Here is a 99898-nt window from a genome sequence, read left to right on the forward strand (position 1 = left end):
ATCAGCCTTCACTTCTTTTGTTTGGAACTCGCTTCCATTTTGAAGCAATTGTACTGTGATACTTTCTGGGCGTTTACCAAACTTGTTGTTGTTGTCTTCCCATATCTTCTTTCCCGAAACAGATGTAGTTTTCACTTTATTCGAAATCGGTAGTTTAATTCCGTTTACAGCATCTAACTTAACTTCGAAACTTACTTTTGCTTGTGGATCAAAATCAATATAGTCTGGAGCTGAAACTTCTTTCACATAATATTTTCCTGGTGTTAAACCCTTGATTTCGATGACACCTTTTTCATCTGTTTTATATAGATCCCCAACTTGTTCACCCGACTCTTTATACAACTCAAATGAAACATTCGGTATGACTTTTTCTTCATCTTTATCAAGGTGCTTAACAATTTTTAGCGTTCCTCTTGGAACCCCTTCAGCACCACCGCCGGCTGTCCTATTTTCAACTGGGTAGCTACCCGATTCAGTAACTGGCTCTTTATTATAAATTTGATAATCAATCGTATAATCATTCTTAAAGAAATCTTGCGCCTTTCCGGCATCCGTTATAGTAGATGTATAAGCAATCGAAAAGGAGGAAAGACTTGCTTTATCCTTATAAAGCACAACTTGAAATGAGTTTTCACCAGTAAAGGTAATCTTTCCATAACCTTTAGATTCAAACTCCTGTAATGATAAGTTTTGACGGCCTAAATAATTATCAATATCTATCCTAAAACTATCTTTATTAAGTATTTGACCTTCTTGTAAATTATCAACTACAACAATATCATCACCTAACTCTTCTTTATTTAAGTTTGCATTTAAGAACCAACGCACCTCACCTGGCTTACCTCTCATATCACCAGTTTTATAAAAAAACGGTCCCTTTCCAGGATCCGTACCACCACCGCTTGTTGGACCGGTAATTATTACAGATTGCTTATCTATATTTGTACCAAAATTGGTTTCAATCTCTTTCTTTTGGTCTTCTCCTACGTTAGCAGCTTGCACGTAAAAGTTTAAATATCCTTTAATATCATCACGTGTATCTACTTTATCATTAAATGTACATACCACAGTACCTGAATTGACTGTACAAGTACCATAATCACCTAAATTAAACTGTGTATTCAACCCTATTAATTCTGGGGGCAGTGTTAATGTTAGTGTATCTCCTGGCTTCAGCCTAACTCCATCTTTTTCACTGAAATTTACAGTCACTTTAGTCTCTTGTCCAGTATAAAGATCTGTTTTATCAATCTTAATACTATCCACAAGTCCTACTGTGTTTAGCTCTTTTGCATTTGCTACTATAGGTAGCAAACTCTGACCTATAGTAAACATGAAAATCATTATAATCGAAAAAATTGAAGTAATTCTTTTTAAATGCATACTTTATGTTTTCCTCCTATAAAATTAAAAATAGATTCTGGTACAAACATACTATGACAAAGATTCTATTATTCAATGTCATTAAGCTATTTTACTTAAATATTTTTGATAGCTATTATCATCTTTTTCTCTTTTTTCAACCCTTCTATTGCTTAGAAACCTGAAGTTTGAAGTCCGAAGTATGACTTTTATATAGATTCATCTCATTTCTCCGACATGTCTAAACTACGTTATTTCTGGTCTATACTGTTTAACAAGAACAGATACAGGACAGGACAAATTTTGATAAAGAAATTCGAATTACAAATACGTATGAATGGACCATAGAATAACTTCAAAGTCAAAAGAAGATAACTCAAAAAGCAATCACGATAAAACTCATGACAGTCATTCGTCTTATTATGCTGTAAAACTTTCGGAATTTCTTCAAACCTTTGCAAACGCTCGCTCTATAAAATATAAAAATTTCATTACTGGCAAGTATGAACGCACTACTTCATAGTAACTATGCATTTGGTCAACTTCCTTACTTATCCTCCTAAAGAATAACAAGAAGTGCAATCTATAATTGAATTTAGCATATCAGCCGAAGAATGCTAAAACTGCGAAACATACTTGGATTCTCGTATTCTAAAAGATGTTATTGAAGATGCATTTCTGCCGTTATGAGTTGAGATAAAATTGGCCATAGGTGAAATGTTTGGTGTTTAGTTTCACAACCGACCTACACACCTAAACAAGTGTTCCACCGGCATTATATAATTAAAAATGCCCTGGATGAAGTACTAGTTACCTATGCAAGATGAAAGTTATAATCTCCAAATTTAAAGACAGTGGAATGAATTTGGGAGTAACTAAAAAAGAGTGTGATTGTCGACTGATTTCCTGTAAATCGTATAGAAGTACGTAATTCAGCCTTTTTATTTTTGGAGTATATAAATGCGTTTCGAGAAAAAACAGTTTGCCTAATGAGTTCCATGGCTATTTCGAAGAATTAAAATGAGCTTATATATGATGATAATATCAAAACCGAGAGATTTATATCCTTTCATTATTTTTATCAAATCATGAAAACTTTAATTGTACTATTTTAAACGTAACCCCTAGTTTCTTGACTAGGTTGGAAGTTTCCATGATCAATTACTAATTGTTTAAATACTTGGTTAGATGAATCGTTATTTTAGTATTTGGCCTAGCTGTAACAATAGTTTTTACAACAATCACACCATTTCCCAGTAACTTTCTACCAACTAATAATACATATGCTGATTTCTAGAAATTTTGCTCCCGACAATCCATTATTCTAGAATTCTCCCTAAAAATCAATAGTTAATGTTAGTTTTCTGTTTTCACTTCATCACCATAACATATATTTAGAGTAAAAAACTGAAACAAAAAAAGAGATAGCTTTGCCATCTCTTTTTTTGCCCAGCTTCCCCTCATCAAGTCGTACGTGAGGTTCTCTTCCATACGACTTTTCAACGGTCTGCTTTCTTTGCCATCTCATCAGTCTATAGACTGATGAGATGTTTTTATATCAACTTGTATATCGCTTTTCAACAAAAACAAGCATCTTTTCTTTTGTCTATTACATTTTTTCTGGTGCAGATACTCCTACGATTGCTAATGCGTTTTGAAGTGTAGTGCGTACTGCTTTCATTAACTCGTAACGAGCTTTACTTAATTCTAAGTTATCTTGGTTTAATACTTTTTCTGCATTGTAGAAGCTGTGTAATGTTGCTGCTAATTCAAATGCATAGTTTGTAATACGGTGTGGCAGACGTTTTTGCGCTGCATCCGCAACTACAGCTGGGAATTCACCAAGTTTTTTCAGTAACTCTACTTCTTTCTCAGAAGTAACAAGTTTGTAGTTCACGTCTCCGCCTGTAGCTAATCCTAACTCTTCACCTTGACGAAGGATACTGCATACACGCGCATGTGCGTATTGTGCATAGTATACTGGGTTTTCATTAGATTTTGATACAGCTAAGTCCATATCGAAGTCTAAATGAGAATCACCGCTACGCATTGCGAAGAAGTAACGCATTGCGTCCACGCCCACTTCTTCCATAAGCTCACGAAGTGTAACTGCTTTACCCGTACGTTTACTCATCTTCATTTTTTCACCGTTTTGGTACAGTTGTACCATTTGGATGATTTCTACTTCTAGTGTGTCTTTATCGTAACCAAGCGCTTGAATAGCAGCTTTCATACGAGGAATGTAACCGTGGTGGTCAGCACCCCAAATGTTAATTAACTTATCGAAACCACGCTCTAATTTATCACGGTGATACGCGATATCTGGCGTTAAGTATGTGTAAGAACCGTCGTTTTTAATTAATACACGGTTTTTATCATCACCGTAAGTCATAGAACGGAACCAAGTTGCTCCATCTTCTTCAAAGATCTCGTCGCGCTCTTTTAATACTGCAAGAGCTTGATCAATTTTTCCGTTTTTGTATAATGATGTTTCTGAGAACCATACATCGAACTTAACACGGAAGCTTTCTAAGTCTTTTTGAAGTTTTGCTAGCTCATATTTTAAACCGTACTCACGGTAGAATTCATAGCTTTCTTTCTCATCAGCTTTTGCATAACGATCGCCAAACTCTTCAGCTAAACGTTTACCGATTCCAATGATGTCCGCACCATGGTATCCGTCTTCTGGCATTTCTTTCTCTAGTCCTAAGGCTTGCATGTAACGAGCTTCAACAGAAAGAGCTAAATTATGAATTTGGTTACCAGCGTCATTAATGTAGTACTCACGAGATACATCGTATCCTGCTTTTGCTAATAGGTTACATAATGTGTCACCTACTGCTGCACCACGTGCATGTCCTAAGTGAAGGTCACCTGTTGGATTCGCAGATACGAACTCAACTTGTACTTTTTCACCTTTACCAGTATTCGTTTCACCATAAGCTTCACCAGCGTTAACGATTGTTGGGATTAAGTCTGTTAAGTAACTGTTATCCATGTAGAAGTTAATGAAACCAGGACCTGCGATTTCAATTTTTTCAATAGAAGCTTTTGCTTTATCGAAGTTTGCAACTAACTCTTCTGCAATCATACGAGGTGCTTTTTTCGCAACACGTGCAAGTTGCATCGCCATATTTGTAGAGAAGTCACCATTTGTTTTATCTTTTGGAGATTCTAATACAACGTTTGAAATCTGTTCTTCTGTCGCTAATTCTGCCTTTAATACAGCAGCTTGAATTTCTTCTTTAATCAATCCTTTTACTTGTTCTAAAGAATTCATTATTTTGCCTCCTTCAAATTAAGTGTAATTGTATATCTGCCAGCTTCTTGTTCACTTAGAAGCAATGCGTACGTTAAGAAGAGTTGTCCTTTTTTCTTTTCATCCGACCATTTAAAAAGAACGTTATCAGTCTTTGTTTGCAATGCAAACGTACCAAGTTCACTCGTATACGTACCAGTTGTCCATTCACCTTTCACATGCGTTTGACGCATCGAAACAGCACCTGAACGCATAATGAGAACTTGTTCATCTTGAATTTTAATAATTGTTTTCACTTCGCCTTGTTCATTCGGCTCTTGGAATGTTACATATGTACCTTGACCTTTTACATAGTATTGACCATTTGCTTCAAAAGCAACGGTTTCCTTCCTCGCCCCTTCACGGATTTCTGTTACGAAATGAACGTGTACCGGCAAGCCTGCAAGTTGTTTCTTCACGTCTTGCACACCTTTCAAATGTTATAGATATTAAATACTACTTATAATAAATCACTTTTCCTATCATATCAAAAAAAGACTCTGTCTGTCTGCTGAAAAATCAGGAAAACTCCTTTTCAAAAAATAATTCACTCTCACTTTATTTCATATGATAAAATATTTTTTAAATCTAAATATTCTTTCTATTAAAGAGGTGAATTGGGTGCTACCAACAAAATTAAAAAAAGGTGATGAAATCAGGGTTATCTCACCCGCTTGTAGTTTAAGTATTGTCTCAAATGAAAACAGGCATCTTGCTATAAAACGATTAACCGACATGGGCTTTCAAGTTACATTCTCAACATATGCTGATGAGATAGATCGTTTCGCTTCCTCCTCTATTTCTTCACGCGTTCAAGACCTCCACGAAGCATTTACAGACCCGAATGTAAAAGCCATTTTGACGACACTTGGAGGATACAACTCTAATGGTTTATTAAAGCATCTCGATTACGATTTAATTCGTGATAATCCAAAGTTTTTCTGTGGTTATTCTGATATTACTGCTTTAAATAACGCCATTTACACAAAAACAGGACTTGTTACGTATTCAGGTCCCCACTTCTCTTCATTCGGCATGGAAAAGGGAATCGATTATACAATTGATTACTTTTTAAAATGCTTAACCTCTGATGAACCTATTGAAATCGTGCCATCTGAAACGTGGAGCGATGACTCGTGGTATGTTGATCAAGAAAATCGAGAATTTATTAAAAATGAAGGATATGTTTCACTTCAAGAAGGGGAAGCGACAGGAGATATTATTGGTGGCAATATGAGCACTTTAAATTTGCTGCAAGGTACACCATACATGCCAAACTTGCGAGATAAATTATTATTTCTTGAAGAAGATAGCCTAACAGGAGCAGCTACTCTTAAAACTTTTGATCGCTATTTACATTCCCTTATGCAACAGCCTGAATTTGAACATGTAAAAGGCATCGTTATAGGAAGAATGCAAAAAGGAGCAAACTGTACAATTGAAGACATACAGGAAATGATTGCTTCAAAACCCGAACTTGCACATATACCTATCATTACAAACGCAAGTTTTGGACATACAACTCCTATTTTCACTTTCCCAATTGGTGGACGTGCAAAAATCATTTCTAACAAAGAAAAGGCATCTATCACTATTTTAACGCACTAAAAAAGGAGCGAATGAGTCGCTCCTTTTATGGTTTTTCTATTTTTTCCAACGCTTTTTGCGGAATTGACTCTTTCGGGATTTCAGCCCACCCTTTTCCTTGCATACCTTTTGCATAAATTTTTATAAAAGCACCTGTATGCAATTCACGGTTCATCATTCTTTTAATAACTTGTAACTTTCCGTCTTCTGTATACCCTTTAAATGTATATAAATACTCATCATCTTTTTTCTCGCCTTTATTTATAACTGCATAATAATCTTGTATTTCTTTATTTGAAAAGAAGTTGTCTACAAAAGCATGTACACCTTCTGTTTTTGTGTTTAAATAATATGCTGTTCCCCCTAAAATGATGGCAAATACAGCTAAAACTTTAATTACCAATTTCATACCTAAGCCTCCTGTTTGCACTTCTTTCTCGCTAACCATATGTCTATACCTGTATTATACGAAAAAAAGCATACTATACTCTATCGAAATGTCTTACACTTCCCTTACATTGTTGTAAGGATTTCTCACCTTACAGCAGTGTAAGGGCAAAAAGGTTTTCCGTTTCATGAACTTTTATATTATTATTGAATGATACGAATTTTCATCCCAAAAATCAAAGGAGACAGTTTTCAAATGGCTATCTTGCAAGGTTTAGCACTATTACTTGTTGTACTGTGTCTATTTACACTTTTTAGTTACCGTGCTCCTTATGGAATGAAGGCAATGGGTGCTTTAGCTAATGCAGCAATCGCAAGTTTTCTTATTGAAGCATTTCATCGTTATATCGGTGGAGAAATGTTTCATAATGACTTCTTAAAATCAGTAGGAGAGGCTTCTGGTAGTATGAGCGGTGTCGCAGCAGCGATTTTAGTAGCATTAGCAATTGGTGTTTCACCCGTATACGCTGTTTTAATCGGTATCGCTACTAGTGGATTCGGTATTTTACCAGGATTTTTCGCTGGATACGTTTGTGCATTCATCGTGAAATTTCTCGAAAAGAAATTACCAGCTGGTGTAGAATTTTTAGCAATTTTATTTATTGCCGCACCAATCTCACGCGGAATGGCCATGCTTATGGATCCGCTCGTTAACGCAACACTCGTTAAAATCGGTTCTATGATTTCAGTTGCAACTACAGAAAGTCCTATCATTATGGGTATTATGCTTGGTGGATTGATAACAGTTATTTCTACCTCCCCATTAAGTTCTATGGCACTAACTGCCATGCTTGGATTAACAGGTTTACCAATGGCAATTGGTAGTCTTGCCGTAGCAGCTTCAGCCCCAATGAACTTTATTTTCTTTAAACGACTAAAAATTTGTTCAAAGAAAGATACAATTGCTGTAGCAATCGAGCCTTTAACACAAGCTGATGTAGTCTCAGCAAATCCAATTCCAATTTATGCGACAAACTTCGTTGGCGGTGCACTTGCCGGCATTATTACATCGCTATTCCAGCTCGTTAATAATGCGCCAGGAACAGCATCACCTATTCCAGGACTTCTTGTCTTATTCGGATTTAATGACGTTATAAAAGTAACGATCGCTGCTGTACTATGTGGAATCGTTACCACTACTGTCGGATATATCGGATCAATTCTGTTCCGCAAATATCCAATTCGTTCTGCTGATGAAATTCGCGGAGTTACTTCGGAAGAAAAAGTTGCATAATAAAAAGAGCTATTCTCATTGTTTGAGAATAGCTCTTTTTGATGTTACGTGACAGCTAGAATCTTCGGCCATTTCACACTCTCGGCCTGCGCCAAAAGCGCTTCTCGGTCGAGCGTTCCAATGACCTGCGATTCTGGGCGAGCCGCTTCCGCTTTTATTTTACCCAGCCGAGCAGCATTTCCCGCACGAATTTGCTTGCTGCGACTGGCGTTTGGTCACTATGGTCGTAGACAGGAGCTACTTCTACTAAGTCTGCTCCAACTACATTTATATTTGAATTTGCAATTGCCACGATGGAATCTAATAATTCTTTAGATGTGATACCGCCAGCTTCTAACGTTCCTGTTCCTGGAGCGTGAGCTGGGTCTAATACGTCAATGTCAATTGTGACATAGACTGGGCGTCCTGCAAGTTTCGGTAATACTTCTTTTAACGGTTCTAATACGTCAAATTTGTATAAGTTCATACCTACTTCTTTTGCCCATTCAAATTCTTCCTTCATTCCAGAACGAATTCCGAAAGAATATACGTTTTCCGGACCAATTAAATCACACACTTTACGAATTGGTGTAGAGTGGGATAAAGGCTCCCCTTCATACGATTCACGTAAATCAGTATGAGCATCCATGTGGATGATTGCTAAATCCGGATATTTTTTTGCCATTGCCTTAAAAATTGGCCAAGACACTAAGTGCTCACCGCCGAGACCTAGTGGAAACTTACCGGCATCTAAAAGTTTTGATACATACTCTTCAATCATGTCTAAACTGCGTTGTGCGTTTCCGAATGGTAATGGGATATCACCCGCATCAAAATATTTTACCTCTTCTAGTTCACGATCTAAATATGGACTATATTCTTCAAGACCGATTGATACTTCACGAATACGTGCAGGGCCAAAGCGAGATCCTGGACGGTAACTTACTGTCCAATCCATAGGCATCCCGTAAATAACTACCTTTGACTCTTCAAAACTTGGATGACTTTTAATAAATACTTTACCTGAATAAGCTTCATCAAAACGCATATTCTTTTCCTCCTTATGTGGAACTTAAGGTATCCCAACCTTTCACTATTTCTCAAATTTGGAGCGAATCGCTCCTCTTTCTCGATTTACCGGGTCTTCTGTTTTATAACAAGAAGACGATTTTCTTTACAGAAGTGTAAGTAGCTAGCATGTTCAAGTCTTCTGGACAAACACCTTAAATGAGCTACTTACACTTTATTTGTTCCGTGCGATTTCTCTTACTTAATTAGATCGCCAACAAATTTCGGTAATGCGAACGCTGCATTGTGCAATTCTTTTGTGTAGTATTTCGTTTCAATTTCGTGGAAACGCTCTTCACTAATTTCTAATGGATCGTGTTTTTTAGATCCGATTGTGAATGTCCAAAGCCCACTTGGGTATGTCGGAATGTTTGCTGTGTATAAACGAGTAATTGGGAAAATCTCTTTTACATCTTTAAACACAGTTGTAATTAATTCTGGTGTGAACCAAGGGTTGTCCGTTTGTGCAACGAAAATACCATCTTCTTTTAACGCTTTTGAAATTCCAGCGTAGAAGCCTTTTGTAAATAGGTTTACTGCTGGTCCTACTGGTTCAGTAGAATCTACCATAATTACGTCATATTCATTTTCGCTTTCTGCGATGTGTAGGAAACCGTCTCCTACTTTCACTTCTACACGCTCATTGTCTAATGCGCCTGCAATTGATGGTAAGTACTGTTTAGAGTACTCGATTACTTTCCCATCAATCTCAACAAGAGTTGCTTTCTTTACGCTTGGGTGTTTTAACACTTCACGAATAACACCACCATCACCACCACCTACAACTAAAACGTTTTCAGGGTTTGGATGTGTAAATAAAGGTACGTGCGCTACCATTTCATGATAAACGAACTCGTCTTTTTCTGTCGTCATAACCATGCCGTCTAAAATAAGCATGTTTCCGAACTCTTCCGTTTCAACCATATCAAGTTTTTGGAATTCTGTTTGCTCCGTATGTAATGTGCGGTTAATACGCGCAGTAATTCCAAAATGTTTTGTTTGTTTTTCAGTGAACCATAGTTCCATCGTACAATCACGCCTTTCAATGCAAATTTATAATAGGGACATCATTAATGTCCCCTAACAAAAATAAAACAAAACATCCAAAATGTATAGTTAAAAGTATAAAAATACCGAAAATATATTTTAGTCAGAGCGTTCTAACATATATATGAAAAAGGATTGTCCTGTAATAGGAAAGAAAACCCTTTCTTAAGAAAGGGCCTTTTTCTCTACTTCCACCGGTTTACGAATTGGAATTAAAATCATAATACAACCAACTAATACAACAATTCCACCGACTAAAAACGGGCTTTGCGGTGAAACTGTGTGCCCGATAATTCCTGATAAAATAGGAGCAATCGCGCCTCCTAACCAACGAACGAAGTTATAAACACCTGATGTAATAGATCTTTCATAAGGTGAAATATCCATTACATAACTTGTAAATAACGCGTTATTTAATCCTGATGCTAATCCAGATAGAACGATTAACACGATTTGTAACCACATAATTTTCACGAAGAATAGCGCAATTAATAACATCGCAAATACGAGTAAACTACCCTTTAATACTGTTTTCGGTTCATATTTACCTTCTAGCTTATGCGCTAAAATTGCTGATCCGTAAGCTAGCGCTAATCCCCATCCACAAAATACAAAACCTAATTGAATGGCAGATAAATGCATAATAAGTGGTGAATATGCTAAAACAACGAAAAATCCATAGTAATATAACATCCCTGAAATGGCACCTTGCATAAATGGTTTATATTTCACCAGGTTAAGTAATTCACCCATGCCCGCTGCTTTACGCTTCACTTTTCGCTCTGGTTCTTTTACAAAAAAGAAAACTAAAATAAATGCTAAGAAAATTAAAATACTCGTTGCGAAAAATGGGTAACGCCAAGAATGTCCACCTAATATACCACCTAATAACGGTCCGCCTGCCATCCCTAAACCGATAGCTGCTTCATATAATCCTACTGCTTCATGAACTTCTTTACTTAATGCAATTAATAATGTCATCGCCGTTGCGAAGAACATCGCATTTCCTAATCCCCACCCTGCGCGGAAAATAGATAATTGAGCAATCGTTTGCGACATACCACATATAAAAGCAAATACAGTTACAATCGCAAGACCAATTGTCATCATTCGTTTATCACCAAATCTCGATGCAAATATTCCAGCTGGTAACATCATAATTGCCATCGTTAAAATATATGCTGTAAATAACATCTCGACTTGCCAATGCGAGGCACCAATTTGTTCAGCAATACTTGGTAAAATCGGATCGACTACCCCTATACCAGAAAAGGCAAGGAAGGTAGCGATCACTGTAATCAATCTCCCTAATTTTTGTTTGCTCTCCATTTTGATTACTCTCCTTTTGTACTATCTAAAAATGTCACTGCACGATGTAAGCTATCCTCGAGCTCCGCCTTCACGCGCTGCATTTGCTCCATTTTCTCGTCTAACGTTTGCACTTGTTTTGCAAGCATCTCTTTAATTTCTTGAATCACTTCGCGATCACGAGGATTCTCGCTATTTCTTCTTTGTTCCATTCTTTCTTTTAACGATAAGAAGTGTTGCATTTCTTGAAGTGTAATTCCAAGTACTTCTTTCGCTTCTACAATCCTTTTAATTCTTGCAATATCCTCATCTGTATACAGACGAATGTTCCCCTCACTACGCTCCGGAGGATGAATTAAACCAATTTCCTCATAATAACGAAGTGTACGTTTTGTTAAACCAACTTGTTTTGTTACTTCGTCGATTTTATACATGTTTATTCCTCCCTTCACCCGGCTATTACATTTTACGTTAACGTTAACTTTTATGCAACTGTTAGGAATTTGTAAATATTTTCCCTGTTCAATTGTGTTTTTCCCCAGGCAGTTTCATAATGAAAGAAAAGAGATGATAAGGAGATTTCCGTATGAATAAACCACTTATTTTCGCTCACCGCGGGGTCAAAGGAACACATCCCGAAAATACGATGATTGCCTTCCAAGAAGCTGAACGCATTGGCTCTCATGGAATTGAACTTGATGTCCATCTATCAAAAGATGGTGAACTTGTCGTGATTCACGATGAAACAGTGGACCGCACAACAAATGGCGTAGGACTTGTTTCCGAGAAAACTGTAGAAGAATTACAAGCTTTAGATGCCGGTAGCTTTAAAGATCCTTCTTTCCATGAAGCGAAAATTCCAACGTTACGAGAAGTATTTATTTGGCTCTCTACAACAAATTTACAACTTAACATTGAACTAAAAACGGATGTGATTCACTATCCAGCTATCGAAGAAAAAGTTGTTGCTCTTGTTCGAGAATATCATCTATCTAATCAAATTATATTCTCATCATTTAACCACGACTCAGTTTCATTATTAGCAGAAATTGCGCCTGAAATTCCAAGAGCGATTTTGTACGATACACCACTTGCAGATCCTATTGCTGAAGCAAAAAAACGAGAAGCAACTGGGTTACATCCAAACTTTCAATTATTAACTAAGGAGTTTGTTCAATTCGCACAGGGACAAGGATATGTTTTTCGCCCTTACACTATTAACGAATACAAAGATTTACAAACTATGATTGATTATGGTATAGATGTCATCATTACCGATTGGCCAGCGCGTGCTTTTGAGCTCCTTTCTTAATGGAAGGAGCTTTTTTATTTTCGAAATTTCATTGTTTAAAATAACGCAAAACCCTCAATACTAATACAATAACGCTTGTATTAATGAGGGGCTGAAAAAAGATGGATCAAACTATGAATCCAAAACTTAAAAAATATAAACGTCTTTTCTTCACCGCAATGTTTTCTTGCGTCCTTTTCTTCGTTTTTTCTTTTTTTGTTATTCTTATAGTTGCAAAAATTATGGGACCTCCCCCTGTTGCAGTTCCGCAAACAAGTGTCTTTTATGCTAATGATGACACTGTTATAGGACAAAGTAATGAAATACAGAAACGCTACAATGTCTCTCTGAATGACATTTCTCCTTATGTAAAAGAAGCGACACTTTCTATAGAAGACCAAAGATTTTATAAACACCACGGCTTCGATATGAAACGTATTGCTGGTGCAATTGTCGCTGATTTAAAAGCGATGGCAAAGGTACAAGGAGCTAGTACGATTACACAACAATACGCACGTAATCTATATTTAGATCATGATAAAACGTGGAAGCGAAAACTATTAGAAGCAATGTACACTGTCCGCCTTGAAGTGAATTATAATAAAAATCATATTTTAGAAGGATATTTAAATACAATTTATTACGGACATGGTGCTTACGGTATCGAAGCGGCATCCCGTCTATATTTCGATAAAACAGCAAAAGAATTAACATTAGCAGAAGCTAGTATGCTTGCCGGTATCCCGAAAGGACCTAGCGTCTATTCTCCATTCTTAAAAGAAGAACGTGCGAAAGGACGACAATCTCTTATATTAGATGAAATGGTGGAACAAGGATATATTACGAAGCAACAAGCAGCTTCAGCAAAAAAAGAACCGCTGACTTTCGGCTCATTAGATACAAAAAAAGTAGCTGAAGTAGCACCTTATTTCCAAGATGCTGTACAAGCTTCTCTTCTACGTGATATCGGACTAGATGAACAAGCTTTACAGCGAGGCGGCTTACGTATTTATACAACGCTAGATCCTAAATTACAATCTGTAGCAGAGCAAGCCGTAAAAGATCATATCCCTGACACAACGAGCATACAAACTGCTCTTGTCTCTATGAACCCAAAAACGGGTGAAGTGGCCGCTCTCGTTGGTGGTACTGATTATAATACGAGTCAATTTAACAGGGCTACACAAGCTGCTCGTCAGCCCGGCTCTACGTTTAAGCCATTCCTATATTATGCGGCATTAGAACGAGGATTCACCCCTGCTACGCGTTTAAAAAGCGAATACACTGTATTCACTTTAGGTGACGGTGTTTCAAAGTATAGACCAAAAAACTATAAAAACTATTATGCAGACGATTTTGTAACGATGGCACAGGCCCTTGCAGTATCTGATAACGTATATGCTGTAAAAACCAATTTGTTTTTAGGAGAAGATATACTCACAAAAACGGCAAAACAATTTGGAATTACTAGCGCATTAAAAGATGTGCCTTCTCTAGCTCTCGGTACATCTCCAGTAAAACCCCTTGAAATGGTAAACGCTTATAGCATGTTTGCCAATGGTGGAAAAGAAGTAAAACCTACCTTTATTCGCCGCATTATGGATCATGAAGGAAACATACTATACGATGCTCATTTAGAGAGCAAACAAGTTCTCGATAAAAGCAAGGCGTTTGTGATGGAAGAAATGATGACGGGTATGTTTAATAAAAACCTAAGTAGTTATGCCGCCGTAACCGGCCAATCGATGCTATCAAAGCTATCAAGAACATATGCCGGGAAGTCTGGTTCTACAGAAACAGATAGTTGGATGATTGGGTTCACTCCGCAGCTCGTCACTGGCGTATGGGTTGGATACGATCAACCTAAATCGATTTCAAATGTAGCAGAACAAGGATATGCGAAAAAAATATGGACCGATACGATGGAAAAGGGGTTAGACGGCCAACCTAAAAAAGGATTTAAACAACCAAGCGATGTCGTAGCAGTTAATATCAACCCAGAAAACGGAAAAATCGCTACAAAAAACTGTCCAATTTCAGTTAAAATGTATTTCGCAAAAGGAACCGAGCCGACTGAATATTGTATGGATCATGTTGATGATAAAGAGGAATTTGAAAAAACCAGTGAAGAAAAGACAAAAACAAGCTGGTGGAAAAAGTACCTTCCTTGGTGAAATATGAGGCTATTCCAATGAAATGCGGAATGGCTTTCTATTGTCACTCTTTGTCGGTAAATCGATATTCCTTGTCGAAGCGTCGATATATCAAAAAAATCGTTGATATATTTTAAGTTATGATAGATATATTCGAAAAATCGTCGATATATTTTCATACAACAAACCAAAATAAAAAGGATGTCACCTAGTCAGCAAGCGACTAGTGAGACATCCTTTTCTTTTATTCACCTAATAATGCACGGCGCAATTCTTCACTAGATTCGTTCCAAATCGCTTCATTATGTTCTTTCAAGAACGTACCAAGTACCTTTTTGGAAGATTCGTCCATATGGTCAACCATAATATGACGCTTCAATGACTTATCCATTTTGTTTACATGCTCTGGAAGTGATTTATATCCGCGGCGAATTTCACGGTCAACTGTCATTTCACAAGCTGTTACACCTGCATAATAGGCACCTGTTGCCGTTCTTTCAATCGTCACCCAAACAAGCCAAAATGGTTTTCCGTTTGGAACTTCATCTTTATTTGTTAAAAACTTAATCCCTTTTTCTACTGTACTACGCGCATGCATCGCACCGATATCAACGAACGCATTTTTTTCTAATACATCGACAAATACAGGTGAAATATTTTCTAAGCTTAATGCCCCAACGCCAAATCCACCATGTCCATCTGTTGAATCATTCTTTACGATATTAAAACCGATTTTTTTCTTTTTCTCAGTCATATGTAACTTCCTCCTCGCTTAATGATTATAAAAGCCCAAAAATAGGCGCAATGATATTTTGTAAAAATACTAATACATATGGAATAACAACATTAAAAATAGGCTGAATTGTGTAATTGCTAAGCGGTGTAATAACAAGAATTAATAACGCAATTGCTCCATATTTTTCATACTGTGTCATTTTCGCACGAATATTTGCTGGTGCTAAATCTTCCACTACGCGATACCCATCAAGTGGCGGAATCGGTAATAAGTTGAATACAAGTAAAACAATGTTAAGCCCGATGAAAATCTGGAAGAATTTAGCTAGTGTCTCTCCCACTGCGAGCGGAATGGCATCTAACACACCAAATGTTATTAAGCTATACCAAATAATTAAACCAATTGCACTTAAGATAAGATTACTTATCGGTCCCGCAATCGAAACTAATATTCCCGCAAGACGCGGTCTTTTAAAGTTATATGGGTTAACTGGTACTGGTCTTGCCCAACCGAATCCAAGAATTAATACAGCAATCATCCCGATAGGGTCTAAGTGAGCCATCGGCGATAATGTTAAACGGCCTTGTCTCTTTGCTGTATCGTCTCCAAATTTATATGCAACATATGCATGCGCAAATTCATGCACTGACAACGCAATAATAATTGCCATTGCTACTAACGGGATTTCTTGCAATGGATATCTAAATAACTGATCCATACTCCATCTCCTCTTCAATATGTCCAAAAAAGAAAATATTTGTTTTTTCGATTGTTCTTCCCCATAATCCGCTATAATAAGAGTGTAACTTACATAAAAGGAGCGATTGTACATGCCATACGTAACAGTGAAAATGCTAGAAGGACGCACAGAGGAACAAAAGAAAGCTCTTGCTGAGAAAGTAACAGCAGCAGTAAGCGAAACAACTGGTGCTCCAGAAGAAAACATCGTTGTTTTCATCGAAGAAATGTCTAAAAACCATTATGCAGTTGGTGGAAAACGCTTAAGCGACAAATAATTTCAAGTTCTTTCATAAGAAGCAGCCATTAGCTGCTTCTTATTTCTTTCCCTCTAACAACTCGATAATTCTCTCTTTATATTTTCCTTTTCTTCCATCTTCATAGATTAAATCATGTGGATAGAATAATTTTTGATCCGTTCGCTTCTTACCTGTAATCGCCTCAACAATATCTGATTCGCGTGATAGCTCTCTAAGCTCCCCATTCGGCATAAGAAGTAAGATTGGTAGGCGCTCCTCTTCTTCTCCAGCACGATAAAAGTCATATGGTAAGTCTGATGTTGAATCAACAACTAAATAATACTCTGGATCGAGCCCAATCTTTTTAAATAAGCTACTTAATTCCATCCAATTATCTAAACCATGCTTATCCGTAAACTCTACATATTTAAATAGATTTCGGTTCATAAAACGGCGACATAAATCACTTAAAATTGGATCCTCTTCGTCTTGCCATACTTGGAAGTAATAATACATAACGTTCTCGTCTAGCTTTAAATAATCCTCTACTGTTACTTCTTCTTCAAATAAAGAATAGAAATGAACAGGGTGATGTTTAAACGTGTAATACTTCTCGTGCAATGATTTCGCACGGTGTAAAATCTTTGTTAAAATAACTTCTGCACTACGCGTTACTGGATGGAAATATACTTGCCAATACATTTGATAACGGCTCATAATATAATGCTCTACAGCATGCATACCACTATTTTTAATGACAACTTGATTCCCGTACGGTCGCATTACGCGCAGTATACGCTCCATATCAAAGTTCCCATACTTTACACCAGTAAAATATGCATCTCTTAATAAATAATCCATACGATCTGCATCGATCTGGCTTGAAATCATACTAATCGCTAATTTATTAGTAGATGTTTTCGCAATGACATCTGCTACCTTTTGCGGGAAATCCTTATCAACACGGCTTAACACACGATTAATTTCCGTATCACCAACGATAATCCTTTGCGTAAATTTCTCATGATCTAACGAAAATACTTTTTCAAACGAGTGAGAAAATGGGCCGTGTCCGACATCATGAAGTAATGCCGCACATAAACATAATAATCTATCTTCAGCATTCCAATTTGGTCTGCCATCAAACACATCATCAATCATACGACGAATAATTTCATATACACCTAACGAATGAGTAAAGCGACTATGCTCTGCACCGTGAAATGTAAAAAAAGTCGTTCCAAGCTGCTTAATACGGCGCAAGCGTTGAAATTCTTTCGTTCCGATTAAATCCCAAATAACGCGATCACGCACGTGCACATATTTATGTACTGGGTCTTTAAACACTTTTGTTTCGCTGAGTTTGTCGTTTAAATATACCACTTTTCGACATCCCCCTTTCCTTACTGCATTCTTACTATATATTATAAACGAAATAGGAAACAGAAAGAAATGAAAGACTATATTAATTCCCTTTACAAAAAGAAAAAATCACCTTTACCGAAGCAAAAGTGATTTTTTGTTATACATTATTTTCCTAAAACAAACTCAGCAACTTCGTCTAAGATCATTTCTTTACCTAGTGGGAAGTAACCTTTGTTTAAGTCTTCATTTTTAATTGTAAATACGTGGTTGTTTTTAACAGCGTTCATGTTTTTCCAAATTGATTCTTCTTGGAATTCTTTTAAGCGTTGAGAACCATCACCAGTTGTAAATACAAATAGGTAATCCGGATTGTAATCGATTAAAGCTTCTTTTTGTACTTGTACTAGCGGTTTGTCAGTTGGTGTGCCTTTAACTGCTGGTAATTTTAAATCATTAAAGATTACGCTACCGTAACCGTAGTCACCGTATACACGGAAAGCATTTGGATATGCAGCCATTTTCATGAATGTTGCATCACCAGTTTTAGCGATGATTTTGTCATGTAATTTGCTTGCTTTTTCATCATACTGTTTGAACCATTCTTCTGTTTCTTTTTCTTTACCGAAGATTTGACCTACTTCTTCGAATTTTGGACGCCATTGATCTAATGGAGTTTTTAACATAACTGTTGGTGCAATTTTAGATAATTGATCATAAATCTTTTCTTGACGATTGTTTACAAGAATTAAGTCTGGTTTTGCAGCAGCTACTGCTTCGATGTTAATTTTATCGCCCCAAGCAGAGCCAACTGGTGTTACACCTTCTAATTTTTTCGCGATATGTCCATCAATTTTTTCTTGAGTTGTATTTGCAGTAATAATTGGCTTCATACCGAAGATTAATAATTCTTCTGTTGAACCACTAAGGTCAGCAATTTTCTTTGGGTTTGCAGGAATTTTAATTTCCCCTTTTGCATGTTGTACAGTGCGTTCTTCAATCTTCGCATCCTTCGCATCTGCTTTCTTTTCTTCTTCTTTGTTAGAACAAGCTGCAAATAGTACAGAAGTAACCACTAGTACCATTGCTAATAGTGCCATTTTAAAATTCTTCATGTTCCCACTCCTTCTCGCTGTATTTCTCTTATAAGTTACAGTGAACTATAAGAAACAACTTAACAATTAATTAATATATATTTATTAATCGTTGTTTATAACCCGTTTTAACGGGCGTTCAACTTCCTATTTCATTAATAAGAAGCTCAACGTCCATTAAAAGCCCCCCCCCTCTTAAAGAGGGGGTTCTACTTATGCTTTTTTACGCAATTGATTATTAATCATCGCTAAATCATATGTTAAACAAATCGGTTTACAGTTTACTGGACACGGAACGATTTGAGCTTCAATCTCAAATACACTGCGAAGTGTTTCACTTGTCATAACCTCATCTGGCGTTCCTTGTTTCATTAACTTACCTGCTTTTAATGCAATCATATGATCAGAGAAACGAGAAGCATGGTTTAAATCATGGATAACCATAACGATCGTTCTGCCTTCTTCTTGGTTTAACTTTTTCAGTAAGTTTAATACTTCAAGTTGATGAGCCATATCTAAGTATGTTGTTGGTTCATCTAACACGAGTAAATCCGTTCCTTGTGCAAGAGCCATCGCAATCCATACACGTTGACGCTGACCACCGGATAGGGCTTCTGCTGGGCGATTCGCGAATTCTGTCATTCCCGTCACTTCAAGTGCCCAATGAATGTAGCGATAATCCTCTTCTTTCAATGTCCCAAATCCCTTTTGATGAGGGAAACGTCCATAGGAAACAAGTTCAAATACAGTAAGACCTGTTGGCACTTCTGCAGTTTGTGGTAAAATCGCCATTTTCTTTGCGATTTCTTTCGTTGGCTGTTTCTCAATTGCTTTTCCGTCAAGATAAACAGTACCTTTTTTTGCTTTCAAAATACGAGAAGCTGTTTTTAATAATGTGGACTTCCCACAACCATTTGGTCCAATAATCGTCGTAATTTTCCCTTCTGGAATTTCAACTGTTAATCCATCAATAATTAACCCTTCGTTATAGCCAACAGATACCGCATCAACTGCTAAAGTTGCCATGCAAAAAGCCTCCCTTTATTTTGTCCTCATAAGTAAGTAAATGAAATATGGTGCACCAATTACAGAAATAACTAGACCGATCGGTATTTCTGAAGTTGGTAACACACTTCTTGAAATTACGTCTGCAAATAAAAGTAAGAACGTTCCTATTAATGCAGCTGTGGGCAACATAATTTGATGTTTACCACCAACAAGGCGTCTCGCTAAATGCGGAGCCATTAAACCGATAAAACCAATGCCACCGGCAACAGCAACAGATGCACCTGCTAAACAAACTGCGATAAATAATAATTTACGTCTTTCTTTTTCTACGTTTACACCAAGGCCAACTGCTGTAGAGTCGCCTAGGTTCATTACATTTAATACGTGTGCCTTACTAATAGCAAGCGGTAAGAAAATCATCATCCACGGAAGCACGCTTAAGACGAATTTCCAATCCGTACCCCACAGACTTCCCGCTAACCAAATTGTAGCAAAGCGGAAATCATTAGATGTCATCTTCATAGAAAAGATTAAACTAACAGCACCAAATCCAGCTGCAACGGCGATACCGACAAGTATTAATCGAGTAGATGAAACGCCATCCTTCCACGCTAATAAGTAAATAATAACCGCCGCTAATATCGCACCGACTAATGCGAAGAATGGAAGAATAAATACAGATAAAAGTGTACCAGTTCCAACTTTTCCGAAGAAAAAGTAAACGAATACAACAACCGTTAATCCAGCTCCAGCGTTAATACCTATAATACCTGGATCAGCAAGTGGATTTCGTGATAATCCCTGCAAAATCGCACCTGACATAGCTAAAGCCGATCCAACTAGTATAGCAATAACCATACGTGGCATACGGAATTCAAATAAAATAACAGACTGATCTTCAGCACCAAGTCCAACCAATGACTTTAATACGTCCATTGGTGGTATTTTAAATGTCCCTGTATTTAAACTTACTAAAAATACAGTAACGATTAATCCTACTAAAATTGTTAAAACAGAAATGTTCTTTTTTGTTAAGACACTCGTCCTCACATTTTCCCTCTCCCTTCGTTACGTGCTAAGTAGAGGAAGAATGGAACTCCAATTAGCGCTGTAATTGCTCCAATTGGCGTTTCAAACGGCGGGTTAATAACGCGAGATAGCATATCTGCACACTCGATTAATAATCCACCTAAGACTGCAGAACATGGAATAACCCACCTATAGTCTGAGCCTACAAGGAAACGAGTCATATGCGGGATTACAAGACCAACAAATCCAACCGATCCTGCCATAGAAACCGCAGAACCTGTTAACACAAGAACAAGTACTGTTCCAATGAATTTAATTAATGTCGTATTTTGACCAAGTCCAATCGCAATCTCTTCACCGAAGCTCAAAATCGTAATATACCTCGACATCATAATTGCGATAAAGAGACAAACTAGACCGATCGGCACTAGCATATTAATACTTTCCCATTTCACTCCAGCAACTCCGCCTGCATTCCACATACTTACCTCTTGGGCAAGATTGAAATACAGCGCAATTCCAGATGAAATGGCCCCTAATAAAGCACTAATTGCTGCCCCTGCTAAAGCTAATTTCACAGGTGTTAATCCACCTGGTGAAGAAGACCCAATTCCATATACAATGCTCGCACCAAAAGCAGCTCCAATAAAAGATGCGATAACGAACATTAAATAAGGTGAATTAGGGAAGAATGCATACATAATTGCAATTCCGAATACAGCGCCATCTGTAATCCCCATTAAAGATGGTGATGCCAGTGGATTTCGCGTCATACCTTGCATAATTGCTCCTGATACCGCTAAAAAGGCACCTGCAACTACGCCCCCTATTGCTCTAGGCATGCGAAGTTCTTGAATTACGTTATGATGCGTGTTAGACCCATCAAACTGAAAGACAGCTTGCCATACAGTCTTTAAACTAATATCAGCAGCACCAAACGAAATAGAAACTGCCATACTTAAAGCTAATAAAACTGTGCCCGCTATTAAAATAATAGAAGCAATGAGCGGTCTGCTCTTAATCTCTTTAACATTCATATCTTGCTGTTCTATACTCCTTGCGCTCGCTTCCATCCCTCAACCATCCTAACCAACAACATATATTTAATGAAATGAAATTTATTCTCAAATAGTATTAAAAAAATGAGATGAATCGATCTTCTTCTGATAATGATTCTCAGAATCAGACACTTTCTATTCTACCTATCGCTTTAAAAGGCTGTCAACCATTATTTTGAAATACAAATTCATATACATCGAAATTTTAATAAACAAGTGACGCTCATCCTTCATTGAATGTTAGTTCCGACCAAGTGCACTTTCATAGAATAAATTTCTCCTCTTATGGGCATAAAAAAAGAAGAGGAATCTGCTCACTCTTCTTTTTCTTACTTATTTAACTTTACTTCAATCTTTGTAATTAACTCGTCTTCTGTTGGAGCCGCAACTGGACGGTTATTTACAAATGCGAATGATTTTTTACGACCAGGGCCACAGTAAGACTGACATCCAACTTCAATCGTTGCACATGAATCTACTTTTTTTAACTTCGGAATCAACGTTTTAACGTTCGTTGCCTGACAATCATCGCACACACGAAATTCGTTTCCCATATATAACACTTCCTCTATTTCAAACTTTTCTCAAGTACATTTAAAAATAAACACTAAATGGTATTTTACCGTTCTTTGAAGCTCGTTGCAAGTCTCCCTACATAGCCTACGCTACATATTTATATGCTCTCCTACAGAACCTCTCATCATTCATGGGTAATTTTTTCCCTTTCATCGAAATCTACCATATTTTTAAAAGCTTTGTATAAAAGCTCATTTTTTTGCCCATTATAAAAATAGGAAGTTCATAAAAAGAAAGGGAGTTGAATCTATGAAAGTAAGACAGGATGCTTGGACGGACGAAGACGATTTATTACTTGCTGAAACTGTACTACGTCATGTTCGAGAAGGAAGTACTCAATTAAATGCATTTGAAGAAGTCGGAGATCAGTTAAATCGCACATCAGCTGCTTGCGGTTTCCGTTGGAACGCCGTTGTTCGTTATAGCTATGAACAAGCTCTTCAACTAGCAAAAAAACATCGTAAAGATAAAATGCGTGCTGCGAGCGGTGAACAAGCAAAGAAACGTTTACTTTATACACCACCTGCTTCAGAAGCGATAGTGGATTATGAAGAATTATTACAAGAGGAAACAAATATACAATATAAAGAAGTTAGTCCATATCAAGAACCTACTGTTCCCGTTTCAAAAGCCTCTATAACAATGCAAGATGTTATTTACTTTTTACAAACAGTTGGGTCTTCAAATATAAAAGTAACAGCTCTTGAAAACGAGAATACGAGATTGAAACAAGAAATAAAAGGACAAATGCTTCGAAATGAAGAACTGGAAAAGAAACTAGAGAAATTAGAAAAGCAATCTCATACTGTACAAGAAGACTACGAAACACTTATGAATATTATGAACCGAGCTCGTAAATTGGCCGTAATGGATGATGAAGAACGTTCACAAACATCTTTCCGCATGGATCGAAACGGTAATTTAGAAAAAATTGCAGAATAAAAAGGATGCATTACATGCATCCTTTTTATTATTTCACTTCAACCATGTGCGCTTCTTCTACGTTAGAGCCTTTCTTTATATCTGGGAAGATTTTTTCCTTTGGATTCTCTTTAAAGGCTGCTAAATACGGCAGCTGACATAATCGCTACAATTCCTAATTTAACTTTTTTCATTTGTATGCCTCCTAAAATCATAATTACATCCCTTAGTTTAACTATCACAGCTCGTTTAACCAATTCACTTTCCTTACAACAACATTCCAATTCAGTAAGGCTTCCTCTTAAAAACTACTTTCATTATTTTTTGTTATAATAGAGATTGTCATTTTAAAGATAAGGGGTTAGTTATATGAGCAATTCCCGTTCCATTTTATCTCAGCCAGAGTGGCGTATTGTAGATCAGTCTAGTTTGGGACCAACATTCCATGCGCTTCAGTCGTTCGCAATGGATGACACATTATGTACAAGTATTGGAAATGGCAATTCAGCGGCAACAATGCGCTCTTGGGTTCATCACAATACAATTGTTCTTGGCATTCAAGATTCACGCCTTCCACATTTAGAAGAAGGCATTTCCTTTTTAAAGGAAAACAACTTCAATGTTATCGTTCGTAATTCTGGCGGACTCGCAGTCGTGCTTGATGAAGGTGTATTAAACGTATCACTTTTATTCCAAGAAACAGAAAAAGGTATCGATATTGATCTTGGATACGATACAATGTGGCATTTAATTCAGGAGATGTTAAAAGATTACGACGTTACTATCGAGGCAAAAGAAATTGTTGGCTCTTACTGCCCTGGTAGTTATGACTTAAGTATTCGCGATCAAAAATTCGCTGGTATTTCACAACGCCGTATTCGCGGTGGTGTCGCTGTCCAAATTTATCTCTGTGCTACAGAAAGCGGCTCTGAGCGTGCCGCACTCGTTCGTGATTTCTACAACTTAGCAATTCAAGGGGAAGAAACACGCTTTACGTACCCTGAAATTGTACCGAGTACGATGGCCTCACTCTCAGAATTACTTGGCGAAACCATTACAGTACAGAATTTAATGATGCGCCTTTTAAAAACACTGCAGCAATTCGCTCCAAAATTAACACCGTCTCAATTAACAATAGATGAGATTCCTTTATATGAGACGAATTTACAACGTATTATTGATCGCAATAACAAGGCACTTGGCTTAGAAAAATAAAAACCGTCGCTATAATAGCGACGGTTTTTATTTTAATTCTTTATAGAATTAAAGTGCTTGAGCTGCTGTAATTAAAGCTAACTTGTACACTTCTTCTTCGTTACATCCACGAGATAAGTCGTTTACAGGCATGTTTAAGCCTTGTAAGATTGGTCCTACTGCTTCGAAGTTACCTAAGCGTTGAGCGATTTTGTAGCCGATATTACCAGCTTCTAAGCTTGGGAATACGAATACGTTAGCATCACCTTTAATTGTAGAACCTGGAGCTTTTTTCTCAGCTACAGATGGTACGAATGCAGCATCGAATTGGAATTCTCCATCTAGAGTTAACTCAGGAGCCATTTCTTTTGCAATGCGAGTTGCTTCTACAACTTTTTCTGTTTCTGGAGATTTCGCAGAACCTTTTGTAGAGAAGCTTAACATAGCAACGCGCGGGTCAATACCGAATAACTCAGCAGTTTTCGCACTCTCTATACCGATTTCAGCTAAATCTTGGCTGTTTGGTGCAATGTTAATTGCGCAATCAGCGAATACATATTTCTCTTCTTCACGTACCATGATGAATACGCCAGAAGTTTTTGTAACGCCTGGTTTTGTTTTAATAATTTGAAGTGCTGGACGAACTGTATCAGCTGTAGAGTGAGCTGCACCACTTACTAAACCGTGTGCTTTGCCCATGTATACAAGCATTGTACCGAAGTAGTTTTCGTCTTTAAGGATTTTGCGAGCGTCTTCTTCTGTTGCTTTACCTTTACGGCGTTCAACGAAAGATGCTACCATTGCATCCATTTCTTCGTATGTAGCTGGGTCGTAAATATCAACGCCTGCTAATGTTAAATTCAAGCTAGCAGCTTTTGCGCTAATCTCTTCTTTATTACCAACTAAGATTGGTTTTACTAACTCTTCTTTTGCTAAACGCTCTGCAGCGCCTAAAATTCTTTCATCAGTTCCTTCAGGAAGTACGATAGAAATGCCTTTTCCTTGAACTTTTTCTTTTACCGTTGTAAATAAATTGCTCACGAATAAACCCTCCTACAAATGTTAAAAAACTCTATCTTTAAGAATACTGCTTTTCCTCTATATTTTAAACTTATTGCTCCTAAAAAATAGGCAAAATAAAAATGATTATATTTTCATAAAATTCAGCCATGAAATCCAGCTCATTTAAGGGCTTCTCTCTCCTTTAAATGTGACAATTTTATGCGCTGAAGTTTTCTATAGATGCTTTTAAAACTATATATGCTATAGTTAACGTGTAAAACTATCATTAACTGAGGTGAATAGAATGAGTGAAGCAACAACAACGTTAGATGGCTGGTATTGTTTACATGATTTACGTTCTATTGATTGGGCTGCATGGAAAACATTATCTAGTGACGAACGCGGACAAGCAGTGTCTGAATTTTTAAATGTCGTTGAAAAATGGAACGAATTAGCTACTGCGAAAAAAGGCAGTCATGCAATGTATACAGTTGTTGGTCAAAAAGCTGATATTATGCTTATGATTTTACGTCCAACAATGGAAGAGTTAAATGAAATTGAGACAGAATTAAATAAAACAACATTAGCTGAATATATGATCCCTGCATATTCTTACGTATCTGTTGTTGAACTAAGCAACTATCTTCCAGCTGATGAGGATCCATATCAAAATCCACAAATTTTAGCTCGCTTATATCCTGAACTACCGAAAGCAAATCATATTTGCTTCTATCCAATGGATAAGCGTCGCCAAGGTGATGACAACTGGTACATGCTTCCTATGGAAGAGCGCAAAAAAATGATGTACAGTCACAGCAAGATCGGTCGCCAATACGCAGGTAAAGTACGCCAAGTTATTTCAGGATCTGTTGGATTCGACGATTTCGAGTGGGGCGTAACATTATTCGCTGACGATGTTCTTCAATTTAAGAAACTTATATATGAAATGCGCTTCGATGAAGTAAGTGCTCGTTATGGTGAATTTGGAACGTTTTTCGTTGGAAACATCTTACCAGACGAAAAAGTAGAGCAATTTTTACACATATAATAGTGAAAAAGGGACGAAATTCGTTCCTTTTTTTATTTTCCCCTATATTTCTTTGCAAAAACTTCGTTTTTCTGCAAATTTGAACAAAAATCGACAAATCCCTTACAAAATTGTAACCTTTCTATATCCAAATTCATGCTAAAATAGTACGAGCTATATGCTAATAACGATGCGAAGGTGATAATCTATATGAAGAAAATCTTGTCTATTTTACTAGCGTTTCTATTGTCAATTTCTTCCTTAGGAGTAACAACATCCCATGCGGAAGAAAAAATACAAATAGAAGCTGCTGCTGCTCTTCTATTTGATGCAGATACAGGAAAAATACTGCATGAACAAAACCCAGATGAACTGCTAGCTATTGCTAGTATGTCAAAATTAATTGTTGTTTACGCTATTTTAGAAGCAATTAAAGAAGGTAAAATTACTTGGGATACGAAAGTAAATATTTCTGATTACGCTTATGACGTCTCACGTAATAATGAATTCTCTAATGTACCATTTGAGAAAGGACGTCAATATACAGTAAGAGAATTATATCATTCTATCGTTATCTTCTCTGCAAATGGATCTAGTATTGCTTTAGCAGAACTTCTTGCAGGAAGTGAGAAGAACTTCTTAAATCTGGCAAATGAACATGCAAAAAAACTAGGGTTAAAGAAATATAAGTTTGTAAACTCTACTGGTTTAAATAATGCTGATTTAAAAGGGAAACATCCTGAAGGCACTGACCCTACTGGAGAAAACTCTATGTCAGCTCGCGATATGGGTATTCTTTCAAAAACAATTATTACAAAGTATCCGGAAATGCTAGAGGATACAAAACAAAGATTTAGAAACTTTCCAGACAATCATCCAAAACCAATTCGTATGGAAAACTGGAACTGGATGTTACCAGGAGCTGCCTTCGCTTATGAAGGTACTGATGGTTTAAAAACAGGAAGTTCTGATACAGCTGGATACGGATTTACTATTACTGCAAAACGCGGTGATTTACGCCTTATCTCGGTTATTATTAAAACAAAGTCAATGGACGAGCGCTTCACAGAATCTCGTGAATTAATCGAATACGGGTTTAATAACTTTGAAAAACAAAAGCTAAAGGTTGATACAAATAACACTCTTCCTGTAGTAAAAGGGAAAGAAGATCAAGTAACGGTTGCTCCTGAGAAAGAAATAACAGTAATCGTGAAAAAAGGTAGCAAAACACCTTATAAAATTGGGGCCGAAGCAGATAAATCCATTGCTGAAGATGGACATTTAGTTGCTCCAATTAAGAAAGATGCTAAGGTTGGTTCAATCGTTTTAGAATCAACTGATAATAAATACGGTTTCTTAGACGGCAGTAACAGTATGAAGGTTACTGCAAAAACGACAGAAGAAGTTGAAAAAGCAAATTGGTTCGTGTTAACGACGCGTTCAGTTGGTGATTTCTTCTCAGGATTATGGTCTAAAGTGTTTTAATAAAAAAAGCTAGCGTGGGCTAGCTTTTTTTATTTTCCCTTCTACATGTAAAACTTCGTTTGGTTGTCATATCCGAGTCCTTTTTCTCATACGTATGAACTAGTAATTGTTCCACACTTCATCTAGAAATAAAGTGAAACTTTAATCAGTGGGGTTGTTCGTCCCCACTGATTATTAGCCTTCACCACTCGGGCGTTTACGGGCAGTTGGATCTCCCGCCCAACCGAATTGTAAGGTAGGAGTCTTACTGCCCGCAAATAGCGGGATAAACCTCTTTCTATAGTGCATTCCAAAAAGAGAGGTGGCACATAATGGGTGTTATCGCGTATAACGAAGAAGATGTTAAGTTATTAGCTAGATTGATGCGTGCTGAAGCCGAAGGAGAAGGGCAACAAGGAATGTTAATGGTCGGAAACGTTGGGGTAAATCGTGTCCGTGGAAATTGTTTAGATTTTAAAAAAATACGCAATTTACGTCAAATGGTTTACCAAAATCCTGGTGGCTTTGAAGCAACACAAAAAGGATATTTTTATCAACGAGCAAGGGAACAAGATATCGCCTTAGCTCGGCGAACAATTCAAGGACAGCGCTTTTGGCCCGCTAATTTTTCCTTATGGTTTTTTAGACCAGAAGGCCCTTGCCCACCAACTTGGTATGACCAACAAAATTCTGGTCGTTTTAAAAAGCACTGCTTCTTTCAACCATCTGGTGAAGACTGTCCAGGCGTATATTAAGCAATGAAAATGAGGAGGGATTTTTGAATGGCACAGCAACAAAATCCATATTATGGAACAGGTTTTTATCAACCATCTGGAACTTATGCACAACCGCAACAAATGACTCAACAACAACAGCAAGCGATGCAACAACAAGCGATGCAGCAACAAGCAGCTCAAGCTGCAGTTTCTCAGGGGATGTTACCATTAGAACAATCATACATTGAAAATATCCTTCGTTTAAACAAGGGTAAGCAAGCTACAGTTGTAATGACTTATGAGCGTGGTAGTTCTCTTGGTACACAATCTTATACAGGTATTATTGAAGCAGCTGGTCGTGACCATATCGTTATTAGTGAACCACAATCTGGAAAACGTTATTTACTACTAATGATTTACTTAGATTACGTAGAATTCCCAGAAGAAATTACGTATTTACCTAGTCAACCAGCAGCTTATGCTCCAAGACCATAAACAAAAGCTGGCATTTGCCAGCTTTTGTTTTTTATAATCCTTTTACAACTGCAGTTCCTACTAGAATCCACGCTACAATAAATGCGACACCACCAAGAGGTGTAATTGGACCAAAGAACTTAATTCCCGTTGTGCTTAACGCATAAAGGCTACCTGAGAACATAATAATCCCAGCTACCATTAGCCAACCAGCAGTAGTTAAAAGTGATGATTGAATCTTATCCATTAATAAAGCAACTACAAACAGTCCACCTGCATGAAACATTTGATATGTAACGCCTGTTTTCCAAACTTCTAACATTTTTGCAGAAATTTTATTCTCTAAACCGTGTGCTCCAAAGGCCCCTAATGCAACAGATAGCCCCGCTGCAATACAACCTAATAAAAAGAAAATCTTCATCTGAATTCCCCTTTTTTTACTTTTATCATAAGCAATTTTTACATATAATCCAAACTATTTTTCTTTTAAAAATCCAATAAAGAATTACCGTTTGCATCATCTTCTTTTATATATACTGGCTCTGCAGAAACCGACATAATCGGTTGAACGGTTGTCATAGGCTGAGATCCGATTATTTGTGACTGAACTTGCGGTTCTCTATACATATTCGAATCCACTTGTTCGTCTAATAATAAATCACATAAAGCACGCACAACTAATAAATGTTCTTTTGACTTTTGTCCTTCACTACTTTTTGCCTTTGCAATTTCATTTGCCATTTTATTTAAAATCTTGTCGCTCGATATTTGCATTCCTTGTCACCTCTTACTTTGTAGTTCTTTCTCAAATTGCCCCAGCTTCTCAACTGAACCAAATACTATTATCATATCATGTTCTTGCAGTTTTTCCTGCCCTGTTGGATTATGTATAATATTCCCATTTCTTAAAATCGCTAAAATGGTCACATCAAATTGATTCCTCACATCACTCTCTAGTAATGATTTACTAGTTAAGATAGAATCTTTTCCGACTGAAATTTCTTCGATTACAAACGACTGATCTACTCCATACAGTACTGTATCAATATAATGAACTGTTAGCGGATTCGCAATACCTTTTGCAATATGAATCCCTGCCATACTAGATGGATTAATAACCTTATTTGCACCAGCACGCTTTAATTTTTCTTCGGTTTCCGGCTTCTCAGCTCTCGCCACAATTTTAATTGTATCGTTTAATCCTCTCGCTGTTAATGTAATAAATACATTTTCAGCATCATTCGCTACAATAGCAACTAGACCCGCCGCTTTTGAAATTCCAGCATGATGTAACACTTGATCTTCCGTTGCATCCCCATGTACATACAAAAGTTTTTCCTGCTCCAATATACTTTCATCCTTATCCACAACGACAAACGGAATTTCCTTCTCCTGTAATTCATGTACAACTTGAAGCCCCACTCTACCGCAACCACATACTATAATATGGTTTTGCAACTGTGCTATTTTTTTATCCATCTTCTTCCTCCGTACTGCATGAAATAGGTTTCCTTCAATAATCATAGCTGCTACTACCCCAATTGCATACGTAACAATACCGACTCCAACAGGAATAATGAGGAGTGCGAACACTTTCCCCGCCTGCGTTATAGGAACCGCATCTCCGTATCCAACCGTTAATACTGTAATCATCGTCATCCAAAATGCCTGAAACAAACTAATTTCTTCAATCATCATAAATCCTAGTGTTCCTAGCATTACAACAAAAGTCATACATACAACTGCTATCAATAATTGTTTACGTGCATTCATATCGTGTTTCAACTCTTTTCTCTATCTACAATCTTTGCCAGTGGAAATGAAATACGTATATACTAGATACGGAATCTATGAAAGAGGTTGATATAATGAAGACATTTCTTTCTGCCTTACAATGGGCACTATTTATTTTAGCTGGAAGTCTTATTGTACCAATTAGCGTCGCAACTAGTTATGGTCTCGATGGTGCTGAGGCTATCGCGTTTGTACAAAGAACATTATTTGTTCTTGGATTTGCCGGCCTACTGCAAGCTATATTTGGACATAAACTTCCTATTCAAGAAGGTCCTGCAGGCCTTTGGTGGGGCATTTTTTCCCTTTATTCAAGTTTAGGTGTCGTATTATTTGGATCAAGCAATGAGACACTTAAAGTTCTCGGGTACGCCTTCCTATTAAGCGGAATTATTTGCATTCTTCTTAGCGTTTTTGGACTTATTGATAAACTCGTTCGCTATTTTACACCAACAGTCATCGGAACGTATCTATTTCTTCTTGTCACGCAACTTAGTGGCTCCTTCTTAAAAGGAATGTTTGGCCTCGATGGAAAACATACAGAAATACAACCTAACGTATTTATTCTTTCACTTATTGTTATTTTACTATCCTTTTTCATTATGAAGCTACCTATTATTGGACAATACTCTGTTCTTTTCAGTATTGTTTGTGGCTGGATATTATTCGCATGCTTCGGATTATCTAATCCAATAACACCTGTGACAGACATAATACGTCTTCCTTCTCTATTTGTTTTCGGAATGCCTCGCATTGAATGGAATATGGCAATTACAGTCGTTTTCGTCACGTTACTCCTTCTAACAAATATGTTAGCAAGTATTCGTGTTGTACAGAGGGTTGTTTCTAAGTACGAAGAAAATCCAGCTGAAAATCGCTTCAAACAAGCAGGCATTATAACAGGAATAAACCAATTGCTAGGCGGTCTATTTTCAGCTATTGGGCCTGTCGCCATTTCTGGATCAGCTGGGTTTATTGCAACGACTAATATTTATAAACGACTCCCATTTATGTTAGGATCAAGCTTTATTATTTTAATTAGCATATTCCCAAAGATCACTTCATTCTTTGCAGCAATCCCAGTTGCAGTCGGATACGCTGCCATTTACCCTGTATTCGCAAGTATGATTGGTCTCGCTTTTCGTGAATATGACACTGTACAAAATAAAGAACGATTATTTAAAGTAGCCGGTCTTTCCATCTTCACCGGGGTAGGCGTTATGTTCGTCCCAGCAGGAGCATTTTCTACGCTCCCACCATTTCTAGCATCATTTTTAAGTAACGGTCTCGTTCTTGGATCTGTAATGGCTATCTTACTGGAAATACTATTTTCTCGTTCTAACGAAAAACAACTATCGTAAATTGGAAAACTTCCATTATTGCACTCTACCTATAGAGTTGTTACGATAAATTATCATGAGCAATACGCTCGTGATAATTTATCTACTTCTTTCTGAAGAAGTTCGATACCTTACTATTATTCCTTAACATCTTCATGAACATGTATTTCTATTTAAGTAAAGAAGGGAATTTTCGATATGACTTATAAAATGATTGTTTTAGATTTAGATGATACTTTATTACGCGATGACCATACCATTTCACCTCGTACGAAAGAGGCTTTAATGACAGCACAAGAGCAAGGAATAAAAGTTGTACTTGCTTCTGGACGTCCAACATTCGCAATGCGTGCAATTGCAAAAGAATTACATTTAGAGGAATACGGCAGTTTTATTCTTTCATTTAACGGTGCAAAGATTATTAACTGTAAAACAGATGAAGAATTATTTAGTAGTACGTTATCTCCTGAAATCGTTCACAGCTTATATGATATTAGTAAAGAAGAAAATGTATGGATTCACACATATATTGGTGATGATATTATAACTGAGGAAAATAACTCTTATACAGAAATTGAAGGTCAAATTACTGGTATGCCAATCGTAGAAGTAAATAACCTGAAAGAAGCTGTACAACAACCAGTTGTAAAAGTACTAATGGTAGAAAATCCAGAACACTTACAAGCTGTAGAAACAAAACTACAAAAACAACTAGAAGGCCAATTAAGCGTTATGCGTTCAAAACCATTCTTCTTAGAATTTACTGAGGCTGGTGTTACAAAAGGAACAAGCTTAAATCAATTAATTCAAACTCTAGGTATTGAACGTGAAGAGGTTATCGCCATGGGCGATAGTTATAACGACCAAGCGATGATTGAATTTGCAGGTCTTGGTGTTGCAATGGGAAATGCACCTGACGATATTAAAGAAATCGCAAACTACGTAACAGATACAAATATGAATGATGGCGTTGCAAAAGTTGTAGAGAAATTTGTGCTAAAAAGCGAAGCACTTGTTTAATATTTTCATTCACAAAACCTATTTGAAGTCAAATACTTCAAATAGGTTTTTATTTAATTCCCAATGTTTTTGTGACTATATTTCGAACTTTGTACTATTCTCGTAGTGTAAACTTTCTTTTTGTATATAATGGAACAAAATAGACTATTTTATTTTGAAAAAGAATACAAATTTACTATATACAAGCATATATTAAAGGAGGCTACTTCATGTTATCTACACCAATCGGACGCTTAAGAGCAATCGGCTTAATCGAAGGTATTTCTTTCCTATTACTATTATTTGTAGCAATGCCATTAAAATATTTCGCAGGATTTGCAACAGCTGTTAAAATTACAGGCATGGCTCATGGTGTGTTATTTATTCTATTCATCTTTGCGTTAATCCAAGTAACAATCGTACACCGTAAATCAATTTTATGGGCACTTGGGGCATTCATTTCCTCAGTTATCCCATTCGGTACATTTGTACTAGATGCAAAACTAAAAAATGAACAACAATAACAAAAAGGTAGTTAACGACTGTTAACTACCTTTTCTATTTATTCCGCTATTTGTGGGCTAATAATTAGTAGGGGGATAAACACCCCCCTACTAATTAAAATTTCACTTTATAAATTTGGAATTTCCCAATCAATTTCTCTTCCGCCCATATTAGCTAAAATTGTATTTACTTTAGAGTATGGCTTACTACCAAAGAAACCTCGTCTTGCTGATAATGGACTTGGATGGACGGATTCAATAATATGATGATTCGTATTCGTAATTAACTTCTTCTTCGCCTGTGCGTGGCGTCCCCACAATATGAAGATAACTGGTTTTTCACGCGCATTCAGCAGTTCAATCACACGATCTGTGAAATGCTCCCACCCTTTTCCTTTATGAGAATTTGCTTCACCTTGACGAACCGTTAATACAGTATTTAATAATAAAACGCCTTGCTCTGCCCATTTTACTAAATAACCGTTATTCGGAATGTCATAACCATACTCATCTCGAAGTTCTTTATACATATTTAACAACGACGGTGGCGTTTTAACACCCGGTTGTACAGAAAAACTTAAACCATGTGCTTGATTCGGTCCATGATAGGGATCTTGTCCCAAAATAACAACCTTCGTATTTTCATAACTCGTATACGCTAGAGCATTAAATATATCTTCTACTTTTGGATAAACAACATGTGTGCTATATTCTTCTTTCAAAAAATTAGCTAAAGTACGATAGTATTCTTTCTCAAATTCTGTTGCCAATAATGGTCCCCAATCATTCTTTAAAACATTTTCCATGCCTTCACTTCCTGTCCAATTAATTCACCATATCCTGCTTTGTAAATACTACAAATGAAATGATAAGAGAAACGACTGCCCAAACTGTTAAATTCATTAAAGAAAATTCCATCGATAGTCCTTGTAATGCAGGCAGCTTTCCTGATAAATAATCCGTTAGCGATAAGTTCACACTAAAAATGTATTTCGCACCTTCCCAAGACGTTGCGAATGAACTTAAAATGCCACCTGCGATTAAAGCAGCTAACATAACACCCATTCCAGCTGGTGTATTACGAATTAAAACAGAAACCATAAATGATATAGTTCCGACAACGATAGCAACAAACCAAGCTAGTCCGTACGCCATTAAGATATACTGCCACTGCGGAATAAGATGTACAAAATTTGTATTTAATGTCTCTTTATCAATAACAAACCCTGTTAAAACAGGTAAATTCCATCCCGAGTATCCAAATACAAGCCCCGAGAATCCGTAAGCAAATAAACCGACAAGGAGTAATATGAGAGAAATGAAAAATAACATCGTCACATATTTACTAAGAAGTATTTTCCAGCGCCGAATTGGCCGAGTAAGTAGCATCTTCATCGTCCCATCACTTCGTTCTCCTGAAACAATATCAATGGCAACAATCATGACAAGAAGTGGAATAAATAATGTAATTCCTTGCTCAATAAACGCTCTTACAAAAGTCGGTGCGCCCGGCGCCATCGGGTTAATATCATGATCTAAATAATATTGTTGCTGCTCCACGTTTACTTTTAGCCAATCACGCCATTCTTCTGGCAATCTAGAATTGTTCAACCGATTTTGAGAATCAACAATTTGCTGTTGCAATGAAACTTTCCAATCAGTTGTACCTAGCCTTTTTTGTGTCGTTTCTATTTCACGATACTGCGCATACACAAAAAGTGGGATTAAGATTGCTAAAATAAGCATAACAACAAAAATACGCTTCTTACGATAAATCTTTTCTGACTCATTTAAAACTAGATTCGCAAATTCACGCATTCTGCTCACCCCTTGTGAGTTCAATAAATAAATCTTCTAGCGTAAACACAAGCTCCTTAACACTATGTACATCTATCCCATTTTCTACAAAGTGTTTATTCCAGCTACTTATAGACGCAATATCCATGCGACATAGTAATCGTTCATCCTCTATACTCACTTCTCTTACCTCTGCAGCATCTTCTAGCATATCTTTCGCTTTTCCAATCGGCGTAACGATCCATTCTACGCGATCACTTGCTGTTTTAATTAGTTCTTCAATCGGTGCCACTGTAATCATTTTCCCTTTATGAATAATAGCAACACGATCGCATATCATTTGTACTTCACTTAGCAAATGACTTGAAATAAACACACTCATATTTTCTTCTTTCACAAGCTTATGTATAAATTCCCTAAGTTCCCTAATTCCAGCTGGATCTAAACCATTCGTTGGTTCATCTAATATAAGCAATTTAGGATTTCCAAGAAGCGCCTGTGCAATTCCAAGGCGTTGCTTCATACCAAGTGAGTATGTTTTTACTTTGTCATGAATTCTTTCGTCCAAATGAACCATTTTGGAAATTTCAATAATACGTTCATCTGATATATTACCTAGCATACGAGCGAATTGCTTTAAATTCTCCCATCCCGTTAAATATGTATACAGCTCTGGGTTTTCAACGATACTTCCAATTTGGCGCATCGCTTCTCTGAAATTTTCCTTAATCGAATAACCACCGATAGAAATCGTACCCTCTGTCGCTTGAATCAACCCGACTAACATTCGAATGGTAGTCGTTTTCCCGGCACCATTTGGTCCTAGGAACCCAAAGACTTCTCCTTGCTTCACATCAAAGGAAATATCCTCTACAAGTGTCTTCTTTCCAATTACCTTCTTCAAGTCTCGTACGGAAAGTATCGTCGTCATTTTATCCCTCCTTGTTCTAGTTTTAATTTACTTGCAACATTTTGAACTAAACGTTCTGCCATATATGTGTAACCTACTTCATTCGGATGAAAATGATCAGAGTATAATAACTCTTTCCCGCGGTTTTGGAATAAATCAAATGTCGGTATAATATAAACATTTTTATCATTTAACGCTAATTTCTCTAAAGATGCATTCCAGTCCACAACAATGTTTGAAGACCCTTTTAAATCTTCTACATCTTCAAAAGGATTGTATAAACCGAGCCAAAAAATAGGACTATCTGTATTTAATTTACGAATTTCTTCTATAATTTTCTTCGCTTCATTTTGAAATGTCTCCGTATCAGGACGATACGTCTCTAAATCTATTTTTCCGATTGATTCCCAACCTGGAAATAGATCATTCCCACCAATCGTTAAAACAATTACGTCTGCTTGCTTAATTGAATATTGAGCGCCACTACTCTCAATTTGTTTTAATAAATCAGGCATTTTTGCACCACTAACTGCTAAATTTGTTAATGCAATTTTTTGCTTATAATCTTTTTGTAAATCCTCTTTCATTCGCCCAACATAGCCAATTCCTTCTTTATCACCAACGCCACGCGTTAATGAATCGCCTAAACTAACGATTTGTAACGTTCCCGTTTTCTTTTTCTCTTTTGCTACTACATCATTTTTCTTAATTAAATTTGAAGCTTTCGGATTTAATACATCATTTACACCTGAAACAAAGCCATATGCAAATAAACAGAAAGATGCAATTGTAATGAGTAGAATTACTTTTACTACTTTTGATCTCATATCAAAACCCCTTTTAGCCCTCATAGATTGTCCATAATTATACCAAACGAAATTTTGAAAAGCGATTTTCACCCCTTCTCAATTATGTCGTTTCTCTATCTACTAACTCTGGTAATAACTCTATATGCTTCACATCTAACTTCTCTTCATTAACCTTTTCATATAATAATTCAAACGCCTTTACTCCAACATTTTTACTAGGATGTGAAATCGTTGTTATACCTAATATATTTGCCACCTCTTGATCATCGCACCCGATAATCGTAATATCCTCTGGAATACGAATGCCTTGTTTTTTCGCTTCTGTTACCATCCCCGCTGCAATATGGTTGCAAGATACAAGAAACGCCGTCGGTTTTACAGACATGCAAGCCCACTCCCTGACTACATTACGTCCATCTTCTACTGTAAAACATCCTTTAAACTTCCAATGATCTAGTGATGTTACCATAATCTGCTCAAGCGAATCTTCATACGCTTTTTTTCTTCTTTCGCTATTTATACTATTACTTCTTCCGATGCAATACCCAATACGTGTATGCCCAGCATCTATTAAGCTTTTCATCCCTTGTGAGAACACTTTATAGTAATCAATATGTACACTGGAAATATATTTTGAATCTATTTCTTCACACGTAACAATTGGACCAAATTTCGTATATTCTTCAAGCTTCTCCTTACTATTCGCCCGAGAACATATAATAACCCCATCAAGTTTCTTCATTTTTAACATGTGCAAAATTTCTAATTCTCTTTCCTCACTATAGTTCGTCTGACAAAGCATCATATTATAATTTTTCTTTGCGGTTTCCTTTGATATCCCCTCAATAATAGCGCTATAATATTGATCATTTACGTGTGGTAATAGCACTCCAATTACATTCGTTTTTCCTTTCACTAAATGAATCGCATTCACATTTTGCGTATAATTTAATTCTTCGATAATCGCTAAAATTTCTTTTCGCTTTTGTTCATTTACGTACGGATGATTATTCAGTACACGTGAAACAGTCGAAACAGATACCCCAGCAAGCTCAGCAATCTTTCTTATATTCGTCATCTCATTCTCCCCTTCTCACAAAAATTCTCACTTGACCTGGTAAGCTTTCCACAATATATCCTTTCCTAGCAAATACATTTAGAAAGGATATACAACTATGCTTCGATTCAAATTAGAATATATATTTTTCATTGGCGGTTTACTCATTCTCTCCATCGGCATTAATATGATGACAACAATTACTTCCTTTGGACTTAGCCCTTATGATTCCTTCTTTATTGCACTATATCAAAATTTCGGGATAAGTATTGGTTTTTGGATTTTCATGATTAATTTTGCATTTACACTTATCGTACTCTTTTGGAATAAAAAACAAATTACTATCGGCACAATTGTAACGATGATTCTTATTTCTCTTTTTGTTGATTGGATTGGTTCCATTACAACTATTATGGACGCTATCCGCTCTCTTCCAAAATATATAACACTTATTTGTGGAAATCTATTCGTCGGATCTGGCATTGGTCTTTACGTCTCCACAAACCTTTGCGCAGCACCTCAAGAAGCTTTCGTTTTAACGGTTGCTGAGAAGAAAAAATGGACATTTAGAAAAACAGAAATTTCATTAGCTTTTTTATTTTTAACGTTAAGTTTCTTATTAGATGGTCCTATTTATTTCGGTACAATTATCTTGTCCTTTACAACTGGCTGGATTATTCAAGCATTCATTCAAATCGGCACGCAAATTTTAAACAAAGAAGAACCTATTAAGCAAGCTGCTTAATAGGTTCCTTCTGTTTTATGATAAGAGATACTACTTAGCGTCCCCTTCAATTCGGTAATTTGCTTTCACACAATCTATTTCTTCATACCCTTGCAATGTATGTAGAATATAATCATAATCCGCAAGAGAAGCTCGATGCGTTACAATTACAATCTCTGCTTTTCCTTTCTCTTCAAGCGGCATTTGAATAATCTTTTCAAAACTAACGCCACGCTCAGAGAACAATGATGTAATTTTTGCAAATACACCAATCTCGTCTTTTACATGCAGTCTTAAAAACTTCTTCACAACAATTTCATCTGGCTCTTTTAATACCTTTTTATACTGCGGTGATACCGCACTATTTCCGTTTACACCTAACCTAATATTTTGCATTACAGCTACTAAATCTGAAACAACAGCTGTTGCCGTTGGTAAACTTCCTGCACCTGGACCATAAAACATTGTTTCCCCAACTGCTTCACCATACACATATACAGCGTTATATTCGTTTTGCACAGCTGCAAGAGGATGTGTATTTGGAAGTAACGTTGGTTCAACTGTAACCTCTAATTTTTCACCATCTCGCTTTGCAAGACCAATTAATTTAATTGTATAGCCTAAGCTCTTACTATATTCAATATCTTCTGCTGTAATAGAAGTGATTCCTTTTACTTTCACATCTCCAAGCTCTACATTTGTAGAGAAACCGAGGGTAGCTAAAATCGTCATTTTTCTTGCCGCATCTAAACCTTCTACATCTGATGTTGGATCTGCTTCTGCAAATCCAAGTTGTTGGGCTTCTTTTAACACGTCGTTATATGCTCTCCCTTCATCTGACATTTTCGTCAAAATAAAATTTGTCGTTCCATTTACAATTCCCATCACTTTCGTAATAAGATCTGAAGAAAGTCCCTCTACGATACTTCGTAAAATCGGAATTCCCCCGGCTACACTAGCTTCATAAAACAGATCTGCCTTATTAGCTTTTGCTACCGCTAAGAGTTCCGCCCCATGTAACGCCATTAAATCTTTATTGGCAGTCACAACATGCTTCCCGCTTTGTAAAGCTTGCAAAATATATGCCTTTGCATCATCAATGCCACCCATCACTTCGATGACCACATCAATATTTGGATTATCTAAAATTTCATTTGCATTTTGTGTTAGTAGAGTAGAAGGTACCTCAACCTCCCTCTCTTTCTCAATGTTTTGTACTAGTACTTTCGTTACTTTTACAGGACAACCTACTTGATGTATAAGTCGTTCTTGATGATCTGTAATAATACGAACTACACCACTACCAACTGTCCCAAGACCTAATAAACCCACTTGAATTTCTTTCATAGTACTGTCACCCCTCAAAAATTGTGTTTAGATGAAATTATATGAGTAAAAAAACTGAAAAACAATGTATTTTGAACATTCGGAAAAATATAAGTTAATCTTTACAAAGAAAACGTTGCCACGTGTTACACAATCTTTATAATATATAAGGGGTTTCTTGATACACGTAATAATTCAACCAATTTGAGAATAATAGATTTCCATGACTTCTCCATCTAACAAGTGGTTTCTCATCTGGATTATTATGTTTGAAATAATTTTTTGGCACATCAATATTTAACCCTTTTTGCTGATCTCTTTCGTATTCCTGCTTTAACGTATCGCAACTATATTCACTATGCCCAAGCGCAAACACTTGCTTCCCCTCTTGCCCAATAACAAGGTGAACACCCGCTTCTTCAGAGCTTGCTAATAATGTTAATTCTTTCACTCCTCTAATGTCACTCTCTCGCACTTCTGTATGACGAGAGTGCGGAGCAAAAAATAACTCATCAAAGCCTTGTAACAGTTTCACATGTTGCTCACAGACTTCATGTTCAAATACCCCGAACATTTTTTCCTTAAGAGGATACTTCGGGACACCATAATGATGATACAAACCAGCTTGTGCTCCCCAGCAAATATGAAGCGTGGATGTTACATTCACTTTTGAATACTCCATAATACGTTTAAGCTCTTCCCAATAATCTACTTCCTCAAAGGAAAGGGTCTCAACTGGCGCTCCCGTAATAATGAGCCCATCAAACTTTTCATTTTCAATATCACGAAATGTTTTATAAAAGCTTGTTAAATGCTCTTGCGCAACATTACGAGATAGGTGCGATTCCATATGGAGTAAATGAACATCTAATTGCAACGGTGTATTTCCAATTAAACGAAGTAATTGCGCCTCTGTTTCTTGCTTTGTAGGCATTAAATTTAATATAGCAATTTTCAAGGCACGTATATCTTGTGTTTCTGCCCGCTCCTTCGTCATCACAAATATATTTTCTTTTTGCAACACTTTGCGAGCTGGTAAATCTTTATCAATTATGATTGGCATGTTGTTTGCCTCCGATTAATGCTGTTTCTAAATCGGCAATAATATCAGAAGCATCTTCTATGCCAACCGATAAACGAATTAAATCCGATGTAACACCGGCCAAACGTTGATCTTCCGCACTTAATTGTCTATGCGTCGTACTAGCAGGATGTATAACGCAAGTTCGTGCATCAGCTACATGCGTTACGAGGGTTGCTAGTTTCACATTTGCGATAAATTCTTTTGCCGCTTCTACCCCACCTTTAATACCGAAAGTTAAAACACCACTAGCACCTTTTTTCAAATATTTTTGTGCTAATGAATAGTTTTCATTACTATCTAGTCCCGGATAATTTACCCATTCAATACGCTCATGGTTAGCAAGCCACTTAGCAACTGCTAGAGCATTCTCACTATGACGCTCCATGCGTAAATGCAATGTTTCTAAGCCAATATTGCTAATATACGCATTGAATGGGCTCATACAGTTTCCGTAGTCTCTTAGTAATTGAACACGTGCTTTTACAATATAAGCTGCTGCTCCAAAATTTTGAACGTAACTTACGCCGTGATAACTTGGATCTGGTTCAACAAGCTCAGGATATTTTCCATTTGTCCAATCAAAGTTTCCTCCATCAATAACAATGCCACCTAAAGAGCTTGCATGCCCATCAATATATTTCGTCGTAGAATGAACGATAATATTTGCTCCATGTTCAAACGCTTGGCATAAATACGGAGTCGCTAATGTATTATCAACGATAAAAGGTACCTCCAACTCTTTAGCTGCATCTGAAAACTCTTTAAAATTCAAAACGTTCATTGCTGGATTTCCTAATGATTCTGCGTAGACGAGTTTCGTCTTATTGTTAGCAAGTGCTACAATTTCGTCAGCTGTTAAATTTGGATTAAAGAACGTAACATCAATGCCCAGCTTACGTAAACTTACTCCAAATAAATTAAACGTTCCCCCGTAAACTGTTGAAGAACAAAGAAGATGATCTCCACTACTACAAATATTTAAAACTGCGAGCATAATTGCCGCTTGCCCAGAGGCAGTTGCAACAGCTCCTACACCGCCTTCTAAATCTGATAACTTTTGTTCAAATGCAGCTAGTGTGGGATTCCCAATACGTGTATAAATATAGCCCTCTGCCTCTAAGTTAAATAATGCCGCTAAATCATCCGACGTATCGTATTTATACGTTGTACTTTGATAAAGCGGTAGAACGCGTGGCTCACCATTCTTTGGCGTATAGCCACCTTGCACACAAATTGTTCCCTTTCCCCATGATTCTCCCATCTCTCATTCTCCTTCCTTTTTATGCAAAATAAAAAACTGCTCCTTTCCTAAATAAGAAAGAAGCAGTTTGAAAACACGCTCTAAAATCTCTTTCTTATCTCTCAGGGCTATTACCTGCAGGATTTGGCACAATTCCGTTATTCGGCTGTTGCCAAGGTTTCATCGGGCCTGTCCCTCCACCTTTTCTTGATAAGACTATGCAATTACCGTTGATTTTATAGCAATAATTTCCTAATGTCAATCTGTTTTTCTGAATGTTCTAAAATAAACGTCAACATTTCCATATAAAACAACAAAAGAAGTATATTCCATATTTATTCAAAAAAGACCTTTAAAAAATCCCAATCAATATATAGAATTAAATAAGTGGTTTAACTTATAGGACCCAAGCTCTAATGAAATCCCAATATATATGTTGAATAAGCCAACCTCTCACAAAGATACTATATATATTCCATTCATTTCACACTAGCATATATAATCCTTTCTCTATTACAACTTACATAACGGAGGTATAACATGACAAATAAAAAGGACATGCACTATATACTCGCTCTATATGGCATTCTTTTAGGCTCTATAGTAGGGGCTACAGTTTGGTTATTTTTAGTTACGCTAAATATCGGAATCCACTTTATTTGGGGATATTTACCTAACATTTTCTCTTCTCCCCCTTATTACACTCTTTGTGTAACAATCATCGGTGGTATCCTCGTTGGTTTAACACAAAAATACTTCGGTACATATCCACGTCTCATGCCAGAAGTAATGGGGGAATATAAAAAAACAGGTAGAATTGAATACCGTTTTGTACATAAAGCTACTTTAACTGCGCTTATTGTTTTAATATTTGGAGCTAGCCTCGGTCCAGAGGCAGCACTTGTCGGAATTATCGGCGGACTTTGTACATGGGTAGGGGATCGCTTTAACTTCGCTTTAAAGGGAATGAACGAACTAACAGAAGTTGGAATTGGTGCTACTTTAAGCGTCATTTTTAATGCACCATTATTCGGTTATTTAGCTCCGAATGAAAATGAGGGTGAACAAATTGCCGGGTTTTCTAAAAGAAAGAAAGCAATTGTATATTTAACTACTACTTTTGCTGGTTTTTCCGTTTATTTATTGCTTAGTAAACTCGATAATCGTGGATCCTTTATTGTTGATTTTGGGGAAGGATCCCTTTCAATCAATGAATGGATCGCCTTTCTCCCTCTTACTTGCATCGGTGCTCTCGTTGGTTTCTTGTATTTCAAAGTAGAATTTACACTAGAGAAAATCATCCATCCTTTCCGCGAATACAAACTAACACTTGGAATTATAGGTGGTATTTTATTAGGAATCGCGGGTACTTTTCTCCCATACACATTATTTTCAGGGGAACATCAATTAAAAGATTTAGTTGTTGAATGGACTCATTTATCTTTTTGGGTATTACTTCTTTCAGGAGTTTTAAAATTATGCATTACTGCCGTTTGTTTAAATACAGGTTGGCGCGGCGGACATATTTTCCCAATTATATTTTCTGGGTCAAGTATCGGATTCGCGATGGCTTCAATACTTCCTATAGATCCAATCGCATCTGTGGCTATCGTCACAACAGCTATTTCAAGCTATGCGTTAAGAAAACCGATAGCTATAACATTGCTATTACTTATGTTTTTCCCGCTCAATTTACTATTGCCAATGCTCGGCGCAGCAGCTATCGGTAATGCATTTCCGCTTCCTAAACATAACGAAGCTACAGATTAATAAAAATATAAAAAAACAGCATTAACATAAACGTTAATGCTGTTTCTTTGAGTGACGATTATAATTTCAACTAAAATTTGCTTGCTACTTTAGCAGCCTCTTCAAGACCTGTTGCAATAATTTCTTCTGCTTTGTCTGGGAATTGGTTATGACCTTCAATAACGATTGTTTCCATGTTTGTTGCACCGAAGAAGCCCATCATGCTTGCTACATATTTAACAGCCATTTCAACTTCTGCTGCTGGACCTTCAGAATATACGCCGCCGCGTGCGTTTAATAATGCAATTTTCTTATCTCCAATTAGACCAACTGGACCTTCTGGTGTATATTTAAACGTTTTACCAGCACGGTTTAAATAATCAATATATGTGTGTAGTACTGCTGGAATCGTTAAGTTCCATAATGGGAAACCGAAAACGACTTTATCAGCTTCTAAGAATTGATTTAAATACTTATCAGCAACTCCTACCGCTTTTGCTTCTTCTTCTGTTAAATCAAATCCTTTACCAGCTTTGAATGTACCGTTAATCATGTCTACGCCTACGTATGGTAATTCTTCTTTATATAAATCAAGTTCTACTACTGTATCATTTGGATGTGCTTCTTTATAGTTTGCTAAAAACGCCTCGTATAATTTCACACTAACTGCTTGTTCTGCTGGGCGGTTGTTTGCTTTTACGAATAAAACTGTTTTCATTTATATTTTCCTCCTAAAACTTACTCTTATGTTGTCATATTTTCAAAAAAAGGTATCCCTTGTAATTGTTGTTTTGTTGCTTACAAACATATTTTATCTTCATATCAAGATAATTTCGTCCTCACATAGACGTATTTTTCCATAAAAAAAGTCCACCTTCTAAAGGCGAACTGGGTCTTACGACTTTTGTCTTATACAATTCCATTTCTCACTGCATATAACGCTGCTTGCGTACGATCGGATAAATTTAATTTACTCAAAATACTACTCACATGCGCTTTAACCGTTTTTTCTGTAATGACTAAAACCGCAGCAACTTCTTTATTACTCATCCCTTTTGCTAATAGCTGTAACACTTCATTTTCTCTTGCTGTTAATACATCTACATGAATGAAGTGTTCCTCTTCTTTCTCTTCCTCCGGTAAAGATTGAGAAAGAAGCGCATTTGCTATATCCGGATGTAACTGTATATTCCCTTTATATGCACTACGGATTGCCTCAACAAGTTGATCTGGTTCTACATCTTTTAAAATATACCCACTTGCTCCCGCTTTTAATGCTGGTAAAACATGCGCTTGATCAGAAAAACTCGTTAATACAATTACTTTTACATCTGGATATTCCTTTTTTATGTGAGCTGTTGCCTCAACCCCATCCATTTCAGGCATGTATAAATCCATTAATACAACATCAGGATTTGCTTCTCCTACTTTCACTAAAGCCTCTTTCCCGTTATTTGCTTCCCCAACTAACTCTAAATCCTCCTGGGTACTTAAGAAAAATGCTAATCCTTTTAAAACAACTGTATGATCATCAACTAGCAATACTTTTATTTTCACAAACTTCCCTCATTTTCACATCATAATGGTACATTTATTTGTATACTTGTTCGTTTGTTTTCACTTACAATTTTAATTGTCCCGCCAATCAGCGCTACTCTTTCACGCATCGTTGTCATACCAAGTGATTTCTTCTCTTTTATGTCCTTTTCTATAAATCCATTACCTTGATCTACTATTTCTAATGATACATTTTTCTCAGTCACTTTAAAATAAATCGTTGCTTCTTTTACACCTGCATGCTTACTTACATTATTTAACGCTTCTTGTCCAATACGCCATAATGCTTCTTCTACTACACGTGGTAAATCACGAACACCTGTAACTTCTTCCCTAACTTTCAATCCTAAATTTTCACCATACTGCTTTAAAGCTGGTAATAAGCCTTTCTCTAATCCTGCCGGACGGAGCTGCCAAATTAACGTCCTCATTTCCTTTAAAGCACCTTGCGCTAATTCACGCATCTCGTGCAAAGATTGATCTACTCTCTCATTTTGGCCTTTTAAAACTGCCTCAGCACCTTTTGTCATAAAGGTTAACGAAAATAGCTTTTGTGAGACGGAGTCATGTAAATCTCTTGCTAAACGATTTCTTTCTTCCATTCGTACAAGTTCGCGTCGTTGCTCATTTAATCTTAAATTCTCTATCACGAAAGAAATATGATTTGTTATAGCTTGAAGCACATCTATCGTATTCACATCAAATTCACCATTATTTGAACTAACACATAAAACACCAAATATGTGACTTTGAATCTGTATTGGTGTGGCAATAACTGTCCTATTCGAAGGGACCCTATGACTAATTTGACGTTTTAATAAAATAGATTCACCTTTTTCTAATGCTTCTTTCGCCGCTTCTTTTACATCCTCTTGTAATTCTTCCTGGCAATAAGATGCTCGCAAAGCTAACTCTTCCTCTTCCCTAATAAAGAATGCTACTTGATTCCACTGAAACACTTCACCTAATTGATTTACAACTTTTTCAGGCAATATATTAAACTGATGAATCGTTCTCAAAGCTTGAATGAAACGTTCTAATTTCACATAATAATGTGCTCTTCGTTTTTCATTTTCATATAATTTTGCCCGCTTTAAGGCCGTTCCAATTTGGAAGGCAACTGATTGGAGCAATACTAATTCTTCCTCCGAGAAATGTGTTTTACCTGGGCTTGCAACATTTAATAACCCAAATTTTTCTCCTCCAGCTTTTAAAGGTACCGTAGCATGATGAAGAATTCCCTCTGTATCTCCCCAATTGTATTCAATTGCATTATTAATTCTTTTACATTCAATAATATTAACAGCTCTCTCTAACTTTCCATCTACAAAACCACGTAAACACCAACATTCCCCTTCACACATCGGGCGTTTGTTTTCATATGTAAGCGCCTCTGGTAACTGGTAATCGATTAACTTCGTGTATTTCCCATTTTCATCAGCAAGAAAAATCCATCCTGTCGTTAAACCTGTTACACTAAGTAATTTTTCTAGCACTGCTTGTAGTACATGATATGTATCATTTGATGTATTTAGCGTTTCTGCAATTTCTTTTAATATAACTAATTCATTTGTACGATTATCTCGAAACATACTTAATCTCCTACATACAAGATTTTAAATTACCCCTAAAGTAAATCATCTACTTTTCACTTTGTACTTATTCGTAACATTGATATAATGGTGAAAACATAGTTTTCATTATATCACTTGAGGGGGATTTCATAATGACATTAAATAAAGCACTTACTATCGCTGGTTCTGACACAAGTGGTGGTGCTGGTATACAAGCAGATTTAAAAACATTCCAAGAACTTGGTGTATACGGAATGACATCTCTTACGACAATCGTAACGATGGATCCACATAACGGTTGGGCACATAACGTATTCCCAATCCCGGCTTCTACATTAAAACCACAATTAGAAACGACAATTGAGGGCGTTGGCGTAGATGCTTTAAAAACAGGTATGCTTGGATCAGTAGAAATTATTGAGATGGTTGCAGAAACAATCGAAAAGCATAATTTTAAAAACGTAGTAGTTGACCCTGTTATGGTATGTAAAGGTGCTGATGAAGCATTACATCCTGAAACGAATGATTGCTTACGTGACGTTCTTGTTCCAAAGGCATTAGTTGTAACACCAAACTTATTTGAAGCTTACCAATTAAGTGGCGTGAAAATTAATTCTCTTGAGGACATGAAAGAAGCAGCGAAAAAAATCCACGCTTTAGGTGCTAAATACGTCCTAATTAAAGGCGGTAGCAAGCTTGGTACAGAAACTGCAATCGACGTCCTATATGATGGAGAGACATTCGATCTTCTAGAATCTGAAAAAATTGATACGACAAATACACATGGTGCAGGTTGTACATATTCTGCTGCAATTACAGCAGAACTTGCAAAAGGAAAACCTGTGAAAGAAGCAGTAAAAACTGCTAAAGAATTTATCACAGCAGCTATTCGTTATTCATTCAAAATTAACGAATACGTAGGCCCTACACATCACGGTGCATATCGTAAATTCGTTGCATCAAAAGAGCTTGTCTAACATATAAAGTGAAACTTTCATCAGTGGGGGTTTTGTTCATCCCCCACTGATTATTATCCTTCACCAATCAGGGTCTTACTGCCTGTTGATGCGGGATAAATGAAAACACCCACAGAGTCTCTGTGGGTGTTTTTATAAGCCCTTCTGGTCATCTTACCTTTAAGATGCAGAGCTAACTTTATTTCTACCATTTCGTTTCGAGTAATATAACGCATCATCCGCTGCTTGAATAAATTGATTTGGTGATGACTCATACTCGGAAATCCCTACTGAAACTGTAATTTTTATTTTTGTTCCATCTAACAATTGAAATGAATGTTTCTCAACAGCTGTACGAATTTGTTCACCCATACGCATTCCATAAGTTAACCCCTTTTTCGGTATCAAAAGTGCAAATTCTTCTCCACCCTTTCGAAAAACCAAATCTGGAAATGTTGAAATTTCTTGTAAAATACGTCCTACCTGTTTTAACACTTCATCTCCTGCAGGATGCCCATATGTGTCATTTACATACTTAAAGTGGTCAATATCTATAAATAGTAAACAAAGTGAATCATTTTTCATGTTCTTATTGCCAATATGATGATTCATCTCTAGATCAAACTGCCTTACGTTTCCTAAGCCTGTTAATGCATCTATCGTCGCATACTGTTTCATCGTTTGAAATAACTCATTAGATTGCAATACGTAATTTGCGCTTATAAATGTGATATATGCTGTAACACTACTACAAACTAAATATAACGCTACTACATATATATCATTAAACAAGATATAAATCGGTATTATTAAAATAAACAAACTACACACATTAAACCATATCCACTTTATAAATATTGAAACTTTCATCCGCCAAATAAAGTGAATTCCAATCCCTATCAATACGATAGTATAGCAAGCCAATTCAGAAGCTAAAGAGTGCTCAGTAAAAAACAATCGAGTAATTAAAATAATAGTAACTGTTATACTACTTGCTATCGGACCTCCAATTATAATTGCCAAAATAACAGCTAAATAGCGTAGATCCAACATAATATCTTCAATATGCACACCAAAATGCATCAACAGTACACTTAATATTCCGGTAAACATACCTACTGTACATTTCTGCCAAAAAGAGAGTCCTTCTTTTAACGGCTTGTCTCTTAAAAGCTGGCCTCCAACAAAAATAAAGGAAAGAATAATTGTTGTGTTTACAAATAGATCTCTTAACATAAAATAATCTCCCTACTTTTCCATCTATCCCTTTCCTTATTTTATTGTATACGAAATGTCTATAATTCCCAAAGCTTTTTATTTATTTTTTGCTGTTCCACGTGAAACAGCAAAAAAATAAAAAAGGACGAATTTTCGTCCTTTTTTATTAACAACAGCGTGATATCTTTCCACCTTTTGCGTTAAATCTAGCTTCTTGTGCCTCAGCAAAAAATTGCTTTTGACATACAATCTCTTCTTCTGGATGATGCTTTTTCATATGGGCGACATATGTTTCATAGCTCGGTACCCCAACAAGTAAGCTAATAAATTGTTTCCTTTTCCCCCATACTTGCCGTAGTCTTTTAAGCATAGTTCCTCGACTCACTTTCATCTCTAGGAATATATGGTGCCTCTTTTAACGGCATCGGCTTATTTTTTAATACTTGAATCCAAATTCGAATTGCAGAAATTAATACAGCGATTACAACTATCATAAAAATCCCGCATAGTGCTGCATCAACATAATCATTAAAAATAATTTGCTTCATTTGAGCAACATTTTTAGCTGGGGCTAACACTTTCCCCTCGTCTAATGCTCCCTGAAACACCTTCGCGTGGGATAGAAATCCTATTTTAGGATTTTCATGAAATAACTTTTGATAACCAGCCGTCATTGTTACAATAAGTAATCCGACAGTTGGAATTAGCGTCACCCAAACATATGCCTTTTTCCCCATTTTGAATAAAATTGTCGTTCCAAGTAGTAATGCAATACCTGCTAACATTTGGTTTGCAATCCCGAAAAGTGGCCATAATGTATTAATTCCACCAAGCGGATCTACTACCCCTTGGTATAAGAAATAGCCCCATCCTAATACACATAACGTTGTAGCTATTACATTTGCTAATGTAGAATCTGTTTTCGCAAATGGCTTATATACATGCCCTAAAATATCTTGAATCATAAATCGACCTACACGCGTTCCAGCATCAATCGTTGTTAAAATAAATAGTGCTTCAAATAGAATAGCAAAATGATACCAAAATGCCATCATTGCCGTTCCACCTATTACTTGTGAGAAAATATATGACATACCTATCGCTAACGTTGGTGCACCACCTGTACGGGATAAAATCGTTTGCTCTCCAACATTTACAGCAAGTTCTTTTAATTCATTTGGTGTAATAGCAAATCCCCATGAAGAAATTACTTGAGCGGCCTGCGATACATCCGTACCGATAAGTGCCGCTGGACTATTAATCGCAAAATAAGTGCCGGGTGTTAATACACAAGCAGCAATCATCGCCATCGCTGCTACAAACGACTCCATTAACATTGCTCCATAACCGATTGGCTGTGCATGTCCCTCTTGTTCAATCATTTTTGGCGTCGTACCTGATGAAACGAGAGCATGGAATCCAGACACAGCACCGCAGGCAATTGTAATAAATAAGAACGGGAATAAATTACCTGAGAAAACAGGACCTGTTCCATCGATAAACTGAGAAACTGCTGGCATTTTTAGATCCGGTGCTACAATTAAAATACCGATTGCTAATCCAACAATTGTTCCTACTTTTAAAAATGTACTTAAATAATCACGCGGTGCTAGAAGCATCCAAACTGGTAATGCTGATGCAATAAACCCATATACAATAAGCATAATAGCGATCGTTTCACCACTAAATGTGAACATACTTGCAAGCGTTGGGTTTTCTGCTACATACTGTCCCCCAATAAGAGATAGAATAAGTAGAATAATACCAATTACTGACCCTTCTCCAACCCGTCCAGGCCTAATATAGCGCATGTAAACTCCCATTAAAATAGCGATAGGAATCGTTGCCGCTATCGTAAACATTCCCCAAGGACTTCCGATCAATGCCTTTACTACTACTAACGCTAATACGGCTAATAAAATAATCATAATGCCTAAAATACCTATCATTGCAATTAGCCCTGTAACAGGCCCAATCTCATCTTTGATCATTTCTCCTAATGATTTACCATTACGTCTCATTGAAGCAAATAAAATAACAAAATCTTGTACTGCTCCCGCGACAACTACCCCAACAATAATCCAAATTGTTCCTGGTAAATATCCCATTTGCGCCGCCAAAATCGGCCCTACTAAAGGTCCCGCCCCAGCAATTGCTGCAAAGTGATGCCCAAATAATACCCATTTATTTGTTGGCACATAGTCTTTCCCATCATTTAATGTATGGGCTGGCGTTTGCCGATTGTTATCTAAACCAAAAACTTTTCTCGCTATAAATCTACTATAAAACCGATAAGCAACTGCATATACACATACCGCTGCTACTAAAAGCCATACAGCATTAATAGTTTCACCTTGTGATAAAGCTATTACGCCAAAAGCACCTGCTCCTACTGCCGCAATAACTCCCCAAAGTAAGATCGACTTCAATGTCTTCAAATACAATCCCCCCAATACTACTTCTTAGTGGAAATTGTACTAAATTTTCTGAATATTTAAATTGAATCCCCCTTATCATGAAGGATTTTTAGTTTATCATGTTAAAATACTCTTATTACCTGCTATAATTCAATTTTATTTCGAAGGCGTTTTACATAATTACGGCTGACTGGAATCGGTTGCTCATCATATCTATCTAAATACAAATTATATGTGCCATTATAATAAGGCTTCAATTCTTGTACATATGACATATTAATTAAATAGCTTTTATGCACACGTAAAAAATCATATACATTTAGCTTATTTTCTAATTCCTGAAGTGTATATGTTGAAATATACTGATTATTTGTTGTATAAATGGAAACTGTTTTATTCTCTTTATTTTTACTTACATATACAATATTTTCCGGGAAGATATAGCGAATTCCCTCTTGGCCTTCTATCGGTAGCTTTCGTAAACAACTCTTTGCTCTCTCTCCTTGCTCTTTACCCATTCTATATAAAAGAAATTGTAAATCATCTTCACGAAATGGTCGTAGTAAATAATAAAATGCTTGGAAACGAAAAGCTGTAATGGACTCTTCTATATCTTCACCTACAAAAATAAATTTTGTATAGCAATTTACTTCCCGTAATAGACCCGCATATTCAAAACCAGTACCATCTAGTAATTTTGAATTTAAAAAAACAAAATCTGGTGTATGTTTTTTCATCAAAAATAATGATTCTGTTCCCGTCTTTGCTTCAAAGCATTCTACATTTCGTATATTTTCAGTAAATGTTTCAGCTAAAACTTTTCGTTCTTCTGCATTTTCCATGATTAGTAAAATTTTCATTTCTTCAACCACCTAATTCTTTTCTCCGTATTTCCTGTTGTATACATTCGCTTTTATAAAAAATAATTCCTTTTTCTTACTATACCATGATTTATCTAAAAAAACAGAAAAAAGGAAACCATCACGGTTCCCTCTGTTCTTTTATTCCGACTGGTGCGGCCAATAATGAAATGAGCGGGGATAGATCACCCACTCATTAAAGTTTCACTTTATATTAATTCCCGTTGCTTCGTTTCTTGCCCAAGTACTATCACAGCAAAGACGCCAATTAAAATTGATCCACAGAAAATCGTAAATATTAATGATAATGAAGCTTGTGAAGCAACTAAATATCCTACTAGTAGCGGCCCAAGAATACCACCAATACGGCCGAATGCCGCTGCCATACCTGCACCTGTACCACGAATAACTGTTGGATACTGTTCAGGCGTATAAGCGTATAACGCACCCCAAGCACCTAAATTAAAGAAGGATAATAACATACCCGCCACGATTAAAACTGTTAATGACTCTGCAATTCCAAACAAGTAAGCACTGCACGCTGTACCGATTAAATACGTAACTAACACAAATTTACGACCAATACGTTCAATAAACCAAGCGGCAGTGAAATAACCTGGAAGTTGAGCTAATGTCATAATAAGTACATACTGGAAGCTTTTTATTAAACTAAACCCTTTTAATACCATTACACTAGGTAACCAAAGGAACATTCCATAATAGGAAAAGACAACACAAAACCATAAAATCCATAGCATAATTGTAGCTTTACGATATTCTCCAGACCAAACTGACTTTATATTTTGGGTAACAGATGGTCTTTTTTCAGCCTTTTGGAATCTTGGAGAATCCGGCAAACTCCATCTTAAATATAAAGCATATATTGCTGGAACCGCACTCAATATCATCGCAACTTCCCAACCATATTTCGGGATAACAAAATACGAGATAAGGGCTGCAATTAGCCAGCCACCTGCCCAAAAACTTTCTAATAGCACAACAATTTTGCCTCGCTCATGTGCTTCAACACTTTCTGATACTAGTGTAGAGGCAACCGGCAACTCTCCGCCAAGTCCCATACCGATTAAAAATCGTAACACGAGGAACATCGCGAGTGTCGTCGTTAAAGCCGTTAAACCACTACCGATAGAAAATAGTAATAATGTAATAATAAAGACTGATTTCCGTCCTATTTTATCTGATAGTATTCCAAAAATAAGCGCCCCTACTGCCATACCAATTGAGTTAATGCTACCTATCCAGCCCATTTCCTGACTCGTTAATCCCCACTCTTTTTGCAATGCTACCATTACAAATGAAAGCATTCCAACATCCATTGCATCAAATAACCATCCAAGCCCCGCTATACCAAGTAGCTTTCGCTTCGAAATTTCCTTTACCTTGCCCACAAGAAGTCCTCCTTACACAGCTGTCTTTACACATCATTTTACATGTGTGAATTGTATAAGTAAAATACTTTCGTTTAAAAAAATTCTCCTTCATCATTCCCGAGAAATAAAATATTTATCAAAAATGAACAAATAAAAAAAGTAGCGATATTCCGCTACTTTTTTGAACGCATTACTTCTTTTAAAAATTCCGCTAATACTAACTGACGGCGCCAACGTGTTGGATTACTACATAATCTATAAAACCATTCTAAGTTAATAGCTTGAATCCATTTTGGCGCACGTTTTACCTCTCCAGCCCATACATCTAAACTTCCACCTACTCCAACAGCCATTTTCGTTTCTAAACGCTGCTTATTCGTTTGGATGAAGTTCTCTTGTCTTGGGAAACCAAGTGCAACAAGCAGTAAGTCTGGTTTTGCCTCTTGAATGCGAGAAACAATATTCTCTTCTTCTTCTTGTTTAAAATACCCATCTTGTGTACCTACAATAGATACCGCTGAATATGTCTTCGTTAAATGCTCCGCTGCAGCTTGTACAACATGCGGTTTTGCACCTAGTAAGAAAACCGATACTGGTTTATTCTCTTCTGATAACTTCGCAAATAAATTACACATTAAATCAAAACCTGCTACACGTTCTTTTAAAGGTGTACCAAGCATACCACTTGCTTTTACAACTCCAATACCATCAGGTGTAATTAAATCTGTATTTAATAATGTTTTATGGAACTTTTCATCCTTTTTTGCGCACATAACAATTTCCGGATTTGCTGTTACTACCTGAAAAGTATGAGCTCGCTCCAATTCTAATTGTTTCTTTAAATATTGGATCGTTTCATCCATTGTCATTGTGGAGAAAGGGACACCTAAAATATCAACCTTTTGTACTTCCATAATTAACTATCCTCTCTATTTCAATAAAAGTTTTTTATATGCATTACGAGTATCTTCATACAAATTCTTTAGTGAGAAATGAGTAGATGCATGATTATATAAACGATTTCCCATCGCTTCTAATTCATTATTCAACCATTTTTCATACGCATTTTCTAATGCGCTTGCTAACGAATCTGCATCACCAATTGGTACAATCCATCCATACGTATCATCAACTATTAACTTGCTCATATCACCTACATTTGTTGCAATAGATGTTAGGCGTTGATTCGCCGCTTCTAATAAAACAAGAGGGAAACTTTCACTATAAGAGGTTAACAAATTAATGTGTGCAGATGCATATAATTCTTTTGAATCTGTACGAAAACCTAGAAAAATCACCTTATCCTCTAAGCCTTTTTGTTTCACCATCTCTTTTAGTTCTGCTTCTATAGGTCCATCACCAAGTAAGAGCACCTTTATATTTGGAATTTTAGTTTTTTGTAACGCTTCAAATAAAATGTTATGGCCTTTAACAGGATGAAGACGTGCCACTTGGATGGCCGTAAATACTCCTTCGCCGATGCCAAATTCACTCTTATCATAAGGCTTTGCTGGAGTGTTATCATACTCGATTCCGTTATAAACGGTACAAATTTTCTCTTCTGGTACACCAAGTTTCATTATATTTTCTTTGAAATTTTCCGTAATTGCAAAGAACAAATCTACCTTCCTGAAAGAACGTAAATTTAACTTCGTAAATACCCATCCCTTTAATCCTCTCTTCATAAAATCCAAAGTTGGATCACTGTGGACAGTCATTATCCATTTCGCTTTTATACCTTTTTTCAAGAGGGAGAGATAGAAATTTGCTCGTGCGCCATGTGTATGCACAATGTCAAATTGGTTTTCATTAATAAATGCCTTTATTTTTGAAAGAATTGATAGGTCGTACCGAGATGATTGAGTAAAAACATGTACTTGAATACCGAGGTCCCTCGCCTCTCTAGCGATCGCACCTTCTTCAAATACCATTAATTCCACTTCTTCCTTTGAAAATTGAGATAAAAGTGAAATAATATGTGTTTTTCCCCCACCTTCTTCTGCACCAGCATTCATATGCAACACTTTCATTTCTTACATCCCCCATTTTTCTTTTTATTTACTCTAACAAAATAAAAGCTAACATATGCTAGCTTTTATTTTTCTATCATTCAATTTCCAAGTCAACTATTAAATATGCCATGATTAATACTAAATAGAAACTTACTCCCGGTGACATTAAAATATGACCAGCTATAAATGAAATACCTAATCCGAGAAGTATCGATGCAATCACCATTGCATATTTCACTGTGAATACTTGTCTAAATTTAGTAAATACACATACGATAAATTTAATACCAAAGTATAAGAATGGAATTACAAGTAAAATGAACCCTATGATTCCAAAAGAATAGAACCAATCGTGGAAGTCACGTTCAATTAATTTCGGCTCTGCTTTATAGTTACCAGCATAACCCATACCTAATAATTTTTGAGACGTTGGGGCTTCTTTATAGAAGTCTTTATACATTTGCTCAAATAATTGACGCCCACTAAAAATAATAGCTTGTGTTTCTTCTTTTTTCTCTGCAACTTTCTCTTTTTCTTTTTCTTTCTCTTTTTCTTTCTCTGTAACAGGAGGTTTATGCTCTTTGCCTGCTCCCGGCTCTTTTTTCTTCTCTTCCTTTTTCGCAGTCTGTTGGTCTTCAATTAATTGAACGTGAATACCCATATTTTTCAAGAATGGTGAAAAAGGTGTATACGCCATAATTCCTACAAAAACGGTCATTGCAATAAAACCGTTTAATAAATATATATTTTTCTTTCCTTTTTTACCTTGTGTAAAGGCTTGAATAAAGCACATAACAACTGCAATAGCCATTGTTGCATAAATTGCGCCTACGCCAACCTTCGTACCAACTGCAAATAATGAAAAAACAACTAAAATGGAAGGAATCCAGTAGTATATTTTTCCCATACTTTTTGTTTTTTCAATTGAATATAAAACAACAATCGGACACATGATCGCTAAAATAGATCCTAACTCATTGCCTGCATAAAACCAGCCACGTGATCCTAACTTTAACCACTCATAATTATTGTAATCTGTTCCTGTTGCAATCGAAACTACCATTACTACTCCAATAATTAATGATGCATACGTAACATAGTCACGCATTTTCGAATGGCCTTTTTCCTTTAACGATTTAAAAACAAATACATAGCAAGTAAGCATAACAAATGGATATAATGCTTTTGCTATAAACTTGATTTCTTCTGTAAGTACCATAGGATCCTTTGTAAATTTATTATTTACCAATCCAATGGTGAAAACTATTCCAACTAGAATTATATACGCTATATATTTTATATTTCCCTTTTTCTTCGTTTGAATTAAAATATATATTCCACCTAAAAACATAACGAATAAGCGTGTAATAACCCCAATAGTCGTATCAATTTTTAGAACCATTATACAGAATGCCGTAAGCAAATCTAAAATTGGTTGCAACAAAATAAAGATTAGTAGAAAATTTTCAAATTTATTACTCTTACCATTTTCGCTTAACATTTAGAACCTCCATAACTATTACCTAATTTCAATCTATACAGTTTATACTTTTTTATTGTCTCAAATATTTATTATAACATATATTTTTCAATTAAACGTCTCACATTTCTCCCTCAATTTACCTTATAGAAAAAAAGCAAATTTGTATTTCCAAGCGCTTTCTTTTCTCATTTTTTCTTTTTTTCTGCATGTAACGAAAATGCATTGTTATTTACATAACTTTAGTGTATATTTTTTCTCTGGAACATCTTTAGGAGGAAGGGATTACAGCCATGTTATTAATCGACATATTTACGTTTCTTGGCATTATCGCCGCTGCTATTTCCGGTACATTAGTTGGTTTAAAAAAAGATTTAGATTTATTCGGTGTCCTTTGTTTAGCCGTAGCTACTGCGCTCGGCGGCGGTATTATTCGTGATATTATGATCGGTAACCTGCCTCCTGTCGCATTTGTAAAACCCATTTACTTTTTCGTAAGCGTATTATCGGCATTATTTACTTGTATGTTTTTTGAACGTATTAATAAGCTTCAAGTCGTTATTATGCTTTCTGATGCTGTTGGCTTAGGTGTTTTTACAGCTATTGGTGCAAATGCGGCAATGTCACATCACGTTGACGCCTCGTTTTTAGTCGTTTCAATGGGAGTCATTACAGGTATTGGAGGCGGTATTTTGCGTGACATTTGCGCTCAAGATATCCCTTATGTATTCCGAAAAGAGATTTACGCAATCGCTTCTATCTTGGGAGCAATTAGCTTCCTAATCACACATGCAATGGGCGCACACGTGTTAGCTTTCTATGTTTGTTTATTAGTAACATTCGTTATTCGTGTCGTCACTGTAATATATAATGTGCATTTCCCAGTTTTCTTTAAAACACATGCTAAAATTAATAAAAGCCATTAAGAGAATTCTGCATAGAATTCTCTTAATTTATATACTATTCTATACATCAATGTAGAATAATTATATATAAGGATATATAATTATATAAGACAAAAAATGAAAACGCTTTACAAACAGGAGGCAGAACAATGCTTGGGGTTTTTAAAAAACATACTACTAAAACAAGCGATAGTATAATTGAATTAAGTAAGGATAAACAAATAATATTTAACATTCCTGCTAATTCTGAACTAAAAATCCAAATGGATATGCTACATATTTCAAAAGAAGATTTACAAATTGTTAAAGTACTACAACCCTTTATCTATGAGGAGATAGATTGGATTACGGAAAAGTTCTATACCAATATTACAAAACAACCTAATTTAATCGATGTTATTGAACGTTACAGCTCTATTCCAAAACTAAAACAAACTTTAAAAACACATATAAAAGAATTATTCAGCGGAAATATGCACGAAGATTTTATTGAACAACGTGTTAGAATTGCCAAAAGGCATGTGCAAATTGGTTTACATAGAAAGTGGTATACTGCTGCTTATCAAGAATTATTCCGCTCTATCATGAAGATTTTACAAACAAAAATTACAACAATCGAGGATTTTTCTCATTCTATAAATGTAATAAATAAATTATTCACTCTTGAACAAGAACTTGTTCTTGCTGCTTATGAAGCGGAGTATGAAAGAATACAAAAAGAACACGAAAAAGAAAAAGAAATAACAGCTATGACAATTACACATATCGCAACAGAACTAGCATCTGTATCTGAAAAAACGAACTCTTCTATTCAAAAATTAACCGCTAAATCGGAAACGATTGTAGAAATCGCTAAAACAGGTACATCATTAGCTACAACATCGGAAGAAAAAGCGAATAAGGGTAAAGAACAATTAAATCAGCAAAACAAACGAATGGAATCCATTCAAACGAATATGGAAACCATTATTACAGATACTCATGAACTTCTCGATATTTCTAACAAAATTAACGAAATTATAGATATCGTAAAATCAATTGCAGAGCAAACAAATTTACTAGCACTAAATGCTGCTATTGAATCTGCACGTGCTGGAGAATTTGGTAAAGGCTTTTCTGTTGTAGCCGGAGAAATTCGCAAGTTATCTGAGCAAACGAAAGAATCTATATTTAACGTTACAAAACTCGTTGAAAAAACAAATGAACAGATTACTCGTGTCTCTTCTTCCGTAAAGCAAATTAGCTCTCTCGTTTCTGAAGGAACAGATAGTATGTATGCAACAGATCAATACTTCCAAGAAATCGTAAACGACATGTCTAACTCAAAAGAACAGAATAAAAAAATTGAAAATGAGTTGGAAACTATTTCACAAGTAATGAAGAGTATTCAAGACGATTCTTCAAAAATGGCCCTAACAGCTGATAGTTTACAGCTAGAATTAAACCGATAAGGTAAAACGTAGGTCAGTGGCGATCATTCATCCCACTGACAACTAGCCCTCTCCTTCCATCAACAAAAAAAGAATCCGAAATGGATTCTTTTTATTTTCTGAAGAATATTTTTTGACAGTAAACATAACTCATATAAACACCAAAACTTTGCAAAATAAACAATGCTGGCACAATGATATTATAATATGCCACATCTACTTGGAATAACCTTAATAATACATATCCGCTAATTAGCAATACGAACAACATATATCCTTCATTTTGTTGTTTTTTAATAAGGAAGTGCAATAAGGCTATAGCCATAAATAACGTTACAGCTATATATATAAGCTTTTCGCATTTGGACAGAATAGAATTTGTTCCCTCGTTTGAAAACTGATTCATTACTGGTGTTAAAGTTTTAAATCTTTCTCCCTCAATCTCTTTTAACTTTTGATCAATATGCTCTGTTACACTTTGATTTTTCGGTATTTTTTCCTCACTTTGAGTTTCTCCGATTAAGACAGATTGAACATACGCCTCGTTCGAAATCGTATATTGTGACATTCCCATTGTATGAATCCCGTAACTCACACCAAAATGAACGCTATAAAACAGAATAAGGATCCCTATCATCTTTAATAGCACTTTTTGTTTCGTTGCCGATTGAAAGAGTTCAATTAATAACACATATACGGCGATAAAAATAGGGAGAAATAATCCCATTGGCAAAATCATATTGCTAAATGCAAATAAAATCGCTGAAAGCACCCACATATAAGGATGATCCAATCCTTTATATAAGAGTATGTAACAAGCAAAATAAAATAAAAATATTGCAAGTGATTCTGGCGTTAATAAGGAACTCATAAATACATTCGGAATATATAAAGCGTAAAATACAGACGCAATGCGACCACACTCTTCCCCAAAAACCATAGTTGCAATACGATAAATGAAAAATGCAGTCCCCGCGCAGAGCAAAACGTTAAATAATTGCAATGCGAATACTGTATCGCCAAATATACGAATAATAATTGATTCATAAATAATAAAAGGCAACTGCACTACATTCTCTACGTTATTGCCAATTGCAATCTGCTTAGCAGACTCAAACATAGCTTTCATATCACCGATTATCGGAACATCTACAAATAGAACCACACTAAGTCTCGTAACTATAGATATACTTAAAAGAAAAATAAGAAATTGTTTATCTGTAAAACGATACTGTAAAATCGATGCCACTAACAGCATAAGAATAACAAAAATCACCATTACGATTATTACACTTGTTGTATTTCCTCCGAAAAATTGCTTACTTGTTTCAAACGCCGACCAACAACTATACACAAAAAATGCGAGCATCGCACCGATCATTATTTTACTGAAGAAAGATGAAAAATTTGTTTGTATATGATTCATATATCCATTGCACCTCTATTTCCATTCATAACAAAACGATTCTATCATGAATAGGTACACGGCTGATAGGGAATTTCTATGACAAATACAGAGTCATAACTTTTTCACTTGCAATGTAAGCGAATCCTCTTTTACACTACACTTTATATATGATAAATTTTCTTTCAGTTACATGAATACAAATACAGAAGTTTTACTAACCCTCTTCTGGAATTCTTTACTTCATTAAATATCTAACGATTTTTAATAATTTTGTACTCCACTTACAATACATGTCATTCTGATTGAAAACAGAAAATAGGGGCTGAATATATGGAAAAGAAATTCATGCGAGAATCAAAAGCAATTAAAACAACACGTGTTTTTCCTAATGATTTAAATAACCACCAAACGCTTTTCGGAGGAAAACTATTAGCAGAAATTGATAGCATCGCCTCAATTGCAGCTGCAAGACATAGCCGTAAACATTGCGTCACAGCATCTATCGATTCCGTTGATTTTTTAACTCCCATTCACCAGGCAGATTCTGTTTGTTATGAAGCATTCGTATGTTACACTGGAAAATCTTCCATGGAAGTTTTCGTAAAAGTAATTGCAGAGAATTTGCTAGCAGGTGAACGTAGAATAGCTGCAACATGTTTCATTACATTCGTTGCGTTAAAAGATGGAAAACCTTCATCTGTTCCACAAGTACTTCCTGAAACCGAAGAAGAACATTGGCTACACACAACTGGTTCAGAGCGTGCAGAAAATAGAAAAAAAGGGCGTTTAAAAAGCAAAGAAATGGCCGAAGTATTAACATTAAGCAAACCTTGGGGTATGTAATATTTGATTTACCTTCCTTTTTACACATCAAAAAGGAAGGTTTTTTATATAAAATACATATTGTTGATTTACAAAGTTTATATGCGGTAAACTTATACAGATGTTCTTGTAATCTTCTACCTTGCAAAAGGCCTATATAATGTACAACATAAAAAATTTGAGGAGATAATAATTATATGATGGAACAAACACAACTCGTTTCCGTTATTATCCCGCTGTATAATGCGGAAAAATACATTGAAGAGACGATGGAATCAATCCTGAATCAGACATATAAAAATATTGAAATTGTAGTTGTTGATGATGGAAGTAAAGATCAATCAGCTTCTATTGTTAAAAATATCGAAAGAAAATATCCTGAACAAATAAAATATATCTTACAAAAAAATCAAGGTGTTTCTGTTGCTCGTAATACAGGAATTGAAAACGCAAGCGGAGAATATATTTCTTTTCTTGATAGTGATGATTTATGGCATCATACAAAAATAGAAAAGCAAATGGAAAGCATGCACAAAAATAATATGAATGCTTGCTATTGTGGATATATGAACTTTTACGAAGAAACTGGTGAAAAGGTTGAAAACACGACAAACTTTGTTAAAGGAAATATGACAAAAGATTTCTTAACACATCAAGTTTTTGCACAAACGAGTACTTGGATTTTCAAAAAATCTATCGTGATGGATCATAATATTCGTTTCACACCAGGATGTAGCTGGGGAGAAGACTTAGAATTTCTATTTAAATTAATGAGTGTAACAAATGTGTGTTATGTCGATGAATATTTAACATATTATCGAATCCTATCAGGAGGAAGCCTTTCTTCGAATTATAAAGAGTATGAATTAAAAACAACGAAAGAATTAGAAGTATTTACTCGAATGAAGAATTGGATTCATAATAAATCTGAAGACTTAATCACGAAGGATTCTACAGAGCTTATTGAAATCCTTGAGACTTACCTATTTCCATATACAGTCATTAACAATGCTTGTATATACATTAAAGCGAGCTCTAAATTAGATAAATCAAAAGTCCAATTAATTAAAAGCGATATAAAGAAATATTGTCGCAAAATCTATTCAAAAAATGGAAAGCGTAGCAAAAAATTATACGCGATGCTTTGGTTTGTACGCATCAGATTTCTGTTTTCTTAAATAAAAAATAAGCTTTTAAACATTCTTCCCTTAAACAAATTTAATTTACAAATTGGACAAAACGTGTCCTGAAGAATAGAAAGGTCTTTTTCCATGAAAACAAATAAAATCCTAAAAAATGCCTCCTACCTCTTTGTAGGAAATATTACTGTTCGATTTGTACTTGCTATTGCCACGATTCTCTTTGCAAGATATGTTTCACCAAATGAGTACGGGATGTTTACAGTTGCATTAGCAGTTTCCGCTGTCATTTGTTATTTTACAGATGCAGGTTTAACACATACGTTTATGCGTGAAGGAACGAGAAGTGACGCTAACATTAGCGTATTAATAAGTAGTTATTTACGTATTCGTTTAGTATTAGCTATCGTAATTTCTGTGCTCTTCGCTATTTTTGCTCAGTTCTTCTACACTGATGCTTACTTACGTGCCATGGTATATTGGGTCGTACTACCAACCATGTTTGGAGCCACTTTACAAGGTGTTGGGATGGCATATTTCCAAGTAACAGAACGCATGCAATTTACAGCAATTATTTCTGTACTACAAGGTGTGACAGCCGCAGCCGCTCTTCTGCTAGGGATGTCATTTAAATGGTCACTTATGATGGTAGCTGCCATGTACGGAATATCTAGCCTTGTAACAGGGATTATCGCCTTCTTAATGGTACTCCGCCATACAAAAGTTCATAAAGGCTGGGACAAAGGAATTTTAGATCAACTGCTTATTTTCACAATCAATGGCATTATCATTATGCTTTTACCACAATTAGGTCCTATTATATTAGAAAAAGTTTCAACACATGAGCAAGTTGGATTCTTTGGGGCTGCCTATAAAATACCTGCCGTACTGTATCAAATACCTGGTGTAATTGCAGCGGCCTTTTATCCAAAATTATTCGCTTTTGGAAATGAAAAAAATATTGACGAACATAGAAAGCTATCTCAGTTCGAATTAAAACTTATGTCCTTTTTAGGTATGGGAATCGCTATCCCATTTATCGCCGATCCAAGTTTTTGGATTGTTACTTTATTAGGTGAAAAATACGCACCAGCTGGTGATGCTCTTGCAATTTTAGCCTTTATGGTCATTTTACAATCTATCAACTATCCACTCGCTGATAACTTAACAACAATTGGACAACAGTGGAAACGTGCGACAATAATGGGAATTGGATTGGCTGTTGCCATCATAAGTTACATCATTTTAGGTAGTGAATTTGGAATGATGGGAGCTTCTGTAGCAGCTATCCTTACTGAAGTTACTTTATTAATTGGATTTACTTTATTTGTCCGTAAAGGTTTCGGGCTATTATTTAAAGGAATTATATTTAATAGCCTCGCATTTATAATTAGTTACGCCCTATACCGCACAGTATTCATTTACTTGCCACCACTAGTAGCTTTAACACTTACTGGTATATTGTACGGCATTATCGGTCTTGCCATTGATCCACAAATACGCAGGTTACTTTTAGACTTCGTAAATACAAAACTTGGTAAGAACATAGCATAAAAGGAAACTTTAATCAGTGGCGGTTTTGTTCATCCCCACTGATTATTATCCCGCAAATAGCGGATAAAAGCGGATTTCTTTCTCATCCATTTGAGAAAGAAATCCGCTTTTTATTTACTATTATTATTCATATATATAATGGTTTCTTTTAACCCTTCATAATATGAAGTTTTAGGTAGAATACCTATATACTTTTCATATTTCTCTCCACTTAATATAACTGGTTTTTCTGTCAAATATAACATTTCAACATATTCCTTCATCTGCTTATCAAATAAACCAATTAACTTTATCATACCTCTTTTTACAGTCATAACCCGTTTTGTATATCCCGTTAATTCACGTATATATTGAATCATTTCTTCTCCTGTAATAACACCACAACCTGGTATATTCCAATGTTGCCCATACGCTTCCTCATGTAATGCTAATTCTACCATCGCTTTTGCGCCATCTGGCGTAAAAATGTACTCACGTGCAATCTTCTTATCTCCAACAAAACTAGATCCTTTATTTGCAAGCACTCCATTTAAAGTATGATGAATAAGTGTGCTTTCTGCCTGTGGACCGTAAAAGTCAGGAAAATGAGCGATAAACATTTTGACGCCACTCTGCTCCGCCATCATGCCGAGTTGTAATCGGATTTTCCCCTTCTTCGTATGGGGTTCCTTTTCAGCACTTTCTTTAACAAGCCCTTGAACTTGCCTTCCATATGCATAAATATTATCAACGATCCCTAACTTCAGATCATTCTCTTTTGTTACTTCTAATATATTTCTTAGTAGTTTAGGCTGTTTCTCTTCCCAATCTGAATATGGAATATTAACAGCATGAAATATAACATCTACACCTTTCGCTGCACCTATTATGTCTTTCTTTACAAATACATCCCCCGCTACCGTTTGTATATGTTCTTCTCCTTGAAATAAACTCTCCAGCTTCCCCTTATTTCTCGCAAAAGCAATTACATCAATTCCTCTATTACATAACTCCTTTGTAATTGCATATCCCATTGCTCCAGATGCTCCCAGTACTAACGCTTTTTTCATCATAATTCCCTCCCTAATTAATTAACCACCGTTCAATTAATTACAAAAAGAAAATCACTTACATTAGAAGCGATTTCGAAAGAAACTCTACATGCGCCCTAGCTAACCCTTTTACCTCATCAAATGTTTGCCCACTTCCGCAATAATGCGCCACAAACCCATGTAATGATAAAAAGACAGACCATATCGTCATTGTATCTATTTTTTTATTACATAAAGAAAAAATAACCTTTGCAAATTTTTCATAACTAACATTCGGACTGTCCGCTAAACATTTCTTTAACTCGCTATCTTTAATTAAAAACATAATTTCATAATGGCTTTGATTTTCCAAACCAAATTCTATAAAGCCAAACAAGACTTCTTTTAACTGCTCTTCTGAAGATAAACTTCTTTTGCTAATTTCATCTAATTTGTTATTTAACAATTGAAAGTCTTGTTCTACCATCGCATAAAAAAGTTCAGCCTTATTTTTAAAATGGTAGTAAATCGAACCATGGCTATACCCTAGTTCTGTCGCAATTTTACGCATTGAAGTGTGTTGATATCCTTGCTGTACAAATAAATCCCTTGCTACATTCATAATCATTTCTCTTGTTAATTCTTGTTTGACTGCTTTTCTTGGCGACATTGTTTATACCTCACAAAATAATTAACCACTGTTCAATTACATTATATATTTTTTCCAAAATAATGCAACACCTTACTTTTAAAAATATCCGTTTTTGAAATGATAGCATTATACGAAAGAATTTAGTATCATGATTCAAGGTACTATTTCAAATTGGACGGAGGATATTATGAGCTTATTAACAGTCGAAAAACTAGGACATACATTTGGTGATCGAACACTATTTAAAGATGTATCTATGCGTTTACTAGCAGGAGAGCACGTTGGTTTAGTTGGTGCAAACGGTGTTGGTAAATCAACATTTATGAATATTATTACTGGACAACTTATCCATGATGAAGGTCGTGTAGAATGGACACCTGGTACAAATTACGGTTACTTAGACCAACATACAATTTTAACGCCTGGTCGTACAATTCGTGACGTATTAGCAGATGCGTTTTTACCTTTATTTGAAAAAGAAAAAGCACTAAATGAAGTTACAGAAAAAATGGGAACTGCTACACCAGAAGAATTAGAAGAACTTCTTGAGCAAATGGCGGAGATTCAAGATGCCCTTGAAGCAGGTGGTTTCTATTTATTAGATATTAAAATTGAAGAAGCAGCGCGTGGTCTTGGAATTGACGCAATTGGTCTAGATCGTGATGTTGCAGCATTAAGTGGTGGACAACGTACAAAAGTATTACTTGCAAAGTTACTACTTGAGCAACCTGAAGTATTACTATTAGATGAGCCTACCAACTATTTAGATGTTGAACACATTCATTGGCTAACAACTTATTTAAAAGAATACCCACATGCATTCCTATTAATTTCCCATGATACGGAATTTATGAATAAATGTGTAGATATTATTTTCCATCTAGAATTTACGAAAATGACGCGTTATACAGCGACATATGAAAAATTCTTAGAGCTAGCGGAAATGAATAAAAACCAACATATAAACGCTTATGAAAAGCAACGAGAGTTTATTAAAAAACAAGAAGATTTTATTGCGAAAAATAAGGCTCGTTACTCAACGACAGGCCGTGCAAAGAGTCGTCAAAAACAATTGGATCGTATGGAACGTATCGATCGTCCTGAAACTGCTATTAAACCTGAATTCTCATTTAAAGAAAGTCGTGCGAGTAGTCGATTCGTCTTCGAAGGAGAAAATGTAGAGATTGGATATACACATCCGTTATTACCAAAGTTAACAATGACAATTGAACGTGGTGAAAAAATTGCAATTGTTGGATGTAATGGTGTCGGTAAGTCAACACTATTAAAGACGATTTTAGGTAAGATTAAACCATTAAGCGGAAAAACAAGTCTTGGTGACTTCTTAAACCCATCATACTTCGAACAAGAAGTGAAAGCTGATAATATAACACCAATTGATGATGTTTGGAATACATTCCCTAGCTTAGATCAGCATCAAATTCGTGCAATGTTAGCGAAATGTGGTTTAAAAAATGAACACATCTCTCGTCCACTAAATCAACTAAGCGGTGGCGAACAAGCTAAAGTTCGTTTATGTAAGCTAATGGGTGAAGAAAGTAACTGGTTACTCTTCGATGAGCCAACAAACCACCTTGATGTTACAGCAAAAGAAGAGCTGAAAAAGGCGATGAAAGCATACAAAGGAACAATTCTGCTTGTATGTCACGAACCAGATTTTTATGAAGGTTGGATAACAAAGACTTGGGATGTAGAGAAATGGGCCCAAGAAAATTCTTAATCACCTGAAATCATCCCTTTACACCATCACTTAGTGTGTAAAGGGATTTCCCCTTAAAATAGCTATAAAATTCAATAAGGAGTTTTTAATTATAATGCAAAGTTCATTTTTTCTAAAACTCAATACATTTTGTGTGAAATCCTTGTTAGTACTATGTCTCATTATTTCTGCAGCCATTACATGGCAATCAGTTTCTGTGGTTAGAGAACAAGCCCACACTCGTTTACTTATTATAATCCCGAGTATTATTCTAATCGGTCTTCTATTCTTATTAATTGGCTATATTTCTAATAAATATATGTCAACACTAGTATTCACTATTTCACTTATCATTTTAGCTTTCTCTATTCGATTAATCTGGGTTCTTACTGTCCAAACTCCTGTCGAATCAGATTTTGCTATGATGTACAATAGTGCTGTACAAGCAACTAAAGGAGATTTTAGTTTTGCCCAAAGTACATATTATACTTCATGGGTTTACCAACTTGGATTTACAATGTACCAGGCTCTTATTATTAATTTATTTGGTGAAGGAACCTTCCTTCTAAAGCTTTTAAATATATTATATTGTACAGGAACGACATTACTCGTTTACAAAATAACTTCTCATATATTTAATGAGTGGTCTGGACGCGTCGCTGGATTACTATACGCAATATATATCCCAAGCGTCGTATTGAGCTCAGTCCTAACAAATCAACATCTTGCTACATTCTTATTTTATCTTGGGTTTTATTTATTAATTACAAAAGGCTTAAGCCATAAATATATGTGGATTTTCATAGGAATTTCGCTTTCTTTAGGCGATATCATGCGCCCGCTTGGAGCTATCATCCTAATTGCAGTAACTATTTATGTCTTTTTACAAGGTATACTAGGAAAATCAAAACAAGATATTTTTACTTCCATTAAAAAACTTTGTGGGATTTTTGTCGTATTTTACCTTGTACATTACATTATAAGTTATTCATTTATATATGCCGGAATTACACAATACCCATTATCTAACCGTGATCCTCTTTGGAAATTCACAGTAGGGTTTAATCACGAAACAAAAGGGGGATATTCTGCATCAGATGCAGAATATATTATGTCCTTTGAAATCGGTGAAGAACGCAAAGCTGCTGAAAAGAAACTAATTCAAGAGCGAATATCTGATCCACAAAAAGTTTTATCTTTATTTGGTGATAAGTTCACGCTCATGTGGGCAGATTACGATTCCGCCCCATTATGGAGTTTACTAACACTAGGGGACACAGATAATGATATGCTGACTTTAAAAGACAACCTTACGAAATATGAAAAGTATATGTACATTACAGCTATGCTCCTTAGCACAGTAGCACTTCTTTATCTCACATTGACGAAGCAAAATAATACACATTATACACTGTTTTTATTATTGATAATTGGTTATGTAACTGTTCATTTCTTAATCGAATACCAAACAAGATATCGATACTTCATCATTCCTAGCTTTACGATTATTCAAAGCTACGGTCTATATTTATGCTATCGATTTATATCGAACAGAAAGACCTCAAAAATATAAAATACAATGATGATTTAATTATCACAATAAACAAAAACGAAATAAAAAGGCATGAGCCCGGTGCAATACCGAACTCATGCCTTTTTATTTCTACCCATATTCTCTTTTTTATTGTAAACATAATTTATAGCAAAGGCCGACAAAATGATCATAGATATTGTAGCCGAATAATGATATCTTGATGCTACTTCTACTAATAACTGCGCCATTGTTAATCCTATTGTAAATAAACAAATCATAAATAGGATCGATTTATCTTTATTTTTTATCATTATTAACACACCTAATATCGAAGTCACAATTAAGAAGTAATAAAAAATATTAGATGCCACAGTGTATCTTACTACATTGTCTAGCGCAGGCTCTGCGTAAGAAACCGCTGCACTATCTTCACTTAAAAAGACAAAGAATTTATCCGAAAATAATTTCATAAAATCGATATTATCATTTTGTACTCTATTTTTCGCCTCTTCTAGCATTTTTTGTTGAGCATCATTAGCAGTCCATCCTGGTTTATTACTGTACTCAAACAATAATTCTGCATCTGGCATGTTCCACTTCCCTGCGTTCTCCTGGTTAAATCCTACATAAATATTATAGCCCGGGGTTGATGCTATCTCTTCACCTAAACGTAATGTTATATACTGATTAATCGCCGAAGAAAAAATAATATATCCAATAACGATAGCCCCTACATATACTACCTTATTTAATAATATTTTTTTATTTCCTATGTGCTTCGTATTAATAATAAATAACCATATGACTAAAGCTATAATTGGGACAGCTGCAATTGGTCGCACCATATTCATTAATGCAAATAGTGCTGCTAATAAAATCGAATAGACGAGTAATTTTTTTATATTTATATTATGAATCTTCTCATGAACCATTATCATAACTGTCCAAATCAATAGCAGTATTGTACAATACAATGGCTCTGACAGTGCAAACATATTATAAATCGTTTGAGAAGGCAATACGATCCATAAAATACTTGCTGTTATTGCTGTTTTAACTCCACCAATTTTTCTAGATATAATATATATTAATCCCATTGATATTGTAGTTAAAACAACATTTATAATGGGAGCTACCATATAACTTGCTCCAAATATTTTTAAGAAAATACTTAAAAATGAGGCGTAACCAAAAATGTGTGGAAATAACGCGATGTAATTATTATTAATAACAAATTCTTTACTTAATGCTTCTGCAGTATAATAAAAAGTAGCGTAATCAACCAACGGCTGGATTTTGTATGTCAGAACCCACGTTAATTTAACGGCTAAGCAAATAATTACTAACACAAAAAAGCATTTTTTCTCGTTGAATTTTTCTAGATATAACGAACCTTTTCTAAGTATATAGGACCCAATTGTACATAAAAGTATGACCCCAGTTACTATCATTGTGTAATTGTATTTTTGCGTATCCGAAAAATAATCAATAATTAATATTGAGGCAAAAAACACATATATTATGTACACTGCACGTGTAGAGAAAGTCGATAACCCTTTTAAAAATAATTCCAATACAATCTACTCCTTTAAACATTGGTACAAAGGCACCACTATATACTGTATAAAGCTAAAGCACTTTATAACTAATCAATTATAAATGAAAATCAAAAACATTCTTATTTTCATTTATGCTATAATCTATATGAGTATTCAAATAATCCCAAATAATGACGTACGAACCATACTACATACCACTATACATGAATTTTGATATTGTTTCCATTTTCACCTTTTGGATCGACACACCACGTTTACTTTCACAAAGTATAAGCACTTATATGACTACTCTCTCTAATTAAATGTCACATAAATTCAAATTCCTGCAAGATTGAAGCTACTCAATTTTATTAACGTTTCAGCATAAAATATGCTATAATAAATATTTGTTATGTAGAAATACCTTTTCTACATGTCTTATTTTATTTATATATTTTATAAAGATGAGGATACTATTATGGAGAAACTCTTAAAGTTCGGTTTAGTAGGAATCTTTAATACACTCATTACAATTATTAGCTTTTGGATATTATTAAAATTCGGGATGAACTACCTTATTGCGAATACCATTGCCTATTCAATTGGTGTTGCCAATAGCTACTATTGGAATAAAAATTGGGTGTTTAAACCTAATAATAAAAGCACGTCAATGTTCTTTAAATTTCTAACTGTAAATTTAATTGTATATGCTTTTAATACATTATGTTTATTTATATTAGTAGATAAACTTTCCTTTAATGCATTAATTGCACAGATTTTCGCAATTGGTGTCGGAATGGTTATCAATTTTGTCCTTAATAAAATTTGGACATTCAACCAAACTGAAAAAGCTACTAATTAAATTTGAACGACTTATTAAAAATACGGAGGATACAACATGCAAAAATTAATTTCGGTTGTAGTTCCTATGTACTTCGAGGAAGAAGTAGCACAGGAATGTTATAACCGTTTAAAGTCCGTTATGCTTCAAAATGATATTAATTATGAGTTTGTCTTTGTAAACGACGGTAGTACAGACCGTACAATGGACATCCTATCAGAAATTGCTGCAAATGATTACCGTACGAAAATCGTTAATTTTGCACGCAACTTTGGACACCAAGTAGCTGTTACAGCTGGTATTGCTGCTGCAAAGGGCGATGCTATTGTCATTATAGATGCAGACTTACAAGATCCACCAGAAGTTATTCCTGAACTTATTGCAAAATGGGAAGAAGGATATGAAGTTGTTTATGCAAAACGTAAACAACGTAAAGGTGAAACTTGGTTTAAACTTTTAACAGCTAAATATTTCTATAAATTCTTAAACTACATGTCTGATATCGATATCCCAAAAGATACTGGTGATTTCCGAATCATCGATCGCAAAGTAGCTGATGTTTTCAATCAAATGACGGAGCGAAATCGCTTCATTCGCGGTATGATGTCTTGGGTTGGCTTCCGCCAAACGTATGTTGAATATGAACGTGATGAGCGCTTTGCCGGCGAAACAAAATATCCATTAAAGAAAATGATTAAATTTGCATCAGATGGCATTATTGCATTTTCGACAAAACCGTTACGCATCGTTATGTCTTTAGGCTTATTATCAGTCCTCATTTCTATAATCGTATTGATATATACAATTACTGTGAAAATCATCGGCGATGGTACTCAAACAGGTTGGGCATCCATTATGGTCGCTATTACATTCTTTAGCGGTATTCAGTTACTTGGTCTTGGAATCGTCGGTCAGTATATAGCTCGTATTTATGACGAAAGTAAAAACCGTCCGATTTATATTGTGAAAGAAACAATTAACATTGAAAATGAAGAGACAGCACAGAAAAAAGAAACAGTGAATGTATAATAAAAAAGGTAACAATGAAAACAATCATTGTTACCTTTTTATATTGTAATATCCCATAAGTCGCAAGCGAAATTCTTTTAAATTTGGATATACATCTAAATTAGACAGCATCCCTTGAATAACCGGAAGCCTTGGATTTGGCAACCTCATTTCCGCCTCCAAAACATCTAACGTAACAAGTAATCCATCATCTTCTAATTGATCAGCTAATGTACGTTTAAACACAATGATTTCTTTTAAAAAGTGCTCCTTAACTTGTTCCTTAATTAGTTCTGATTTACAAAGAAACTCTCCAAGCCTTTCTTCATGTAAAACAGGCTCTTCCATAGACCCTATAAGTCCCTCTACTAGATGATCTATCCTTTTTAAAATAAACGTTGATACATAGGCTAAGTCAATTTTTGGTGCTTGTAAAATGATTAATTCTAAATACCCACGGCATATCCCTTCCACTATAATTACTAAGTCCAATAAATATGGAATGACCTTGTCACCATAAATAGACAATAAGCTATTCCGATAAAATGCGTGCGACTCTAATTTCATCCGCATCATAAATTCTTCCACTTCTTTATTAAATGGAATAGCATTTTCTCTCGCATGCATAATAATAAATTCTTTATGCTTCTGTATATCATTAAACTGACAATATAATTGTTTTTCAAATTTTTCACGCGGTAATAATGATTCTTTATCAATATCCATCATTTTATTTTGGATTTTGTCATAATAATATCGAAGTGTTGCTAATAACAACTCATCCTTCGATTTAAAATATAAGTAAAAAGCCCCTTTCGATATACCACAGGCTGTGACGATTTCTTGTACTGATGTCGCATTCACACCCTTGGTCGCAAATAACTTCATAGCCATCTCTATAATTAAGCGTTCTTTTTCTTTCATATCTTCTCTCCTAAATTTAATCTCGCATCTTATACTAAATATATCCCACTACTTGCCACAGTAAAAAATCATGAATTAAAGTTTCACTTTATCCCGCTATTTATGGGCAGTAAAACTCCCATCTCACATTCGGCGAATACGAGGACATTGGGCGGGAGGTAAATGCCCGATTAATGAGGGCTAATAACCAGTGTGGGATGGGCACCCACCCACTGATTACAGTTTCACTTTATTATACCATCTCTTTTCATTGACTACTGACCAATCAGTCAGTTATATTATGTATTAGACTGACCGATTGGTCAATATAATAAAAAGGGAGCGCAAACATGAACAAAATCATCAATTTCTCGTTAAAAAATAAGTTCGCAGTTTGGCTACTAACCATTATTGTTACTATCGCCGGGATCTATTCTGGGCTCAATATGAAGCTGGAAACAATTCCTGATATTACAACACCCATTGTAACAGTAACTACGGTTTATCCTGGTGCTACACCAGAAGAAGTAGCTGATAAAGTTTCAAAGCCGATTGAAGAACAACTGCAAAATTTAAGCGGTGTTAACGTTGTTAGTTCATCATCTTTTCAAAACGCATCTTCTATTCAAGTAGAATATGATTTTGATAAAAACATGGAAAAAGCAGAAACAGAAATTAAAGAAGCTCTCACGAATGTGAAACTGCCAGACAGTGTTAAAGATCCGAAAGTTTCTCGAGTAAACTTCAATGCTTTTCCTGTTATTTCATTAAGCGTAGCGAGTAAAAATGAATCCTTAGCTACTTTAACTGAAAATGTAGAAAAAAATGTTATTCCAGGATTAAAAGGGCTTGATGGAGTTGCATCTGTTCAAATTTCGGGACAACAAGTAGATGAAGTACAACTTGTCTTTAAGAAAGATAAGATGAAAGAATTAGGGCTAAGTGAAGATACTGTAAAAAATATGATTAAAGGATCGGACGTATCTTTACCACTTGGCTTATATACATTTAAAGATACGGAAAAATCAGTTGTTGTAGATGGTAATATTACAACGATTAAAGCATTAAAAGAATTAAAAATTCCAGTTATCCCTTCGTCACCGAACGGTCAAGGTATTCCAAATGCTGGCGCTAACGCACAAGCCACACAAATGAATCCAGCTACTATGAATGGCATTCCAACAGTTACATTAGAAGAAATTGCTGACATTAAAGAAGTTGGGAAAGCAGAATCGATTTCTCGAACAAATGGAAAAGAAGCAATTGGAATTCAAATTGTGAAAGCTGCTGATGCAAACACAGTTGATGTCGTAAATGCTGTTAAAGACAAAGTAAACGACCTTGAGAAAAAATATAAAGACTTAGAGATCATTTCAACATTCGACCAAGGTGCACCGATTGAAAAATCAGTTGAAACAATGCTGAGCAAAGCAATTTTCGGGGCTATCTTTGCGATTGTTATTATCATGTTGTTCCTACGAAATATCCGAACGACGTTAATCTCTGTCGTTTCTATACCACTTTCTTTATTAATTGCTGTTTCAGTTATAAAGCAAATGGATATTACGCTGAACATTATGACACTGGGTGCCATGACAGTCGCTATCGGACGCGTTGTTGATGATTCCATTGTTGTTATTGAAAATATTTACCGACGCATGTCGTTATCCGAAGAAAAATTACGTGGAAAAGATTTAATTCGTGAAGCCACGAAGGAAATGTTTATCCCAATTATGTCTTCTACTATTGTAACAATTGCCGTATTCTTACCGCTCGGACTTGTGAAAGGTATGATTGGTGAAATGTTCTTACCATTCGCCTTAACTATCGTCTTCGCTTTATTAGCATCGTTACTAGTGGCAATTACAATCGTACCAATGTTAGCTCATTCTTTATTTAGAAAAGAAAGCTTGCGAGAGAAAGAAGTACATCATGAAGAAAAACCAAGTAAATTAGCAAATGGTTATAAACGTATATTGGAATGGGCTTTAAATCATAAAATCATTACATCAAGTATCGCTGTCCTTCTATTAGTAGGCAGTCTTGCACTTGTACCGGTTATCGGTGTAAGTTTCTTACCATCTGAAGAAGAAAAAATGATTATTGCAACATACAACCCTGAACCGGGTCAAACGTTAGAAGACGTTGAAAAAATTGCAACGAAAGCTGAAAAGCACTTCCAAGATAAAAAAGACGTGAAAACAATTCAGTTCTCATTAGGTGGAGAAAACCCAATGAGTCCTGGTCAAACAAACCAAGCGATGTTCTTCGTTCAATATGATAACGACACGAAAAACTTCGAAAAAGAAAAAGAACAAGTCGTGAAAGATTTACAAAAAATGTCTGGAAAAGGCGAATGGAAAAACCAAGACTTCGGAGCAAGTAGCGGTAGTAACGAAATTAAACTATACGTTTACGGAGATAACTCGGAAGATATTAAACCTGTCGTGAAAGATATTCAAAATATCATGAAGAAAAATAAAGACTTAAAAGATGTAGATTCTAGTATGGCCAAAACGTATGCAGAGTACACTTTAGTCGCAGATCAGGAAAAACTAAGCAAGATGGGTCTAACGGCCGCTCAAATTGGAATGGGACTTTCTAATCAACACGATCGCCCCGTTCTTACAACAATTAAAAAAGACGGTAAAGATGTAAATGTATATGTAGAAGCTGAGAAACAGCAGTATGAAACAATCGATGATTTAACGAATCGTAAAATTACAACACCACTTGGTAATGAGATTGCAGTTAAAGATGTGATGACTGTAAAAGAAGGTGAAACTTCTAACACAGTAACACATCGTGATGGCCGCGTTTATGCAGAAGTAAGTGCAAAATTAACATCTGATGACGTTTCAAAAGCATCTTCTGCAGTCCAAAAAGAAGTGGATAAAATGGATCTTCCTTCTGGTGTAGATGTTTCTATGGGCGGTGTTACAGAAGATATTCAAGAATCATTTAAGCAACTTGGTTTAGCGATGCTAGCTGCGATTGCTATTGTATACTTCGTTCTTGTCGTTACATTTGGCGGTGCACTTGCACCATTCGCAATTTTATTCTCGCTACCATTCACAATTATTGGGGCTCTTGTTGCCTTATTAATCTCTGGCGAAACATTAAGTGTATCTGCAATGATTGGTGCGCTTATGTTAATCGGTATCGTTGTAACAAACGCAATCGTTCTTATCGATCGCGTTATTCATAAAGAAAATGAAGGTGCATCAACACGTGAAGCTTTATTAGAAGCTGGTGCAACACGTCTGCGTCCTATCTTAATGACTGCAATCGCAACAATCGGAGCCCTTATCCCGCTTGCATTAGGATTTGAAGGTAGCGGTTTAATTTCGAAAGGACTTGGTGTAACTGTAATTGGTGGGCTAACAAGTTCAACGTTATTAACACTTCTTATCGTTCCAATCGTTTATGAAGCACTAAGCAAATTTAAAAATAAAAAAGTAAAGTAAAATAAAAAAACAACCTCGCTAAATGCGAGGTTATTTTTTATTCCCAAACAAGATTAGGAAATCACCGTATCCTTCTTTCTCTAATTCCCCTTTTGGGATAAATCGAAGGGCTGCTGAATTAATGCAGTAACGAAGGCCATTTGGTCCTGGACCGTCTGGAAATACATGCCCAAGATGTGAATCCCCTTCTTTACTTCTCACTTCTGTACGCGTCATATTATGACTCACATCCATTTTTTCTTTCACACTTGCTGCCATAACTGGTTTTGTAAAACTCGGCCATCCACACCCACTATCAAATTTATCTATAGAAGTAAACAACGGTTCACCTGAAACGATGTCTACATAAAGACCTTCATCTTGATGGTTCCAATACTCATTTCGAAATGGTGGTTCTGTACCATTTTCCTGTGTTACATAAAACTGCATCTCATTGAGTTTTTCTTTTAAATGGGCATTATCCTTTGGCCAATGTTGCTTAATAAAAGCATCTCGGCCCGAGCCTTTACGATATAACTCATAGCGAAATGTATTTTTCTTATGATATCCTTGATGATATTCTTCAGCTGGATAAAATGTAGTAGCAGGCAATATTTTTGTCGCAATTCGTTTTGAAAAGCGCCCACTATGCTCAAGCTCTTCTTTTGAAGCTTCTGCCTTTTTATGTTGTTCTTCATTATGATAAAAAATCACTGTTTCGTAAGACTGTCCACGGTCATGGAATTGCCCTCCGATATCAGTCGGATCAATTTGTCTCCAATATATATTTAATAACTCTTCATACGGCATTTTGTTTGCATCAAATGTAATTTGTACTGCCTCATAATGTCCAGTTGTTTCCGAGCATACTTCTTTATACGTTGGATTCTCTGTATGGCCACCTGTATAGCCTGAAACAACTTGTATAATCCCTTCCATCTCTTCAAATGGCGAAACCATGCACCAGAAACATCCTCCGGCAAATGTAGCTAATTCTACCTTTTCATTTACAGCCATTCTTTCACCCCTATTCTATATTCTTCTTACAGTATGGCATAAGAAACACCATGTTATAAAAGAAAAAGCACCGAATATCGATGCTTTTTCTTTACTCTATTGTTTTCCAACATCCTGATCCATTTCATCACTTGTCACATCTAAAACATCCAATAAGAAAATGAAGATTGGAATACCGATAATTAGTCCCCAAACACCTAAAAAGTGTTCAGAGAAAATTAGTATCATAAACGTGTAGAAGATCGGTAAATTTGTTTTTTGTGACATAAATTTCGGGTTTAACACATAGCTTTCGAGCGCATGGATTACTGTTACGATAATTAAAATATAAACGACATACATAATACCGCCGATATTGTAAGCAATCATACAAAGTGGGAATAACGAAATAATAACACCTGCCACTGGAATTAAACCAAGCAAGAAAATCATTAACCCTAAGCCTAATAATTGCGGGAAGTCTAATATCCATAATGCGATAACAGATAAAACACAGTTAACAATTGCAATTAAAAATTGTGCTTCGATTACTTTTCCGAATGAACGTGCAAATTTCTTTCCAAAATACTCAATTTCCGTATAGAAAATTGCAAGCCTGCTTTCTTTAAACTTCGCAGTAAAAGCAACGATACGCCCTTTTTCAAGTAAGAAAAATAAGCTTAAAATTACAGAAAGTAAAACTTGAAGGCCAAATTTCCCAACATTCGTAATGGATTTATACAAAATGTCTACGCCTTGCCCTACATATTTAGAAAGCTCCATATGATTAACAGCATTAACCGCATACTTAATTAATTCACTATCCGGTGGATTTCTTAAAAATACATTGAATTGATAAATCAATTGCGAAATTTGTATTGTTAATACCGGTAAATATTTAAATAGCGTAATGGCAATTCCCGCCACTAACATTACATATAAAAGCGCTATAATAATTTTTCGATTAATTGGCATGAAATGTTCTAATTTACGAGAAATAAACTTTTGGAATCGATCCATTAAATACGTCAACATAAACGTAATTAAAATTAAATTTAACATACTTTGCATCCCATACAATACGAGAGCAAGTAATACTAATACGATTAACCTCTGAAATCCTTTGCTTTGAAACAGGTTTTTTATTTGCATAATCGACGAGTACTCTCTCCTGTCCTATAAAGTAAAACGTTAATAAGTAGATTTATCTCTCTTTTCTACCTTTAATTATTCATTCATATTAAGATTCTTATAAGCTTAGTATACGCATCCCTTACCGGACTCTATAATAGCTTACTTCTTATTTTACAATACAATGACCTAATTCAACACGTATTATACATAGTATTAATGAAGATTTAAGGAAACTTGTATTCCGATAGGTCTTACCACTACTGTAACATAAAAAGCAAGCCATCAGTAGAAATCCGTCCTACAAATAGCTTGCTTTTCTCATTTTTTTAAGTAAGTTTTACTATCCAATAAATGGCATGAACATCGGTATGACAACTACTGTCACAACCCCAACTACTGTTACAGCAATGCTTGCCATCGCTGCCTCTACTTCACCCATTTCAATTCCTACTGAAACTCCTAATGCATGACCTGCTGTTCCAAGTGCTAGACCTTTTGCAATTGGATGTTTCACTCTAAATGTTTTTAAGAATAACGCTCCTAATGCATATACGATAACTGCGTTAAAAATAACTGCAAATGATGTAATTGCTGGAATACCGCCAATACTTTCAGAAATTGGTAATGCAATAGCTGTTGTTGCTGCCTGTGGTAACATTGAATTCATTACCGCTGTATCTAAACCAATTGCTTTTGCAATAATGAACACGACAACCACTGAACAAATAGATCCGACCACGATGGCTGATAAAATTTGCCACCAGTATTTTTTTAACTTATCCACTTGTTTATACAATGGAATTGCAAATGCGATTGTTGCTGGTTCTAAGAAGAAACTGATCATTTTCCCACCAGTATTATATTCTTCAAAAGTAAAGTTACCTACCTTTAAAAATACAATCCCTAATACCATCGCTACGAATAATGGTGTAAATAAGAAGAATCCTTTTGAATGTTTGAATAAAAATGTTCCGATTCCGTATGCAATTAATGAAACGACGATTCCGAAATATGGAGTCATTGTGCTTGTCATGTTCATTACCTCCTAACCATTTATGGTCTAAAATAGCTATGCGACTTTTCCGTGTTTGCGTCCTTTGTTTACAACTTTTAATTCTTTTGTATCTTTTGTTTCTTTGTCATCTTTCCCTAAGATCATTTGTGCAAATAAACCTGTTACAGCAAGTAAAATAATTGTCGCCACAACAATTACAGTTAAGATTTGTACGAAATATTGGCTCATTACGCCAAGAGAATTAATAACCGAAATACCTGATGGAACGAAAAGAAATCCGATAATACCTGTTAAAGCTGTTCCGAATGATTCAACTTGCTCCAATTTGATAACCTTTAAACATAATAGAATAAATAAAACAACTAAACCGATTACCGATGAAGGCATCGGAATTGGTAAATGTGTTGCAATAATATTAGAAGCTAGCATAATAGCTGAGAAAATAAATACTTGTGATAGAAAACCATATACTTTTTTTGTACTCATTTTGGCCACCTCTTTCGATTTGGTACCCTTATTGTATAAGATATAACGATTTTAGTAAGCGCTTACAAAGTAGAGCGTTAAATACAGATAATCAGTTGCAATAATATGAGGGTGAAATACAAAAGCTGCTTCCTAAATACGAAGCAGCTTCTTGAGTTCTTTTGCATATGTACGGCTAACAGGGACTTTAGATCCATCTTTCATAACTAAGTTATAAGTAGAATTGAACCACGGTTGTACCTCTACAATATGATTAATATTTGCAATAAAACTACGATGAACACGCATAAAACTTGCCTGTGGCAACTTCTTTTCCAAAATTACAAGTGTATCGTGTGTTACATACGTTTCTCTCATTGTTTTTACGGTTACCTTTCCATCTACAAGTCCTACATATATAATATCTTCAATATTTACAAGTACGATTGATTCCTCAATTGGCAATGCTAATTTGTGCATCTCTGCTGTTACATCGCCTCCCTTTATTTCTTGCTTTGTTTCTATTTTCGCTTGTTTTTGTTTTTTATACTTCTTTAATGTCTGTACAATACGTTCTTCATCAAATGGTTTTAAAATGTAATCCAATGCATCTACCTCAAATGCTTGCAGTGCATATTGATCATAGGCAGTCGCAAATACAATTGAAGGGGGATTTTTCATCTTTTTTAATATATTTGCGATTTCAAATCCATTATCATCCGATAATTGAATATCTAGAAATACAATATCTGGTCTATTGTTCATTAGTTCCTCTAATGCGTCTTCCACACAATCAGCCTCACCAATTATCTCAACTTCTTTCGTTCTTTCTAATAGATACTTTAGTTCATCACGTGCTAACATTTCATCATCAACTACTAATACCTTTAACAACCCGTTCTTCCTCCTTTACTTTTTTGGGAATTATAAAAGTAATATCCGTTCCCTTTTGTAGCGCACTTTCAATATGAAGCATCGTCTCTTTCCCAAATAAACCGACTAGGCGTTCATTAATATTATATAAAGCTGTTCCGGTCCCTTTTTTTGACGAAACTACCATCTTTCCTAATTGCTCTAAACGTTCTTCCTCAATCCCTTGTCCATTATCCTTCACTTCAAAGTGAACCATTCCCTCTTTTTCAAACGCGTGTACCTCGACCTGACATACTGGTTGTTTCTTCGGAAAAGCATGTCGCAATGCATTTTCAACTAATAGTTGAAGAACAAACGGTGGGACTAAAGTTGTCTTTAGCTCCTCCTCAATATACATGTTTACTTCATACTTATTTGGAAACCTCGCTTGTTCCAGTGATAAATATGCGTGTACATGGTTTAATTCTTGTTCTAATGGAATAAGTAATTGGCGTGCCCCTTGCAAATTACAACGGAAATAGACGCTAAGTTGTAATAATAATTTTCTCGCTTTCTCTACATCTGTTCGACATAAAGCGGACACTGTATTAATTGCGTTAAATAAAAAATGCGGATTGATTTGTGCTTGTAACGCTTTTATTTCAGCATCTTGCAATAGCTTACTTTGCAACTCAGCTTCACCTAATTCAAGCTGCGTGGAGAATATTTTTGCTAATCCCTCCGCTAACTCTTCCTCAACACGACTTAATTGACTAGCGTTTTTAAAATAAAGTTTTAACGTTCCTATCGTATTCCCATGTGAAGTTAACGGAATAACAACTGCTGCTTGTAATGGACACCCTTCATGTTCACAATTAATAATCTCACGCGATTTCGCCTTCATTATTTTCCCTGTATATAGAACCTCTTTCGATAAACCTGTTATTAAACTGTGTGAAGGAATATGATGATCTGATGCTAATCCAACGTGAGCTAATATTTTCTCTGTATCTGTTAAGGATACCGCATCTGTTCCTGTAAAGCGGTGAATAATTTGTGCCACATGCTTACAAGATTCCTCTGTTAAGCCTCGGCGAAAATAAGGTAACGTTTTATCAGCAATACGCAATACCTTATGAGTTTGCAATGCTTTTGCATTCTCTTCCTGACGCAAAATAGCTTGAATCATTGAAAGTAAAATAAAGCTCCCGAAACTATTCACCAGGATCATCGGTATCGCAATTGTTTTCACAATACTCATTCCATCCTCTACAATTACTAGAATCATAATCATTTCTAAAGAAACGATAAATACACTTAAAATCGCTGAAAATTTAGGTGTAATGGTACGATTATATTTTTTGAAAATGTACCCAATATACCCCGCTATTACTCCTGCTAAAATTGACGATATTGCACAGCTTGCCGCTGTCGTCCCGCCAAGCATATAACGATGAATACCAGCAATCGATCCTACTCCCATCCCAACGATAGGACCACCGAGCAATCCACTAATTCCAACACCCATAATACGTGTATTTGCAATCGTACTCGATGAAGAAACGCCTTGTAGCCAATTTTCATTCATAATCGTATTCCCTGCAATTTCAATTCCTGTGTAATTACTTACAATTGTAAACACTGAAAAAATACAAATAAGCTTAAACTTATCTATATATCCGTCCTGCCTATAAAGTAGGCGCCTGAATGTCTTAGTATGAGAGAGTAAAAAACCTAAAATCACAATAAGTCCAACACGTTCAATCATCATAAGTACTAAATTTAACATCTGTGAGTCATCCCTTTTTAGTTCGTTAGTTTTATTATGGGAAAATAATGAAGTAGCAGTCAAGAAGAATACAATAGTTTTTGAAATATTTTACCCATAAAATACTCTTCTCTATTTGACAATATGATAGAAGAGTGCTAAAAATAAAGTAATATAATACAGTCCTTTAACCCAACCCCGTGAGGTTGAGAAGGAAGTCGGAATATAATATACGTATGTTCTTTTTTAGGGATACGTATGCTTTTTTTGGCCTTCTCATCATATCAGGTGAGAAGGCCTTTTGTTATTCTTCCATAGCGACTGTAGAAGAAAATAAGGAGGAGTAATAATGAACATCACTACTGATGTACAACAAACAACAGAGGAGACGAAAGAGAAACGATATAAAACATTGTTTGGTTCTGCACTAGGATACGCTGCAGAAGGTTTAGATATGTTGCTCTTATCTTTCGTGCTTGTCTATATTTTAAAAGAATTTCATCTAAGCCCTGTTGAAGGTGGAAACTTAACATTAGCTACCACAATCGGGATGCTAATTGGTTCTTATTTATTTGGATTTATTGCTGATTTATTTGGCCGTATCCGTACAATGGCCTTCACAATCTTATTATTTTCACTAGCAACAGCACTTATTTATTTCGCAACAGATTACTGGCAGTTATTAGTTCTTCGTTTTTTAGTCGGAATGGGAGTTGGTGGTGAATTCGGAATTGGAATGGCCATCGTAACAGAAACATGGTCTAAAGAAATGCGTGCTAAGGCGACATCAGTCGTTGCACTCGGTTGGCAGTTTGGTGTTCTCGTTGCTTCACTCCTTCCAGCATTTATTGTCCCACATTTTGGCTGGAGAGCTGTTTTCTTATTTGGACTCATTCCTGCTTTATTAGCTGTTTACGTCCGCAAAAGTTTAAGTGAACCGAAAATATGGGAACAAAAGCAACGTTACAAAAAGGAATTGTTGCAAAAGGAAGCTGAAGGTAATTTAACGAATACTGAAGCAGAACAACTAAAGCAAATGAAAAAGTTCCCACTTCGAAAGTTATTTGCAAATAAAAAGGTAACGATAACGACAATTGGTCTTATTATTATGTCATTCATCCAGAACTTTGGATATTATGGAATTTTTACATGGATGCCAACTATCTTAGCGAATAAATATAACTACACATTAGCAAAGGCGAGCGGTTGGATGTTCATCTCTACGATCGGAATGCTAATTGGAATTGCAACTTTTGGTATTCTAGCCGATAAAATTGGTCGCCGTAAAACTTTTACAATCTATTATGTCGGCGGTACTATATACTGTCTCATTTATTTCTTCTTATTCACAGATTCAACATTATTATTATGGGGAAGCGCATTGCTCGGTTTCTTTGCAAATGGAATGATGGGAGGATTCGGGGCAATTTTAGCTGAAAACTACCCCGCTGAAGCTCGCTCTACAGCAGAAAACTTTATTTTCGGTACCGGACGTGGTTTAGCTGGATTTGGACCTGTAATTATCGGATTACTTGCTGCAGGTGGTAATTTAATGGGAGCACTATCTCTCATCTTCATTATCTATCCAATCGGTTTAGTTACAATGCTGTTATGTGTGCCAGAAACAAAAGGAAAAGTGTTAGATTAAACGTGAAAGAGGAAGCATCTCATTTAAGATGCTTCCTCTTTTCAATGTTTATTTATTTCGATCTACTAGCCTTTTGGAATAAGAAAGCCGTTTTATCTTCTTCTTTTACAATACCTTGTTTTAATGCTAATTCTCCTGCAACTTTAGAAGCTAACCATAGCATTGGGAATAATAGAATTGATACCGGAACAGCGGTCACTACAATGAATGATTGCAACGCATTAATGCTTCCCTCACCCATGTATAAAAGAATCGCTGCAACTGTTCCCATAATAAGCGACCAAAAAATTCGCAAACTAACTCTAGGATCTCCATCTCCAGTCACTGCCATTGAAATAGAATAAGCCATTGAATCTCCTGTTGTCACTACAAATAAAATTGTTAATAACAGAAATGCAGGTCCAATAATATTAGAAAGTGGCAACTGCTCTGTAATTGCAATCATAGCCGCCGGCATACCAGATTCACTTAATGCACCCGATATAGAACCAGGATTCATTAACTCATAAAACACACCTGATCCCCCTAGTATAGTAAACCAAAACGTTGTAATAATTGGGGCAATAATTCCAATTGCAACTATGATTTCTCGAATTGTTCTTCCTCTTGAAATACGGCTCACTAAAATTGCCATCATCGGTCCATATCCAATAAACCATCCCCAGAAAAAGATCGTCCAAGATCCTAACCAAGCTGTATCCCCTCGATATGTGCTCATTGGAATAAATTCATTTATATAAAAGCCAAACGAAGAAATAAAGGAATCAATAATAAATCCGCCTGGTCCACAGAATAATACAAATACCATCAATAAAATCGCTAACTTAACATTTAAATCACTTATAATTTGAATCCCTTTATTAATTCCTGTTACTGTAGATATAGTAGAAACAGCCACGACACAAACAATAATCATTAATTGAGTCGTAAACACATTAGGTATCCCAAATAATGCTTGTAAGCCATAGCTTGCTTGTAAACCTAAAAATCCAATTGGACCAATTGTCCCTGCAGCTACCGCAATAATTGCAAATACATCAATCATCGTTCCAAGCATACTCTTTCGTAATTTCTCCCCGAAAATAGGATATAAAAGTGTGCGAGGTTTTAACGGCATCCCTTTATGGTAATGCCCATACATCATCACTACTGCACTAATTGTTCCTAAAATTGTCCAAGCTAAGAAACCCCAATGCATATAACTTTGTGCTAAAGCAGGCATGACTGCTTCTTTCGTTCCGGCAGATATCCCTTCATGTATTGGTGGAACTGTCATAAAGTGATACATTGGCTCTGCTGCTGCCCAAAAAACGCCACCCCCGGCAAGTAATGTAGACATAATAATAGCAAGCCATTTTGCCGTACTAATCTCAGGTTTTTCTAATCCCCCAAGTTTAACTCTCCCATATTTCGAGAACGCCATACACATTGCAACAATAAATGTACCTAACAATAAAATTTGCCAGAAAGCCCCGAAGTACTGAATTGAAAATGCAAAACTACTATTAATAGCTCCCTCTACGTAACTTTTATTTAAGAAAACCGCGATTACAAATAATAAAAGCGAACCACCACTAATAAGAAATACAGGCCAATCCGTTTTTCGACTCTTCATCCTCATTTACACTTCCTCCTTCCTCAGCAATCTAAAAAAACAACTTTATTATGTTTTCTTGTTTAAACCCAAAACACAATAATTATATATGAATAATATTTTATCAATTTCCCACATACTTATGTTGTCCCTAAAAATATGCCAAATCCCTTATTTAAAAGAAATAATCTATTCCTCTTACATAAAAAAGCAAAACAAAAGACCTTATATTTCTATAAGGTCTTCGAAACAGAAATTTGATTATAACATAAGGAACTTCCTCATTCAAAAAGCCCCTTCCTAAAATAACCAATAGTAAAGGCTTCCATTTGCTACATAACAGTAATTAAAAAAATTTATATTTTTTAGGAAATCCCCTATACTAAACATTATTTATGAAAGAAATTTGGCTTCAAAATATCATTCGGATAAGGCCTATGATAAACATGAGTGGTAGCTGGCGACAATGGCGGAATTAACCATACCCAATTCCCTGTTACAACACGACCACACGCAGCTTCCTGCTTCTCAAACTGTTGAAATTGTTGTGCCGCAGTATGATGATCAACAATACTAACTCCTTGTTTTTTAAAAGAGTGTAAAACAGCCACATTTAATTCAACTAATGCTTTATCTTGCCATAACGTACCATTTCTTGATGTATCTAAATCCATCATCTCCGCAACGGCTGGGAGTAAATTATAACGATCATGATCCGCTAAGTTACGAGCTCCAATTTCCGTTCCCATATACCATCCGTTGAACGGAGCAGCAGTATAAGAAATACCACCTATCTCTAAACGCATATCTGAAATCATCGGTACTCCATACCACTTTACTCCGAGTGACGATACAGGGTATTCTGGATGCTCAATTGATACTTCTTTTACTTCTTTTTTCGGAATTTCTTTATATACAGGTGCTTTTCCATCCACAGAAAACACAAGCGGTAATACATCGAAGTTGGTACCTTCTCCTTGCCAACCAAGTTCCTGACAAAAATCCGTAAATGTGGCGGAATGAGAATCACCTATCACTCCTATTTCCGTTTTATATCCTGCATATCGAATTAACTGGTGGTTATAAATCCGTATATTATTTTCTTCACCTTGATATTGCTTAAAAATTGTAATGGTCGGTTTCACTTTCCCATCGTTCGTTGCATATTTAATATGATGAATTAATGCATTATATACACCCTCTTCATCATTTACTTCACGCGCATCTAATATGTGCATCTTGCTCCAAAATAATCTTCCAATACATCTATTACTATTACGCCATGCCATTCGCGAACCATGAACAAGTTCTTCGAATGTATGCTCATATGTCCCCGTCTTCTCTATCTCAATTTGAATTTCTTTTATACGTGCTTCTATCAATTGCTCTTTCTGAAGCTCTTGATAACAAATCGTAATAAAATTACTTGCTTCTTCTATTAATTGCTTCGTTTTACTCATAAACGATCTCCTTCTATTTCAACAAAACGCTACTACTTTACAGTATAAGCAAAAAAGATACGGGTCACAAATGAAAGTGAGAGTGTTACTTATATTGTAATATTTTTCGGAAAATTAAAGAAAACACTCTTGACTTACATGAAAAATAGGTGTATTTTTTCACCTAAGCAAATTGTTTTTACCTAGACCAACTTTTAAAATAGAAAGGAGGTATGTTCGTTCATTTCAATCCCCCGGATTGCCACCGAGGGGGTTATGATTATTTCATTGCATATATGTAATAATGTAATACCTTTTCTATTTCTATTTTCAAATCGCGGAACGAGAATCCTAATTCATTGGCCTTCCCATTATGTAATGTACAATTAATCACTTCATTATAAGGCGCTACATTATCTCCTACTTCTTGAACGAGTGCTTTTATTCCCATATTTTCTTCTATAAAACGAATAATTTCTCTAGTAGAAACTACTCCGTTGCTACAAGCATTAATTGGTCCTTCTATGTTTTCCATCCCACACCAAGCTAAAAATTCTCCTGCTTCTTTTTCATGTATAAACGACAACTCCCCTTCAAGATGATTCACAGCGACAGGTTCTTGTCTCACAATATGTTCAACGTAAAATTGTAACCTTTTCGTATAATCGTTTTCTCCAATAACAACTGGAAAACGTACTGCAACGACTGGGAAAGTTGCTTTTTGGAATAAAACTGCTTCTGCTAATCTCTTTCCCTCACTATAACTGAAGTTATTCCTATCTCCATACGCGACTTCATACTCGTACGGATTAAAGTCCTCTTCTGATAAGTTTAGTGCAGGTTTATAGACGGCCATTGAAGATGTCATAATATACTTCTTCGTTTTCCCTTTCAAAACTTTACATACTATCTTCGCTGCATTCGAGCTATAGCATAAATTGTCGTATACAATATCATAATTTTTATCTTCTAGACGCTCTGCTAGTTGTTTCTCGTCTTCTCTATCTACAATAAGTCTTTTTACTGTACTTCCAAAAGGATCTTCCGTAATTCCTCTCGTCGCAATCGTTACATCGTGTCCAGCCTGCAAAAGTGCTTCTACTAAATGTTTCCCAAAAAATCTTGTTCCCCCTAGCACTAGTACCTTTTTCAATTTCATCATCCCCATTACAATGATTTGTAAAATACTACCTCTATTATAAGCGCTAATATAAAAAGCATGGAATCGGTTTAACGATTCCATGCTTTTCTATAGATAATATATTAACGTACTCTATATTTAAAAATACAATAACAGAAGTATAAGATAGAAATTACTGATACATAAACCCAAAGTTCATATACGAATCCCTCTCCCCATACCCCCATAAAATAAAAGAGCGAAGGCAACGTCAACGTTACCCACGATTGTACGAAGGCTATCCTACCGAGATATTGATTAATATTCTTTTTTTGCGTATTTAATACAAAGAATAAATACCAAAGTAATGCCCACATAAACCATGTTAACGCATTAACAACATCGTGAAATTGAACAAATGAAACAACCATATAGAATAATGCAATAATCGCTACCCATATACAAAACCACCCTAGGCCGCTACTATCCATTCCTTTAATAAAAGTAACTCCTACATATAAATAGGTTAATCCAAATAAAAAAGTAGCTGCGTATGAATACACCGTCCAATTACTTTGATCAGAAATCATAAGCAAATAGAACGGAATAATAATTTGTAACGCTCCCACAAATAGATTAAAAACACCTGCACTTTTCATCTCTGCTTTGCCTAATATAACAAGACTATTTAAAAATAAAGCTGCACCTGAAAGTAATAATCCTATATAACCCATATATCCTCATGTGAAAACCTTACATTTTCACACTGTAACCTCCCCATCTTGTAAAAATGATATTAATCCTTATTTTCCTTCTTACTTACAACTACATACAAAGTTTTTTGTAAAATAAGTCAGACTTCCTACCTTGAAAAATGACATAAAAATCCATTCAATACATGTTACACAGTAACAATATTAGTCTGCATGCAACATGGATTAAAAACGCTTTCAATAATACGTATTTCAATCAAAAAGCTAATAGGATTATTTGATTATAAACGTACTCTAGTAATGATACAAGTATTGGAATACTTTTCAATATCACATTTTTTATTTCTATAAAAAATATGATGAATGATATATTTTCCCTATCTCACTCTATTAATTATCCGCATAGAATATTGTAAATTCATATTAATTTAGAAAGGTTTGATATGTATGAATCTTCATTATCCAACTCACTCTCTTATTTACTCAACTGGTGTTTTAACAAGAGAACCAGCTACAGTTTCTGCAGTAGTAAACATTGTAAATCTAGATGCACATTACGAACACCCCATAAGTATAGAAGTTTGGGATTGGTCTAATTATTCTAATCCCGTGAAATTACCTGTATCAATTGGTGAAAATACGGAAGCAAACTTTCCTTATCCTTTAGCTGGAAATCATTTATCGGTCTTTTATGCAGCTTTAAAGGAATCTGTTAATTTGTATGAAATTCGCATTTCTTATCGTAAGCACGCTAATGTTGTTGCAAATTGTTTTGGACGAAGCCTCCCGCCTTATACAAGCCAAGAAGGTAATACCGTATACCATAAACAACTCGTTAAAATTCATGAAAGTATTACACTTCCATATTATCAGTCATAATAAATCCGATAACTTCTAACCAGTAATACTCTTTTCCCCTCTCTAGAAAAAAGAGTATTACTGATCCAAAAGGACATATTCCATACTATTTTAATTATCATAAATGTCATTTGGATTTATTGTAGAAATAAATCCATTTACAGTACTATATTTTTTTGATATATCATCTGGCGTAACAGTAAACGTTACAATTTTATTACTTTGTTGTTTAAAATAACGCATCCAATTTTGGCTCCATTGGTCTTTTGCAATAACGCTTTTATTAAAATCTTCCCATAGTACACCATGGATTAAATTTAGAGTTGCACTTTTAATTGTTTCAAATCCCCAATTCTGTACAAGCAACAAATTAGAATCGACACTTTTAATTTCTTTTAATAAATTTACATATGCCAATCTAAACTTTTCTTGTACGTCTGCCTGATTATAAAAATAATCATCAATATCACCTGCAGTGTCTAAAAATACCCCATCTATACCTTTCCCACTAATTTGCTGTTTTACCTTGTTAATGACAATACTTCGATAATGCTTGTCAGCTAAATCCATAATATATGTATCCCACTGTTCAATTTTCATTTTCTCGCCATCTTTATAATAATAATCCGACTCTAATACTTGTGATTTATGCCAACTTTCTAATTCTAAAACACTAACATAGCCGAGAACCACAGTTCCTGATTTTTTTAATTGTTGAACCTGTTCTCTCGTAAATGCATACGGCTCGATAATAACCATGTCATACTTTGAAAGTCTTTCAATTACTTGCTCATTTGCTTCTCCATAATAAATTTTATAGCTTTGTACATTTTTTAAAACTGGATTCACAGCATTTACTTGTGCTGCTGTATTTGAAGAAAAAACAAAAGAAAATATAGAAAAAAAACAGATGGAACGTTTCCAACTCATAATCATAATACCTCCCATGCTAATATAGTAATATTTGTATCTTAAAGCTTTAGTACAGTGTCGTTATTTTGTAAAAAAACCTCAAAAACACAATGGATTAACAAAAATTTGCATTTATTTCTCTTGAATTTACTACATCCCTATTGATAAAATAATTGGTATTCTGCAGAAAATATATATTTAAAAATAACTGTTTATTTTACTTCATGTATTATTCCTCGGAGCTAAATTGGTAAACGAAAGAAGGGATCTATTTATGCACTATAAACAATCCAATTTATTTATGAAATTGATTGAACCTACTATTCTCTTTATTGCTCTATTTATTCTCTCAATATTCACTGATTTTTTTACGTCTACACATGAATATTTCATAATTTTATTTATTACATTAATTATTTCTAGCCGATACGGTATATCAATTGCACTTTTCACATTTCTGGAATCAATAGTTTATATTTTTATAAGCGGTATATATAAAGGTGATGATATACTACTTTACTTCTATTCATCAGATCATTGGATAAGCTGGATTTTCTTGCTTGTTGTTAGTTTATATTGCGGATTAATGAGTACTTCACAAAAAGAACGCTATGAAGATATACATATGGTAAATACTGAACTCCAGTCTGAAAATAAAGAACTAAAATATGTTATTAAACAATTGGATGAAACACGTATTACACTTCGTTCTCGTGTGCTTGAATCAAACAATCATTTATCAAAAATGTACCATATGTTTAAAGCCCTAAATCATACACATCCTGAAATTGTATTAGATGAAGGCATGAATGTATTAAAAACATATTTTGGTGCGAAAAAAATTGGTATCTATCACGTAGATAACAATAAACAATCTCTTCGTATCAAATTAAGATCGGAAACTGGTAAACATACTTTATCTCAATCAATTTTTGTTAAAAATGCTTCATCAGTCATCAAAAATGCTTTAGCGCATAATCGACCTTTTTTCCGTACAGAAGAAGATTTTCAAGATGCACCACTTTTAGTTGGTCCTGTCTTATTCCAGGATAATGTGCAATACATCATTATTTTAGATGAAATTGAATTCTCCAAAATAACTTCTGAACAATTTGAACTTTTCACATGGTATTTACGCTGGATGGGTGACCGTTTACAAAATGCTTCTAATATTTGGATATCTACCCAAGAAGAGCGTACATTCCCTAAAACGAGTATTTACTATGAGGATGAATTTGAACATTTATTAAAAATCGAACAAAAACGTTACGAAACATTATCATATCCATATTCGTATTTTGAGTTCCATGCATCACAAGATTCTTTACAGGTAATAAATGCAGTCTTAAAAACGCATTTGCGCGATATTGATATCTTCAGTTATAGCACAACTCATCAAAAAATCATGATTTTATTACCTGGTACCGAAGAAAAGTTTTTATTACAAGTTAAAACTCGTATACAAAATGCGCTCTCTGCTGAAGGAGTGATATTCTAATGATTTTCCTCCTTCTTTATATTATATATGCTATTTTAATTTTTCTCTTATTTCGATTTACGAGAGGTTTAATTACAGAAAATAAAAAGGGAATTGTTGAATTTTGCTTAATTATCTCTCTTTTGTTCCCACTCCTTGGACTTATTGTATCAGTAATTATGTTATTACTTAATATAAAACGTTCCAAAACAGAGTGGTTACAACAGTATTCTGATTATGTTTCCTTTCAAGTTGATAATTATGAGGATATTTTAGAATCAGCTAAACAAGATATGGATCTTATTTCATTTTCTTCTGGATTAGAAATCGATAAGCCAGAGTTACATAAACAACTCATTGTACAATTAAGTTCTTCTACTATTTCTAATGAAGGCGGATTATTGAAAGAAGCAATTCATCATAAAGATCCCGAAACTGTACATTATGCCGCCACTACGATTAATTTACTAAACGAACGTTATGAAAAACAGATTGGATACTTAAATAAACAATTTCTGCAACATCCCCAAAACGACATTGCAAAAGAATTGGTTTCTAATTATTTAAGGTATATAGAAAGTGGCCTGCTTTCCAATCAACAGAAAGAGAAAACAATTAATGAATTTATGAGTTTCATTATACAAAGTATAGAACTTTTCCCTAACGAATTGCTCTACTCTTTCCAGCTCGGAAACCTACTTCTATACAAAAAACAATATGTAGAATCCGAAGGACAATTTTCACACCTTATCCACCTTAATCCTGAATCATATTACGGTTATGTCGGATTACTGGAACTATACTACGAACAACAATTATGGGACAAACTTTATAAATTAATTGATAATCTAACATCTACAAAAAAAGTTCATATTCTCCCACGGAAATATCAATTATTTGTAGGGCAGTTTGGAGGCATACACATTGAAGAAGAGCATTAATATATATATTGGCATCATCAGTATTACTTTACTTCTCTTAATTTTCTCTATCCTTATATATCGAACAAATAATTTTTATCAAATTTTTTCTGTTCCTAAAACTAAAGAAACAGACACCGTTAAAACAGTAACAGCGAAAGATGTAACTCCACATGGTCAAGAAATGCAATTCTACGTTTTAACGACGGATAATAACTTAGGGGAACAAGTTACATTTCATACAAAAAAGGCAATGGATTACGCCCACCTACATTATAAAGATATTACAGCTAATGAGATTAAGGCACTTACTCCCTCTCCTTATACAGGGATCATTATTACAGGTGAAGAAATGGCACAACTCCCACAAGCCGATATTCAAAATTTTGTACAGATGGGTGGAAAACTCATTGTTGCCAACCGACTCGATTCGGATCCTTCCTGGAACTCCTTATTTGGGATTAAACAAAAAGGAGGGTTCACAGATGCAAAAGGATTAACTTTTGAACAAGTTTTATTCCCTGGTTATCCAGATCTCTCAAGCTCTTCTTCTCTATTTACACATAGCTCAATGGACATTGCATTAGATGAGAACACAACCGATCCTTGGATAACAGCTGAAGACCTTCCGATCCTTTGGACGAATGAATATGGTGAAGGAAAAGTCTTATATTGGAATACAACGGCACTAAATAATAAATTAGGTAGAGGAATGTTTGTCCAGTCACTTGGTACCATTTTCCCTACTTTTGCTACAGCACAACTTGGTGCAGAGATTATGTATATCGATGATTTCCCATCACCAATACCAAGTGGCGAGTTAAAAAACTTAACGACCGAAAAAATTTCTGTTGAAGAATTTTATAAAAAACATTGGTGGAAGAATATGAAAGACATCTCTGACGAACTTCATATTAAATACACAGGGGTTGCAATTGGAACATACCAAAATAAAGTAACGCCTCCTTTTGAGGATTTCGCTAATAAAAATAGAAATACCTATTTATTATTTGGAAGAGAATTGCTATCTCAAGGCGGAGAAATTGGAATACACGGCTATAATCATCAACCTTTATTATTACCAAAGGATCCGGTAGACGAATCACTGGAATACATTCCATGGCATTCAAAAGAGGACATGGCTACCGCGTTAGATGCCCTACAAAAGCTCGTATATAACTTCTTTCCAAATGAGAAATTAAAAACTTATGTACCACCATCAAATATTATAAATACTACTGGATTAAATGTATTAAATGAGAGTGTTCCCACACTAGAAACTGTTTCCTCCCTATATATAGGAAGTAGTAGTAACGGTAGCTTGATTCAAGAATTCGAGCCAGATAAACAGAACAAAAACATTTATCACTTCCCGCGCATTACGAGTGGTTATCATATGACAGACGAAGAACAGTTCATCTTAACCGATGTTACTGCAAATTTAGGTGTTATTTCACACTTTGTCCATCCTGATGATATTCTTGATGAAAAACGTTCAGGTAACTTAACTTGGGAAGAGTTATTTAAAGCTTATAAAAAAACAATCATTGAAATACGTGAAAGATATCCATATATGAAAAGTATGACACAAAGTGAAGCAACTGCTTCCATGAAAATTTATCAAACTGGTGATTTAGCTGTTTCTTATGAAGATGATGCTGTTCATCTCGCATATAAAGGATTACCAAACCACACTTCAACAATTATACGTGTGGAAGAAGGAAAGAAATTGGAAACTGGTTCATTCCCGTACGGTACAGTTACAAAACTAGATTCACAAATTTATAGCGTTACATTAAAGAAAGCCAACGCTACAATTCCAATTAAAGGAGCATAGCAGATGAGAATAGGTTTAGTCGTTGAAGGAAGTTACCCTTTTGTCAGTGGCGGAGTAGCAAGCTGGGTACAAATGATCATCCAACAATTTAAAGAACATGAATTCACCATTTTTGCGATCGTACCGCAAATAAAAACAGAAGAAGAGTATCAATATGAAATTCCCAGCAATGTAAAAGATATCATTATGATTCCCTTACAATCAAAAAGTGACTCAAAACATGTAAAAACCCATTTAACTACTGATGAAGTACAAACACTTCAAAAATGGTTTACATTTCAAGCGAACGATACAGCGGCATTACGCATATTAGGGAATAAGCAAAAGTTAGGAACGCTCCACTCTTTCTTCGAAAGCCGTGAGTTCTATGAAATTGTTAAAGAAAGCTATGTATATGAAAAAAGTAGTGGTTCTTTCTTAAATTATTTTTGGATGTGGCGGTCTATGTTCACACCAATCATTCAAATTTTACAAATTGATTTCCCAAAACTAGACCTTATTCATTCCGTATCAACTGGTTATGGTGGATTACTTGGCGCAGCAATCAGTGCTAATTCTGATATACCGTTTCTGCTAACTGAGCATGGTATCTATTCTCGGGAACGTGAAGAAGAAATATTACAATCAACTTGGATACCAATTGAATATAAAAAAAGATGGGTTTCCTTCTTCCATCATTTATCTCATCAGGCATACGAACAGGCTGATGATGTAATTACTTTGTTCGGCCGAAATAGTATATATCAAAAAGAATTAGGTGCTCCATCCCATAAACTAAAAATCATTCCAAACGGAGTTACTCTATCTGATTATAAAGGGCTTCGTAAATCAAAGTATAACCCGGAAAGGCTCATTATTTCCGCTATTATACGTGTCGTACCGATTAAAGATGTAAAAACGATGATTTATGCAGCTAAACTATTAGTAGAAAAAGGTATTCCTTTTGTATTTTATCTATTAGGACCCGATACGGAAGAGCCAGAATACGCTCAAGAATGTCGAGATTTAATTCAGCAATTAGGATTAACAGATTATGTCATAATGACTGGCAGGGTGAATATTAAAGATTACTTAAAGCAAACGGATATCCTTGTATTAACAAGCATATCTGAAGGACAACCTTTAGCTATGTTAGAAGGTATGGCCGCAGGATTACCATGGGTTGTTACGGATGTTGGTTCTTGTAAAGAATTAATTTACGGACAAGATGGTGATTCATATGGGCAATGTGGATTTGTCGTACCACCTGTATCTCCTGAACAAGTTGCTACTTATTTAGAATGGTATTACCATCATCCGGAATCTATTCAACAGTTCGGAGACAATGGACGAAATCGTATTGAAGCGTACTATCAATTATCAGGTGTCGTTGAAAGTTATCGTAAGCTTTACTTAGAAAGAGGTGAAAAAATGTGGCAGGCATAGGATTTCGATTACAAAAATTATTTCAAGAAGACTACTATTCTTCAAGGGTGAAAGCTTATGGATTTTCGTTGTTTGTTACAGCGGGGCCTTGGTTAGTTGTTATTTTAGCAGTAACAGCTATTCGATATATTTTAAGTCTGTTCCATTCAATTTCAATTGAAGAACAGCGTCTTTTCACCATTTCAATTTCATATTGCTTTATTTTTTCGCAAATTATATATGGGGCATTGCAACTCATCGTAACTAGATATGTGGCAGACCTCTTATACGAGCAAAAAGCTGATAAAGTATTCTCTTCATTTTTAGGAATGACGAAGATTACACTTTTGTTAGCTCTTATTTTATGGATGTTGTTTGCATTTTTCACACCATTGGCCTTTTATTATAAAGTTGTGATGTTATTTTTATTTTTATCTTTAAATATCATTTGGATTCAATCCATTTATTTAACAGCAGCTAAAGATTATCAATCAATCGCCCTTGCTTTTTTAATTGGTTCCATTTTTTCCTTATCTGGAATTGCACTAATTGCTTACTGGCATCCCACACTCGGATTAGAACACGGATTAGCCCTATTGCTTTTAATTTCTTTTACAATCGGTACTTTCATTACATTAGTATGGTTAAGTATCGTTATTGTACGAATGTTTCCAAATAGTGATGCTACTGAGCAATTTACTTTCCTTTCTTATCTAGATAAATATCCAGAATTGTTTTGGTCTAGCCTATTTTACAATATCGGTATTTGGGTATGTAACTTTGTTATTTGGTTTGGAGAAGGACGAGGAAATATTGAAGATACATTTATTTATCATCAAATTTATGATACTTCTGTTTTCTGGGCATATTTAAGCATTATTCCAACTTACATTTTCTTTGTAGTATCCATTGAAACAAGATTTTATGAAAGATATAAAAAGTTCTTCGGTTCGGTGAACAATGGAGGAACGTTAAATACAATTTTACAATTAAAAGATTCCATGAACTTTGTCTTAAAACAAGAAATGGAACGTATACTTCGTAATCAAGGTATTTTTTCTTTGCTTATTATTTTTATAATATGGATGTTTAGTTCACAATCTGGAAAATCGGCACTTGAATACTCTATTTTACAGCTAACTATAGTTGGGGCTTATGCAAATGGGATGGTCCTTGTTATTACGTTACTACTTTTATACTTTGAGGATCGTAAAGGTGCCTTTCGAACATCAGCCTTATTCTTTTTTGCAAACCTAGTATTAAGTCTCCTTCTACTTCCGTTTGGATTTAATGGTTACGGTATTAGTTTTGCACTCGGGTCTTCTATTACGTTCTTATATGCGATTTCCAGACTCTTTACTTACATTAAAGATATTGATTATTATACATTTTGCCAGTCAAATATTCCTATAAAGCAGCGAAATTTCTTTACTACATTGGCGAATAAACTTAATGGAAAATAAACATAAAAAATGACCTTTTACTTATGCAAAGGTCATTTTTTATATCCCTTAAACTTCTACGTAACCATATTTATTATTTGATTGCCATTCCCAAGAATCTGCACACATTTCTTCTAATCCACGTTTTGCTTCCCATCCTAGTTCACGTTTTGCTTTTGATGCGTCTG

At 35.4% G+C, this 99898-nt stretch carries 89 protein-coding genes, 3 pseudogenes and 1 riboswitch; of the genes and pseudogenes, 35 read left to right on the plus strand and 57 right to left on the minus strand.

Annotated features, from left to right (window positions below; genetic code table 11):
- The 3 genes from COE49_RS05580 to COE49_RS05590 form a co-directional block, all read right to left on the minus strand.
- Nucleotides 1-1383: collagen binding domain-containing protein (locus COE49_RS05580; RefSeq protein ID WP_141556613.1), on the minus strand; the 1383-nt coding region annotated here is incomplete at its 3' end.
- A 1588-nt stretch (nucleotides 1384-2971) separates the two neighbouring features.
- A complete protein-coding gene (gene argS / locus COE49_RS05585) occupies nucleotides 2972-4642 on the minus strand; it encodes an arginine--tRNA ligase (protein WP_088231942.1) in 1671 nt (556 codons plus the stop codon).
- Complete coding sequence (locus COE49_RS05590) at nucleotides 4642-5079, minus strand: YwiB family protein (RefSeq protein ID WP_000744345.1); 438 nt, start codon at nucleotides 5077-5079, stop codon at nucleotides 4642-4644. The genes argS and COE49_RS05590 overlap by 1 nt, the downstream gene beginning before the upstream one ends.
- Nucleotides 5080-5227: 148 nt before the next feature.
- On the opposite strand from COE49_RS05590, the gene COE49_RS05595 reads away from it, so the two are divergent.
- Complete coding sequence (locus tag COE49_RS05595; RefSeq protein WP_098252842.1) at nucleotides 5228-6268, plus strand: S66 family peptidase; 1041 nt, start codon at nucleotides 5228-5230, stop codon at nucleotides 6266-6268.
- Between the two features lie 25 nt (nucleotides 6269-6293).
- Here the strand turns inward: COE49_RS05595 and COE49_RS05600 are convergent, their stop codons facing one another.
- A complete protein-coding gene (locus tag COE49_RS05600; protein WP_088231940.1) occupies nucleotides 6294-6656 on the minus strand; it encodes a YxeA family protein in 363 nt (120 codons plus the stop codon).
- 234 nt (nucleotides 6657-6890) lie between these two features.
- Between COE49_RS05600 and COE49_RS05605 the strand changes: the two genes are divergently transcribed.
- Nucleotides 6891-7928 (plus strand): PTS sugar transporter subunit IIC, encoded by a 1038-nt coding sequence (locus COE49_RS05605; RefSeq protein WP_098252843.1) that lies wholly within the window; start codon nucleotides 6891-6893, stop codon nucleotides 7926-7928.
- 154 nt (nucleotides 7929-8082) lie between these two features.
- Here COE49_RS05605 and speB read toward each other — a convergent pair whose 3' ends face one another.
- From speB to COE49_RS05625, 4 genes are all read right to left on the minus strand, one after another.
- Nucleotides 8083-8955 carry an agmatinase gene (gene speB, locus COE49_RS05610; protein ID WP_048528013.1) on the minus strand — a complete coding sequence of 291 codons (873 nt, stop codon included), beginning with the start codon at nucleotides 8953-8955 and terminating at the stop codon, nucleotides 8083-8085.
- 218 nt (nucleotides 8956-9173) lie between these two features.
- Nucleotides 9174-10001 carry a polyamine aminopropyltransferase gene (speE, locus tag COE49_RS05615; protein WP_088231938.1) on the minus strand — a complete coding sequence of 276 codons (828 nt, stop codon included), beginning with the start codon at nucleotides 9999-10001 and terminating at the stop codon, nucleotides 9174-9176.
- 186 nt (nucleotides 10002-10187) lie between these two features.
- Nucleotides 10188-11351 carry an MFS transporter gene (locus COE49_RS05620; RefSeq protein WP_088231937.1) on the minus strand — a complete coding sequence of 388 codons (1164 nt, stop codon included), beginning with the start codon at nucleotides 11349-11351 and terminating at the stop codon, nucleotides 10188-10190.
- Between the two features lie 5 nt (nucleotides 11352-11356).
- Nucleotides 11357-11764, minus strand: coding sequence for a MerR family transcriptional regulator (locus COE49_RS05625; protein ID WP_000276563.1), 408 nt, complete (start codon nucleotides 11762-11764; stop codon nucleotides 11357-11359).
- 152 nt (nucleotides 11765-11916) lie between these two features.
- Between COE49_RS05625 and COE49_RS05630 the strand changes: the two genes are divergently transcribed.
- A complete protein-coding gene (locus tag COE49_RS05630) occupies nucleotides 11917-12642 on the plus strand; it encodes a glycerophosphodiester phosphodiesterase (RefSeq protein WP_088231935.1) in 726 nt (241 codons plus the stop codon).
- Between the two features lie 101 nt (nucleotides 12643-12743).
- On the plus strand, nucleotides 12744-14795 hold the full coding sequence (locus tag COE49_RS05635; RefSeq protein WP_088231934.1) for a transglycosylase domain-containing protein: 2052 nt from the start codon (nucleotides 12744-12746) through the stop codon (nucleotides 14793-14795).
- 223 nt (nucleotides 14796-15018) lie between these two features.
- Here COE49_RS05635 and COE49_RS05645 read toward each other — a convergent pair whose 3' ends face one another.
- Both COE49_RS05645 and COE49_RS05650 read right to left on the minus strand, forming a co-directional pair.
- Nucleotides 15019-15528, minus strand: coding sequence for a YwhD family protein (locus COE49_RS05645; RefSeq protein WP_088231932.1), 510 nt, complete (start codon nucleotides 15526-15528; stop codon nucleotides 15019-15021).
- A gap of 25 nt (nucleotides 15529-15553) precedes the next feature.
- A complete protein-coding gene (locus COE49_RS05650; protein WP_088231931.1) occupies nucleotides 15554-16228 on the minus strand; it encodes a site-2 protease family protein in 675 nt (224 codons plus the stop codon).
- A gap of 112 nt (nucleotides 16229-16340) precedes the next feature.
- Here COE49_RS05650 and COE49_RS05655 point away from each other — a divergent pair, with 112 nt between their 5' ends.
- On the plus strand, nucleotides 16341-16526 hold the full coding sequence (locus tag COE49_RS05655; RefSeq protein WP_001147171.1) for a 2-hydroxymuconate tautomerase: 186 nt from the start codon (nucleotides 16341-16343) through the stop codon (nucleotides 16524-16526).
- Between the two features lie 39 nt (nucleotides 16527-16565).
- Here COE49_RS05655 and COE49_RS05660 read toward each other — a convergent pair whose 3' ends face one another.
- From COE49_RS05660 to COE49_RS05685, 6 genes are all read right to left on the minus strand, one after another.
- Nucleotides 16566-17870 (minus strand): HD domain-containing protein, encoded by a 1305-nt coding sequence (locus COE49_RS05660; protein WP_088231930.1) that lies wholly within the window; start codon nucleotides 17868-17870, stop codon nucleotides 16566-16568.
- Between the two features lie 146 nt (nucleotides 17871-18016).
- On the minus strand, nucleotides 18017-18964 hold the full coding sequence (locus COE49_RS05665) for an ABC transporter substrate-binding protein (RefSeq protein WP_088231929.1): 948 nt from the start codon (nucleotides 18962-18964) through the stop codon (nucleotides 18017-18019).
- A gap of 192 nt (nucleotides 18965-19156) precedes the next feature.
- A complete protein-coding gene (locus COE49_RS05670; RefSeq protein ID WP_000212059.1) occupies nucleotides 19157-19969 on the minus strand; it encodes an ABC transporter ATP-binding protein in 813 nt (270 codons plus the stop codon).
- Between the two features lie 15 nt (nucleotides 19970-19984).
- Entirely contained in the window at nucleotides 19985-21001 is a 1017-nt protein-coding gene (locus tag COE49_RS05675) for a FecCD family ABC transporter permease (protein WP_098945758.1), read from the minus strand.
- Nucleotides 20998-22053, minus strand: a complete 1056-nt coding sequence (locus COE49_RS05680; protein ID WP_098252844.1) for a FecCD family ABC transporter permease — start codon at nucleotides 22051-22053, stop codon at nucleotides 20998-21000. Before COE49_RS05680 ends, COE49_RS05675 begins: the two co-directional genes overlap by 4 nt.
- A 314-nt stretch (nucleotides 22054-22367) precedes the next feature.
- A complete protein-coding gene (locus tag COE49_RS05685) occupies nucleotides 22368-22592 on the minus strand; it encodes a YuzB family protein (RefSeq protein ID WP_000526076.1) in 225 nt (74 codons plus the stop codon).
- 271 nt (nucleotides 22593-22863) lie between these two features.
- Between COE49_RS05685 and COE49_RS05690 the strand changes: the two genes are divergently transcribed.
- The gene (locus COE49_RS05690) at nucleotides 22864-23556 is read left to right on the plus strand and encodes an RsfA family transcriptional regulator (protein WP_098252845.1); all 693 of its coding nucleotides are present in this window, start codon (nucleotides 22864-22866) and stop codon (nucleotides 23554-23556) included.
- A 28-nt stretch (nucleotides 23557-23584) separates the two neighbouring features.
- On the opposite strand, the pseudogene COE49_RS28420 reads toward COE49_RS05690, so the two are convergent.
- Nucleotides 23585-23680 (minus strand): annotated as a pseudogene (locus COE49_RS28420) (lipoprotein BA_5634 family protein); the annotation flags it as partial.
- A 224-nt stretch (nucleotides 23681-23904) separates the two neighbouring features.
- Between COE49_RS28420 and lipL the strand changes: the two are divergent.
- Nucleotides 23905-24750 (plus strand): octanoyl-[GcvH]:protein N-octanoyltransferase, encoded by an 846-nt coding sequence (gene lipL / locus COE49_RS05705; protein WP_098945759.1) that lies wholly within the window; start codon nucleotides 23905-23907, stop codon nucleotides 24748-24750.
- Between the two features lie 48 nt (nucleotides 24751-24798).
- Here lipL and pta read toward each other — a convergent pair whose 3' ends face one another.
- On the minus strand, nucleotides 24799-25770 hold the full coding sequence (gene pta, locus COE49_RS05710; protein WP_088231924.1) for a phosphate acetyltransferase: 972 nt from the start codon (nucleotides 25768-25770) through the stop codon (nucleotides 24799-24801).
- A gap of 265 nt (nucleotides 25771-26035) precedes the next feature.
- Between pta and hemQ the strand changes: the two genes are divergently transcribed.
- From hemQ to gerQ, 4 genes are all read left to right on the plus strand, one after another.
- A complete protein-coding gene (gene hemQ / locus COE49_RS05715) occupies nucleotides 26036-26779 on the plus strand; it encodes a hydrogen peroxide-dependent heme synthase (protein WP_088231923.1) in 744 nt (247 codons plus the stop codon).
- Between the two features lie 189 nt (nucleotides 26780-26968).
- A complete protein-coding gene (locus COE49_RS05720) occupies nucleotides 26969-28243 on the plus strand; it encodes a serine hydrolase (RefSeq protein ID WP_088231922.1) in 1275 nt (424 codons plus the stop codon).
- Nucleotides 28244-28554: 311 nt separating this feature from the next.
- Entirely contained in the window at nucleotides 28555-28977 is a 423-nt protein-coding gene (cwlJ, locus tag COE49_RS05725) for a cell wall hydrolase CwlJ (protein ID WP_000538162.1), read from the plus strand.
- 27 nt (nucleotides 28978-29004) lie between these two features.
- The gene (gene gerQ, locus COE49_RS05730; protein ID WP_088231921.1) at nucleotides 29005-29433 is read left to right on the plus strand and encodes a spore coat protein GerQ; all 429 of its coding nucleotides are present in this window, start codon (nucleotides 29005-29007) and stop codon (nucleotides 29431-29433) included.
- Nucleotides 29434-29464: 31 nt separating this feature from the next.
- Here gerQ and COE49_RS05735 read toward each other — a convergent pair whose 3' ends face one another.
- The 3 genes from COE49_RS05735 to COE49_RS05745 all read right to left on the minus strand — a co-directional run bounded on the left by COE49_RS05735 (nucleotide 29465) and on the right by COE49_RS05745 (nucleotide 31185).
- Complete coding sequence (locus COE49_RS05735) at nucleotides 29465-29833, minus strand: DUF423 domain-containing protein (protein ID WP_000688311.1); 369 nt, start codon at nucleotides 29831-29833, stop codon at nucleotides 29465-29467.
- A gap of 65 nt (nucleotides 29834-29898) precedes the next feature.
- Entirely contained in the window at nucleotides 29899-30186 is a 288-nt protein-coding gene (locus COE49_RS05740) for a YwdI family protein (protein WP_088231920.1), read from the minus strand.
- Between the two features lie 6 nt (nucleotides 30187-30192).
- The gene (locus COE49_RS05745) at nucleotides 30193-31185 is read right to left on the minus strand and encodes a potassium channel family protein (protein WP_140417436.1); all 993 of its coding nucleotides are present in this window, start codon (nucleotides 31183-31185) and stop codon (nucleotides 30193-30195) included.
- A 95-nt stretch (nucleotides 31186-31280) separates the two neighbouring features.
- Between COE49_RS05745 and COE49_RS05750 the strand changes: the two genes are divergently transcribed.
- The 3 genes from COE49_RS05750 (at nucleotide 31281) to COE49_RS05760 (ending at nucleotide 34066) form a co-directional block, all read left to right on the plus strand.
- Nucleotides 31281-32564: a purine/pyrimidine permease gene (locus COE49_RS05750; RefSeq protein ID WP_140417435.1), complete on the plus strand. Its 1284-nt coding sequence runs from the start codon at nucleotides 31281-31283 to the stop codon at nucleotides 32562-32564.
- A 177-nt stretch (nucleotides 32565-32741) separates the two neighbouring features.
- Nucleotides 32742-33563, plus strand: a complete 822-nt coding sequence (locus COE49_RS05755; protein WP_088231917.1) for a Cof-type HAD-IIB family hydrolase — start codon at nucleotides 32742-32744, stop codon at nucleotides 33561-33563.
- Between the two features lie 209 nt (nucleotides 33564-33772).
- A complete protein-coding gene (locus COE49_RS05760) occupies nucleotides 33773-34066 on the plus strand; it encodes a DUF3817 domain-containing protein (RefSeq protein WP_088231916.1) in 294 nt (97 codons plus the stop codon).
- 107 nt (nucleotides 34067-34173) lie between these two features.
- Here the strand turns inward: COE49_RS05760 and COE49_RS05765 are convergent, their stop codons facing one another.
- Genes COE49_RS05765 through COE49_RS05785 form a run of 5 tightly spaced genes read right to left on the minus strand, consistent with a single transcriptional unit; the run spans nucleotide 34174 to nucleotide 38639 of the window.
- A complete protein-coding gene (locus COE49_RS05765) occupies nucleotides 34174-34851 on the minus strand; it encodes a uracil-DNA glycosylase (protein ID WP_098253549.1) in 678 nt (225 codons plus the stop codon).
- Between the two features lie 19 nt (nucleotides 34852-34870).
- Complete coding sequence (locus COE49_RS05770) at nucleotides 34871-35863, minus strand: ABC transporter permease subunit (RefSeq protein WP_098253550.1); 993 nt, start codon at nucleotides 35861-35863, stop codon at nucleotides 34871-34873.
- Complete coding sequence (locus COE49_RS05775) at nucleotides 35856-36773, minus strand: ABC transporter ATP-binding protein (protein WP_088231913.1); 918 nt, start codon at nucleotides 36771-36773, stop codon at nucleotides 35856-35858. The genes COE49_RS05770 and COE49_RS05775 overlap by 8 nt, the downstream gene beginning before the upstream one ends.
- Nucleotides 36770-37651, minus strand: a complete 882-nt coding sequence (locus COE49_RS05780) for an SGNH/GDSL hydrolase family protein (protein WP_140417434.1) — start codon at nucleotides 37649-37651, stop codon at nucleotides 36770-36772. The genes COE49_RS05775 and COE49_RS05780 overlap by 4 nt, the downstream gene beginning before the upstream one ends.
- A gap of 10 nt (nucleotides 37652-37661) precedes the next feature.
- The gene (locus COE49_RS05785) at nucleotides 37662-38639 is read right to left on the minus strand and encodes a LacI family DNA-binding transcriptional regulator (RefSeq protein ID WP_088231911.1); all 978 of its coding nucleotides are present in this window, start codon (nucleotides 38637-38639) and stop codon (nucleotides 37662-37664) included.
- A 97-nt stretch (nucleotides 38640-38736) separates the two neighbouring features.
- On the opposite strand from COE49_RS05785, the gene COE49_RS05790 reads away from it, so the two are divergent.
- Nucleotides 38737-39363, plus strand: a complete 627-nt coding sequence (locus COE49_RS05790) for a YczE/YyaS/YitT family protein (RefSeq protein ID WP_088231910.1) — start codon at nucleotides 38737-38739, stop codon at nucleotides 39361-39363.
- A 30-nt stretch (nucleotides 39364-39393) separates the two neighbouring features.
- Here the strand turns inward: COE49_RS05790 and COE49_RS05795 are convergent, their stop codons facing one another.
- From COE49_RS05795 to COE49_RS05805, 3 genes are all read right to left on the minus strand, one after another.
- Nucleotides 39394-40689: a homoserine dehydrogenase gene (locus tag COE49_RS05795; protein ID WP_098253551.1), complete on the minus strand. Its 1296-nt coding sequence runs from the start codon at nucleotides 40687-40689 to the stop codon at nucleotides 39394-39396.
- Nucleotides 40690-40825: 136 nt separating this feature from the next.
- Nucleotides 40826-41731, minus strand: coding sequence for a homoserine O-acetyltransferase MetA (metA, locus tag COE49_RS05800; RefSeq protein ID WP_088231908.1), 906 nt, complete (start codon nucleotides 41729-41731; stop codon nucleotides 40826-40828).
- Nucleotides 41715-43013 carry a bifunctional O-acetylhomoserine aminocarboxypropyltransferase/cysteine synthase gene (locus COE49_RS05805; RefSeq protein WP_088231907.1) on the minus strand — a complete coding sequence of 433 codons (1299 nt, stop codon included), beginning with the start codon at nucleotides 43011-43013 and terminating at the stop codon, nucleotides 41715-41717. The genes metA and COE49_RS05805 overlap by 17 nt, the downstream gene beginning before the upstream one ends.
- A gap of 91 nt (nucleotides 43014-43104) precedes the next feature.
- Nucleotides 43105-43209, minus strand: a riboswitch (SAM riboswitch).
- Between the two features lie 323 nt (nucleotides 43210-43532).
- Here COE49_RS05805 and COE49_RS05810 point away from each other — a divergent pair.
- The gene (locus COE49_RS05810; RefSeq protein ID WP_088231906.1) at nucleotides 43533-44762 is read left to right on the plus strand and encodes a chloride channel protein; all 1230 of its coding nucleotides are present in this window, start codon (nucleotides 43533-43535) and stop codon (nucleotides 44760-44762) included.
- 70 nt (nucleotides 44763-44832) lie between these two features.
- Here COE49_RS05810 and COE49_RS05815 read toward each other — a convergent pair whose 3' ends face one another.
- From COE49_RS05815 to COE49_RS05825, 3 genes are all read right to left on the minus strand, one after another.
- Entirely contained in the window at nucleotides 44833-45459 is a 627-nt protein-coding gene (locus tag COE49_RS05815; RefSeq protein ID WP_098945760.1) for an FMN-dependent NADH-azoreductase, read from the minus strand.
- Between the two features lie 191 nt (nucleotides 45460-45650).
- Entirely contained in the window at nucleotides 45651-46298 is a 648-nt protein-coding gene (locus COE49_RS05820; RefSeq protein ID WP_088231904.1) for a response regulator, read from the minus strand.
- A gap of 20 nt (nucleotides 46299-46318) precedes the next feature.
- Nucleotides 46319-47890: a GAF domain-containing sensor histidine kinase gene (locus tag COE49_RS05825; protein WP_088231903.1), complete on the minus strand. Its 1572-nt coding sequence runs from the start codon at nucleotides 47888-47890 to the stop codon at nucleotides 46319-46321.
- Between the two features lie 134 nt (nucleotides 47891-48024).
- Here COE49_RS05825 and pdxK point away from each other — a divergent pair, with 134 nt between their 5' ends.
- The gene (pdxK, locus tag COE49_RS05830; protein WP_000174251.1) at nucleotides 48025-48849 is read left to right on the plus strand and encodes a pyridoxine/pyridoxal/pyridoxamine kinase; all 825 of its coding nucleotides are present in this window, start codon (nucleotides 48025-48027) and stop codon (nucleotides 48847-48849) included.
- A gap of 159 nt (nucleotides 48850-49008) precedes the next feature.
- Here pdxK and COE49_RS05835 read toward each other — a convergent pair whose 3' ends face one another.
- The 8 genes from COE49_RS05835 to COE49_RS05870 all read right to left on the minus strand — a co-directional run bounded on the left by COE49_RS05835 (nucleotide 49009) and on the right by COE49_RS05870 (nucleotide 58227).
- Complete coding sequence (locus COE49_RS05835) at nucleotides 49009-50064, minus strand: diguanylate cyclase (RefSeq protein WP_098253553.1); 1056 nt, start codon at nucleotides 50062-50064, stop codon at nucleotides 49009-49011.
- Nucleotides 50065-50212: 148 nt separating this feature from the next.
- A complete protein-coding gene (locus COE49_RS05840) occupies nucleotides 50213-50416 on the minus strand; it encodes a YbdD/YjiX family protein (protein WP_071710843.1) in 204 nt (67 codons plus the stop codon).
- Nucleotides 50409-52484 carry a carbon starvation protein CstA gene (cstA, locus tag COE49_RS05845; RefSeq protein WP_088231901.1) on the minus strand — a complete coding sequence of 692 codons (2076 nt, stop codon included), beginning with the start codon at nucleotides 52482-52484 and terminating at the stop codon, nucleotides 50409-50411. The genes COE49_RS05840 and cstA overlap by 8 nt, the downstream gene beginning before the upstream one ends.
- A gap of 122 nt (nucleotides 52485-52606) precedes the next feature.
- Nucleotides 52607-53323 carry a LytR/AlgR family response regulator transcription factor gene (locus COE49_RS05850; protein WP_098945761.1) on the minus strand — a complete coding sequence of 239 codons (717 nt, stop codon included), beginning with the start codon at nucleotides 53321-53323 and terminating at the stop codon, nucleotides 52607-52609.
- 209 nt (nucleotides 53324-53532) lie between these two features.
- Nucleotides 53533-54732: an MFS transporter gene (locus COE49_RS05855; RefSeq protein WP_088231899.1), complete on the minus strand. Its 1200-nt coding sequence runs from the start codon at nucleotides 54730-54732 to the stop codon at nucleotides 53533-53535.
- Nucleotides 54733-54887: 155 nt separating this feature from the next.
- The gene (locus COE49_RS05860; protein WP_098357131.1) at nucleotides 54888-55628 is read right to left on the minus strand and encodes a WecB/TagA/CpsF family glycosyltransferase; all 741 of its coding nucleotides are present in this window, start codon (nucleotides 55626-55628) and stop codon (nucleotides 54888-54890) included.
- A 15-nt stretch (nucleotides 55629-55643) separates the two neighbouring features.
- Nucleotides 55644-56744: a glycosyltransferase family 4 protein gene (locus COE49_RS05865; RefSeq protein ID WP_088231897.1), complete on the minus strand. Its 1101-nt coding sequence runs from the start codon at nucleotides 56742-56744 to the stop codon at nucleotides 55644-55646.
- Between the two features lie 76 nt (nucleotides 56745-56820).
- A complete protein-coding gene (locus COE49_RS05870; RefSeq protein ID WP_098253281.1) occupies nucleotides 56821-58227 on the minus strand; it encodes an O-antigen ligase family protein in 1407 nt (468 codons plus the stop codon).
- 272 nt (nucleotides 58228-58499) lie between these two features.
- On the opposite strand from COE49_RS05870, the gene COE49_RS05875 reads away from it, so the two are divergent.
- The 3 genes and pseudogenes from COE49_RS05875 (at nucleotide 58500) to COE49_RS28430 (ending at nucleotide 60562) form a co-directional block, all read left to right on the plus strand.
- Complete coding sequence (locus tag COE49_RS05875; protein WP_000924372.1) at nucleotides 58500-59132, plus strand: trimeric intracellular cation channel family protein; 633 nt, start codon at nucleotides 58500-58502, stop codon at nucleotides 59130-59132.
- A gap of 248 nt (nucleotides 59133-59380) precedes the next feature.
- Nucleotides 59381-59758, plus strand: a pseudogene (locus COE49_RS28425) (protoglobin family protein); the annotation flags it as partial.
- A complete protein-coding gene (locus tag COE49_RS28430; protein WP_406911558.1) occupies nucleotides 59756-60562 on the plus strand; it encodes a methyl-accepting chemotaxis protein in 807 nt (268 codons plus the stop codon). The pseudogene COE49_RS28425 and the gene COE49_RS28430, both read left to right, overlap by 3 nt.
- A 91-nt stretch (nucleotides 60563-60653) precedes the next feature.
- Here the strand turns inward: COE49_RS28430 and COE49_RS05885 are convergent, their stop codons facing one another.
- Nucleotides 60654-61967, minus strand: coding sequence for an ArnT family glycosyltransferase (locus COE49_RS05885; RefSeq protein ID WP_088231893.1), 1314 nt, complete (start codon nucleotides 61965-61967; stop codon nucleotides 60654-60656).
- A gap of 312 nt (nucleotides 61968-62279) precedes the next feature.
- Between COE49_RS05885 and COE49_RS05890 the strand changes: the two genes are divergently transcribed.
- From COE49_RS05890 to COE49_RS05900, 3 genes are all read left to right on the plus strand, one after another.
- Nucleotides 62280-62792, plus strand: coding sequence for an acyl-CoA thioesterase (locus COE49_RS05890; RefSeq protein WP_088231892.1), 513 nt, complete (start codon nucleotides 62280-62282; stop codon nucleotides 62790-62792).
- Nucleotides 62793-62968: 176 nt separating this feature from the next.
- The gene (locus tag COE49_RS05895) at nucleotides 62969-63949 is read left to right on the plus strand and encodes a glycosyltransferase family 2 protein (RefSeq protein ID WP_088231891.1); all 981 of its coding nucleotides are present in this window, start codon (nucleotides 62969-62971) and stop codon (nucleotides 63947-63949) included.
- 93 nt (nucleotides 63950-64042) lie between these two features.
- On the plus strand, nucleotides 64043-65464 hold the full coding sequence (locus COE49_RS05900) for an oligosaccharide flippase family protein (protein WP_088231890.1): 1422 nt from the start codon (nucleotides 64043-64045) through the stop codon (nucleotides 65462-65464).
- A gap of 110 nt (nucleotides 65465-65574) precedes the next feature.
- On the opposite strand, the gene COE49_RS05905 is transcribed toward COE49_RS05900, so the two are convergent.
- Both COE49_RS05905 and COE49_RS05910 read right to left on the minus strand, forming a co-directional pair.
- Entirely contained in the window at nucleotides 65575-66513 is a 939-nt protein-coding gene (locus COE49_RS05905; protein WP_088231889.1) for an NAD-dependent epimerase/dehydratase family protein, read from the minus strand.
- 58 nt (nucleotides 66514-66571) lie between these two features.
- Nucleotides 66572-67144 (minus strand): TetR/AcrR family transcriptional regulator, encoded by a 573-nt coding sequence (locus tag COE49_RS05910; RefSeq protein WP_088231888.1) that lies wholly within the window; start codon nucleotides 67142-67144, stop codon nucleotides 66572-66574.
- Between the two features lie 169 nt (nucleotides 67145-67313).
- Here COE49_RS05910 and COE49_RS05915 point away from each other — a divergent pair, with 169 nt between their 5' ends.
- Nucleotides 67314-68867, plus strand: a complete 1554-nt coding sequence (locus COE49_RS05915) for an ABC-F family ATP-binding cassette domain-containing protein (protein ID WP_088231887.1) — start codon at nucleotides 67314-67316, stop codon at nucleotides 68865-68867.
- 94 nt (nucleotides 68868-68961) lie between these two features.
- Nucleotides 68962-70419: an ArnT family glycosyltransferase gene (locus COE49_RS05920; RefSeq protein WP_088231886.1), complete on the plus strand. Its 1458-nt coding sequence runs from the start codon at nucleotides 68962-68964 to the stop codon at nucleotides 70417-70419.
- A 74-nt stretch (nucleotides 70420-70493) separates the two neighbouring features.
- On the opposite strand, the gene COE49_RS05925 is transcribed toward COE49_RS05920, so the two are convergent.
- Entirely contained in the window at nucleotides 70494-71954 is a 1461-nt protein-coding gene (locus tag COE49_RS05925) for a glycosyltransferase family 39 protein (protein ID WP_088231885.1), read from the minus strand.
- A 442-nt stretch (nucleotides 71955-72396) separates the two neighbouring features.
- On the opposite strand from COE49_RS05925, the gene COE49_RS05930 reads away from it, so the two are divergent.
- Both COE49_RS05930 and COE49_RS05935 read left to right on the plus strand, forming a co-directional pair.
- Complete coding sequence (locus COE49_RS05930; RefSeq protein WP_088231884.1) at nucleotides 72397-72780, plus strand: GtrA family protein; 384 nt, start codon at nucleotides 72397-72399, stop codon at nucleotides 72778-72780.
- Nucleotides 72781-72816: 36 nt separating this feature from the next.
- A complete protein-coding gene (locus tag COE49_RS05935; RefSeq protein ID WP_088231883.1) occupies nucleotides 72817-73788 on the plus strand; it encodes a glycosyltransferase family 2 protein in 972 nt (323 codons plus the stop codon).
- A gap of 30 nt (nucleotides 73789-73818) precedes the next feature.
- On the opposite strand, the gene COE49_RS05940 is transcribed toward COE49_RS05935, so the two are convergent.
- Complete coding sequence (locus COE49_RS05940; protein ID WP_088231882.1) at nucleotides 73819-74691, minus strand: TetR/AcrR family transcriptional regulator; 873 nt, start codon at nucleotides 74689-74691, stop codon at nucleotides 73819-73821.
- Nucleotides 74692-75020: 329 nt separating this feature from the next.
- Between COE49_RS05940 and COE49_RS05945 the strand changes: the two genes are divergently transcribed.
- On the plus strand, nucleotides 75021-78137 hold the full coding sequence (locus COE49_RS05945) for an efflux RND transporter permease subunit (protein ID WP_098840804.1): 3117 nt from the start codon (nucleotides 75021-75023) through the stop codon (nucleotides 78135-78137).
- Between the two features lie 30 nt (nucleotides 78138-78167).
- Here COE49_RS05945 and msrB read toward each other — a convergent pair whose 3' ends face one another.
- From msrB to lytS, 6 genes are all read right to left on the minus strand, one after another.
- Entirely contained in the window at nucleotides 78168-79133 is a 966-nt protein-coding gene (gene msrB, locus COE49_RS05950; RefSeq protein WP_088231880.1) for a peptide-methionine (R)-S-oxide reductase MsrB, read from the minus strand.
- Between the two features lie 96 nt (nucleotides 79134-79229).
- The gene (locus tag COE49_RS05955) at nucleotides 79230-80264 is read right to left on the minus strand and encodes an AI-2E family transporter (RefSeq protein ID WP_088231879.1); all 1035 of its coding nucleotides are present in this window, start codon (nucleotides 80262-80264) and stop codon (nucleotides 79230-79232) included.
- A 322-nt stretch (nucleotides 80265-80586) separates the two neighbouring features.
- A complete protein-coding gene (gene lrgB, locus COE49_RS05960; RefSeq protein WP_088231878.1) occupies nucleotides 80587-81279 on the minus strand; it encodes an antiholin-like protein LrgB in 693 nt (230 codons plus the stop codon).
- A gap of 36 nt (nucleotides 81280-81315) precedes the next feature.
- Nucleotides 81316-81747 (minus strand): antiholin-like murein hydrolase modulator LrgA, encoded by a 432-nt coding sequence (gene lrgA, locus COE49_RS05965; protein ID WP_088231877.1) that lies wholly within the window; start codon nucleotides 81745-81747, stop codon nucleotides 81316-81318.
- A 132-nt stretch (nucleotides 81748-81879) separates the two neighbouring features.
- Nucleotides 81880-82620 carry a LytR/AlgR family response regulator transcription factor gene (locus tag COE49_RS05970; protein ID WP_088231876.1) on the minus strand — a complete coding sequence of 247 codons (741 nt, stop codon included), beginning with the start codon at nucleotides 82618-82620 and terminating at the stop codon, nucleotides 81880-81882.
- Nucleotides 82598-84367: a two-component system sensor histidine kinase LytS gene (gene lytS / locus COE49_RS05975; RefSeq protein WP_088231875.1), complete on the minus strand. Its 1770-nt coding sequence runs from the start codon at nucleotides 84365-84367 to the stop codon at nucleotides 82598-82600. The genes COE49_RS05970 and lytS overlap by 23 nt, the downstream gene beginning before the upstream one ends.
- Nucleotides 84368-84695: 328 nt before the next feature.
- Between lytS and COE49_RS05980 the strand changes: the two genes are divergently transcribed.
- Nucleotides 84696-85994: an MFS transporter gene (locus COE49_RS05980; RefSeq protein WP_088231874.1), complete on the plus strand. Its 1299-nt coding sequence runs from the start codon at nucleotides 84696-84698 to the stop codon at nucleotides 85992-85994.
- A gap of 52 nt (nucleotides 85995-86046) precedes the next feature.
- Here COE49_RS05980 and COE49_RS05985 read toward each other — a convergent pair whose 3' ends face one another.
- The 4 genes from COE49_RS05985 to COE49_RS06000 form a co-directional block, all read right to left on the minus strand.
- A complete protein-coding gene (locus COE49_RS05985; protein ID WP_098945762.1) occupies nucleotides 86047-87615 on the minus strand; it encodes a BCCT family transporter in 1569 nt (522 codons plus the stop codon).
- A 362-nt stretch (nucleotides 87616-87977) separates the two neighbouring features.
- Entirely contained in the window at nucleotides 87978-89048 is a 1071-nt protein-coding gene (locus COE49_RS05990) for a nitric oxide synthase oxygenase (protein ID WP_088231872.1), read from the minus strand.
- Between the two features lie 259 nt (nucleotides 89049-89307).
- On the minus strand, nucleotides 89308-90189 hold the full coding sequence (locus COE49_RS05995; protein ID WP_088232018.1) for an NAD-dependent epimerase/dehydratase family protein: 882 nt from the start codon (nucleotides 90187-90189) through the stop codon (nucleotides 89308-89310).
- 101 nt (nucleotides 90190-90290) lie between these two features.
- Nucleotides 90291-90881 (minus strand): AmiS/UreI family transporter, encoded by a 591-nt coding sequence (locus tag COE49_RS06000; protein WP_088231871.1) that lies wholly within the window; start codon nucleotides 90879-90881, stop codon nucleotides 90291-90293.
- Nucleotides 90882-91307: 426 nt separating this feature from the next.
- Here COE49_RS06000 and COE49_RS06005 point away from each other — a divergent pair, with 426 nt between their 5' ends.
- The gene (locus tag COE49_RS06005; protein WP_088231870.1) at nucleotides 91308-91739 is read left to right on the plus strand and encodes a hypothetical protein; all 432 of its coding nucleotides are present in this window, start codon (nucleotides 91308-91310) and stop codon (nucleotides 91737-91739) included.
- 90 nt (nucleotides 91740-91829) lie between these two features.
- On the opposite strand, the gene COE49_RS06010 is transcribed toward COE49_RS06005, so the two are convergent.
- The gene (locus tag COE49_RS06010) at nucleotides 91830-92648 is read right to left on the minus strand and encodes an endo alpha-1,4 polygalactosaminidase (protein WP_088231869.1); all 819 of its coding nucleotides are present in this window, start codon (nucleotides 92646-92648) and stop codon (nucleotides 91830-91832) included.
- A 256-nt stretch (nucleotides 92649-92904) separates the two neighbouring features.
- On the opposite strand from COE49_RS06010, the gene COE49_RS06015 reads away from it, so the two are divergent.
- Genes COE49_RS06015 through pelG form a run of 5 tightly spaced genes read left to right on the plus strand, consistent with a single transcriptional unit; the run spans nucleotide 92905 to nucleotide 99731 of the window.
- On the plus strand, nucleotides 92905-94128 hold the full coding sequence (locus COE49_RS06015) for a GAF domain-containing protein (protein ID WP_088231868.1): 1224 nt from the start codon (nucleotides 92905-92907) through the stop codon (nucleotides 94126-94128).
- The gene (locus COE49_RS06020) at nucleotides 94128-95048 is read left to right on the plus strand and encodes a tetratricopeptide repeat protein (protein WP_088231867.1); all 921 of its coding nucleotides are present in this window, start codon (nucleotides 94128-94130) and stop codon (nucleotides 95046-95048) included. The genes COE49_RS06015 and COE49_RS06020 overlap by 1 nt, the downstream gene beginning before the upstream one ends.
- Nucleotides 95032-96864, plus strand: coding sequence for a DUF2194 domain-containing protein (locus COE49_RS06025; RefSeq protein WP_088231866.1), 1833 nt, complete (start codon nucleotides 95032-95034; stop codon nucleotides 96862-96864). Before COE49_RS06020 ends, COE49_RS06025 begins: the two co-directional genes overlap by 17 nt.
- Nucleotides 96865-96867: 3 nt before the next feature.
- Nucleotides 96868-98289: a GT4 family glycosyltransferase PelF gene (gene pelF, locus COE49_RS06030; protein ID WP_098840807.1), complete on the plus strand. Its 1422-nt coding sequence runs from the start codon at nucleotides 96868-96870 to the stop codon at nucleotides 98287-98289.
- Complete coding sequence (gene pelG / locus COE49_RS06035; protein ID WP_088231864.1) at nucleotides 98277-99731, plus strand: exopolysaccharide Pel transporter PelG; 1455 nt, start codon at nucleotides 98277-98279, stop codon at nucleotides 99729-99731. Before pelF ends, pelG begins: the two co-directional genes overlap by 13 nt.
- Before the next feature lie 48 nt (nucleotides 99732-99779).
- On the opposite strand, the pseudogene COE49_RS06040 reads toward pelG, so the two are convergent.
- A pseudogene (locus tag COE49_RS06040) lies at nucleotides 99780-99898 on the minus strand (UDP-glucose 4-epimerase); the annotation flags it as partial.

Source organism: Bacillus sp. AFS029637, assembly GCF_002584985.1.
Classification (GTDB): Bacteria; Bacillota; Bacilli; order Bacillales; family Bacillaceae_G; genus Bacillus_A.

Coding starts and splice junctions, on each gene's coding strand:
- argS (WP_088231942.1), bottom strand. CDS start 4,642: ATGAATTCTTTAGAACAAGTAAAAGGATTGATTAAAGAAGAAATTCAA.
- COE49_RS05595 (WP_098252842.1), top strand. CDS start 5,228: ATGATAAAATATTTTTTAAATCTAAATATTCTTTCTATTAAAGAGGTG.
- COE49_RS05600 (WP_088231940.1), bottom strand. CDS start 6,656: ATGAAATTGGTAATTAAAGTTTTAGCTGTATTTGCCATCATTTTAGGG.
- COE49_RS05605 (WP_098252843.1), top strand. CDS start 6,891: ATGGCTATCTTGCAAGGTTTAGCACTATTACTTGTTGTACTGTGTCTA.
- speB (WP_048528013.1), bottom strand. CDS start 8,955: ATGCGTTTTGATGAAGCTTATTCAGGTAAAGTATTTATTAAAAGTCAT.
- speE (WP_088231938.1), bottom strand. CDS start 10,001: ATGGAACTATGGTTCACTGAAAAACAAACAAAACATTTTGGAATTACT.
- COE49_RS05620 (WP_088231937.1), bottom strand. CDS start 11,351: ATGGAGAGCAAACAAAAATTAGGGAGATTGATTACAGTGATCGCTACC.
- COE49_RS05625 (WP_000276563.1), bottom strand. CDS start 11,764: ATGTATAAAATCGACGAAGTAACAAAACAAGTTGGTTTAACAAAACGT.
- COE49_RS05630 (WP_088231935.1), top strand. CDS start 11,917: ATGAATAAACCACTTATTTTCGCTCACCGCGGGGTCAAAGGAACACAT.
- COE49_RS05635 (WP_088231934.1), top strand. CDS start 12,744: ATGGATCAAACTATGAATCCAAAACTTAAAAAATATAAACGTCTTTTC.
- COE49_RS05645 (WP_088231932.1), bottom strand. CDS start 15,528: ATGACTGAGAAAAAGAAAAAAATCGGTTTTAATATCGTAAAGAATGAT.
- COE49_RS05650 (WP_088231931.1), bottom strand. CDS start 16,228: ATGGATCAGTTATTTAGATATCCATTGCAAGAAATCCCGTTAGTAGCA.
- COE49_RS05655 (WP_001147171.1), top strand. CDS start 16,341: ATGCCATACGTAACAGTGAAAATGCTAGAAGGACGCACAGAGGAACAA.
- COE49_RS05665 (WP_088231929.1), bottom strand. CDS start 18,964: ATGAAGAATTTTAAAATGGCACTATTAGCAATGGTACTAGTGGTTACT.
- COE49_RS05670 (WP_000212059.1), bottom strand. CDS start 19,969: ATGGCAACTTTAGCAGTTGATGCGGTATCTGTTGGCTATAACGAAGGG.
- COE49_RS05680 (WP_098252844.1), bottom strand. CDS start 22,053: ATGGAAGCGAGCGCAAGGAGTATAGAACAGCAAGATATGAATGTTAAA.
- COE49_RS05685 (WP_000526076.1), bottom strand. CDS start 22,592: ATGGGAAACGAATTTCGTGTGTGCGATGATTGTCAGGCAACGAACGTT.
- COE49_RS05690 (WP_098252845.1), top strand. CDS start 22,864: ATGAAAGTAAGACAGGATGCTTGGACGGACGAAGACGATTTATTACTT.
- lipL (WP_098945759.1), top strand. CDS start 23,905: ATGAGCAATTCCCGTTCCATTTTATCTCAGCCAGAGTGGCGTATTGTA.
- hemQ (WP_088231923.1), top strand. CDS start 26,036: ATGAGTGAAGCAACAACAACGTTAGATGGCTGGTATTGTTTACATGAT.
- COE49_RS05720 (WP_088231922.1), top strand. CDS start 26,969: ATGAAGAAAATCTTGTCTATTTTACTAGCGTTTCTATTGTCAATTTCT.
- cwlJ (WP_000538162.1), top strand. CDS start 28,555: ATGGGTGTTATCGCGTATAACGAAGAAGATGTTAAGTTATTAGCTAGA.
- gerQ (WP_088231921.1), top strand. CDS start 29,005: ATGGCACAGCAACAAAATCCATATTATGGAACAGGTTTTTATCAACCA.
- COE49_RS05735 (WP_000688311.1), bottom strand. CDS start 29,833: ATGAAGATTTTCTTTTTATTAGGTTGTATTGCAGCGGGGCTATCTGTT.
- COE49_RS05740 (WP_088231920.1), bottom strand. CDS start 30,186: ATGCAAATATCGAGCGACAAGATTTTAAATAAAATGGCAAATGAAATT.
- COE49_RS05745 (WP_140417436.1), bottom strand. CDS start 31,185: ATGAATGCACGTAAACAATTATTGATAGCAGTTGTATGTATGACTTTT.
- COE49_RS05750 (WP_140417435.1), top strand. CDS start 31,281: ATGAAGACATTTCTTTCTGCCTTACAATGGGCACTATTTATTTTAGCT.
- COE49_RS05755 (WP_088231917.1), top strand. CDS start 32,742: ATGACTTATAAAATGATTGTTTTAGATTTAGATGATACTTTATTACGC.
- COE49_RS05760 (WP_088231916.1), top strand. CDS start 33,773: ATGTTATCTACACCAATCGGACGCTTAAGAGCAATCGGCTTAATCGAA.
- COE49_RS05765 (WP_098253549.1), bottom strand. CDS start 34,851: ATGGAAAATGTTTTAAAGAATGATTGGGGACCATTATTGGCAACAGAA.
- COE49_RS05770 (WP_098253550.1), bottom strand. CDS start 35,863: ATGCGTGAATTTGCGAATCTAGTTTTAAATGAGTCAGAAAAGATTTAT.
- COE49_RS05775 (WP_088231913.1), bottom strand. CDS start 36,773: ATGACGACGATACTTTCCGTACGAGACTTGAAGAAGGTAATTGGAAAG.
- COE49_RS05785 (WP_088231911.1), bottom strand. CDS start 38,639: ATGACGAATATAAGAAAGATTGCTGAGCTTGCTGGGGTATCTGTTTCG.
- COE49_RS05790 (WP_088231910.1), top strand. CDS start 38,737: ATGCTTCGATTCAAATTAGAATATATATTTTTCATTGGCGGTTTACTC.
- COE49_RS05795 (WP_098253551.1), bottom strand. CDS start 40,689: ATGAAAGAAATTCAAGTGGGTTTATTAGGTCTTGGGACAGTTGGTAGT.
- metA (WP_088231908.1), bottom strand. CDS start 41,731: ATGCCAATCATAATTGATAAAGATTTACCAGCTCGCAAAGTGTTGCAA.
- COE49_RS05805 (WP_088231907.1), bottom strand. CDS start 43,013: ATGGGAGAATCATGGGGAAAGGGAACAATTTGTGTGCAAGGTGGCTAT.
- COE49_RS05810 (WP_088231906.1), top strand. CDS start 43,533: ATGACAAATAAAAAGGACATGCACTATATACTCGCTCTATATGGCATT.
- COE49_RS05815 (WP_098945760.1), bottom strand. CDS start 45,459: ATGAAAACAGTTTTATTCGTAAAAGCAAACAACCGCCCAGCAGAACAA.
- COE49_RS05825 (WP_088231903.1), bottom strand. CDS start 47,890: ATGTTTCGAGATAATCGTACAAATGAATTAGTTATATTAAAAGAAATT.
- pdxK (WP_000174251.1), top strand. CDS start 48,025: ATGACATTAAATAAAGCACTTACTATCGCTGGTTCTGACACAAGTGGT.
- COE49_RS05835 (WP_098253553.1), bottom strand. CDS start 50,064: ATGTTAAGAGATCTATTTGTAAACACAACAATTATTCTTTCCTTTATT.
- COE49_RS05840 (WP_071710843.1), bottom strand. CDS start 50,416: ATGCTTAAAAGACTACGGCAAGTATGGGGGAAAAGGAAACAATTTATT.
- COE49_RS05850 (WP_098945761.1), bottom strand. CDS start 53,323: ATGAAAATTTTACTAATCATGGAAAATGCAGAAGAACGAAAAGTTTTA.
- COE49_RS05860 (WP_098357131.1), bottom strand. CDS start 55,628: ATGGAAGTACAAAAGGTTGATATTTTAGGTGTCCCTTTCTCCACAATG.
- COE49_RS05865 (WP_088231897.1), bottom strand. CDS start 56,744: ATGAAAGTGTTGCATATGAATGCTGGTGCAGAAGAAGGTGGGGGAAAA.
- COE49_RS05870 (WP_098253281.1), bottom strand. CDS start 58,227: ATGTTAAGCGAAAATGGTAAGAGTAATAAATTTGAAAATTTTCTACTA.
- COE49_RS05875 (WP_000924372.1), top strand. CDS start 58,500: ATGTTATTAATCGACATATTTACGTTTCTTGGCATTATCGCCGCTGCT.
- COE49_RS05885 (WP_088231893.1), bottom strand. CDS start 61,967: ATGAATCATATACAAACAAATTTTTCATCTTTCTTCAGTAAAATAATG.
- COE49_RS05890 (WP_088231892.1), top strand. CDS start 62,280: ATGGAAAAGAAATTCATGCGAGAATCAAAAGCAATTAAAACAACACGT.
- COE49_RS05895 (WP_088231891.1), top strand. CDS start 62,969: ATGATGGAACAAACACAACTCGTTTCCGTTATTATCCCGCTGTATAAT.
- COE49_RS05900 (WP_088231890.1), top strand. CDS start 64,043: ATGAAAACAAATAAAATCCTAAAAAATGCCTCCTACCTCTTTGTAGGA.
- COE49_RS05905 (WP_088231889.1), bottom strand. CDS start 66,513: ATGAAAAAAGCGTTAGTACTGGGAGCATCTGGAGCAATGGGATATGCA.
- COE49_RS05910 (WP_088231888.1), bottom strand. CDS start 67,144: ATGTCGCCAAGAAAAGCAGTCAAACAAGAATTAACAAGAGAAATGATT.
- COE49_RS05915 (WP_088231887.1), top strand. CDS start 67,314: ATGAGCTTATTAACAGTCGAAAAACTAGGACATACATTTGGTGATCGA.
- COE49_RS05920 (WP_088231886.1), top strand. CDS start 68,962: ATGCAAAGTTCATTTTTTCTAAAACTCAATACATTTTGTGTGAAATCC.
- COE49_RS05930 (WP_088231884.1), top strand. CDS start 72,397: ATGGAGAAACTCTTAAAGTTCGGTTTAGTAGGAATCTTTAATACACTC.
- COE49_RS05935 (WP_088231883.1), top strand. CDS start 72,817: ATGCAAAAATTAATTTCGGTTGTAGTTCCTATGTACTTCGAGGAAGAA.
- COE49_RS05940 (WP_088231882.1), bottom strand. CDS start 74,691: ATGAAAGAAAAAGAACGCTTAATTATAGAGATGGCTATGAAGTTATTT.
- COE49_RS05945 (WP_098840804.1), top strand. CDS start 75,021: ATGAACAAAATCATCAATTTCTCGTTAAAAAATAAGTTCGCAGTTTGG.
- msrB (WP_088231880.1), bottom strand. CDS start 79,133: ATGGCTGTAAATGAAAAGGTAGAATTAGCTACATTTGCCGGAGGATGT.
- COE49_RS05955 (WP_088231879.1), bottom strand. CDS start 80,264: ATGCAAATAAAAAACCTGTTTCAAAGCAAAGGATTTCAGAGGTTAATC.
- lrgB (WP_088231878.1), bottom strand. CDS start 81,279: ATGACAAGCACAATGACTCCATATTTCGGAATCGTCGTTTCATTAATT.
- lrgA (WP_088231877.1), bottom strand. CDS start 81,747: ATGAGTACAAAAAAAGTATATGGTTTTCTATCACAAGTATTTATTTTC.
- lytS (WP_088231875.1), bottom strand. CDS start 84,367: ATGTTAAATTTAGTACTTATGATGATTGAACGTGTTGGACTTATTGTG.
- COE49_RS05980 (WP_088231874.1), top strand. CDS start 84,696: ATGAACATCACTACTGATGTACAACAAACAACAGAGGAGACGAAAGAG.
- COE49_RS05985 (WP_098945762.1), bottom strand. CDS start 87,615: ATGAGGATGAAGAGTCGAAAAACGGATTGGCCTGTATTTCTTATTAGT.
- COE49_RS05990 (WP_088231872.1), bottom strand. CDS start 89,048: ATGAGTAAAACGAAGCAATTAATAGAAGAAGCAAGTAATTTTATTACG.
- COE49_RS05995 (WP_088232018.1), bottom strand. CDS start 90,189: ATGATGAAATTGAAAAAGGTACTAGTGCTAGGGGGAACAAGATTTTTT.
- COE49_RS06000 (WP_088231871.1), bottom strand. CDS start 90,881: ATGGGTTATATAGGATTATTACTTTCAGGTGCAGCTTTATTTTTAAAT.
- COE49_RS06005 (WP_088231870.1), top strand. CDS start 91,308: ATGAATCTTCATTATCCAACTCACTCTCTTATTTACTCAACTGGTGTT.
- COE49_RS06010 (WP_088231869.1), bottom strand. CDS start 92,648: ATGAGTTGGAAACGTTCCATCTGTTTTTTTTCTATATTTTCTTTTGTT.
- COE49_RS06015 (WP_088231868.1), top strand. CDS start 92,905: ATGCACTATAAACAATCCAATTTATTTATGAAATTGATTGAACCTACT.
- COE49_RS06020 (WP_088231867.1), top strand. CDS start 94,128: ATGATTTTCCTCCTTCTTTATATTATATATGCTATTTTAATTTTTCTC.
- pelF (WP_098840807.1), top strand. CDS start 96,868: ATGAGAATAGGTTTAGTCGTTGAAGGAAGTTACCCTTTTGTCAGTGGC.